Origin of the sequence: Pseudomonas trivialis, assembly GCF_001439805.1 — a bacterium.
GTDB lineage: Bacteria > Pseudomonadota > Gammaproteobacteria > Pseudomonadales > Pseudomonadaceae > Aquipseudomonas > Aquipseudomonas trivialis.
Genome location: NZ_JYLK01000011.1, coordinates 1 through 109,497, shown reverse-complemented (window position 1 = coordinate 109,497; position 109,497 = coordinate 1). Strand labels below are relative to the sequence as shown.

The window sequence follows — 109,497 nt, the reverse complement described above, 5'->3', positions numbered from 1 at the left end:
TTGTTGCGTTGAGCGTAGCCGCCGTACAACGGTCGATGGCGGCGTTCGCCTCAAAGGGTCATGGCGGCGATCCAGCCGAAGGCCAGCAACGGGATGTTGTAGTGCAGAAAGGTCGGCACCACGGTGTCCCAGATATGGTGATGCTGGCCGTCGATGTTCAGGCCGGAGGTCGGGCCGAGGGTGGAGTCGGAGGCAGGCGAACCGGCGTCGCCCAGCGCGCCGGCCGTGCCGACGATACACACGATGGCCAGCGGGCTGAAGCCCAATTGCACACACAGCGGCACGAAGATCGCCGCGAGAATCGGCACCGTGGAAAACGACGAGCCGATGCCCATGGTCACCAGCAGGCCCACCAGCAGCATCAACAACGCTCCCACCCCACGGCTGTGGCCGATGAACGCCGCCGAGGTTTCCACCAGCGAGCGCACATCGCCGGTGGCCTTGAGCACTTCGGCAAAGCCGGACGAGGCGATCATGATGAAGCCGATCATCGCCATCATTTTCATGCCTTCGGTGAACAGATCATCGGTTTCGCGCCAGCGCACGATGCCCGATACCGAGAAAATCAGGAACCCGGTCAACGCGCCGATGATCATCGAGTCCAGCCACAACTGAATGATGAACGCCGAGGCAATCGCCAGCCCGGCCACCAGCAGGGTGAGCGGGTTGTATTGCACGGCCACCTGCTCGACGCGCTCGATTTTCTCGAGGTCGTACACACGCTTTTTGCGGTAGCTGACAAACACCGCCACCAGCAGGCCGACCACCATGCCCAGCGCCGGCAGGCCCATGGCGTGGGTGACGTTGACCTGGCTTACGTCCACGCCGCTCCTGGCCACGTTGGCCAGCAGGATCTGGTTGAGAAAGATATTGCCAAAGCCCACCGGCAGGAACATGTACGGCGTGATCAGGCCGAAGGTCATCACACAGGCGATCAGGCGGCGGTCCAGTTGCAGCTTGGTCAGCACGTACAGCAGCGGCGGCACCAGCAACGGGATGAACGCGATATGGATCGGCAGGATGTTCTGCGAGGCAATCGCCACCACCCACAGCAGGCCGATCAACAGCCACTTGACGTGATTGCCACCGGTGGTTTCCTGGCGATCGACCAGCATCAGCGCTTTGTCCGCCAACGCATGGGCCAGGCCGGACTTGGCAATCGCCACCGCGAAAGCGCCGAGCAAGGCGTAGGACAAGGCCACGGTCGCACCGCCCCCCAAGCCGCCGTTGAACGCCTGGAGCGTGGCCTCGATGCCCAGGCCACCGGTCAAGCCCCCCACGAGGGCGCCAATAATGATGGCGATGACCACATGCACGCGGGACAGGCTGAGCACCAGCATGGTACCGACCGCGGCGATGACTGCGTTAATCATGGTTACCTCAAGCAGATACATAAAAAGACGGGCATGCCCGCGCGCAGCCAATGAACAGGGCGGCCGGCGAACAGCGTCAAGGAGGTCTTGTTAGAGGGCGCGCACTTTGCAGCAGGCGGGGCGACATGTCAAAAAACGGCGCCGCTTTCAGGTTTTAATTGATCAGTTGAATAAAGAACCTTCAGCCGCAGCCGACACAGTAGTTCTCTGTGCCTTCAGGTTAAGGATGCGTTTTGATGTCCCTTCCACAGCTGTCCATTCAATGGAAAATCACCCTGCTCGCCGGTTTGTGCCTGCTGGGCATCGTCACCCTGCTCGTCGGCCTGTCGCTGTATCGCATGGAACACAGTTCGGCACAGGTCAAGGCGGCCAGCATGCAAATGCTCGATGAGGCGGCCCAGGCTCGCATCGAAGCTCAGGGTGAAGGGCAGGCATTGAGCATTCGCCGCCAGTTCATGGACGCCTACCAGTACGGCCACGGTTTTTCCCGTCAGGTATTGTTCCTGCGTGAACAGGCCGAAAAACGTTTTCTCGACGCCTTCGACACCCGCGAAGACCTGACCCGCCAGGTCAAGGCCGCATTGCAGGCCAACCCCGACCTGCTCGGCCTGTCCCTCGTGTTCGAAAGCAATGCACTGGACGGCAAGGATGAGCTGTTCGCCAACCAGACCGAGCTGGGCAGCAATGAAAAGGGACGTTTCGCGCTGTACTGGTCGCAACCGACACCTGGCAAGATCACCTCGATGGCGCTGCCTGAAAGCGACATGGCCGACGTGTCCGTCGGCCCCAGTGGCGAGAAAGCCAACGCCTGGTTCACGTGCCCACGCGCCACCCTCAAACCCTGTGTGATCGAACCGTATTTTTATGTGATCGACGGGCAGAACGTGTTGATGACCAGCATCGTGTTTCCACTGATAGTCGATGGCAAGGTTGTCGCTTCACTGTCGGTGGACATCAACCTCAACAACCTGCAAGCGGTGAGCCAGCAGGCCAGCCAGAAATTGTATGACGGCCAGACCCAGGTCAGCATTCTCAGCCCTACCGGTTTGCTCGCCGGCTACAGCGCGGATGCGAGCAAGCTCAGCCAACGCCTGGACCAGGTCGACCGCACCAGCGGCGCGCAGTTGATCAGCGCACTCGCCGGTAGCAGCCGGGTGCAGAGCCTGCGCGCCGACCATCAATTGAAAGTGCTCGCGCCGTTTACCCCCATTCCAGACGGCAAACCCTGGGGCGTGTTGCTGGATGTGCCGGAAAAAGTCCTGATGGGGCCGGCCGAAGCGCTGAAAGCACAACTGGATGCCGACAACACCCGCGGCACCTGGCTGGAGTTGAGCCTGGGCCTGCTGGCCGCCGTACTCGGCCTGACCCTGGTGTGGCTGATGGCTCGCAGCGTGACGCGACCGATCCTCGGCGTGGCACACATGCTGGAAGACATCGCCAGCGGCGAAGGCGACCTGACCCGCCGCCTGGCCTACGCCAAACAGGATGAGCTGGGGCAACTGGCCGGCTGGTTCAACCGTTTCCTCGACAAGCTGCAACCGATTATTGCCGAGGTCAAACGCTCGGTGCAGGACGCTCGCGGCACCGCCGACCAGTCCGCCGCGATTGCCACCCAGACCAGCGCCGGCATGGAACAGCAGTATCGCCAGGTCGACCAAGTGGCCACCGCCTCCCATGAAATGAGCGCCACCGCGCAGGACGTGGCCCGCAGTGCCGCCCAGGCCGCCCAGGCCGCACGCAATGCCGACCAGGCGACCCGCGAAGGCCTGACGGTGATTGACCGCACCACGCGCAATATCGGCGAACTTGCCGCTGATATGAGCACCGCCATGGCTCAGGTCGAAGGCCTGGCCGTCAACAGCGAAAAAATCGGCTCGGTGCTGGAAGTGATTCGCGCCATTGCCGAGCAGACCAACCTGCTGGCGCTGAACGCCGCCATCGAGGCCGCCCGCGCCGGTGAGGCCGGTCGCGGCTTTGCGGTGGTGGCCGACGAAGTGCGCAACCTGGCGCGGCGAACTCAGGAGTCGGTGGAAGAAACCCGGCGGGTGATCGAACAGTTGCAAGACGGGACTGAAACCGTGGTGGGCGCCATGGGCAACAGCTATCGCCAGGCCCAGGGCAGCGTCGAACAGGTCGGCCAGGCGGTGACCGCGTTGCGTCAGATTGGCGAGGCGGTCACGGTGATCAGCGACATGAACCTGCAGATCGCCAGCGCGGCGGAAGAACAAAGCGCGGTGGCCGAGGAGATCAACAGTAACGTGGCGACGATCCGGGATCGTGACCGAATCCCTGTCGGAGCAGGCCAATGAGTCGGCCCGGGTGAGCCAGGCATTGAACAGCCTGGCCAATCAGCAGCAGGGGTTGATGGATCAGTTCAGGGTGTAAGCCTCAGGAAGATCCATTGTGGCGGCTGCACCAGCAGCCTCCGTGGCGAGCGGCTTGTTGTGGCGAGCGGGCTTGCCCCGCGTTGGGGTGCGAAGCGCCCCCAATCAAGAAAACGCGGTATACCTGACACTGCGCAGAGCATGGTTTTGGGGCTGCTGCGCAGCCCAACGCGGGGCAAGCCCGCTCGCCACAACAAGCCTGCTCGCCTCAGGGATGGGATTGCCTGATAGCGCGTACGCAGTCATTACTTCAGCTTGAGCGCTTCCCCCGCACCTTGGTTTTTTGCAACTCAGGAATGGCGCTTGGGCAGCTCGATCAATACCTTCAGGCCACCCAATTCGGATTCCTGCAACTGCAACACCCCGCCCCACACCTCGGCGATATCGCGCACGATGCCCAATCCCAGGCCGTGGCCGTCAATCTGCTCGTCCAGACGCGTACCACGGCTCAGCACTTGCTGGCGTTGGTCTTCGGGAATGCCCGGACCGTCATCTTCCACGGCCAGCAGGTAACTCTTTTCGGTCTCGCTGATCGTCAGCCGCACGTCGGCATCCGCCCACTTGCAGGCGTTGTCCAACAGGTTGCCGAGCAGCTCCAGCAGGTCTTCGCGGTCCCATGGCAGCTGCAGGCCAGGAACGACGTGGTAGCTCAGGTCCAGGTGTTCGCCGTGGATCATGCTCAAGGTGGCGAGCAAGCCCGGCAGCTCCTGCTCACAGTCAAACAACGCCCCCGGCAGGGTCTCGCCGGCCAGCCGAGCGCGGTTGAGTTCACGATTAAGGCGCTGTTGCACCTGCTCCAGCTGATCACGCAGCAGTTTGCTTAACTGCGGGTGCCCCTTGAGCGCCTCGCTGGACGCCGCACTCAGCATCACGGCCAACGGCGTCTTCAGCGCGTGGCCAAGGTTGCCCAACGCATTGCGTGAACGCTTGAGGCTGTCTTCGGTGTGGGCCAGCAGGTGGTTGATCTGCGCCACCAGCGGCTCCAGCTCCAGCGGCACCTGGGTGTCCAGTTGCGAACGCTGGCCCTGTTGCAACTGGGCGATCTGGTTGCGCGCGGTTTCCAGCGGCCGCAAGGCGCGACGCACCGTGACCCGCTGCAGCACCAGCACCAGCAACAAGGCCGCCAGCCCCATCACCAGACCAATCTGACGCATCAGGCGAAAGCTTTCGCGCACCGGCGTGTAGTCCTGGGCCACGCTGATGGAAATCGACTGGCCAAAGCGTTTGTAATCCGAACGCAACACCAGCAGTTGCTGGCCTTCCGGCCCCAGCTGCAGATTGCCCTTGAGACCGGTCTCGGGCAGCCTGGGCAGCTCCTGATCCCACAGTGAACGGGAGCGCCAGTGGGTGTCGGCAAAATCGATACGGAAATAATGCCCCGAAAAGGGCCGCTGATAGGCCGGCGACAAGCGTTGTTCATCGAGTTGCACGCCGCCCGGCCCGCGCACCAGCGCCACCAGCAGGTTCTCGCTGTCGTTGCGCAGGCCGGCTTCCAGATAGCGCTGCAATCCAGCTTCGAACAACCACAGGCTGGTTTGCGCCAGCACCACGCCGACGATCACCATCACGCTGATCAACCCCAGGCTCAGGCGCCGCTGGATCGACCTCATGCAGGGCTGGCGCCAAACCGGTAACCCTGGCCGCGCCGGGTTTCGATCACGCTGCGTCCCAGTTTGCGTCGCAGGTGGTTGACGTGCACTTCCAGCACGTTGGAGTCGCGCTCGGTTTCGCCGTCGTACAGATGCTCGGCCAGGTGGCTTTTCGACAGGATCTGTTCGGGGTGCAGCATGAAGTAGCGCAGCAGACGGAATTCCGCGGCAGTCAGCTGGATTTCCTCACCGTCGCGCAGTACGCACTGGCGGCCTTCGTCCAGATGAAGACCGGCTGCCTGCAGGGTCGGCTGGTTCGCGTGCCCATGGGAGCGACGCAACAGCGCCTGGATGCGCAGGTGCAATTCTTCAGGGTGAAAGGGCTTGCTCAGGTAATCGTCGGCGCCGGCCTTGAGCCCTTCGATGCGTTCGGCCCAGGAGTCACGGGCAGTGAGAATCAGCACCGGGGTGGCCAGCGCCGCCGCGCGCCATTGCGCCAAGACGTCGAGTCCGGGCAGGCCCGGCAGGCCAAGGTCGAGGATGATCAGGTCGTAAGGTTCGCTGCGGCCCTGATACACGGCGTCGCGCCCATCGGCCAGCCAATCGACCGCGTAACCCTGACGCTGCAGGCCGGCCAGCAGTTCGTCGGCCAGCGGTACGTTGTCTTCCACCAGTAGCAGGCGCATCAGTCTTCCTTATCTTTGATCAGCACGCCGGTGGTGGCGTCGAGTTTGATCTCGCGCACCACGCCTTCTGTCGTCACCAGTTCGACCTCATAAGCGTACTCGCCGTGCTTTTTCTCAAGCTCCGCTTCCAGCAGCCTGGCCCCGGGATGCCGCGCCATGGCCTGCTGCAGCAGTTGCTCCAGCGGCAGGATCACTCCCTGCTGGCGCAGTGCCAGGGCTTCGTCCTGGTTGAGGTCGCGCGCGGCCAGGCTTGAGCAAAAGGCCAGGAGCACCAGCACAGCCAGACTCGCGGCGCGTCGATATAGCGTCATTACGTATCCTGATGATTCTTGAGAACGTGCCCGGAAAGCGCGTCCAGTTCAACGTCCCATTCGACGCCATGAACATCCTCGAGCTCGACCTCATAGATGTAGCGGCCATAGTGCTCGTCCAGGTCGGTGTCCAGCAGCGTCGACCCCGGGTGCAAAGCCAGCGCCGTGGCCTCTAGCTGATCGAAGGCGACAATGGTAACAGCGCCGGGCACACTCAGTGGTTTGTCGGGGTTCACTGCCCACGCCTGCACCGCAAACGCAGCGATGATACCGGCAGCGACCAGCGCTGTGAGGCGCTTCATGATGAGTCTCCGTTTCAGGATGTTTTTCCTACATCTGCGACGGTACGCGCTGCAACTTAACTCAAACTGAATTGCCACCATGGCAATTTTCCATCAGAAAATTCTTCTTGGCACTCTGTTTATTCCGGATACACGCGTTATGGTTGACGTTTTCTTGAGCGAACTCGCTCCTTCAGTTTGAGACGTGTATGGCCGCTATTCATGTCAAGTTTCCCGCCCTGACCCTCAAGGCCGGCAAACGCGCGTTCACCCGTATTCGTGAGCAAGGCCTCGATCCTGCCGAGGTCGGTATCCTGCCGGGCGCGGCCGGCGGTCCCAAAGCATTGGGCATTCAGGGCCTGGACTTGGCGCTGTTCGGCGACTGGCTGCGCCGTGCCCCCCGGGAGCGCGCATTGATCGGCGCATCCATCGGTTCCTGGCGGTTTGCCAGTGCATGCCTGCCCGACCCCGTGCAAGGCCTGCTCGACCTCGGCCGCCTGTATAACGAACAACGCTTTGCCAAAGGCGTGACCATGGCCGAGGTCACCCGCAGTTGCCAGCGCATGCTCGACGACCTGCTGGCCGGCCGCGATGCACAGGTGCTGGACAACCCCGACTATCGGCTGAACATCATGGTGGTCAAGAGTCACGGCCTGCTCGCCGATGACCACCGCGGACGGCTGGGCCTGGGCCTGTCGTCGGTGATTGCCGACAACCTGCGCGCCCGCGCACGGCTGTCGCGGCATTTCGAGCGGCTGATCATCCATGACCCGCGCCAGGCGCCGCCAGTGCATCCGTTGCAGGACTTCCCGTCGCGCTTCATTGAGCTGGACGTGGGCAACCTGCGCCAGGCCCTGCTCGCCTCTGGCTCAATCCCCATGGTGATGCAAGGCGTGCGCGACCTGCCCGGCGCCGGTGCGGGCACCTACCGTGACGGCGGCCTGCTGGATTACCACCTGGACCTGCCCTACCACGGCGATGACATCGTGCTGTACCCGCACTTCACCGACCGGGTCATTCCCGGCTGGTTCGACAAGGGCCTGCCATGGCGCCGCAGCAGTCAACAAGGTTTGCAGGATGTGTTACTGCTGGCCCCCTCGAAGGACTACCTCGCTCGCCTGCCCCACGGCAAACTGCCGGACCGCAGCGATTTCAAGCGCTTCATGGGAGATGACGCCAGCCGCCACAAATACTGGCAAACCGCGATGAGCGAGAGCCAGCGGCTGGGGGATGAGTTTCTGGAATTGGCGGACAACGGCGGGTTGGGCGAGCGGCTGTCGGCGCTCTAATACGCGCCTGCACGAGGGACGGTGTGCGCAGTGCGGGATCAAGCTGTTAAACTCGCCGCCTGCCAGATACCTGACCGAGCCGAAAATACCGTGGAAATCTTCAAAGATTCCACGGTAGCTTCCCGCCTGAAACCACCCCTTCCCAATTTCCTCCGTACAACCCAACAAACAAAAGCATTTGAGTATCACCGCGTACCACACGATACCTTCCCAGTGGCAATTAGTTAGTACATCATCCAGTACATTGGAAATAGTTTTGAGAGGATGTACTAGTGGCACTCACGGACACGGCGGCCAGACAGGCCAAGCCAAAGGAAAAGGCATACACCCTCCCCGACTCCCTGGGTCTTTCGCTTTACGTGGCGAACAGTGGAATCAAAAGCTGGCACTTTCGGTTCACATGGCTTGGAAAACAGGCAAGGATTTCTTTTGGAACATACCCGGAAACGGGCCTGAAGGAAGCGCGCTCTCGCAGAGATGAGGCGCGGGAAGACATCGCGCGCGGCGTAGACCCGCGCGAATCGAGGAAGGAGAAGAAGGCAGGACTGATTGAGGCTGGCGGCCGGACATTCCGCCGCGTGTACGATGAGTGGCTGGCATTCAGGAGGGCCAGCGTATCGCCTGGAACGTACCGGATCATCAGCAATTTGATGGAACTGGATGTGCTTCCAACATTTGGCGGGCGGCAGATCGACGCCATCAAGCGAGCCGACGTGATCGGCCTGATACGGCGCATCGAAAAGCGCGGCTCTATAGTCACGGCGGTGAAGGTTAGGCAGAGGATGGGCCAGGTGTTCAGCTATGCGATCGCCACCGGACTGATTGAATCGAACCCTACAGCTGAGATGCACGCCGTCACCGAGAAAGGCGCGCAGAACCGGCCGCATCCATTCTTGCCGTTCAGCGAACTACCCAAGACCATCGCCACCATTCAACAGTGTGTGTCAGGCCATCAGTTGCGGTCGGCAATCATGCTGATGATTTACACCGCATCACGCCCGGGCGAGGTCAGGCACGCAGAATGGTCGGAAATCGATCTGGACGCAGCCACCTGGACAACGCCGGCGCAAAAGATGAAGGCGCGACGTGAGCATGCCGTGCCGCTGCCGGACCAGGCCGTTGAGCTGCTGAAAAGCATGCTACCCATCACTGGCGGCCTTCGCTATGTGTTCACGAACCGCAGTGATCCGACAATGCCTATCGGCACGAACTACGCGAACAACGTCATGGATATCTGCGGGCTCACCGGCAAGCAGTCGCCCCACGGCTTCAGGCATCTATTCTCCACTGAGATGAACGGGCGCGGTTACAACCGTGACTGGATCGAGCGGCAACTCGCCCACGCTGACAGCAGTTTTATCCGAGACGTCTACAACCATGCCGCGTACCTTGAGCAGCGTCGAGAAATGATGCAGGAGTGGGCAGACCTCGTATCTGCTGAACCATCTGGCTAATAGATACAGCTCGTCGCCTAAAATCGCGCCACGATCAAACCTCGATTACTGTACGCACATACAGTATTTGAGATTCCACTATGACCGTTGACGCAGATACCGATGATTGGCTCGGATGCCCCACGCCACTGGAAATGTACCAGCACCAGTGCGCGCTGCTCGAGGATGAGCTGACCAGCGCCTATCAGCTGCTGACCAGGGCCAGGGCAAACATCGCCGGTCTTGTCCAGATGAATGACCTGCTGCTGGCCGGCAAGAACAAGGCCGAGGCATCGCTAAAGCAGGCTCAGGCTCGCCTGTTAGAAATTGGCGACGACCCATCTGGCAATCACAGCTTTCGCCCCATCGATTTGATAACGGAGCAGCGAGACCACCTGTTCAGGGAGAATCAGCGGCTTCTGCTGGAACTGAAAGTGTACCGGGGGCCACCGTCCTGACGTATGCCTGGCATGCACGCAGCGCGATCAATCCTTGGTCCCCGTCACCGGTGATGGCGATAATTCGTTGAGCATGCGCTGGGTCAAGTTGGGCTCTACGGGCTGCATGAACCACGCCGACGGCGCCGGGGGAGGTAGGCACGTTGCAGTCACTGGCTGGATCCTCGGCAAGGAGGACTGACAGCCGCAGATCAGAAGTGGCAAGGCGATCGCGGATAACAGCCTGCTTGCGTTTCTCATCGGATAATTCCTTGGTGTGTTGTTGGTCCTGGGTCGCGAGCTGTTGCTCGATGGCAAGACGCTTTCTCTGCTCTGCGCTGACCTGGGCGGCGGCGGCATTGCTGATAGCGGCCAAGTCGTCCTTATGCAGGCCGGCCTGCTCGGCGAGCTTCTTGCCCATCCGCCAGTCCTGCATCTGCCAGGCAACGCCGGCGGCGGCGGCCATCAGCAACAGGATCAGCACCGCCAGGCCGGCCAGCTTCTGCACCGGCGTCATGCCAGCACCTTCAGCGCCTTTTCGTACAGCGCCTGGCGGTCGGCCAACCCGCTCACTCCCCCGTTGATGCGCCGAGTGATCTTCACAAGCTCACCCTGATCCGCCAGCGTATTCAGCCCGCGCGTCGACCAGAACCAGGCAGCCGACATGGCCGCGTGCTGCGGCAGCTCCAACAGTTCTGGCTTGCTGATCAGGTCCAGGCCCAGGGCCTCGCCGCAAGCTCTGTAGTTCGCCCGGCCGGTAACCTGGATCAGGCCCCGCCCACGGTACTTGGAACCGTCACCCTTCTCGGTGTTGCCCAGATCGGCACGACCTTCGTATTTGAGCTGCTGCGCGGTGGGGCCCCATATCTCGCGCACCCAGCGCAACTGCCCTGACTCATGGCCGATCTGCGCAATGAACGCCGAGACCCGCGCGGTACCCACAATGCCGTAGTGGTTCATGGCCGTATTCAGGGCGGGAACAAAAACGCCGGCATTGCGGCCGGCGTTCGGGAGGATCTGCAGCAGTTGCTGCTCAGTGATGGGCATGGCTTTCTCCAGGCGTAAAAAAGCCCGCTCGGTGGCGGGCATCTGTATTCGGCGGGCTATCAGGCGTCAGTGACCGCTTCCGGCTCGGCTACAGGTGCAGGTGCAGGTGCAGGTGCAGGTGCAGGTATAGAAACCACCGGCGAATCCGGCACCAGGATGTGCAGAGTGATCATGTGCTTGAGGTCGTACGGCTTACCGTCCTTGGTCACCGTAACGGTCAGAACGCCGTCGGCAAAATCCACATCCACGTCGGCGCGACTGTCCACCCGGTTAACGGTGTAGCCCCAGCCATCATCCAACGGCGGAAAAGGAACCATGCCCAGGGATCCGGCGATCAAATAAACGCCAGTAGACTTGCGCGAAGAGGTGACAGTACCTGCACCATTCGTTACAAAGTCGTAGGTGTCGCCAGTCGCGCCCAATACGTTAATTGCTGCTCTTGCCATGTTTAGATCGCCTTGAGGGTGCCGTCAGAAGCACGGGTGGTATTGCCTGTGTGGTAAAGCTCAATTTCAGGGGTTACAGCTCCGTTGTAGACGGATCGCATCTTGATGGTCCCCGTGTTACCAGTCAGGCCGTAAGGCCATGCAATCATGAGCCTGTTGCCAGTGGTGCCGAATTGAATGGTCTGCCGGTAATAAAGACCAGTGCCGCCTTGTGGATTCAGGCCAGACGCAGCCGATGAGAAAACCTTGTTATCAATTCCCGCGTAGTTTTCCGCTGTCCACGGAACCGTCGACTCGGAACTGGCGATGCCTATCATCTCCATAGTCGGCACGTTTCCGGGTGAGCGTCCCGTATTCAGCGTGGCGACGGTGCCCAAGCCGAGAGCCACCTGGGCCGCAGCTTGCGTCGAACCTCCGGTGCCACCTTTATTCACCGGCAGCGCGGCAGGAATTGCCCCGCCTGAATTCGCACCCAAAGCGGCATAGAGTTCCGCAGTCATGGCATTAATTTTTACACCGGTACTTCTCGTGGTGTCGCCGCCAGCTCCTGTTGGAGCTGTGCCAAGGTTGATATCTTGCCTTGCCATAAATTGAACCTCTTAAGTCGTTTATATTTTAACTACGCTACAGGCTTAGCAAAAACAACCGGCATATAAAAAGAACTTGGAAGATCGGCGCCTACAGCCTGCATTACAACTCTGTCGTTTTGGTATTCCCAAACGGCGTACATGTTCCCCTGCCTTGAAACGACGCCAGCCATATCCATGGCTACATTATTCAGCATCATGTAATCGCCACTAGATAAACTTGACGGTGCGGTCCAACTGTATCTATATACCCCTTGACTGGTTTGTGCTGCGCCAAGATAGGTCCACGAAGTAATGGATCTTGTAAATTGTGCGCAGGGCGTACCGTTATCGAATAGAAGCTTTGTAGAGCCATCCCACAATCGCATTCCATATGTCGCGGTAGGGAAAGACATGAATGCAGCGGAAAACCATGTTCCGGAAGTTGCAGTGCCTAAAATTCCTCGAAAGGAAAACCCGGTCCATCCACCTGGAGCGCCCTGTATTACACAGAAACACAAGGTGTTCGACTGAGCAGGCCTTACAAATACCAGGGGAGGCTCACTAGTTGTTACCGTTTTTGCAAACGCTACAGAAACTCCTGAGCCGGTTCCGTTCCAGCTTCCTTTCTCGAGAACAACTAGTCTTGAGAACTCCGTATCAATGGTCACGATATCGCTGTTATTTTTAAACGACGCTCCATAAGCCATTATCTGAACCTCATTACTAAAAGCCTCTGATTGCTAGTTCCTAATGGCCCTGTATTTGCTGCGGGGCTGCCAAAATAAATGGTCACGCCTCCAGAGTTAACTATTGCAGTGTATTGAATAGAGGCGTAGTTCTGCCCGCCCGTGTCATATGCGGCGATTGGGACACATACTGCTGAGTGCGTTGCAGGATCTACCCCCGGTATTGATATAAACTGAGTCCTGCCAGCCGAGCCTGACCTTGAGACTATTGCCGAATAGGTAACGCCAACAGTGAAAGACGTTTCATCAAGTTCAAGCAGGCCGGTAGGTCCCCATATTCGGATACCCTCTGTCATTCAGTGAGATCTCCGATTTGAACTCGCTTGACCCCGTTCACGTCCCAGAAGCGCAATGATCGGTTTGTCATGACAGAGCGCCCCTGCCCTGGCACCACACCGTTCATCTCGAAGGTCCCGTCAAAGAACAACTTCCACCCCGTCTGGCCTGCGACATAATTGTTCGACTGGATGTAGTTGCCGATCTTGGCGTTTGTGATCGAGGCGTCCTGAATGAAGGCAGCCTTGATGAATGTTTGCCCGCCGGTGACAGCGAACGGCACGGTGCCGGCCTGCCCGATGGCGAACCTGTCGGCATCAATGATGAACTGCGATTGCAGGCCGCCCGGTCCATTCTCCAATCCAAGACCGATCCCAGCGTACTTGTAGAGGCCGGTGGCGGATTCGTACTGCATCCGCACCGACCAGTTCGCCGTGATCTTGCCATTCACCGTCTGGATCGCAGTGCTGTTGGTCTGGATGGCCAGCGAGTTTCCGCCTACCGCGGTCTTGACCGTTTCAATGCTGGCTGACAGCGCGCCTTCGGCATTGATGCGTGCCGTTTGCTCAGCGACAACAGCGGCGGCTGTGGTCGCAACTTTCGCGTCCACCACGTCGGTGCGCTGCCCCTGCACCAGGTCGCCCTCGATCAGGGCGGACTGGGTCGACCAAACACCGACGTAGCTCGCCTCCGATCCCATCAAAGCACTGTCGTCACCCTGAAGCGGCGGATTGACCTGCAGGTATATGCCGTCGACCCGCTGAGCTGTGGTGGTGACCTTGCCGTCGAGCGTGGTCACCGAGGCATTGAGCGTGCTGAGCCCGTTGGCCGTAGCCGTAACGCCGGTGACAGGATCGTTCACCGTTGCCTTCACCGCGTTCAGCTGCTGGGCCTGGGCGCTTATGTCCTGGCCTTGCTGGTTGATCGTGGCCGAGTTCTGCTGAACCTGCGTTACCAAGGCATTGACCGTCTGCACCACTGTGCCGATGTCGGTCCAGTAGGTCGCGTTCGGCGGCGGGTTGTTCGCCGGTACCTGGCCGTTGGCCTGGTACAGGTGCTGCCCTACCCGAACTATCTCTCCCTGGGCATAGGCCTTGGCCGGCACATACTCCAGCGCATCGACAACCTCGCCGATCAGTTGCTCCAGCTCTTGCTTGGCTGCGTCGATACGTCCGTTTACCGAGCCAGGCCCATTTCCGTCGATGAGGTCAATGCGATCCTTCAACAGTTGGCCCAGCGCCGTCTCATCGATTTGCCCCTTGATCTGCTCGAGGATCGGGCCCGCGTTGGAGCTGGACTGCCCCAGCACCCCATTAACCACTGGATAGAACGGGCCAACGTTGCCGGTGCGATCCACCAGGCGCGCCCAGAAAAACAGAGTTGTGCCCGCCAGCAGCGACTGCATCCGGTAGTCGGCCTGCGGATAGGCCAGATCGGCCAGCTTCGTCGCTGCGCCCAGGTCGTTGGCCGGGGCATACCACACCTCGGTGCGCTGCGTGTCTTCGGCACCTGGCGGAAAGGACCACTTGATGCTGATCCCAAAAAGCTCGCCTGTGGTGGTCAGCGACGACACCGCCGGTGGCAAACCTGTTTTACCTTCCAATTTGGTCAGGTTTGAGCTTTTCCAGATAGACGAGATCTCGAAGGCGCTCACCGAACGCACACGGGCCAGGTAGGCGCCCGAGTAGATGCCGGTGACGTCGACGCTGGTCGAGCCAGTGCGCTGCACCTTGATCCAGTTGCCGCTGTCCTTGCGCCACTCAACGTCATAGGCTACTGCACCAGCAACAGCTGGCCACGAGATGTTCATGGTGCTGATGGCCAGGCCCTGGTCGATGGAAACGTTCGATGTGATCGTGACGCTCGCCGGCGCCGGAACCACGGTGATCGGGATAACGCTGATCGACCGCTCTTCCAGGCGCGCGCCGGTGTCGATGTGCGCGAATTTGCTCGGGTCGTATTGGACGGCCGAAATTTCAAAAACGCCAGGCTCCGGCCGCGCCACGCTGACCACACGATAAAGCGGGATAGCCAAATCATCGGCATCCAGCGCCCACACCAGTTCAGGTTCTGGCACCACGGAGTAAGCCACTGTCAACGTGATCTGGCGGCCGCTGACCAACTGCACGGTGCGCCCTTCACACTTGCCGTCTGGCAGGTTAAGGATCAGCCGGTCGCCGGGCTTGGCCTGGGTGTCTCGGTCCAGGGTGATGACTTTTCCGTTCACCGCCGAGATGCGCCCGCCCACTGGCCGCCCGGCAAGAAGCTCGTCGGCGATCGGGATCACGTACCCGGGCAGCGGGATACGCCCATCGAGGCCGACCTTGAAGGTGACGGCCCGGTCTTTCGAGTTGGTGAGCAGCGCCCACTTACCACGGCGCTGGGCCTCAGACTCGCGGGTGCAGCCGATTGCGCTGATCTCCAGCGGGTTGTCACCGTAGCGGCGCTGCAGCTTCTGGTCGGTCACCGCAGTGACATCAGTGTCGTAGTTGTTCAGCGGGTTGTCGTAGCTGATCAGAGCCCGGGTGTACCGGGTGCGCTCCGACGCGCTGGAGTAGGTGAACTTGCCGTCGATGACGTTCGCCCGGGTGTAGGCAAAGTCAAAGTCGGCCGCGCGCGGCATATCCGCCAGCGTGAATACCTGGCCCTGAGCCCAGTAGGTCATGCCACGGTAGATGGTCGAGATATCCTGAAGCAGCGACCAGGCGTCAGCTTTGCTCTGCAGGTTCAGGTTGCAGATGAAGCGCGGCTCCTGGCCCCCCTTCCCGTCCGGCACCAACTGGTCGCAATACTGCGAGATGCGGTAGAGCTCCCACTTGTCCACCATCCACGGCTTGATGCGACGGCCGAGCCCGAAGCGGTCGGCCGTGGTGATGTCGTAGGTCATCCAGACCGCATTATCCGTCCAGGCCTGCTTAAATGTGCCGTCCCAAATGCCCGAGTAGGTGCGAGACGCAGGGTCATAATTGCTCGGCACCTGCATCTTCTTCAGCTTGGTCTCGACGGTCACCGCTGGAATGCTGCGGAACTGCTCAGCAGAGAACTCGATGTAAAGTAGCGCGGTGTTCGGATAACGAATCTTGGCGTCAATCACCTCGGTGAAGCCGGCGATCTGCATGGTGTCGGAGATTTTGTTGTTGTTCTGGTTGACGGTCAGCCGCGTGATTTTCATCAGCCAGCCAGTGGTCGCCTTTGGCAGATCGATACGGCGCGTGCGCTCGTACAGGCTGGTGGTCTTGCCGTCTACAGCCTCGCTCAACACCTGCTGATAGGCGCCGCCATCGGTTGCCAGCTCGACTTTGTACTCAATCCGGTAGCCGTTGACGTTGCCGCCAGAGTCCACGGACTGAAGCGCAGGCCACGCAAAACGGATGCGCACGGCGGAAAGCTGGGTATTGCTGATGGCCCGCACCCATGGCGTCCCGCTGCGCAGCTCGGTGCTGATGGTGGTTTCGTTCTCGACTGAAGGGATGCCCTGGATATAGCTCTGGTCAACTGCACCGGTGCGCCACTCCCACTTCACGTTCGGGAAATTCATATTGCCCTGAGGATCTTGCAGCGGGGTGTTGTCGAGATAGATGTCCTTGGCGGTTGGCGTTCCTTCGAATTCACCCTCACCTACAGCGATCAGCATCTTGGCGATGGCGACAGAGCGCAGGCTGTCGGGCGCCTCGGTTGGTGTTTTTGGCTTATCGGAACCGCCCTTGGCGCCGTAGATGTCGAGCTTCTGTGCTGCGCCCATACTTTTCTCCAGGCAATAAAAAACCGGCTCATGGCCGGCTGCTGTGCTGCGGGTGGTAGTTACATCTGATCTTCGGCGTAGATAGCGGCGCTGATAATTGCCCCGCCTACCCTGCGCTTGCCGTAGCAGAGCGGGACCGGATTACCCGACGCCGTGGTGTTCTTGGCGCTGCCGAAGGCATAACCGGGGGTGTTCTCGGGCGCGGCGCTTGTCTTGAGGCCGCCAGCCTGAGGGCTGAGCATTTGAATCACACCACCAAGGACCATCGAGCCGCCCATCATGATAAGGGCTGAACCGAACGGTGCGCCTGCGCCGAATGTGCCGCCGGTGATGACGAGGCCGACAACAATCAGTACTGCACCGATGATTGTTTGCAGCGCACCGCCTCGCTTGCTGCCGGTGATGATCGGAGCAATTCGAATATCACCGCCGCCCGCAAACCCAAGCTCCTTTTCTGCCAGGTTCGTCCTTCCTCGGAATACGGCAAACTCAATCCCTCGGGATTTGGCGTTCGACAGGAAGCGTTCAAATCCAGGGATCTGCACGCACAGCGCCTTGATCGCCTCTGCGGGCGACTTCACTGCCATGCGGAAGGATCGGCCAAACTGTCGAAGTTGACCGTAAAGCAGGATCGTGGTCATTGGCTGATAATTGATAGCAAGTGCCGCCATTTGCTTTTCTCCAGGCAATAAAAAGGCCCGCCGAAGCGAGCCTTTGATGAAGTGGTGCGGACTATAGGCAGCCTTGCAGCGCGGCCAATCGCTTATTCGCAATCCAGTTTCCGACTACCACGTAATACTTCGCTTCGGCCCCCGAGCCTTTAGGCTGGATGTCAACGAAGTACTGGGCCCCCTCAGTGAACACGGTGTAACCAGTATCCCGGCCACGCTGAAGAGTTGCGCCAGGCGTACCGCCGAATATCGACTGGTTCTGCCATTCGTACTGGACACATTTAGCCAGCGCGGCGTCCGTTTTTTTGGAAGTGAGAACCTTGTACGGGCCAGATTGGCGAGCCTCGTTCATGGTCGGCGCCATACACCCCGCCAGCATCGCCACAGCTACCGCTGCTATCAAAATCCGCATGTCGTTCCCTCTTTGGTTTGGCGGGACTGCAATACTGCCCAGTGCGCCGCTTTGGTGCCACGAATTATCGCTGATCGATTTGAATTTTCTGCGTTGGATCAGGGCTATACCTCTGGCGTTTCAGCTGCGGGTCCCCTTTCGCCATGCAGAAGAAATATATCTCAGCCTCTCCGCATCCGCCGTGAAGCGCGCACTCGCTAGCCTGCATGTGATCAAGCAGGATCTCCCGGCCTTGGGACTCGCAGAACACGTTTGCTTCTTTGAGCGCCTGCCCTTTCGCAGAGGCGGGCCCGCCGAATGGAACGCGGGTAGAAATCGTGTACGTGTCAGGACCCACCTTGATCGGTCCGCTGTCTGCGCATCCCGCGAGTGCCGCAGCGAACAAAACCATCAGCCAAATTTTCATCAATATCCTCCATGTAAGAAAGGACTGTACCGCGTACCTGGCCAGGCATCCACTTCACTGAGGCGCTGATGCAAAAAGCCCAGCGCGGGGCTGGGCTTTGTAAATGGCTGTATTACTTCTTTTTTACCAGCTCTATAAATTTCTTTCTCGCAAACTTCTTCTCTGGCTGCTCCAGATCGCGCTTGATTGCGTCTCGACTCACGCCAAGGATCTTTCCATCGAACTCGCGCGGCAGAGAGGAGCTGTGCTTCAAATGTTCCTTCAGAGCCAGAAGATCGCTCGGAACCAAGCCGCTCACCATTGCGTCAATCAAGGCCTCAAGAATCTTCGTCGCTTCTTCTTCACTGACAACCGCTTCATTCACTGCCGGCTTGGCTGCAGGATCAACGGCTGGAATGACACGAGGTCGAACTTGCGCCTGACGGACGCTGAGGAAAGAGTTGATTATGTCTGGCGTCCACTCCGTATGAGTGTCAGCTTCTTGAATTAGGCTTGGGGACTGATGATTCTTGTCATGCTCATTTGCAATTCCAATCAAATGAACTCTAACACCATAATTCTGAGCAAACTGGACGCCCACACGAACGTCTTCATCACCTGAAATCAAAACTGCGTCAGCAATCGCATGATTTCGAGCGAGCTCGATCATGTCGATCACGATCATAGAGTCGACGCCTTTTTGTTGGCCGCTACCGTTGAGCGTACCCATTCGAACTTTGACGTTGTTGCTGCTCGCAAGCCGCTTCTGCTCAAGAGTTGGACCGCTAGTACCGATTGCATCGTACCAATAGATACGTAGAAGAGGCGTCCCACCTGAGAGGTGCTCGGCGGTGCCGATAAGCTGCGTGATGACCGCCTGCTCGTTGAGCGAGAGTAGTTGGCGCCTAACTACATCGCCAGTAAGTGCCTGAGAACCTTGCGCGAACAGATACCCAGCGTCAACGAAAATGCCTAAGCGATTCATTTTCCGTCCCTAGAAAGTATTAAGGGCCCCCTCAGGGACCCTTTGTATGTCGCACAACGGCCCGTATAAGGTAGTGGCCGCTGCTCAGACGAAGCGAACTATAGGTTCAGTTGACACACTCGTCAACACGAATTCACACGTTCGAACACGAACCCACATGAAAACGAACGAAAGCCCGAATAATCCGTCGAATCGGCGTTCGAACATTGATCAAAGGTCTGAACGCAGACGATACGCTGCTAATAGAGCCGTTTTAAGGCCGAAATTTGTGCCGAGACTCTTGCAAAACTGACCTACCTGTCCGGGCATCCAGCGTGGATGGAATGCCAGTAGCGCCCAGGCCGCTATCAGTAGTAGCGTCTGGCCTCCAACCCAGAAGGAACTGAGCAATGGCCAAGCAACCCACCAACGGCGGCAAGGAATGGACAGCGGCAGAGATTACTCAACTGCGTACGCTGGCAGCAGGTAACACCCCCACCCGCGTAATCGGCCTCAAGCTTGGCCGTTCCGAGGCGTCGATCTACAGCAAGGCCGCCGAGCTAGGCATCAGCCTGAAGCCGACAAATCAGTCACCTTACAATCGCAAGCCTTAAGGGTTTCCGTGGCGCGCTCGTAGGAAGCTCTCAGTTCATCACTCCAGCTGTGCCCGTGATCAGCCAACGCCAACGCGAGTGCATCCATCGTGCGCGCGATGTCGCTACGTTCGATTTGAGTCATTTCAAATACTCGAATGAGTGAAGAAAGGATTTCCCAGTCCTACGCCTGCAAGCCCAAGGACTGGGGTAGCGCCAATATCGGCGCGTTTATGACCTGGAGGTCAATGTGGCATACGAAGTGAAACCTTTTGAACACGGCGTTCTCATGGCGCTTTTGTCGCTTACTCATGCATTGAAACAGACACCAGGCTTCAATGAAGAAGCGCTGCAACGCGCAGCACAGTTTTTCAGAGAGGTGCCTGCAGGTGGATGCGAAAGCGGCGAAGCAAGAGACGCCTACGAATGGCCGCTTGAGGTCATTCTGAAAGACGTTTCCTACATCGAAAAAATGCTGGAAAACAAAGGCAACTAACCCTTTGTTAGCCGCCAGACCGGTTCGCCACTGGCGGTTTTAGCTGCTGACTCAATTACACTCTGCATATTTTCTCCTGCGGCCATGCCGCGTCATGTTGGTTGTTTTGCGTTTTTGTGCCTGAGGATCAGGCGCGATCGTTCATGCCAAGGCCCGCCGTAGACGATGATTTCCGAAGGCCTGCCGTACAGGTGGTGCAGGAGGAATGGCCCAGGACCGAACGCGCCTGAATCCTCGCCAGGTAGCGACGGATCGGTGCCCAGATAAATCCCGGCGTGATTCGGATGAACCGTGCGCCCGACGTGCATGACGATCATGTCACCACGCTGTGGATTGTCGACGCGCACGAAGCCGGCGGCCTCGTAGTGCTGCTCGTACAGGCTGTCGTTCTCCGCGCGCTCCCACCAACCGTCGGTGCGCTGGAAGGCTTCAAACTCAAGGCCCCACTCCCGGGCATACCAATCAGCGCAAACCTGCCAGCAGTCCCATGCGCCGTGCACGAACGGACGCTTGAGCAGCGGCGTGCTGCCCGTTGGCGTGATCGTGCGCATGTCGCCCTCAGGCCAGGACAGAATGTGCCAGGGCAAGGCCGTGGCCTCGCACATGGCCAAGTCATGCGGTGACGGCCTGCTGGTGGCGTCCGGGTGTGAGTGAACAATGCCGATCACCTCGCCCAAGTCTTCCGCCGCGGCGTAGTCCTCTGGGTGAAGCCGGAACTCTTCGCTCGGCTCCGTGGCGATATTCCTGCATGGGAAATATTTCTGTGCTCGTCCGATGGCCAGCAGCAGGCCGCAACACTCTTTCGGGTACTGGGCCGCCGCGTGCGCCTGGATGGCCGCAATGATGTGCTTGCGCATGGTCAGCTCCGGGCAATCAGGGAAACGGCGGGGAATCCACCGAAGGACAGTTCGTTGTTTTCGCCAAAGCGCAGCTTGCAGGACGACAGGCAACCCTTGCACTGGTCCAGTGCTGGGTCATCCGTGGGGTTATCCTCGTCGTCGAACATGGCGGCGCCGGTGTATCCGCAGTCTGGGCCCCGGTAACCATTAGTCATGGCCCAGTGGCAGAACGTCGTCATTTGCCGGCCGGGCAGCCCGTGGTTGTCGATCTCGCCCGGGGAAGACAGCTCCCAGACCACAGCCTCGCCGTCCTCGCTGGTTTTCTGGTCGATGTACCAGATCTCCAGCGCCTCCTGGGTCGGGTTGGCGGTTGGGTTGCCCTCGGGGAAGTTGGCTGCGTCCAGGTACTGAGTCAGGGTCTCGCGGACCGTCAGTTTGAACTTGAGCATGTCCTCGAAAGCCAGGCACAGCGCCGTGACGCGCCCGTTGACATTGCCGGCAGCGAACGTCGGCCGAGAAGCGGTACCGTCGCTGCTCGAGGAAATACCCTCAATCTGCACCGGCCAGGCCGCGTACTCCTGGCCCTGCCAGATAATCGACTTGGCCGGCAAGTCGTCCTCAGAATGCTCGTAGGCCAGCAGTTCCTCAGCCGTGTGCGGGATTGCGTGGCCGTGGAAGCGCAGGTAATCAGCGCCGTATTCCGTCCCGTCAATTTCAAACAGGCGAATTTCGCCGCCGGGCTCCAGTTTCTGGATGTCCGTGATCAGTGCCATGGGCGGTTATCTCAGGGATGAAAGGTTTGCTGGAAGGTGGCGGTGATGGCGTAGACCTGGCCGCCGCGGTGAATCGGCTTGTAGCCGTTGCACTTGTAGAGGCCAAGCTCGCCAAGGGGCGGCTCCCACAGGAAGCCCTTCGCACCCTTGTGCCGGTCGAGGAATGCCATGATTTCCTTGATTCGCGGTTTCAGACCGGTAAAGGTGACCGGCCAGGACTGCGATCGATTGTTCAGGCCATCCTCGACCGACTGCTCGTAGCCATCGCCGAACTGCTTGGATCGGACGCGCTGGGCGATATCGCCCTCCGCGCCCTTCTCCGTGGCCCAGGTGAATCGTTCGATTGCCATCAGCGCCCCTTGATTGCTTTGTTGATGACGCCGCCCTGGCGCATGTCCTTCGAGCGCAGCTCTTGATACTTCTGTTCTACGAAGGTCGCCAACTCTTTGCCGAACAGGTCATAGCCTGGCGCGTCAGCAGTGGACGAAGCGTTACCTTCACCATCAATGTGCACTTCTACATTGATCTGCGTTGCGCCAGCCCCGCCACCGCCCATAGCCATAACGCCAAGCTTGCCGCTGGACGTCCGCGTCAGGGGCATAATCGCCTCTGCCCCCGCCTCACCCATGACGCCTGTTTTGCCTCCGGCCATGCCGAATGCCGTGGGCTTGCTGACAACTGAGTTGGTGAAGGCACCGCCGTCGGCGAACATCTGGACGCCGCTCGCCCATGCGCCACCTTTGGCCTGGGTGACTCCGGACCAGCCTGCCAGCACTTCAGGGCTGTAGCCTGCAGCGGTTGAGCCGGCCGATGCTGGTGTCGCGCCTCCGCCGAAATACGCGCTCGCCGCCGAAACGCCAAGCCCCACAAGAGAGCCGAGCAATCCCGATGCCGCTTGGCGGGTGGCAATACGCGCCATATCGGCCAGGATCGATTTGGCGAAGTCCGAGAACGACGCTTTACCGGTCATGGCGAAGTTGACGATGGAATCCTCCATGGAGCTGAAGGCATTACCGAACAGGCTCTTGGTCTGGCCGGCAATGTCCTTTGCCGAGTCCAGGTAGTTTTCCCAGGCCGCCGTTGCGCCCTTCGTCCAATCGCCCTGGGCACTCTCCACATCCACGTAGTTCTGCCGGATCTGGTCAGTGGCGGCCTTGTTCGCGTCGGCGAGCGCCTGAGATTTCCGCTTGAACTCTTCCTCCGACATGTTGCGCGACGGATCGGACTTTTGGTTCGCAAGCTCCAGCGTCTGCTGAGCAAACCGATCTTGCTGGCTGTTCAGCTCGCCGCTGAGAGCGTTTTGCCGGTCGCCACGGCCCACGCCAAGCACTGCGCGCTGGCCTGCCAGCTCCAAGGCCCGCTGCTGCTGCCCCAGCGCCTGCACGTATGTGCTGATCGAACGCTCCTGCTTGGCAAGGCGGCCGGTCTCGTTGGTCGCCAACACCTCCAGCTGGCTATCGGCATCCTTCTGCGCCTTGACCATCCCTGCGCGCGCGTCAGCGATCTTCTGGTCCAGCTGGATGATTTGCGCGGCCGACGTGGTCTTCTTGCCCTTGGCGGCTTCCAGCGCGGCAATCTCAGCCTCGTAGGCAGCCTTGGTTTGGTCGAGCTGATTGCCGATCAGCGCCTGGCGCCGCAGCAGATAGTCTTCCTCGGACAGCAGGCCTGCCTTCTGCGCCGCTTCCAGTTCCTTCTGGTAGTTTTTGTAGGTGTCGGTGATGGCTGCCAGATCGTTCTTGGCGTTGTTGAAGCTGGTGAGGTCGACCTGCGTTCCGGCGGCTTTGGGATCCTTGAACTTGGCGTTGATGTTGGCAATGTTTTTGTCGACCGTTGCCTGGGCAAGGCGAGGATCGTTCGGCGCTACCTTGCGGATGTCGTCGAGCTGTTGCTTATAGTCCTCAAGCTCCTTGGTCCGCTTCTGCTCATTGGTCAGCGACGACTTGGTCAATGCGTCGACCTTCGTCATTGCCGTGACAGCCGCGCCTTGAGCCTTGGCCTGCTCACCCTCCCACTTGGCGATGTCGGCCTGGGCGGCTTTCTCGTCCTCCAGCATGTTCAGGCGGTTCTGCCGGAACTCGATCAGCGCATCCTTGGACTTTTGGTTCTGAAACAAACCGTCCATGTTCTGGGCTTCGAGCAGGTCCGACCTGGCATTCTCGATGTCCGAATTGATGTCACGCCGCCCGGCGTTTTTGAGACCGTCAGCTGCCTTGGCGACAGCGTTGTATGCGCGCTCCCAAAAGCTAAGGTTTTCCAGAATCTTCGGCGTACGCTCATTGATCGCATCGGCGTACTGCTCGGTGGCCAGCTTCACCGCGCCGGCATGGTCGCCCTGCTCTTCCAGTGCGGCGATCTGCGAGTAAACCGACGCCGTCAGGTAGTGGTACTGATCATTCAGCGCAGCAGACGCCTTGACCGGGTCGTCGGCCAGCTTGGAGAACTCAGCAACTGTCTCGCCCACCGCCTTGCCCGTGGCCTCCCGCATGGACACTGCAGCCTGGGCGATGCCGGTAAAGCTCTCGCCAGCGATCTTGCCGTTGCCAGCCAGCAGGGCCAAGACTTCGGCGGCCTGGCCAGTGGTGCCCACGGTAGCGCTGACCTGCCGCGCCATGTCGCCCAACTGGCCCGCACTCACGCCGGCGTAGTTGCCAGTGAGGATCAGTGACTTGTTGTAGCGGTCCTGCTCTTCGCTACCCCTGTAGTACGCAACAGCCAGGCCGCCCACAGCAGCAGTGGCCAAAGCCAGCGGCGCCAGGATGGCGAGCAGGCCGGCAGCACCAGCACCGGCACCGGCGCCCAACTGAGCTACTGCGCGAACGCCGCTACCCCAGTCGCCCGACGATAACGCGTTACCAAGCTGTACGACGTTTTCCTGGGCTTGGCGGGTGCCGAGACGCAGCTTGTCGAAGCCAGTGGTGGTCTTTTCAAGCTTGGCGTAATCCTTGTCGATTTTACCCAGGGCGCTGTTGTACTGGTCCTGGCTAATTCGCCCGGCATCCAGATGCTTGCCAAGTTGCTCGACTTGGGTGTCCAGCTTGGCCAGTGCAGCCCGAGCCGGGTCGATGGCACCCAGCAGGCTGTTCAGGGCCTTCTGTTCGTCCAGGGCTGACTTGGCGAGGGCAATCTGCTGCTTGTCCAACTGAGCGGAGATCTTCGCCGCCTCGGCCTCGCCATAGGCGCCGGTCTTGGTCAGCTTGGCGAGAGCGTCACGCTGCTTCGCCAGGTCCTGGGTAGTTTTGGCACTGGTGGACAGCGACTTTTCCAGGGCCTGCATTTCGTTCATCAGAGAAACGGCGGACTGCTCGGCCCTGCCGCCGGCCTTCGCCATTTCATCCAGGCTCGTTTTCGCCTGGATTGCATCGGCCGAGTCGATTTTGACGCCGAGTTCTGCAATGTTCATCGACTCACCTTGAATAAGTGCCCGTGGTTACGGGCTGTTTTCCCTTTCCTCCGCCATGACGCGCAGGGCTTCGCCTTCCAGCACCTGAAGGTCAGGGAAGATTTCAGCGAGTTTCTTTTTCTTGATGCCGAGGAATCCGGCCACGTCGCGGATGCAGCTGTAGTCGAGACCGATCGCGCCGCCGGCGCCTGCTCGCCACTGGGTGGACATTCGGTTAAAAAGAAGGAAGGCCGGCCAGTTGCAGGGCCAGACCTCCACTTCTTCAACCAGGTCGCCAGGGGCAAGGCCAAACATCCCGATAATCGCGTCGGGCACGCTCGGCGAGTACATGGCGCGGGCGGCGTCTGTCAGTTTCCCAGTCGGGCCTGGCTGTATGCTCCTTCATGAGCCTTAACGACAGCCTCGGCGGCACCCTGGCAGGACTTCACGAATGCGACGATGTTGGCGTCGCTGTATTCGTCATCGAAACCCCAGCTGACCACCAGGTCCTTGATCTGCTGGGTTTGCTGCTCGGTATCCACAGCCACAATTTCCGACCAAGACGGCTTATCGCCCAGTGCGGCCTGTGCCTTCTTACGCTTTTCGTTCCATTCATCGAACAGAGCGGCAAGCTCGGCGCGATCGCGGTACTTGAAGGTGAACTCGACTTTTTCGGGCGTGCTGCCGACGATCGGGATCAACACGGGCGCGGTGAACGTGGCGTTCTGCGCGATACGAATCTTGGCCATGAATTACACCACTGCAGTCAGGTATCGGGTCGGCTCGGATTGCAGGGCCAGGCTGACGGTTCGGGTCAGGAGGTTGCTGCGGGACACGGCCGGCTGCTTGGAGAACGAAGTGTAAGTGCCATACAGCAGCATGTCGTTGCCAGGGAGATTCAGGCGCGCGGCTTCGATCTGCTTGCCGGCGTCAGCCTTCATCAGCACGCCGTTGAAGGCCTGTGCCGGGTCATCCGCGATGGTCAAGGTCATGCTGGCAGCAGCCTTGTCGGTCGGGATCTGCTTGCCCTGGTCGTTTTCGAGGAACACCACGTCCAGGTAGTTCTGGTCGCCACCCGAGAAGGCCACATCGGTGATTTGCGGAATCTGAACCCAGGTCAGAATCTTGCGCATGGAACCTGCGCCACCTGCAACCGGGTAAATCTGCGTATCGGTGGTGTCGATGCCTTCCAGGGTGATCGCCGTTGCCGTGGCAGCCTTCACGCGAACTACCTTGCTGTCCAGTTTGCTCCAGCCAGAGGCGAGCAGGACGATATCGCCCGCAGCAATGGTTCCGCCAGCAACCGTGGCGATCGCCTCGCTCGCATTGCTGAGCGCGGTAAACGGCAGAGCCGCAGCGTAGGTGGCGGCGTGCTGAAAGGTGCCGCCGTTCGGGATTTTGTAGCCCATGGGGTATTTCCTCTTTGCAGATATGAAAAAACCCGCTCAATGGCGGGTTCTTGGGGTTGCCCAATGGGCGGGATCAGTTGGTGTCGGCTCGGTACAAGAACGAGACTGGCACGGTGTAGGCTGAATCGCCTGTGATGCCTGGCCCAGGGTCAACTGGCGACATGGTTACCACGGTGAGTGCAGCCTTCGTGTCTTGGGCGTATAGCGGGAACAGGGAGGTCAATTCGGCCACAATCGGGTTGGTTTTGGTCTTGCCGCTTCCCGCCGGCGCGATGATGCTGACCTGAAACACGCCGGTGTACAGCCGGTGATCACCGCTGAGCGTGTTGCTTGCGGTATCGCCAGGGATGGTGAAGGCGCGCAGATAGGTCTCGCCCTCCGCCGGCGTGTAGGCCGTGTTCTCGAAAACGATCTTGAGCTTCTCCGGCCTGGCAGCGTTCCAGGCGATGAGCTTTGCCTCGTAGATCGAAGCGATGATTGCGTGACTCATACCTGGTTGTTCCTGATGGCCTCCAGCACGATCTGCTGAAAGCGAGCCACGGTTACCCGGACCATTCCTGACGGTGCTTGGCTTGAATGGCCGAACTCCAGCGGGATAGCGTAGGGCAAATTGTTGACGATGAAAGCGGTTTCCCCGGCATTGAACTCAATCACGCCAGCCACCAGTCTTGCGGTCGCTGCGGCTCCTGTCGGATCAGGGTGAATGCGGATGCTGTTGTCAGCTGAGCCGATGGAGAGGTTCCAGTTTGCCCGGAATCGGCCGCCAACATAGTCTTTGCCGGAAACCAACCCGTTCACATTGAAGTTCTGGTCGCGCTCAGTCTTCGTCAGAGGCTTGGCGTATTTCACTCCACGCTTGAGGTTTCCCGCCTTCGTGAAGTTCGATTCGTTCAGGTTGATGATCGTATTGCGGACCGCGACCTTGAAGTCGTAATCGTCAGCTGCCCGAGTGTTTGCCTGGCGGTGCGCGACGTTCGCCGCCCATATCTCGGGGTTGCCCACAGGAGACATGCGAATCAGGCTGCTGCCGATCTCGATGATGATCTCGCGCAAGCTGGCGTCTATGGCCTCACTTGTCTGAGCGGCGAACTCAGCCAGGCTAAGGGCGAAGCTGCCGGACTGACCGGCACCTTTACTTGCCATGTCACTTCCTCAGTTGTGCCGTCCACGTCGCGTCTGCAGGATCGGCTGACACATTCATCACCCGCAGTCCGTTGACGATATCGCCAATGGCCGGGGCAGCCGGTACCGTTGTAGGAACACCAGCCTCGGACACGAACAGTTCGTTCTGCAGCACGAGCAGCTTTTTGTCGGTGGTCTGGATGAGGGAGCCGTCGATTTCCTTGGACAGGTAGCTGCCCAGAACGCCGCGGCCCGAGTACGTCACGGTGGTGTCTGGCGTTTCGCCCCCCAGGTCAGGGTCATACTCGCCCGCAATCTTGCGCACGCCCGTCACCGACTTGACCGCATCGGCCAGGCCATCAGGGTCGTCGAACGCTTCGGCCAGTTCGGCCTGGATTTCTTCGCGCATGCCCATGATCAGATCCTTTTCAGAATCATCACGCCAGAGCGCTTGATCCAAGGCGTCAGCAGCGCCAGGGCGAAGTTGACGCCGGCCGACTGATCGGTAGAGCCCGCCACGTACGTTTTGCTCACGGACGTGCCGGACTGCGCGGATACTGTCTTGCTCTGCACTTCCTTCTGCGTAGCCGTGTACAACTTGCCCGCCGCCGCCTCTTTGGCAACCTGGGCGCCGGCTGTTTTGATCTCGGCCGGGACCGGATCGGGAACAGCCCGCTTAATCTTGGTCGTGAGCCAGGCATTGGCCATGGCTACAGCAAGGACCGGATCACCGGTGCCGGCCCAACCAGGACCGAGCTGGGCGTCAACATCGGCAACGGTGATGAAGTCGGTCATGTGCTTGTCCTTATTCCGCTGGCACCAAGGCCTGCAGGTCTTCTTTCTTGGCGGTCGCGTAGAAGGTAATGCCCTTCGCGGTCAGCCACTCTTTCAGCTCGGGGACCTTCATTTTCAGAGGGTCGGTTTCCGGGGTTTCCTTCTCGGCTTTCAGTGCCGCCTCGATTTCCTCGGCGGTGCTGCGAGACGCATACCCCGCTGGTGGGTAATTGCTCGCCTTGTAACCCGATGCGATGAACTCGGCGACAGTTGGGCCGTCTTCGCGCAGGCCAAAACCCGGGGTCGGAGATTGCTGTTCTTGTGCCTGCTTGACCAGTCTGTTGATCTGGGCAAGCGTCAGTTGCTCGCCCGGCTTGATTTCGTCGTTTTCCATGATGTTCTCCCATCATCGCGAGGGCCGAAGCCCTCGCTTATTTGTCAGGCGCCTTTGATTTTCAGGAACGCGATAGGGACGTTTTTACGATCCACGACGCGGTTCCAGTTGGCGGCCTTGCGCAGGTCGGCGAGCAACGGGGAAAACTCGTCAACGGTCGTGTCCGCGCCAGTGCGGCCGCGCAGGTTCGCCCGATTGGTGATGTCGTCACCAGTGAACTGGTAGCCGAACGGGTGCAAGATCCAGGTCTTGCGCTCCCACAAGGTCTCAACGCCTCCGCCGTTGCCGGCCCGCGCCTGGCGTTCGATCTCGACCGGCATCTCAGGGTCGCCTTCGCCATAACCGAACGCACCAGCACCGAATAGCACCGCAGTGGTGGTGATAGTGGCCGGATCGCCTGCGCTGATGGCCGGCATGGAGTCATCGACAATTACACGCTGACCCATGAAGGTCGGGATGGTCAGGTTGCCCTGGCTGTCCTTGATGTAGTCGATATCATCCGCGTCGACCATCTGCTTGTAGGCGAGGGAATGAACGGCGATTGCCGAAAGCTGGCCGAAGGCATCGCCCAGGGTGAACACGGCAGAAGTGAAAGCTTTGCGCGACCAGAGCGCAGCGCTGCCATCGAAGACCATGTCGCCGCCGTCATTGGCTACGTTGTCGGCGAGCACGCCCACAGCGGACGCAATCACGCGGCGCTGCCACTGGCGCTGCCAGTAGGTGCCGAATCGATTGCGGATACGCTGCATCGGATCGGAGCCGGACAGCTCAACTACCAGATCCGAGGCCGAATAGCCTTGGTTGAGATAGCTGATGCGCGCCTTTTGTAGGCCAGAACCCAGCTTATTCGGCGAGGCCATGTCCGCCGGATCATCGTTCGATGCGTTTGGCTCAACCGATGCGTCCAGGTCGCGCCAGAACGGAATTTGAATTTCTTGGCCGCCGGTCTTGGCTTTGGTGTCCAGCATCTCGTTGCGTACAACAACGCCGGATTCGAAAAACGCGGTTTTCTCCGGGGTATTCTCTGCCTGATAGTCGGCATAGACCTCGGGGATGACTGCGTCGGAAAGGCGAGTAGTCGCCATAGTGTGTTACTCCTGTGTGGTGGCGTCGCGCAGTTGGCGATATTTCGCCGGGTCCGCGTTGTAAAGTGCGGTGCGCTCGGTTTCGGTCATGTCGGAAAACTTCTTCGTGGCCTTGCCACCTTGATCGCCGGTCGGACCGGCACCCTGAGCCCTTGGCCACAGGTGTGTTGCTGTTTCACGCAGTGATTCCGCCCATTCGAGCGGCGACAGCGGGGTTTTCCCGTCCTTCCCGTAAACGACCTCGCCGTCACGGTCAGTGGCGATTGCCTCGCCGTCTTCACTGAGTTTGAAAGCGCCCCGGGCGCGCAGGATGATGTCCTCGGCAGCCTCGGGGAGTGCGCCGGCCTTGATGGCAGCGGCGCGGATGGAATCGGCCAGCACCTTGTCGCTGTACTTGGCGGCGAATTGCTCGGCTTTGTCAGCACGGGCCTTCTCGGCGGCCAACTTGGTGTCGTAGTCGGTGCGCAGGCGCTCGGTGCGGCGACTGATGACCTCGTCCAGCTTGCCCTCGGCAATCAGCTTGGTTTCCTCATCCTGGCCAACCTTGGTCAGCAGGCCCTTCACAGCTGCGATGTCCAGGCCTTCGAACTGGCCCTTGAAGCCGTCCAGTTCTGTTTTAGTGGTCCGTAGCGAGCCAAGCAGCTCGGTGTTTTTGTTCTTGAGGCCCAGGGTTGCAGCCTCAACGGCTGCGGCAATGGCGGTCTGAACTGCCGGGTCTTCAAGATCAATCTGGTTTTCGTCTGCCACTTGGTGCACCCCTTGGGTTTGGTCGGCCCGCTTTGCAGGCATAAAAAAACCCCGGCATGGCCGAGGTTGGTATGAATCTGTTTTTAGTTCAGTCGCTCAAGGTGAGCATATTCTTGTCTATGGAGGCATTGAACTCATGCAACGTTGTGCTTACGACAAATTTCAATCCTGAAGCGTTGCCACGGCAGTATTGTTCAACGTATCTATTGATCTGCCGGTCAAACCCTGGCGTCAAATGCAGGGAAATACTATCGCCATAGGTCATCGCCGCTGGTAGCGGGTGACTCCCCAGCCAAAATTGGTGGATATGTAGGTAATTTCTCGCATGGGGCGACTGTACCGAAACGCCTGTCACCTTCACCGGACGCTTTCCATCTGATGTGATCCCGAGGGCAATGAACCAACCCTCTTCTCCAGTATTGGTGATGGCCGACCGAACAGAAACCCGAAGGCTCTCAACATCCTCTCTGCGTTGCTTATCAGCCAGCCAAAGAGTGGTGAGAACTGCTGCCAGTGCGCCAATACCAGCAACCCATCCGCCAAGCATTGATAGGACAGGCACGGTCTCTGTAATGAACTTGTCGCGGTTGTTGCTGAGGCCAAAAGAGAGCCCGAGCAAAAAAACGAAGCCAATAACGGTGATGAATACTAAGAGCAGAAATGCCCAAAGCAGCAATTTGAACATCAGCTATTCCTTAGCGACTAAATGCAATCCTCGCATTATCAGGTAATCGGCGAACTGTGTCCTGCTCGGTGCGTACGGCGGCGGTCGCATGCGAAAGCCAGGCTTATCGCGCTTGAGCCCCGTGCGCCGGCCATTGGACTCAGTGCAATGTGTTGGCTCTTCGATCTTGAAGCCCTGCTCGGCGGCATATAGCTCGACCGCCAGCCTTACCTGGCCCCACTCAAGCTCAAAGGGCACGAACGTCTCGGACAGCGTCTGGTATTCGATCTTGCAGTCACGCCGGGGCCAGGCCATTGCCTGCTCAGGATTGGCCTTGCGACCCTTCCACTGGCGAACGTTGATGTCGGCGGCAGCGCGCAGCAGCAGTTCGACCTGGTCAGTCTCACCTTCAGGTATCCGGAACCCGTAGTAGTCGCGGTAGAAGGTCAGCTTCTCCAGTGGCACAAAGCTATTCGCGTCTGGCCTGCCCTTCCCATCCTCAACAATGATCTGCATGCGCTATCTCAACCTGGTGGAGCGCCGAGTGTAACTCCTGCTCGGGTGAACATGTCGGGCTCTGCGTCCTTGAGTTGCTCCAATGTCAGCGGCTTGAACGACTTGTCTAGCTGCAGCTTGGCGAACTTCTCCGGCGTCAGCCCTCCATCGCGGAACAACTTGCCCCGGACCGGCCCGAGGGCATGATCCTGGAAGCTCGCCGGTTGCGTTGCCAGCCACTCGTAATAATTCAGGCCTGCGTCGACCTGGGCCCCGCCGTTATCGCCCACCGAGGCGCGCGTGGCGTCATTGGCGAACATCTGCGAAATCCTGGTTGTCGGCACCGTGGTTGACCGGCAGTTGATATGCGCCGGCGGCAAAGGGCCTTTTCCCAAGTCGAAGCGCATCCCGTCCAGGCCCTTGCACTGCTGCGAGGTCTTGCGGTCGAGTGTCGACACCCAGCGATAGCCCAGCACCACATCGCTGTTGGCCTTCAGCGTTTCCATTCGTGCCGTCGTGGCCACATGCTGGATTGCCGTCTGCACCACGGAGGCGGCGTTGCGGTTGCTCACTGCCAAGACGCCGTCTGTGAAATTCTGCGCCGCAGTACCGCGAATCGCCTGAATGATCTGGGCATTGGTCTGGCCCTGGCCGAAGCCGAGCCTGATAGTGTTCGTGACGCGCATCGTCTCGGTTCGCGTCCAGCCGCTGACGAAGCTCTTCAGCAGCTTGCCGCCGTCGATACCCTTCACCTGCAGCGGATAGGAGAACACCGCCGCCCGGATCACCGTATTGGTCGGCACCACCGCGTCGATGCTGAGTGCATTGCTCAGGCTTTTCGCCTCGAACGTCGACTCATACAGCGCGAGGTCGACCAGATCGGCCTGCACTAGGTCGCCGTAGGCCTTGTAGATATCCAGCAGCTTGCCGTCCACCCTGGCCAGGAACTGCTCAAGACGGTCCCGGCTGTAGGTAGTCAGCTCCTTGCGAGTCAGCTGATCCCGCACCAGTTTGTCGATCTGGCGCAGGTACTTCTCGAACTTCTTGACCTCGCCGGCCTTAAGCCGCTCCAGCATTACCGAGTGTCGGGTCGTCTGCTCCAGCAGTTGGCTGTCCGCCTGCGCCAGGTTTGTCGATGGCATCGTCTTTGTCCAAGTTTATGCCGGCCGACTCGCGTTCGTCGCTGATCAGGTCGGCTTCTTCGTCGTAAGGGCGCTCCGGCAACTTGCCGGTAGTGAGGTACTGCCAGTAGGTGTCGGCGCTGATCGTGCCAGCCATCACGCCCTTGAGCAGCTCGGCGAGAACCTGGGCGTCGACCACCGGGGTCACGAACTCAGGATTCACCTTGAATTTGACCTGCTTGGGGTCGTAGCCCTTCCACTCGGCGGCGTACCGCAAGCCCTGCTCCACCGCCTCGGCCACGGTAATGACGATGCTGTGCAGCGTGGCGTGCTGGTCGTTCTGGCGCGTCTTGCGCGCCTCACCCGACTCGGTGCCGGCCACGTCCATGACCTTGGCGCCCGCTTCAAGTGCGGCGTTCTTCTGGTCATCCATGGCCTTGCGGACAGCTTCAATGCCGGCGCCCTGGAACTCCAGGTAACCGCATTCGCCGTTCGGGCCAAGATCCCATGCCGCCGAAGGGCCAGTGACGCTCAACTCCACCGCCTCATCCAGACCAGAGACCCACGGCTGCGGGTGGCTGGTCTGGTGCAAAGAGGTGAAGTAGTCAGCGCTCAACTGGTAGGACTTAAGCGCGGCCCGCGCCATGGTCAGCAGCGGCACCTCGTCGACTTCCGGCGAGTTGTCTGTCGATCCGCAGTAGATCACCGGCAGGTAGGGCAAGCCTTTGACCAGGCGGTTATCCGTCCCGGTAGTGCCCAGCGCCCGCTCGTCGTCGATCAACTCGCCGGCCTCATTGCGTACGGCGGTGTAGCAAACCCGGTCGAGCATGAAGAACTCACGGAACACCGCGTCGCAGTCATGGGTGTATCGATCGCCGCCCTTCTTGCGGAACTCACGAAACACCGAAAGGACCAGGTCTTGGCGGCCGCCTTGATCAGCAGTGTCCCAGTTGATGGCGTTGCGGGTGGCGTAGGTCGAGAAATACGGCTCGCCGCTCTCGTCGATGTTCACCACCAGCGGCACCCGGCCGTGCGAGATAGCCTGGCGCACCATGCGGAAGAACAACTGCTTCAGCCCAAAGCCGTCAGATGTAGCGTTGTCCTCCAGCCCTTTCAGTCCGGCAGGCAGCTCAATCTCCGGGATAAGCCTCGATACTAGGCCCATCATCGAGCGCAGAGAATCACGCACCCAGTGTTCGTACTGAGCCCGGTTCGTGTAGTTCTCGTAGAGATACTTGTTGGCGGCAGCGTCGATCTTCTCGGCCTCCACCATGCCGCTCGGCTTGGGCAGATTGCGCTCGTTGCGCTTTACCGCGCACTCACCCTCGAGCGCGTCGTCCATCATCTCCCACTCGGCGATGTGCACGTCGTAGTCGGGGTTTGTCGATTGCACTGGCATCAGGCCAAGCCTCCAATTCGGCGTGTTCCGCCTGTGCGTTTGCGTCGGCCCATCGAGACGGCGAAGTAGCGGAAGGCGTCCGCGCCGTGCGATGACCAGTCGTGAAGTGGTTTGTCTTTCCAGCAGCCCCGCTTGTCGTCCCACTCCTTTCGGTAGTTCTCCAGGCAGGAAATGCCCAGTTCGCACTTGGACTCATCGAAGGCGCAGGCCGGAAGGATCTCCCGAACCTGCTCAATGCCTTCGTCGATGCCGAGCTTTGGGACAACGCTGAACTTGAGGCTGTATTTTTGTCCGTCGATCTCGTAGCCCTCCCGGGCCAGTTCGCGCCGGGTCTTGCCGTCGCTACCGAATTCGCGGTTGTCGATGTCGTGCGGGCCCCAGTGATCGCCGTACGTGTACTTGCGATCCTTGAGCACCTTCATGTAGTGCCGCAGGCCTTCACCGCTGTTCTCGTAGAAGTCGATGATGTGGTACTCCTCGCCAACAATCCGAACGAACCAGATCGCCGTGGAGTCGCCGACGCCGATATCCCATATCGTGTGCACCGGCAGATGACTGTTGTCCGGTAGCGGGCCGATCCTCTGTGCGCCATACAGCTTGGTGAACTGCTTGGCGTAGTAGGCGCCCTCGATCGACTGCTGAAAGGCTTCCGCCGGCAGTGACGGGTATTCCCGCTTCATGTCGTCGCCGAGAGTCTTCTCCTTGGCGGCGTACCAGGCGCGCTGGCCTGGGTTCGTGTCAATGCCGTGCTTCGCGAACAGCTCGTTGAAGTAGTCGGTCAGGCGCTGCGGGATGACAACGTCAGTCGGGTCAAGCCAGTAGGCCTTGTTCTTCCACCAGGAAAAGAAGAAAAACTTCCAGTCCAGCAGGCCCAGGGGCACACCTGATAGCTGCTGGCGTTCGGCACTCTGCGAGTAGTCGAAGAAGTAGCCCGCCCGGCCCTCCGCCGTTGATTCGATGGTGACGAAACAGTCAGTAGCCACGGCCTCAAAGGCACCGGTGACGATCTCTCGGGCCTTGTGAGGGAACTTGGCGCAGATCTTCCCGAACTCTGACACGTGCAGGTAGCGCAGCGTGCCTCCCCGAAAGGACGTGGACACGTAGAGCGATCCGCCCTTGCTGAACACAAGCTCACCAGCAGCATCGTTAGAAGCAGGATTGGCGGCGCGTATCTCAGCCGGAAGGTTGTCGTAGGCATATTTGACCTTCTCCCGAAACAGGCGCTTGGCGTCGTTCAGGGTGTGAGCTATCAGGGCGCACTTGGCCGACTCGAACAGCGCTGCGTCGAGCTGGATGATGCAGCACTCGGTTGTGAAGCCAAGCTGCCGAGCCTTCAAGATGATGTTCCGGGTGTGCATCCCGTCGAAGTATTCGATCTGCTCATCCGTCATCCGGAAGCGGACCTTCTTGCCCTGCTTGTCCGTGATGAAGTAGAGGTTGTTCAACCGCCAGCGCTTGTCCCGGAGCAGCTTAAAGTGCTCGGGCTTCATGTCAGGCTTCCTTCGATAGATCGTCCATCAGTGCAGCCAGGTCGCTGACTGTCTTGTCGCCGGTTTCGGTGTCGAGGTTGTAGGCCTGGCGCTCACCCTTGATGACTTTGAGTTGGGCATCGACACCAGCGTTCAGGGAGCGGGCGAAGTCGCCGGCGTTGTCTGGGGTCACGTTCATGTCTGCCAGCGCGTCACTGAGCTTATCGGCGATGCTGCGCCACTGAGCCAAACCGACTCGGTGCGCGAGGATCACCGCAGCAGCCTGGTCGGACGCCTCTTCGATGATTTCAGCATCGGTAACCACTTTCGACTGGTTACCTTTACTGGTTACCGCCGTGGTTACCTTCTGCTTGGTTGCCGCTCGAACCTGGTCAGTCAGGTCGCGCTTCCAATCTTCTTTCTTTGCTCGCTTCAGGATGGTCGCGTGGTTTACACCATGCGTCTCACCTATGGCACGAACTGAAAGCAACCCGGCCCGGTAGGCACGTTCGATTGCCTCCCAGTCGGGTTGCTTGGTTGTCATAAAGTGCCTCAGGCAGGAATAAAGCAGGATTGCAAGAGTTGTGGATGACTGGTATTGCTTATCGCTCACCTAACGCCAGGAGCAAAAAATGTCAGGGTCCATAGAAACCATCGTGAACAACGCTATCCATGGCCGAACAGCGGAAGTAAAGCGCGCCACCGCAGTAGCTGCTGCGCTTGAGATAATCGCGGCAAAAGTTTCGAACTCCCCCGGTCACCACGGCCAAGTGGAACAGGAGTTTGAAAGCCTTTCCAAATATGCCGATCTGATTGAGGCGGCAATAAAACCGAAGTGACGCGCCCGTGCCGCACTCACCTGCGGCACACCTAACCCGCTTTTGCAGGCTCGATGCTCACCGTGCGAATTAATCCGCCTGTGCCGGTGTCTCGCTTGGAAGCCATCTCTACCGCCTGATAGGCAGTGGCGCCCATGTCCATTGCCGTGATGGCGTTGTCCGATCCGCTACCGATTGCATACTCGTGGTCGACCGGGTACTTGAATAGGCGTCCTTCACTCCAAATGATCTCTGTGACGCAACCGCCGAATGCGACGATCGCCTGGGCATCACACTCTCCCTTGATCTTCGCGCCAAAGAAGGCATCAATCAGATTCAGAATGTCCGAGGTCGAGCCACAGCCGAAGAAGATATAGCCTTCGCGCTCGCGCTTCTTGTCTGCGCTATCAGTGATGATCCTTCCATCGCATGTGCGGCGAGAGTCATAGGCGATCACGCCGTCCTTGTAGGCAATGGTCGTCATTTGATCACCATCTTGTGCGTCTGTGCATGCGCATGACCGTGGAGCAATCCAACGATCAGCCCCTGGGGCAACCCAGCAGCCTTGGCGGCGTCCACGGCATCGGAAATAGCCTTGTCGAGAGCGCTTACCGCAGCATTGACGTCCGGGCTCATTGGCAGCACATGGCGCAGGCGGGTTACCTTGCCCATCAGCTGAATGGATCGGCAGGCTTGGCGATGGAGCGCACGAACCACATGAAGCCCTGTTGCAGGTTGGTCTTGGCCAGAGCCAGCAGGCGTGGGTCAACGCCTTCAATCTGGCCGATCTGCTTGAACAGCTCGCCGGTGTCAGCTTCCAGCGCCTTGATGGAGTTCATGCCGTCGATTTCGGACTGGCTCAGGTCGCGATAGCCGGTGATTTTCTTGTGCTGGTTGTCCATGGGTGATTCCTCATGATTGAGCGCCACGATTTGGCGCATTCGAAAACGTGGCGCGGTATTGTCTTATCCGGCCCGCTGACCTGAGATGACTTCGCCAAGCGTCAGGCCGTGCCGGCTACGCTGCGATTTGATCCCGGCGGCGATATCCTTGGCGACCATCCCGTCAGCAACGTCATCGGCGATGTGCCCATTTGCGAACTCACCGATGACACTGGAAGCGGCACCGGCCTGCGAGCCGTCTTGATTCGACGTGGCTTCGTAGCGGGTCACGACATAACGGGTGACTGGGCGAACTTGGTATTCGTTACTCATAAACCCTCCGGCCTGCGCACAGGCTGATTATGGGTGAAGCGTGTCTGTTACTTGCCCCGGCGCTCGACACCACCAGGCGCCTTGTCACAGCTCATGCAGTGCTCGCAGTTGAGCGTGCGACACAGCCAGGCTTTAACCGGCTGCCAGTAAGTGACCATGAAGATGTGGCGGGCACCGGCCAGGGCCAGGGATACATGCAGCGTCAGGCCAGCACTGGTCGGGCCAAAGAAGATGTTTTGGCTGCGGGTCATCACGACGAACCCGCTGATGGCAATGGCCGAATAGATCAGCTTGCCCAGGATTCCGTCTCTCACCTTACCGCTCAGTACGCACCAGGTGGCCCACAGCGCTACCAGGCCGCAGGCGATGGAGTTGATCAGTTCAAGATTCATGGTGGGTTGCCTCCCCCGAACCGCTGGCGGATGAGCGCCCAGAGGTCAGCGGCTTTGATGGCTCGGTTGATTGCTGCCAGAAGCGAACCGCCGAACGTGCCCAGCAAGAAGCCGATGCCGGCGACGATCTTCGGCTCAGTAACATTCAGGTAGGCGCTGACCATGCTCGTCAGGTACAGAGAGCAGGCAACCCCGGTGACCAAGAACACCATCCAGGCTCGCCAGTCGGACAAGTCGTCCTTGTGCCACCAGCTCGCAACAACGGCCCCAATCAGGCCCGCAATCAACAATTCGAACCTGTCGATCTTGTCGAGCAGGCGCTGTAAATACTCCATGCGCTCTACTCCGTGGGGCATGTTTGGGAATTGAATCGGCTCACACAGCACTCCCAGCTCGGAGCAATGGGTGTGGTGGAGCCGAAAACGAAAAAGCCCCCGCATGTGCAGAGGCCCTGAATAGGTGCGCTACAATTAATGAAAATTGTATTAGGGTGAATTTCTATGCGATCGATGCCTAACTCAGCCTGCAGATCATGCGGAAGACCTAGCGCCAGGCATTCAAACGATGCTTGTTTGTCAGATATTGGAGGCGGCCAACGCTGCAAGGGTGCGCTTCATTCCATTGGGCCGAATGATTTGCATACATGCACCCGATGCTCAGGATCTGGTCGTGAAGAGGGTCGTACCTGCCCCGTGTGCGCAGGATTCGGACAAGAATACCGCCCATAAACGCAAAAACCCGACGCTATGGTCGGGTTTTCTTGGATCAACGCACTCAGTGTGACAAGTGCCTTTCGGTATATCCAGCACCCTGCGCATTGAGCTCTGCCATCCGGCTCGCTCTCCACTCAGAGGCCATCTTTAACGCTTGCGCATCTCCAAGCTTTTTCCGGGAGAAACACTTGTACATCGACTTTCCATCAATCCCTTGGGCCGACGCTTGGTAGTAGCCTTTGCTGGTCAGGCTAACGCCGGTCGTCCCCGTGGTGTTGGTGGCGTACTGGGATTTGTTGCGCATGTTGCCAACGGCTTCGACCAGGCGAAGATTGTCGAATTTATTGTTGGTGGGATCACCGTCGATATGGTCGACCTGCACCCCGTCAGGGATCTGGTCGCCAGTTATCAAGGAGTAAATCACTCGATGAGCCAGCTGGACTACTCCCCCCAACTGAATCTGCCAACATTTTCGACCGGTCTTCGCATGTTCAAGAAGCGACCCAGCAGGATCGCCCTTTCGAACAGAACCCCTTCTATCAACAAGCCATCTCAATCCAGTATGAGACGACTCGTCGTATGCAACCAGACCGCAAATTTTATTTAAATTCATGGCAGGTTGCCGAAGGCAAAATTATCAGGATGGCGAGATAATGCCACCAGCCGCACGGGAACGCAATAGGCCCTCATGCGGCCTCGCGCATTTCGTAAATTACGGCGGCAACCGGACTCAGTGCGCGCCGGTCCAGATCCTCGCAGCACTCGAAGATCAGCTGCAGAACACCACCCCAATCACGCTCCCAATTGCACGACTCTAGGCGCACGCCGTAGACCTGCCACATCCATGCCCGGAATTTCTCGGCGTTGGCCAGCGGGTCTTCGTTCGACGACTGCCCGCCCTGGTGCATGTGCCGGTACCGCCGCATGACGCCCTTGACCACATATTCCAGCTTCTCGCGTTTGGCCGTCGTCATCCGTGGCGATCTGTTCTGCACCATGAGGAACGCAACCTCTTCAGCCGCCTCTCGGATGTCGTCGCTTTGCTCGGCGGCGTACATGAAGTCACCGAATACGCGGATCTGCGGGTGCAGCCGGGAAATTGCCGACTGGATATGCCCAGCCAACGCCCCGTGCACCGCGTGGTTTGCCGTTGGCCCGCGCTCGGTGTTCTGCACCACCACGCCAAGCTGGACGACATCAGAGTTCTGGCCGGGGGCTGGGTTGTAATTGCAGTCATGCCACGCTTGGCGCGCTGAGTTGATCTTCATGCTACCTGCCCCTTTTTCAGTTCTCTGGTCTTTGCCCGGTACGTCGCCTTGATGGCCTTGATCTCTTCCACGGTGAACTTGCACGGCGGGTGCAGGCCTTCCAGCCAGGCCACCTTCTCGGCGCCGATGCGCAGCACCAGGCGAATGCGGTACTCCACGGCGTTGCCAGATAGGTTGCGGTTGCACTTCACGCATTGCCGGTGGATGTTGAGCGGTTCGAAGCGCAGTTCCGGACAGGCGCCGACGGATCGGTAGTGCCCAGCGTCCCAGCGGCTGCCGGTCATGAGGTCGCTGTCGTTCGGCGTCGAGTCGCAGCTGATGCACGGCAGGTGGGCGTCACGCAGGCGCACGTACTCGTTCACCGCCGCCTGGGTTTCGCGGAGGTGATCCGCCCTGCTCTTCAGCTTCTCCTTGCGGACCTTGATGTCCTGGCGCTCGATGTCGGCCAGAGCCTTGCGTGCCTTCGGTTCATGCCTGGGCGCGTCGATGATTGCGCACGCCGGGCTGCACACAGCCTGACCCATGCGCGAAGGGACGAATGAGGCCCTGCACGTAGCAACGCGGCATTTCTTCGGCTTGGCCGGCTTCCGTTCGATGTTCATACAGCCTCCTTGGCGGGGAACACCGTCCAGTTGCCGATCCCATTCCACACACCGGCACCGCCCATGTGATTGATCGAGCCGGGGCTTGCGCCAAGCGAAACAGTGAAGAACCCGAACCAAACCTGTGGTGCATATACCCACGATGGGAATTTTCGGCCCTTAAACCCGTGGACTTTCCCGCATGCCCAGCAGAACCGAGTGAACGATGCGGCGGCGACCGCGGTGTAGATCAGATGGCCACACACTTTGGCCAAGTTCCAAACCAGCCATCCGTTGAATACAAGGCCGCATCCAACGACCCACCAAACAAACCAGTTTATTTCGCTCATGCGGCCTCCTTGAATGCTTCGAACTCGGCCATTTCGGTCAAGCGCTCTTCGGTGAGCGTCGGCCAGTCATGCAGCACCAGGTACGCGCAGCACTGTCGCCAGAAGTCTTGGAATGTCTCCTCCCCCATTGAGTCGTAGGAAAGGCTTCGGGGTGTCTTGCGGGTGAGCTGGCCCAGGCCAGGGATGTCGAACGCTTCCTCGTCGCAGTACACGCCCGACTCCAGTTGCAGGGCCTTGATAGCGTCGTGGGACTGCTTGCCAGAGAACCGGTCGATGTTCTGGCTCAGCACTCGGCCCAGTCCATGGACCAAACCGTTGAACCGTGGGTTGCGCGGCTGCTTGAGGTCGGCGCGGATCTTCGTGTTGATCCGAAAATCACGCTCCCGCAGGATCGAGCGGTCCGCGTCGGAGGACGGCACGAACGCGGCCACCTCCTTGCCGGTGGCTGGATCGACCAGGCGGCGCAGCACCAGGTACACGGGCATTGGGCGGGGCTTGGCTGATTTGGTCATGGCCTACCTCCCGCTTTAACCCAGCGCCGGACGTAGAATTCACAGCCGCCCGTGAGGGCCACGCCATTGGCCTTGCCGAGATGCGTTTTAGGCGTCCCACAGCCGCAATGGCACTTAGGCTGACGGCCGCGGCGCTTTGGGCGCACTTCCATGTACAGGATGTGCTCAGCCAAGCCGCCGACGTGCCCCCAGCCAGCAGTGCCACCGCGCATTGCTGCGGATCGAGCCGACGCCGAAAGTTGATTCAAGTCAGTCATGACTGCTCTCCCTTGCCCATGGCGGCGTCAATACGCTGATCAGCGTGACGACAGACCTTCGCACCCATATCACGCACGATTCTTCCCGCACACTCACTGTCCCGCAGCCAGCGATACCTTTCAGCATCCTTGCGCAGCGCCTCGTTCTCAGCCTTCAGCTCAGCATTCACCCGCTCGTAGGCTTCGTAGCCGGTCTTGAGGCCGGCGACTTCGGCGCGGAGTTGGTCGCGCTCCGTTATCACCTGGTACAGGTCCTGGATTTCCCCGATCAAGCCTGTTCCGTCGCACTCCCCGCACTTCTCCATAACTGGCTCTGGCGGTTCCATGTGGCCGTAGGAATGCCAGTCACCAGTGTGCAGCGCCCCTTCCCCTCCGCAGTCCCGGCAGGTGCAGAGATAGCGGCCAAGTTCCTCGGTCTCGGCCTTGAGCTGGTCTATTTGAATATCAGCCTTTTTTAGATCAGCTGATTGCTGATCAAATTGCCAGCGCTGGTCCTTGCCGTAATCTTTCTGAATTTCAAGTTCAGCCTTGAGGTGGTCGCGATCGGTGACAACTTCGACAAGCTCAACTACTCGGCTCCACCCCGGCACGCCTTCAAGATCAGTCAGCGGCACATGCTGCTCTACGGCTCGCTCAAGGAGCTTGAGCAGCCGCTCGTTCTGGGCGATCAAGGCCTTGATGACTTGAGGGCTTGCAGCCTTGACGAATTCCAGCTCTGCACTGCAAAGCTCCGGCTCAAACCAGTCATCGCCTTCTGGCCAGCGCACGCCAGATTCAGCAAGCTCCGAAAGCGCGGCATCGGCCTTCGAATTCAATTCGCTGTAGGTTCTCATGGCTTCACCTTCAGGCCTGCGGCTTCGATGGCTTGCTGGCAGTAGCGGATAGCCTGATTCCAGTCGCGGTTGGCGCCGGATTGCTGCGGCAGATCGATTGCCAGCGCATCTCGGGATGCCTGCCATGCCGCCCAGGCCAAATTCATATGCTTTCCGCTTCTCCCCAAGTACCAACCGGCCACCGCCTCAAACCGAAAATCCAAATCCATTCCGCACTCAGCAGCGTCAGAAATGGCCCATACTTCAAACTCTTCACGCATCTTGTCGTTCATGTCCGCTTCTCCGCTGCTTCTGCGATCAATGCCATGCGCTCAAAGCGCTCGGCGGCCTGGCTGGCGAGATTGGCTAAGTCCGCCTCATCCACCACCGGCATGCACACGAAACGAATGCCGTGCTTGACCATGGTGTTAGCCATCTCAAGGGATTGGCGTAGCTGTGCTGGGTTTGCTCGCTTCATGCTCGTGACTCCAATTCCTGTGCCTGCTTGATCAGCAGCGCGCGGCGGTCTGCCAATTCGTTGGCTGCTTCAATCCGCAGTTCGATCTTTCGCTCTTCGCTGGCCCTGCGCATTTCCAGCATCGAGGACTTCACCAGCTGCAGCTTTTCACGCAGCACTGGGGCTGGCTGGGTGACGGCGCCGGTGAGCAGCCCAGCAATCGCGCGCCCATCCTCAGTGACAGGAGCGACACTCAGGTCTGCGAGGTACTTCTGGCCGCTCTCTCGGGGGATGCGCTTGAGCTCAATGGCCTTGGTGACGGCTTGAATGCGACGGCTCGCGTCGAATCCTACGGAGACGTGCCAGTTCACAGGCTTGGCATCCTCTCGGGATTGGCCGACAAACCGCTCGTACGCGCTGATGAACGCCATACGGGCCCCAATCTTGTCCCCGGCATCGAGCACAGGCTTGGCAGCGGCCAGGGCCAACTGGATTTCATCGGTCAGCACCACGGTTTCGTATTCGTCGTTCGTGGTCATGGCAATGGCCCACGCCTCGTCCTTGCCCGGACGGCCGTCAGCGGCCTGGACGCGCTGGAGGATCGCGGCCAAGGTCAGCTTCCCAGTCAGCTCGCGGCGGCATGACCAAAGTGCGTTAGCGATCACGTCCATCGGGTGTTCGGCCAGGTCCTCGGCCATCAGCTTGGCGGCTGGCGCGCTCAGCACTTGCCCAAGAGTTTCAGCAGTGGCACAGATGGCCATGCTCAGTTCAGCGGTTTCGGCGTAGGAAAGCATTGCTCTCACCCCCGTCCAGAATGCTGCGACTGGCCTCTTGGCCTGCGTTGAAGTTGGCTTGGGTATCTTCGATCTGGCGGGCGGTACGGGAATTCATCTGGCGGCCGGTGAGCCACATGGTGTGGTACGCATCAGCCTTGCCGATCAGGTTTTTCAGGCTGTGGCAGTCGTTGACGATTCGGGCGTCATTGACCGTGAGGTAGTACGCAGCAACGCTGTGAGCGACGTCGATACCAAGGCTTTCCACCAGCTTGCCGAGCATTCCGCCTGCCGCTGCGTTCCATACCGGCCAGCACTGGTACCGCTTGCGGTAGGCCATTGCGTAGTTCGCCCAGGCCTTGAACGTTTTACAGGTCTGGTCTTTTGGTCCTGGCATGTCGGCGGGGATTTCGACGCGGGGCGCATCGGGTTGATCAACCACCAGCACTAATACGCCGGATTGGTTCGGCTTGTCCGAGCCTTCCGGCAAGCTGTGATTGGTACCCTGATTGGTATCCTGATGATTGGTATCCTGATTTGTCGGATATTTATCCGACCCTTGCACGGATTTTTTTCCGACCTCGCTCGGAGATTTATCCGAGGTAGATCGGATATTTTTCCGACCTTTGTTTTTTGGCGGGGTCGGATATTTTTCCGACCCATCCAGCTTTTGGTTCCACTCGACGGCCTTCTCGGTAAGGCGAAAGAGCGTGATGTTTGACGTGCTGGAAAGCTCAATCAAACCAGCTTCTTCAAGGGCTTTCAGCATTCGGTAAGCGGTGTCTGGCTTATCAGTGAGCAGCGGTAGCTCCTCGACGATCTTGGCCTTGCTCAGCGCGAAGAAGATCCCGTTATCAGTCTTGATTGGCTTGGTCCAGCTCGGGCAGCCGTAGACGAAAGCGAACAGCAGGGCTTGCTGAGAATTCAGCCCCCATTCCAGCGCCTTCACCTGATTAATCGTAAGGGTGTATTGCATGTCAGGCCTTCCCGACCTTTGCGGCCAATTCAAGGAAGCGATCCACGTACCAGTGAGGCTGCGTCTCGCGGGGGCATTGAGGGCTGGTGAGGTTTTTTCCGTAGGCCAGGCCCTTCTCGGTCACGGACCAGAAATCCACCATTTCCTGCTTGGAGTTTTTGCGCTGGAGGACCTTGAGGAAGCCGTGAACCTCCAATGCAAGGTTGAAGGCGCGGCCTGTGCTGGCGATGGCGTGATCTTTGATCAGGGCGGTGATTGCCTTGGTAGGCATCGAAGAGCCGCCAGCGGCGTCAGGGGCGGCGTCCACTGCATAGCCTGGAAGAAACTTGGCGTCCAGGCCGTTGTTGGCGGCGATCTTGGCCAGCATCATCATCTTGCTGGAGTTCGCAGGCTTCAGCAGGCGGTCGAAGCATTCCAGAACGGCGAGTTCGCCGATGATCTTGGGGTTGCTCGGCAGTGCGCGGGCTCGCTCACGATCCTCAAGCGCCGTCATGCGATCGAACACCAACGCCTGAAGCTCGTAGCTGTACGACATGGCGATCAGGCAGGCTTCACGCTTAGGGAACACAAAGCACTTTTGTACGCGGCTACGGGCATCAAGGTAATCGGCTGAAAATTTAGCCGATTGATCGGCGCCAAGAACACGCGGCACTTTGGCGATCAGGTTCTTGTGCGTCAGGGTAGGCTGACCCTTCTCGCGTTTGGAGTTGATAAAGTCCACCAGCTCAAGGCTGGACATGGAAACACCGCGCGCCACGTTTTCCGATTGCGAAAATCGTGGCGCGAGATTGTTGGGGGTATTGATCGATTCTGTGTGTTGGTGCATGATTCGCTCCAGATGTTTGCCGCTGTAGAAAAAGCCACCCTCGTCCGGTGGCTTTTTTGTGTTTGAAATTCAGGCCGCCTTAACCGACGCATCCATCACGTCCAGGCTTTGGCGAACGTGGCTGATCTCTTGACGGATCAGGTTCTTCTCGAAGGTGCTGACGTGGTTGTCGCCTAGCGCCTCATGAACGGCGATGGTCAGGTCGGCCACTTCCTTCGCGACATTGATCAGCGACTTGGTGAGTGCTTCCGGCTTGGGTTCTGTCTTCGCCACCAGGTCAAAGCCGAACTCTGCGGCCAGAACTGCAAGCGGGCGCATGTCACCGGTGTGCAGCAAGATCCCGAACAGATGCTCAACCGTCAGGCGATGAGCATCGTTGTCAGGGTTGGCGCGCTGCAGGAGGCTCACGTGCGGAACACCCATCTTTGCAGCCAGGGATTTGGGCTCGTTGCCCTTCACTGCTGCCTGGCATGCATCCAAAAAGTCTTCCATTCGTAAAACCTCAAATTTGTTTCCGTGGCGCCCCGCAGGTGCAGAGGCGATCATTTGCTCAATGGAACGGCGGACAGGGTTGTCAGGCGGCGCCGCGCAGGACTTTATGTGCCAGGTCGAGAAGATCAGGGCGGAGACCTGCGATAGTGATTTCGCCACCAGATGCGTCTTGAAGGCGTTCCGCCAGATCGGCCGAGGCCTTTCGGTGACCACCTGCTAACTGCCAGAGGTGGCCTACCGTTGTCTTAGCGGCGGCAGCCACTGACTGGCGCCGTTCGTTTGAAGCGCTGGCGAGCCAGTCACGCAGATGGTCATTCATGGAATCTCTCCTTAAACATAGGAGAAATTTAGCTTATGGCTAATATATCAGCAAGGAATATTTAGCTTTGAGCACATTTAGCATTGAGCTAAACGCTGGCATTCTTGCCCGCATGGATATTTATGCGATTCGCAAGCAGAAACTGATCAGCCTCATAGGAACCCAGCGGAAAGGCGCGTGCGCCGAGCGCTGGGGGATGGCCCCTGCGCACCTGAGTCAGATTTTGTCGGACAAGACTGCGAAGAATTTGGGAGACGACGTAGCGCGGAGAATTGAGGCGATCGAGAAGCTGCCCAGAGGTTGGTTCGATTCCATATCTCTGGGGGAGTCGATGACTCTGGGCGACGATCAGATATCGGGCGACGAGCCAGGTGAGGCTTCAGCGCAGACCGCAGCAGACCAGATAAAGCAGATGCTTTCGAGGGTCAAAGGATTAACGGGCACCGCTCGTGACCGGATCATTGCGGCGGCTGACGAGACAAGCAACGTCATTACCGTCGACTTCTCTCGCCCAGGCCAGGTCGGTGACGAAGTGTGGATTGCGCACTACGATGTGCGCGCCGCGATGGGTGGCGGCCAGATCCCGCACGAATACCCTGAAATGCTCCAGGACATCAGGGTCAGCCCTAAGCACCTGCGCGATCTGGGCCTCACCTTCAAAGAGCACTTTCACTTGAAGATGATCACCGGGTGGGGTCAGTCCATGGCGCCGACGATCAAAGATCGCGACCCGCTGCTCGTGGATATCACGATCCGGGAGTTCACCGGCGACGGAATCTATCTCTTCTCGCACGACGACATGCTGTACGTGAAGCGCCTGCAGAAGAAAGGCAAAGACCGCTTCAAGATGATCTCGGACAACAAGCATCACGACATCGAAGAGATCCGCGTGGATGACACTCACATCCTGGCTAGGGTGCTTTATGTGTGGAACGGGAAACCGGTGTGACGCTATGTCTCTGACAAAGCCAAACCAAGACCTAAAACGCGACCTACAAGGCGTCGCCTCCGACCTCAAGTGGTCAGCCGTAGAGCTGATGAGGATTGCGGAGCGGCTGTCTGATGCAGGGTTTGAGCGTGATGCCAGGGAGCTGCTCACGATCATTGGAAGCTTTCCGGATGCCGAGGACAAGCTTGCCGGTTATGCGGATGAAGTGAAGGCGAGTCGGATAAGCCGGTCTGCGGAACAGAAAAAATGACTGCATGGCGCGAGCAGAGCTTCTGGAGCAAGGTTGGGGTCATTGCTTGGCTGGCGCTGCTTATGATGATACCCGGATACTCCGACGCAGCTGGTCTTAGCTGGGGCTCATCAGGCCGCAAGCGGGTGTTCAGCCCTGGATTCGTTGTGCTTTGCACCATCGTGGCGGTGGTTGAGCTGATAGCGCTGAATCAGTTCTATGGTGCCTAGTTAAATGAAGATCTGATTGGATTTGCGTGCGTTGTATTTACGAGTCGCTTTGTTGATACCCAGATATCATAAAAATTAACAGCGCTGTAGCTTACAAGGGATTGAAGACTATGTATCAGAGCGAAATAAGAGACAGCGAAATCACTGGTCTGTTTGAAAGAGTCCAAAAGAGAAATTATAAGAAATACATATACAAAATAATCATAGAGAAAGCTCGGGGATACGAGAATACAGTATTGACCTTTGACTTTCCTGTGACTGCCCTCATTGGCCCCAATGGAGGGGGGAAAACCACATTGCTTGGGGCTGCGGCGTTAGCATATAAAGACATAAAGCCTTCATTATTTTTCTCAAAAAGTGGCAGATTCGATGAAAGCATGCAGAACTGGAAAATTGAATACGAGATTATTGATAGAGATGTACGACAGCAGGACTCGATAAAGCGAACTGCAAAATTCACAAACTTCAGATGGAGTCGTGAAGCGCTGTCTAGAAAAACCAGGGTATTTGGCGTTTCTAGGACAGTACCAGCAACCGAGCGTCCAGACCTCGCTAAATGCATGTCAAGAAAGTTTGACGTAAAGCCATCTGCGATCAGCACTATGCCAGCAGAAGCAGCTCAGGCAGTCGCGACTATCCTTGACAAAGACGTAAGTGAATTTAGCTTCCTGAAAATCGATGCTAAAGGAAAGATCACACTATTAGCAGGGCAAACGGCGAAAGGTGATAAATACTCCGAGTTTCATTTTGGAGCCGGAGAGTCAAGCATCATACGCATGATTGTCGAGCTTGAAACCATGCCTGAACAATCTCTCGTTCTTATTGAAGAAATTGAAAACGGGCTTCATCCTTTGGCGACAATTCGCCTTGTAGAATATCTAATTGACCTCGCGAATCGGCGAAAGATACAGGTGATTTTCACGAGCCATTCGAATGATGCATTGAAGCCTCTGCCTGACAAAGCAATTTGGGCGGCCATTCGAGGGAAGCTTTATCAAGGAAAGTTAGACATTGCCTCTCTGAGAGCAATTAGTGGTGTAGTTGACTCCCGCCTCGCAATATTTGTGGAGGATCGATTCGCAAAAATGTGGGTGGAAGAAATTTTGCGAAACGTGAGTGGTGTCGCTGTTGATGCAATAGGCATTTATGCGATGGAAGGAGACGGTACCGCTCAACGGGTTCACAAGGACCACAATATAAATCCAGCCTCAGTACAGAAGTCTATCTGCATACTTGACGGAGACTCAAAATATATAAATAGCCCGTCGCAGCTGATCTTCAAACTTCCAGGCGAGAGCCCAGAGAGATACATTTTCAACAAAGTACTAGCCAAGCTGGCTGATATATCAGGCGAATTAGCAGTAGCTTTGCTTAGACCATATGAAAAAGCGTCTGAAATCGAAGATATAGTTCGGAGCGTTGCCAATACAAATCGCGATGAGCACACAATTTTTTCGCAAATAGGCAAGCGACTTGGCCTAGTTCCGGAAGCTAGGGTCAAAGAGGCTTTCTTAAGTCTATGGGGGCGCTGCTATCCGGAGGAATTAAAAGATTTCGCTGCTGGTTTCGATAATTATCTACCAAAGGAATCCCAAGAGGTGGTTCTAGGTTCCAAGGAATATTGATCCAATTTAGCCGACCAAAACCTGCGAGCCCCCCTACTGCTCGCAGGCATTTCGTCGCGCAGAGCTCTGGTCTCGGCAAAAACAGTCGTTCCAATGCATATTGAACCCGGCCTAGCGCCGGGCTTCTTGTATCTGGCATCTGAGCTGATAAAATATTCGCCCCTCTCGAATGGACTCGTTTTCATGCACCTATCCTCGATCCCACTGGCCTTCTGCGCCCTCTTCACCTGCATTTCCTTCGCCGCCCAAGCAGAAACCCCAAAAGAGAGAGACCTCCACTGCGCGGCCTACTACGAATTGCTTTCAGTAGCTGGTGATCAGCCCGACATAAGCCGCAAGCTTTCCTCAAAAGCTTTCTACGCGCTTCTGGTTCATGCTGGCGATACCCCGCAGGCTCAGGACGAAGTTGCGCAAAGATTGGTGGACTTGCGCAACGAGATACCCGGGCCGATGACACCAGCTGGCACTGCCAAGCTACGTGAAAAATACGACGCCGAATGCAAAGTCCTTCTGAAGGCCGCATGGTGCGAAGCTTACAAAGATCCTGGTGCTTGTCAGGGCTGATACCTTGGCGGTAGAAGCGTAAGCAGCGATCATCGAGCCCGGCATAGCGCCGGGCTTCTTGTATCTGCCCTACCCCTCCAATGGTGGCTGTGCGCCACGAATGGTAGGGTGCTGGCTCAATTACGGGAGGGATGCCATGCGTTACCGCGCACCAATCGCAGCAGTTGCCTTTTTATTCTCGATCTCGGCAAGTGCTGGCGTATTCAAGGACGAGACTGATAGGTTCACCGGCAATAGAGCGGTGAGGTGGGATTCTTTGCCTGCGCAGGCCAATGAATTTTCATTTTCTACGGTTGCCCTATATTTAAAAGGCTCGCCAGGACCTGGGTATTACAAGGTGCAGCTAATTACATGGGGGGACAGCGCAGAATTCCGGGAATGCCATCACACCAACTGGCTGGTCGATGGGGTGATTGATCCCTATCTGGAATATGAATACTCAGCAACGAGCGCTGGATCTGCAACGATTGAACGCTTCGATAAGCAGGTGGACCGGGCAAACCTGCAGCGGCTTGCCTCGGCCAAGCTCATAGAGTTTCAAGTCTGCGGCACTGAGGGGAAGATTTCCCAAAGTGATATGGAGGGCATGCGCAAGGTTCTCGACGCGACAAAGTAAAATCAACCTCCTAACAAAGCCCGCCGGGCGCGGGCTTTTTCATGTCAATCAAAAAGGCGCCGCCTCTTCTTCCCGCTCAAATGCAGGCTCTCCCCTCCCAGCCACCTCTACCTCCTGCTGCTCCCATCTCACAGTCACGCTGCCGTCATCATTGAGCGTCAGCTCTAGCTCGTCCGTACTGGCGATGACGCCAAGCACCTCTTCCCATTCCCTGTCCCCATCCGTGTCCAGGCGATGGATCGTCACCCAGCGCTGCGCCTGCGCCACCGGATGGTTGATCATCGATGAGGCGCGCAGCGCAAGGCGCTCCATCCCGCTTATTTCCTTATTTCCTTTTTGATTCGCCGTTTTAGCCACGATTCTCACCCCCAAAAATACTGTATATATATACAGATCAGTAAAAAATCATATCGTAATGCTAAGCGCTGTGTAAGGCGCTCAGACGGCCGGTCATCAAGGCCTTAAGCATCAAAGGGCCGATGATTAATTTCGCCCACCGCTAAATATTTAGCTTAGAGCTATTGACGCAATTTTAGCTTGAGGCTAAATTAACTCCATCGAGCCCAAACAGGGACTCGCCAGGGCCTCAGGGCCTGACCAGCTCTTTAACAGCTCAGGACCTTCGCAGATCGATCCCCGGCAACGGGCACAGTGCGAACAATAAATTCGATCTCCACGCCAGCTCTGGAACTGGCCGTACTCCCTAATGTGAGTACGCGAAACCACGCAAGCCAGCCAGGAAGAACACCGGACACGAAATGTGTGACCTGGCCAAAGAGAGGACTCAGGCGCCGCGCGTGGTGGAGAGAACAAATTTTCCTCGATGGCCTTGGAGACAGGGCCATCCGGGAAAAGGAGAAAGACCATGAATGAAGCAATGGTGAAGCGATTCTTCGAGTTCGTTAAGTATGACCCTGAGACAGGGGTGTTCAGTTGGGCCAAATCACCCAACGCAAATTCACCGAAGGACTCAATAGCTGGATCAACCGACACAGCCGGGTACCGACGAATAAGTCTGCTCGGCAAACAGGTATCAGCTCACAGGCTTGCCGTCCTATGGATGACCGGCTCCACGCCTGAGTGCGAGGTCGACCATATCAACGGCATCCGATCAGACAACCGCTGGGCGAATCTGCGGGTTTGTGATCAATCGCAGAATCGGCAAAACGTGAACATCCGCTCGGACAACAAGGTAGGCGTCAAGGGTGTTCGCATTACCAAGAATGGCCGCTTTGAGGCTCAGGTTATCGCCAACAAGACGCGCAAAAGCGCGACATTCATAACGCTTTCAGAGGCGGCCGAATGGGTGCGTTCGACGCGCTTAGCGATGCACGGAGAGTTTGCAAAGCACGCATAACAGCATGACGGACCTTTTCACTGATGCCCATCCAGAGCGGTGGGCAGCGGGAAAACAACCCGGAGATACACCATGCCAAACCTTACCTGGGCCGCCTGGCTCGTAGTGATCGGCTTTGTAGCCGTGTTCCTGGCCTGCAGCTGGGGCATTTCGCAGAGCGTTTAAATGGTCAACCAGCGCCACGTCAGCACTGACGTTAACTGCCCGATCCTCTCTATAGAGAGCGCATCGGGGTGTGATCTGACTGCGCAGGCTGATGCGCAATTGTTCCGCACCTGTACCAGACAGGCTTCGCCTTTGGCGCGGCGGACACAACTGGAAAGCCGGAGACCAGCACCGGCCAGATCACACCCCGATGCGGACGAAACTGCGGCCTATAACCGCCCACCTGCATCACAGCAACACGCAGATGAATGCCCGGGCTGACGGGCAAGTGTAAGACCTGAGGGATCGCGGGAATCGTGGCCGGTAGAGTGAGTAAGCGCCCAGATGGCCACGGCGAGTCCAAGAATAAGCGGCTGAAACCTTCGCCCCGGTGAAACTCCGGTGTCACTAAGGCCGCTAATAGTCCTGCCGGGATCAGCTCCGGTCATCTGCATCACCCAACCCAACCGGAGATCACCATGCTCCTACTGATCCTGATCGGCGCAGCGCTCAGCCATGCGCGGCCAGAACCGCCATCTGATGACGGCCTGCCAACCGGTCCCTTGCGCTTCCATCGTGAGCGCTGGCGTTCTAGATCGGGTCTGTCTGAGTTCTGGCGCTGATGGTCCCGCCCCAAAAATACAAACCACTGCATCCGAAAGCCCGGACGTCCAACCGGGCTTTCTTTATTGCGCCTCTACCCGTCAGCACTCCTCCCCCGCGCCCATCGGCAACCAGCGGGAGGAATGTGTGTTGACGAATACAGGTGAACCAACAATCGGAGTTGACCATGAAACAGCAAACGAACCGTATCCGCATGGCGGACCAAATCTTCGACGCAAGCCTGCTCAGCGGCAATTTTCTCGGCGGCTTCAATTCACGCGTCCATGGCGTTGAGCGCAATGCAACAGCTGATGGCCCGGCTCGCTTTGAGCGTGGACAGGGCTGGGACAAGGCGGACGAATTGGTCCGCGCCGGCCAGATCTACTTCATCCACCCATTCCCGCACGGCCAGTGCAAGCAGACAGGCTTCGTCTACGGCGGCACCTGGGCCTGCAACACCTGCCGCACTGACGGATTCCAGAAGCCTTGGTGGGCCATCCGCGTGATGAAGGATGGCAGTGCGTGGTGCGTGGTAGGTGAAGGGTTTGAAGACCTGCAGTCGTCGGCCAACTACGCATTCGGCGATACCCGCGAAGAAGCGCTCAACGCCTACGCCGAACTGATGAATCAGCCGGTAGCCGCCTAACCGGGTGAACCAACGAATGGAGTTCCCGAAATGCCAAAGATTTTGGATGTGATCAAAACCAAGCAGGGGCAGATTTTCCTGCTGCTGGATGAAATGCCGCGCCTTGTATACGAGCGCACCGGCAACCTGCTTGTTTCGAGCCACGATGGCTTCTTCGACTTCATGAAGATTGCGCCTGGAACCCGTGATGCGTTTGCGGGCCGCTCTTTCACCATCAATCTCACTGACGGCTCGACCCTGGAGTGCAAAGGTCAGGTCTGGGATTGCGGCGGCGATCCTGGTGTACCCACGCTTCATGCTGGCATTGGCACCCGTGAGTCACTGGAGAGTTGCTACGTTTTCAGTGGCGCCACCGTCGCGAGGTCACTGATAGAGGACTGGCTGTCCCAAAACAAGCCGAGCAGCAGGTACTACAAGTACGACAAGCGCGAGACCGTCGAGTACTGGGAAGCCATTTACCGCACCGAGGGATGGGGGAATCGAATTTCTCCGGCTCGTGCCCGGAAGCTCCGCAAGCGTGGCGCGACCATCTGGCGCGTAGATGGAAGGCCAACCTGGAGCGCTCGCTTCGAGAAGCGCAAATCTCAAATCCTCGCGGACATTGCCGCAGACGCCTAACCCCAAACACTGGAGGTCGCCATGAGCGAATGGATCAAGGTTGAGGACAGGCTGCCAGATGATGGCGTGCTTGTTATCGGATCCGGATGGAATTTCAGAGACCCAACCAAGGGTCGCTGGGTTGAGCCGACGATCTACTCAGAAGATGACCATGACTTTCACCCGGCCGCAGATGACGGACTGGGGAATCTCGTAACCGACTTTGATGGGTCAATGGAGCCAACCCACTGGCAGCCACTCCCAGCCCCGCCCACCGAATAACCAAGCCTGGAGGCGACCATGAACGCAGCATTGAAGATATGCCAGGAGCGTTACGACGCTCAGTTGCCGCCTCTAGTGAGCGAGTCGGCGGTGGAGATTGCCCGCAGGGAGTGGCTTTACAACGCCACGGAGCAACTGGTGCGCTTCGGCCAAGACGTGAAGGTGCAGCGGCGCCTGCGCAGGCCTCAGGTCGTCACGGTCGCCCAGCTGGCACTGGCGGCGGACGAACTGGCGAACATCCGACAGGCGAGCTGTGAGGTCGGCACACCAGCACTTGGCTGGCTGCTGATCGCCAACAGCTGCGGGAGAGCTGACAAAGACGCCGCCGCCGAGTTGCTGGGGCGAAGCGACCACCCCTTCGGCAAGCTTGGCGAAATTGCAGAGGCCCTACTTCGGCCCCTCGCTGACGATGCACTGGCCGCCCAGGCCGAGGACGACGAACTATGACACTGAGCGCACACGTCCTAATCGGCGAAGAGCTGGAAGCGCTCGAGGATCTCAAAACGCCGGTCAGCTGGTCGGTGATGATCCAGAAAAATCTGAACGAAATGATGCTAGACGATCGTATCACCATCGCCGAATTCAACCACTACTGTGGGCGACTCAACAAGATCGTCTCCAGGCGCAAGGAGGCCGCATGATCTCGATCATCGCCCGAAACCACAAAGCACTTAAACAAGCCCTGTACCGTCAGGGCTTTTCTTTGGTCGCGGACCTGCCTACCCGGGTTCGCATCACTCAGCGGCGCGGCATGCTGATTGCGAGGGTGTCATGAACGGCCTGCCGCCTGTTGGGACGGTGTGTGAAGCGATGCTTCCAAGCATGAAATTCCAGTGGGCTGAAGCCGTTGTGGTTTGGCATCACCCTGATCATGAAGGTTCTGCCGTGGTTGTGCATGGCGGCGGACGCCTGACGGGATGGTCAAGTACGTTTCGCCCCATTCGCACGCCCGAGCAGATCGCGGCGGAAGAGCGTGAAAAGATTGCTCAGAATCTATTCAAGGTGCTGAATCCAGGAAGCAAGTGGCACAAGTGCGACGATGAAGTAAAGGATCGATATCGCCACGCTATCGTCGACTTCGGCTACCGCAAGCAGGTGGAGCCGTGAACCGAGTGAAATCTGTGCATCTGGTTGAGCACCATTGCGCGGCGGTGGATGACTGCGAGTGCAGCGCGCATTGCAGGATCGACGGTTGTGAAATTCAGGAGACCGGCATACGCAAGCATGTCACCTGCAAGAACTGCCTTCGAAGCATGGCTTCCGAAGAAAAGCGGAAGTGGCGGAAATACTCTCAGCACATCGCGTCCTGCAAGGCCTGGGCTGATGAGGCAAGGGGTTACGAATGACCACCCGCCAGCGCGACCGGCGCCGCGCCATCCGCCTGACCTCGGCCATCGTTGGCCTGACCTTCCTCACCATCGTTCTACTTGGCCCAGCCATTGGCGGCCTGATCACTCAATAACCCCCTTCACAGCGCCCCTCTCCGGTGGCGCGGAGAGATAGTCATGTCCGATACAAAAAGTGCATGGAGCAAGAAAGACTTGTGGTCCCGCCGAAACAACAAATTCACCGTCGAGATCTCACGCCACTCGGTTACGCCTTCGACGCTTGACCCGTATGAAGGCGTCAATCGCTGGGCCGTTTATGCGTACATCTACCCAGGTCATCGTCTCTTCGGAAAATTCGATGGCGACAGCATGTTTCAGGATGCGGCGGCATGCCTTCCGCTCCACAAAGGCCCGAGTTTTCTGAGAATTCACCGAAATGATAAGGGTGAAATCTCCTGCTACCAAGTCGGCGCCGACTATCACCACGCATACGATGAACACTTCACGGAATACGCAACCGAACAGGATGCGTACCAGGTGTTTGCTGATGCTGAAGAGCTTTACGCGCACCTGGAGTTTTGATCATGTCCGACAAAAACATGCAGATCTGGAATCGCGTCGAAAAAACCGATACTAGGTTCACCAAAGACGCCAAGGTCGGCGGCCAGCAGATCACCAGCCTGAACGGTACGGCGATGATCATGAAGGCCACCGAAGTGTTCGGTCCGGCAGGCATCGGTTTCGGCTGGAAAGTGCTGGAAGAGCGTTTCGACCCTGGCGTCGAGGTGTTCATCGGCGAAGGTGAAAAGCGATCTAGCCTGGGCTTTACCAGTAACCACACTGTGCGTATCGCCTTCTGGTTCATGCTCGACGGCCAGCGCGGCGAAATCGAATCGTATGGCTGCACAAACTACATCTACAAGGCGTCGTACGGGATGCTCACAGACGGTGAGGCCCCAAAGAAAAGCCTCACAGACGCCATCAAGAAGGCTTTGAGCTCGCTCGGGTTCAGCGCCGACGTGTTCCTGGGGATGTTCGACGACAAGGACTACGTCAGCGCTCTGGCTGATGAGCAAGCGATAGAGCAGGCCGAAGACAAGGTCGCCGAGGAAGAGCGCCAAAAGCAGGAGCGACTGGACTACATCGCGTCCGTCATTGAATCCTTGAAGACCGCCAAAACGCCCAAGGAACTCAAGGCGTTCCATGACGTTGCCGTGCGCCGCCTGACGCTGCGCAGCGACACGAAAGCCGTCACCCGGATCGTGCGCGAGTACGACGAGCAGAAATCCCGCTTTGATCAGGAGTCAGCAGCATGACCACGCTCTACACCATTGCTGAACAGTTCAAAGAACTGGCCGTCCTGGCCGAGACCGCCGACGAAGACCTTGCCATCGCCCTGCGCGACACGATGGAAGGGATCGAAGGCGAGTTTCAGGAGAAGGGCAAGGCCATCGCCATGATCACCCTGAACATCGACGGCGACCTTGAGGCAATACAGTCCCAGATTGACCGGCTGACCGAGCGCAAGCGGATCATCAACAACCGCAAGGAAAGCCTCAAGGAGTACCTGCGCAGCAACATGGACGCGGCAGGGATCACCAAGATTACCCACCCGCTGTTCACCATCACATGCGGCAAGGGCAAGCCCATCGTGGTTATTGACGACGAGAAGGCCCTTGCTGACGAATTCGTCAACGTCAAAGTAACCAGCGCACCGGACAAGGCGGCCATCGCCAAGGCATTGAAGGAAGGCCAGGAAGTCCCCGGCGCCCACTCAGAGATCGGCAAAAGCTCGATCAGCATCAAGTGAGGTCAGCATGTACGTAAGCAACAACCTCAGTCTGGTAGAGCAGCATCGCCAGCACGCCGATTCAATCTCGGAGCGCACGGCGCAGTTCCTGGCGTCGGGCGGCGCCGTCGCCCAAGTGCCGAGCATGTCGGGCAACCCGGTACCGCCGAAACGCACAAACAAGGTCGACCCCGAAACCATCCTCAAGCGCCGCAAGCCGGATATCACGGCTGCAGAACGCAAGGCGCTGCGCAAACTGGCGGAGGCATTATGAAAAAACGTAAGCCTCACAACCTGCAAGCACGAATCGCCCGGTCGTGCCGCTCGCTGCTCGCCTCCAACCACGTCGCGGTGGTGAACATCGATCCCAGCGGCCGCCAGGGCATGATCAATTACAAGTCGCTGAAGAACATCGCGCCCGGCAAGATCGGCCAGGCCGTTTGCGGAATTCCTCACCGGTGGACGATCTACCTCAGCGCCCTGTGTATCGACGCCCGCGGCGACCGCTACAGCAAGTCGGTGGAAGTCGCTCCGGATGGCAACTACCTCTCCGATCACCTGGAAGACGTAATCGAGCATTGCTACAAGAAGCTGCGCGACGAGGCAAATCAAAGCCAGATGGTGGCGTCGGGCTGGATTGCTATTCCCGAAGCGATATCGCTGGACGAGGCGCACGCCGCGCGGATCTTCGAAGCCGTCGGCGCCTGGCATCAAGTGAAAGTCGATTCATGCGCCGCATAGCCCGCACCCAGCAACGCAAACGACAAACCTGGCTCGCACTGCTGGCCAGCGGAATAGAAGAGGTAGGCCATGGCCAAGACAGTGCAGGAAAGATCGGCCAAGGCTGCGCAGAAGCGCCTGGCTGTCGCCGAGAAGGAATTGCGGCACAAGGTCAGGCCCGGCATCGAGCAGGCCATGGAGCGTATCCGGCTTCGCGGCAAGGTGCCGATCATCAGCGAGGTTCTGCAGATCGCCATCATGAAGATGGACTTGATGGGCGACAACGAACTGATCGAGTTCTTGCGTTATCCGCGCCACAAAATCGTTGTTGACGAAAACGTGGCGCACCAAATCTACAGCCACGGCCAACGCCAAGCATCACGGCTCGACGCCGAAGAAGCATAACCCACCCTACTCGCTGCATCCGGTAAACGGAGGGCGGCGCCTGACTGGAGATAATCCATGGACGATCAGTTCTACCTACAAGACAGCCGCAGTCACGTCGGTGATGGCCTGACCTTCCACGGAAAGGAGCACCGCGGCTACTACACCGACTTGGACAAGTGCGAGCTGTACACCAAAGAAAAGGCCTGCGGGCACCGTGACACTGACATCCCATGGCCGAAGCGGTACATTGATGAACGCGCCCACTATGGCGTCGACTGCCAATTGATGGACGAACAAGCCAGCAACTCCATGCTGGAGCCGGGGTGCCGCGTTTACCTGCAAGTGCCAGGCAGTTGGAACGGCAATGATGTCTACTGGATGGGCTGGAACAAGGGCCAAGTGACCGCAGACCTCGGTCGCGCCTGCAATCTGAACTTGGAGCAATCGCGAATAGAGTTCGCCGCCGACCTATCGGCGGGATCGCGAAAGCTATGGTCTGCCGAATATATCGACTCAATCCGCCGCAGGCTTGTATGGCGCCAGGACGTTGATCTCAAGCAGGCTTTGCGCGGCACCGGAATCAAATTGGCGAAACCGAAAAAACCCCGTGAAGAAGTTTTCAACTGCGGCGGTTGCGGCCGCTTCATCGGCGACATGCAGCGCTACCGCGAAGACTGCCGCAACTGCGGAACAAGCAACACTCCTTGATCCGGCTCCATGCCGGTCACCCTTAATACCCCATATCACAGAACAGCGCCAGCCGGCGAGGCAGTCGGCTGCACGGAGGATAAATGAATGAGCTGGCTCTTTTCGCAGGCTCTGGTGGCGGAATTCTCGGCGGCCACCTGCTCGGGTGGCGCACCGTCTGCGCCGTTGAGCGTGATGCCTACTCCGCACAAGTTCTGGCGCAACGACAAAACGATGGAGCCCTCGCAACTTTCCCGATTTGGTCTGACGTGTGCAGTTTTGACGGACGACCATGGTGCGGCCTTGTTGATGTGGTTTCTGGCGGATTCCCGTGTCAGGACATATCAGCTGCCGGGAATGGCGACGGCATCGATGGCGCCCGCTCTGGCCTCTGGCGGGAAATGGCGCGAATCATCGGCGAGGTACGACCTCGATTCGTCTACGTGGAAAACTCACCTTTGCTTGTGGGAAGAGGACTTGCACTGGTCCTCAGTGACCTTGCCGAAATGGGGTATGACGCGCAGTGGTGCATTGTTTCAGCATCCGACTGCGGAGCGCCCCATCAGCGCGACCGCATCTGGATTGTGGCAAACGATAGTCGCGGACGATGCAGTGAGCCGGCCGGGCGGAAAGTGGAACAGTCGGGGCGAGCCGAAGTTGTCAGCCGAGGCAATGCTCTGGCCGACGCCGACGGTGCACGGAAACCACAACCAGCCGGGCAGCAGCAAGAATGCCGGCTGGGGCCTGAGCAGTGCAGTGAAACAATGGCCAACGCCCACGGCAACACTGGCCAGGAAGGGCGGCAGGGTGACGCCGCGCAAGAGTCGGGAAGGCGGAACGCTGATCGAAGCGGTATCCGCCCGGTCCTGGCCGACGCCGTGCGCGAGCGCGAGCAAAGGATCGTCACCGGCGAGCCTGATACGCAAGTCCGGCAAGAGCCGCGTGAACGACCGAATCGACCACGCAGTGATGGCTTCCGACGGTGGCCAGCTGAACCCGGAATGGGTCGAGTGGCTGATGGGGTGGCCCATCGGGTGGACCGAATTAAAGCCCTTGGAAATGGACAGGTTCCGCGAGTGGCAGCAACAGCATTCCCCCTGCTCTCGATCGACAACGACTGACGCCGCGTAACTTCCCCCCCCCCACTCCACCGCCCGGGCATGGCCCGGCAGGAACTCGTAATGTCCATATCTCAGGCAAAGCTGAAAGAGCTGCTGCATTACAACCCAGTCACCGGCGTGTTCACCTGGGTTATTGGACGCAGCCGAACCGCCGCTGGTACCGCGGCGAACACCAAAGATCGGAAGGGCTATTTGAAGGTGGTAATCGACAAAAAGCCCTACTACCTACATCGACTCGCGTTCCTGTTTATGGTCGGTGAGTTTCCTCCTGACCTGGTTGATCACATAAACGGCGATCGCGCGGACAACCGGTGGAGCAACCTCAGGCCCGCCACTTATTTGGAAAACGCCAGGAATCAAAAACTCAATAGCGGAAACCTGACAGGTGTTCGCGGCGTTTCTTGGGATGAGCGCTCAACCTGGAAGGCATATGCCTATCAAAACAACCGGCAGATTTTCCTAGGAAGATTCGATTCGCTGTTTGAGGCCGCAGCAGCGCGGAGATCGTTCGAACTGCAGCACAAGTACCACGGCAACCACGGCCGCAACCCGGCAACCATGCGCAGCAAAATCCCTGTCGTGTATGTGGCCGGCCCATACCGGGCGGCCAGTCGGGAAAAGATTGCCGACAACATATCGGCAGCGAGGGCCGTAGCCGTCTCCACGGCGCGTCTGGGTTGGTTTCCAATCTGCCCACATACCAATACCGCGCACTTCGATGACGACCTGCCCGATCAAGATCAATTCTTCCTCGACGGCACACTGGCATTGATGGAGCGTTGTGACGCAGTTGTCCTGATTGATGGTTGGCGGTACAGCGCCGGTACGCTGGGCGAGGTGCGCCGTGCCCGCGAGCTGGGGATGCCGATCTTCGGCTGCCTGGAAGACTTGCCGACTGCTGAAGAATTCTCCGGCATGACCGTTGTGGATGCCCATGATCTGGTAACGAGGGAGGCTGTATGAGCGAGGTAAAAAGCTTCTGGTGCCACGAGGCATCCAATATCTTGTGCGTGCGCGCATCGGACTTCGACCTGGTAACCGCCCGGCTTGACGAGGCCAGGGAAACCCTTGAGCGGTGGCACGAGTTGAATCTTCAACGCGAGGAGAAAGTTTTCGCCCTGCAACAGCGCCTGACCGCAGCGGATGAAGATCTGGATCGTGCTGGCGGCGCATACCTCAACAAGAACGCCGAATGCTTGAAGCTGCGCGAGAGGGCGGATGTGCTGGAGACCGCGCTACGCAAGATCAAATCGCGCTTGGATGCGTATGCAGAGGCAGATATGCGCATGCCTGAACCATCTGTTGAGGTCTGCCAGATGATCGCAGACGCCGCACTCAAGCCAGCAGAGCCCGCTACCGAAGAACACATCTGCACAGGCTGCGGCTCCAAGGGCTGGACGGCAAACTGCGCCAAGTGCGTGCCGTTCTGATGCGCGCCCAACTCCCCGCCTACTGCTGGTGCCTGCTGGCACTGGCACAACTGATTTGCTGAGGTGATTTATGACGGTGTTCAGCATTGAATATCGGCGCGAAGATTACACGCTTGCCGATTGCATGCGCCCCGATCCCAAGTGGGGCAAAAAGGGATTCACGGTAAAGTCAGAAGACTTGGGCACCGATGATATCAGTGAGGTGGTCAAAGCCGCCCAGTATCCCGACTCGATCCCGAAGGGTTACAAACTGTTCTCTGTTCGCAACGTATCCACAAATGAAACGGTGAAGCCATGACCACCAACCAAACGATTGACGGCGTGCCGCGTGAGTGGGTCGAGAACTACGCGGGCCTGCTCGAAGAGCATCACATGACCAAAGACGCAAAGAAGGTGCGCGCCCTGCTGGATGCGCCTGATGAAAAGTTCAACCCGATGGGCTGGGCCATTGACCACTCTGCGGGCCGCCCGATCCTAGTACACAACAATTGCAGCGTGATCGAGGCAGAGCAGGCTTATGGCCTGCTGGAGCTGATCAAGACAGCCGCCCAGACCCAGGGCGAGCCGGTGGTGCGCCACCCTGACGCAATCATCGAGGGCGTGATGACCTCGGTTGGTATAACCCATGCGATCTACGCCAGCACTGTCTCGCTCAAGCATGGCGAGCAGGTGAGGCTCTACGCCGAGCGGCCCGCGCCTTTCCAATCTCGCGTGCAGCCTTGGATGATGGCGTGCTTCGGAGAGGCGATTGCCGCTGATCGCCAAGAGCGCAACCATCGTTTCCTTGAGGAAGCGCTTGAGCTGGTGCAAGCATGCGGCTGTACCGCGACCGAGGCGCATCAGCTGGTCGAGTACGTCTACGGCCGCCCTGCCGGTGAGCAATCGCAGGAAGTCGGCGGTGTGATGGTCACGCTGGCCGCACTGTGCCTCGCCGCCGGCCTGGACATGCATGCCGCCGGCGAGGCCGAACTGGCCCGCATCTGGACCAAGGTCGAGCAGATCCGCGCCAAGCAGGCCGCCAAGCCAGCGATGTCTCCGCTGCCCGGCGCGTATCCAGATCGCGAGCAGCCCGCGCCGGTAGCGGTGGTGCTGCCTGAGCGCAAGCCTGATGTGAACAAGTCGTTCGGAGGTACCGATGCTGAGTGGTACGGAAATATCGGCTGGAACTCCTGCCTCGACGAGCTGAAACGCCTCAACCCCTCTCTGTAACCCCTCCCCCTTCAATGTCAGCCGCTATAGCGGCAAGGACGAGCTCGACCATGGAAAAGATAAAACTCGGCCCGGACCATTATCGCTACGTCGACGAGCTCGACCCGAAAGGCCTGGAAGTCACCTGCAAAAAATTCGTGGTTATCGGCGAAACCGAGCAGTGCTGGTACATCGTGGATGAATTCCACGACAACCTCTTCGGTGGCTCGCAGCGTGAATCCCTGCTGAAGCAGTACCGCAAGCGCGTGCTGAAGGATGGCGGCGAGCACGGCCGAAGGTTCGCGTATACCGATAAATCCTTGGCGCTGCGCTCTTACAAGCAGCGCAAGTCCTGGCAGATGCGCCATGCCCAGTTGGCGCTCGAGCGCGCACAGGCTGCGATTGCGTATTTCGGCGATACCCGTACCGCGAGCACCGTGCCGCCCGACAGGCTGATGGTCCCGTGCGAATACATCCAGGCCATGAACTGGAGCGAGTGCTGATGAGCGGGCGTGCGGTTCACCTATACCCTTGGGATGGCGGCACCGAGGCAGATCAGGATCCGCCGGAGCACGTCTACTGCGGCACAGACGGCGACATGGCCGACGAACAGCTCACCAATGACTGGCGGTACGTCACCTGCAAGCGCTGCCTCAATATCCACGAAAAAGAGCTGGCAGCGCGAGCAGCGGACGACCGAGACCAGAAGATCAAGCTCTTCGACGAGGCCCAGGCCATCACCATCACCCTCGGCCACCGGAACATCTCAACGGCAATCAAGGCTTTGCTAAGGGAGCGCGACGAACTCAGGCATGAGCGCGACAACCTGCGCTTAGACCGAGACGGCCTACTGGAAGCAGGAGCGCACCTACTATGATCGCCACCCTCTGGTTCGCCTACGTCTTCATCTACAAGGGGCCAAGGCCATGAAACAGCATCGCGTTTTGATCGGCGACTGCATTGAGTCGATGCGGACGCTGCCCGACAACAGTATCGACAGCGTGGTCACCGATCCGCCCTACGGTATTCGCTTCATGGGCAAGAGCTGGGATGGCCAAGACATCGAGGCTCGAGCCGCTTACCGAGCCAGCATGCCTTCGCACGCTTCGGCCTGCGGTCCAAATGGTGGTCACAGGTCAGTGGCTGCCGAGGCCGGCAAGTATGACCTGACGCCCGAAGGCATGCGCGCCTTCCAGGCCTTCACTCTGGAGTGGGCAACCGAATGCCTGCGAGTGCTCAAGCCCGGCGGTCACCTGCTCTCGTTCGCGGCGGCACGCACTTACCACCACATGGCGGTCGGTATTGAAATGGCTGGCTTCGAGATCCGAGACCAGATCATGTGGGTGTTTGGCTCAGGATTCCCGAAGTCGCACAACCTAAAGGGAGATCGTGCTGGCTGGGGAACCGCACTGAAGCCAGCGCACGAACCAATCTGTATGGCGCGCAAACCGTTTCCTGGAACGGTCGCATCTAACGTTACCGAGCACGGGACCGGTGCCCTAAACATCGATGCTTGCCGTGTTGATCCTACGGGCGAGCGGCTCGGCGGCGGCGATGAGAGCGGGAAAGCATCCAAGCCAGAAGGCTGGTCGAGACCCTGGATGCATGACGCAGAACACGTAGTCGCCCATGGCAAAAAAGTAACCGCCAACGTCGACAAGGCCAGTTGCTTGGGCAGATGGCCGGCAAATCTTATACATGACGGAAGTGATGCCGTGCTGGCCATGTTTCCTGAAGCACCTGGTCAGCTCGCCGCCGCCAGCACCAGCGAAACACTGCGGGCCGGACAAAACTGTTACGGAGCGATGAAGCGCGGGCGCGCGATGGAGGCAAGTGCAGGCAGTGAAAATAACGGTGTCGTTGGTTTTCAGATGAGGCCCGGCGATCGCCGGCTGGATACCGGCAGCGCCGCCCGCTTCTTCTACTGCGCAAAGACCAGCCGCACCGATCGGCACGAAGGGATGGTCAACCCAGGACCCCAGTTCAAAATGGGCACCACCCTGCGCAAGGTCGAGACGACTGAAACGAAGGGCAACAACCACCCAACCGTCAAACCTACCGACCTGATGGCATACCTGCTTCGACTGGTGACGCCGCCCGGCGGTGTAGCACTGGACCCATTCATGGGGTCTGGCAGCACCGGCAAAGCAGCAATGCGCGAAGGCTTCGAGTTCATCGGCTGCGAGATTGACGAGCATTACGCGGCGATCGCCCGGGCGCGCATCGAATTCGAAGTACTCCGGCAGCAAGAGCAGAAGGTCGAATCCGACCAACTCGATCTATTCGCAACAGCCTAACCCCACCCCCCTACATGCCTGCCGGTGAGCGGCGGGCGAGGTATTCCTATGTCCGAAGAAAAGAATGCATTCCGCGAAGCCGCTATCGAAGCGATCTCGGATATGGCGCAACACCTGCCGCTTGACTGCGAACTGCTGGTGGTGGCCTGCCGCCCAGGCAAGAAAGACTTTGACCTGGTGCTGCCTTCGCCCGAGTCGAACCTGAACAACGCCCTCGACGCGCTTCGCCGCAACGGCCTGAGCATCGACGGCGACAATGCCTACAAGCGCGACCTTTGTGACGCGATTGTTGGAACCTTGGCATTCGGAGCCCAAGACCGTTGCCCGCCCCCAGCGGGCCACTGGGCGCAAACCTTCTGGGATATGGGTCGTGATTCATCCGCCAATACAGAAGAACTGATATCCGCGCTGGAGCTCGTCACCGAATGCCTGAGCAAGGCGCTCACCGGCGGAGAGGTCTCGGCGAGAAGGGCCGGTAGCGCGTTGGTCTCCGCCACCGAGTTGCTCGCCAAGCAAATCAGATAACCCACCTTCAGCCGCCCTGCGCGGCAAGGACACCCTATGTTCGCTATGAAACTCACCCTGATTGTACTGGGCGCTTTGCTGTACCTGGTCGGATCACTCGGATGGATCTTCTGGTTCGGGCCTGACTTGCTGGCCACCGGCACCACCGAAGCGGTGATCTACGCCTTCGCTGGCACCTGCGCCTGGATGCTGATCACCTTCGGCCTGGCCGTTCACATCATCAAGACAGCGCGGCCTACCGCTGGCGCACGGAGAGAGCCATGAACAGAGCAGAAAATATCGATCGCTTCCTGCGCCTGGATGAGGTGCTTCACACGACCGGCCTGGGGCGTAATACCGTTTATCGTCGGATCAGAGAGGGGACCTTCCCAAAACAGGTTAGAATAGGTCCCAACTCAGTCGCCTGGCGCCAGTCGGCAATCGCCGAATGGATGACCTCAATTACGCCCAGCAACGACCAATCAGTACATTGATCAGTACACCAATAACTGACAATCGCACAGAGCCCTTTAAAACCCTGCCTTACAGGTTATACCGTGGAAATCTTCAAAGAGTTTACGTTCGAATCCGCCCACCGCCTGCCCCATGTGCCGGAAGGCCACAAATGCGGGCGCCTGCATGGGCATTCGTTCAAGGTGGCGATCCATCTCAGCGGCGATCTGGACCCCCATACCGGCTGGATTCGCGACTTCTCGGAGATCAAGGCGATTTTCAAGCCGCTCTATGAACGCCTCGACCACAATTACCTCAACGATATTCCCGGCCTGGAAAACCCCACCAGCGAAGTGCTGGCCAAGTGGATCTGGACCGAACTCAAACCTCTGCTGCCGGAACTCAGCGCGATCCGCATCCATGAGACCTGCACCAGCGGTTGCATCTATCGCGGCGAGTGAGCGATTGATGAAAGGGAAGCCACCTGCGGGTGGCTTTTTTGTGCACGGTCACATGCCAGTCATTTTTCGACGGAGCCCACAACCATGATACGCCCCGCTACCGCCCACGATGTCACTGCCATTGAACTCATTGTCCAGGTCGCCTATGCGCCTTACATAGAGCGCATCGGTCGTAAACCCGGTCCGATGCTGGAGGACTATCACCAACGGGTTGCCTGCGGCGGTGTGCATGTGCTGGACAATGGCGGACGGGTTCAGGGCGTTATCATCCTGGCCGCTGCAAGTAATGCGCTCTTGCTGGATAACCTCGCCGTCGACCCGAATGCCCAGGGCCTCGGGTTCGGGCGGCAGTTGATGGAGTTTGCCGAGCAACAGGCGGTTGACTCGGGCTATTCGAACATCGTCCTCTACACCAATGAAGCCATGACCGAGAATATTGCGATCTACACTCGCAGAGGCTATGTAAAAACCCATCATTGTGTCGAGAATGGCCTGCGCAGGGTGTATATGAGCAAACAACTCTGACTCAGCGACCGATCCAATGTGCCTCACTGCTGCGCCGCGTTCGCGCTGCGTGAGCACAGCCATGAGCCCTACCCTTGCCGATGGTAATCTGTCGACCGCCTGATTGTTTTTAGCCAAGAGGAACTTGCCCATGCACATCATCAATGCCCGCCTGCGCAACCGTGAAGGCCTGCATGATCTGCATCTGGAGAATGGCCGGATTGCCAGCATCACTGCACAGACCGCCGCGCCTGCGTTAACGACTGACGACCTGGACGCCGCCGGCAATCTGGTGATACCGCCCTTTGTCGAACCGCATATCCATCTCGATGCCACCCTCACGGCCGGCGAACCACGCTGGAACATGAGCGGTACGCTGTTCGAAGGCATCGAGTGCTGGGGCGAACGCAAGGCCACCATCACCGGGGAAGACACCCGCACCCGCGCCCGCAAGACCATCCAGGCCCTGGCCGCCCACGGTATCCAGCATGTGCGCACCCACGTCGATGTCACCGACCCGGACCTTACCGCGCTCAAGGCCATGCTGCAGGTGCGCGAGGAAAGTGCGCACCTGATCGACCTGCAAATCGTCGCCTTTCCCCAGGAAGGCATCGAGTCCTACCGCAACGGCCGCGAGCTGATGGAAGAAGCCATTCGCTTGGGGGCCGACGTGATTGGCGGCATACCGCACTTCGAGTACACCCGTGACCAGGGCGTAAGCTCGGTGAAGTTTCTCATGGACCTGGCCGAGCGCACCGGCTGCCTGGTGGACGTGCATTGCGACGAAACCGACGACCCCCACTCGCGTTTCCTTGAAGTACTCGCTGAAGAAGCGCGCAGCCGCGACATGGGTGCCCGTGTCACCGCCAGCCACACCACGGCCATGGGTTCCTACGACAACGCCTACTGCGCCAAGCTGTTCCGCCTGCTGGGGCATTCGGGCATCAGCTTCGTATCCTGCCCCACCGAAAGCATCCACCTGCAAGGGCGCTTCGACAGTTTCCCGAAACGCCGTGGCGTTACGCGCGTCAATGAACTGCTGGAGGCCGGCATGAACGTGTGCTTCGGCCAGGACTCCATCGTCGATCCGTGGTATCCGTTGGGCAACGGCAACATCCTGCGCGTATTGGAAGCGGGCTTGCATATCTGCCATATGCTCGGCTATCGCAACCTGCAAAGCGCCCTCGATCTGGTCACCGACAACAGCGCGAGGGCCATGGCCCTGGGTGACCGGTACGGCCTGGCACCCGGGCGACCGGCCAACCTGCTGATTCTCTCGGCAGACAGCGACTATGAGGTGATTCGCAGCCAGGGTCTGCCGCTGTACTCGATCCGCAATGGCAAGGTGCTGATGAAACGCCAGCCCGCGCAGGTGGAGTTTTTGCACGCTGCGGGTTAGACGATCGAGTCGATATCCAGTGTATGGGCCCTTCCCCTATCGTTGAGGGTGGGCGGCGGAATGCTTGCAACCTGGGACAATTCGCGGTTCTCGCGATGGCTGAACCAGCGTTTGAGGCTGGGTTGCAGGTGCGGTGCGTCGGCGTGACTGCCATAGACATCGCGGGCATCAAGGCGGCGCCAGCGCAAGCTCTGCAGGCGCTCGCGGCTGCTGCGCAAGCGGTCGACCTCTGCACTCAAGGCCTGACTAAGTGGGTGCGCGTGACTGCGCAGGTTAGTCGGCCGACGACGATCAAGTTCGCGGTTTCTGTTGCGCAGTTGTTGGCCCATATGCTCAAGCGCTCGGTCGATCCATTCGAACTCCCTCGGCGTGACCAACGTACCCTGGCTCTCCAGGGTCTGCTGCCAACGACGCAAGGTGGCCCAGGCAGCCGGTATATAGCTGGCGGTCATGAAATGCTGGCTGGCCTGGAACAGCTGTTTCAACAGGTTGTCACGCGCGGGCATGTCACCGTGCAGCTGCAGGGCACGATTGCAGGCCGCTTCCTGGATGGACTCACAACCGGGTTTCCACAACACCGAAGACTGCGTGCCATCCGGCAGCTTGATCGGCATGAAATGCTGTTGTTCGCCATGATGCTGATAGGGGGCGCCACCCACACGCACCAGCCCGGCGGCGAACAACAAGCCGCCGGGGCCGGGGGCACTGAACAATGCGACGGCACCGGGAATCCAGAGCTTGGCGGTGGTGTTCATCCAGGTGGCCGGGACGCTGGGCACGGGGTCGTTGTGGTTGACGATGCGGTGGTGCACCAGGCGGGACGCGCCGGCGACGAATTCGGCGTCGGCGGCGCGGGGGGCGCCATAGGTGTAGAGGAGTGGGTTGTAATCTCGGTCAGGGACGCGACGCAGTCCTTCAGCCAATAGCAAGGCAATTGCGCCGCCCAGGCTGTGACCGCAAATGATGATGCGTTGCCCCCTATGAAACAGGCTGAGATATCGCAACACAAAATCGCGCATGGCACCGTATGCCTGGTAAAAGCCCTGATGAACTTTGCCGACCCCCTCGGAAAAGGACACCTGGTGAGCATTTGCGTCCCTTAATCCATCAGATGTACTGGCGGTACCGCGCACAGCAATCAAGACAATCTCATCGTGATGGCAGATAAAGGCTTGGGTATCAGTGCCAAACGCCTCATCGTCAAAAAAATGCAATTTGGCGGGATGTTCCTGGGCCTTCCCCAAGTCTGGAGAGTTTTGCGGATACAACTCAGGGTCGAAGGGCAATATTTCAAAACGTTTGGAGTACGGTACCTCTTCATACAAGGGATAAAAGCGCCGCACCTGCCCGCCGTCAAATTTCCATGCCTGCTGATACCCTGAAAGCTTTTGTGCGAAGACATTTCCCACACTGGGCTCCAGCGAGAAATGCACCTCATCCACTGGTTTATCCGCAGGTTCCTGACCAAAACCGCAGTAACTCAAAGTAGACATCAGCGCCAATTGATAAAGATTCAAGGCGCAGAACTGATCATCACTGGAAAGGATTGGCCGAAGCGCACGTAAGGGCCGAACCTCAAGAACCGTATGCCGGTTTGGAAACAACACGACGCCTGACAGTGCCTGTTCAGGAGGACCAAAACCCAACTCGGCCACCATCTTTAACGCGTGTCGTTGGGTTCCATGAATGCCGGGAGTCAACGATGGTAAATGGGCCCCGTGTCGAACCAGATCACGCACCTCAACCTGATAGTAATGATCTCCCTTCTTCCAGGCCGGGTTCTTCTCATTACGCTCAGCTACAGGATCGAGAAATCGCGTTTTTTCAGCTCTGACCTGGAGGTCGGTAATCAGTAATGGATAACTACTGCGCTTCTGCAAGTGCTGATACACGCTCTCTCCCACCTCATAGAGTGCATTGAAAATCAGCACGACAGGACCTTTGCATTGATCCTCCAGCCGCGCAAAACCATTTCCGTCCAACTGCCCTTTGTGTCTCTGTCCGGCACTGTCAATAACCTCGTAGGCAAGCCCTCCATAGGCTTTTCCTTCCCCTGATGCCTCCACAAGACGGAAGCTCAGCCAATCACCACGTAATGCACAAGCAGGCATTCTTTCGTTAAAAAAAGGCTGCTTCCATTGCTCAATTGCCATACTGGATATCCTTATTCAGTGCAGGTTGGATAAATAGTGCATCTACGTCCATCGGGCATCTTGAAAGACTTGAAGTCCACCGTGTTTGCGGCGCAAAAAGCGTTTTGGTCCTCCAGGCTGCTTCCCCGACAACGCTTCCAGCCCTGTGGAAACTGGACCCAGTTGTCACCCATGTAAGGTCGCTCTTCGTTGATGACGCCTATGACAACCCTGAGGATTTTCTTCGCAAGCTGGTCTCGTTCAACCGCCACGGATTTTTTGTGCTCGTCTTCCTCACCGGTTACCGAATTGCATTTAAGAACTTTGATGATTGCGTGCTGGGGCCCTGCGGTTCGAAACAACCACTGACATTGCTGGCGTAACACCTGAACACCCGAACCCATTTCGGGTGAGGCAACCGCCGCTGCTCCATCACCGATAAAGATGCTCGTGATATCTCCCGCCACATCCGAGTACCGCGCGCCCCACTTTGCATAAATATCAAACTCCACGTCGCGTAATACCAGGGGACATCCGTCCGTCGTTTCGGTCAGAGGAAGCTCATAACTCACTCGACTCGCTACCGATGCGTACTCAGAAGAAAACACCTTCCGTTCAGGTCTTTTGCCCCGACGTCGGGGCAGCGTGCAGGTCTCCCCCGTCGCAGGTCGATAATTGGCAGCCGTTTTAATTTTAAATCCAGCAGGCAAATCCACCTCCAACGTAAAGCGCTCCGCCGCCCTCCCCGCACACCCATAAAGCCCCGCCATCACAAAGACAAATAACGTCACTCCCACCCACTTATTCATGCCCGCGTCCAACCCTGCGCCACTGCCCCGCTACCCGTGCAAAATGCTCTTGCGGCGTCTCGCCCGTTCTCGGCGGCCAATGAATAATGCTGCCTTGTGTTGCTTCCTCCAGCCTGCGCACCACCAGGAATTCCAGCTGCTCCGTCCCACGCCATTGCCAGGCACGTGCCTGTTCCAATACGTGCGTCAACCAGATTCTGGGGTCCTGGAATTCAAACAGCGCAACAAGGCTTTCGCTGTGTTCGGTCAACAGATAGCGCAGGATGTTGGCGTGCAGGATCGACTCAGCCTGTGGGTTTGGGACGGCCAGCCATGGGGCCGGATCAGGTACCGGGTATTCTCCGGGTTCAGGGTTCTCAGCTTGCCGCCAGGTGCCTGCATGCCAGTAGCACACGCTGATCAGAGGGCCGAGAAAGAGCGGCCAGTGCGCTTTCGGTAGACAGGCCAGGGCACGGGCGAAAGTGCGACTGTCGTGGAAACGGTAGAGCGCCTGACTCCCCGCCGGTCCCATGAGCAACCGCTCGCGCCAATGTCGCGTCACGCTGGTCAAGTCTTCACCGGCCAGACTACCCAGCCAGCCCCAATGAGCCTCGGGCTGCTGCAACAGGTCAACCAGAGCGGGCTCATTCAAATGCTCCAACAGCAGGATCACGGGACCTGAGCTCGCCAGTTCCGCGGCAGCGGTTTCGCTGTACAGGCTGCGATAGTTCAGTGGTTCACGCGCGGCCAGCAGTGGCTGGCACGCACGGTTGCTTCCTTCGAGAATCAGACACAGACGCCGTCCCGCCTGTTGTTGCCGGGCGATCCATTCAATGGGCAGGTGCTCCATCAGGCAGCCCTCCCGAGCATGTCGCACAGGCCTTCGCGGCAGCGCTCGCACAGTGGGCAGAAATCCGCGTCCAGTTTTCGAGCAAGGCGCATGATCCCATCCTGCGCCGTGGAGATGCTCGGAGCAGCCGTCGGCGCCGCACTGATCGACCGTGTGACGGACGGCGCCCCTCCCGGGGTAATGGGCCGGCTGCTGAAAATACCGCCGGCCTGGATCACCAGGTGTTCTCCCCCCGCCTTCAGGCTCAGTTGCGCACCCGCATCAATCACCAGACTGGCTCCGGCCTTCAAGTGCAGTTGCTGCCCGGCCTCGATCACCAGGGTCTGGCCAACATGGGTCAGGCTGTCGCCGTGCACATCGAGGTGGTCATGCGCCTCCAGCACCACGTTGCGATCACCGACGACATGACGACGGTCTTCGCTTTCCAGACGTATCGTGTTCACTCCGCGAATGACTTCGTGCCGCTCCCCGGCCACCTCAAGGCGACTGTCATGCCCCACCTGTTGTTCCAGGTCACGCTGGGCACGCAGAAAGATGAGCTCCTCGCCGCGCCGGTCTTCAAGGTGAAGTTCATTGGCACCGTCACCGCCGGGCGAGCTGCAACTGCGCAACACGCTGCGTGTCTTGTGTTGTGGCAATGGGTAGGTGGGCAGGTGTGACGCATTGGGCAGGCAGCCGTTGACAAGTGGCCGATCCGGATCGCCTTCCAGGAACGTCACCAGCACTTCCATTCCCACCCGTGGAATCATCATCGCGCCGAAGCCATTTCCTGCCCATCCCGATGCCACCCTCACCCAGCAACTGCTCTTGTCGTCGCTCTCGTGCAGGCGATCCCAATGAAAGCGAACTTTCACCCGGCCATAGGCATCGCAATGCACATCCTCCCCGGCAGGCCCGGTCACCGTCGCGGTCTGGCTGCCGTTGATGGTTGGCTTGGGATGCTTCAGAGGCGGGCGGTGCACAGCACGCCAGGGGGTGGCGGTGAAGCGATTGCGATAGCCACGGAACTCGCCAGCCTCGAACACCGCCTCCTCCAGCACCTGCGGTTGATAACCTTCATGGCGCACGGATGTGAGCAACCATAGGTCGTTGCAATCCGGGTCGGGGTGATCCTGCAACGGGAGGAAGTGACCACTGCGCAGCGCAGGTTGATCGCTTTTGCCGAGCACGCGATGTCGATCGCTTTGATGGCGCTCCAGGCCACGTCGCGCCAGTTGTAAACCCCGTACATGGCTGGTGAAACCTGCGGGGTACTGATAATCCTGATGGGGTTGCGCACCAGCATCCCCGGCGGTGTCCTGCAGGCACAACGAAGGGTGCTCGAAGTCATGATCACGGCGCACGGTTTGCCGGCTGCGTGTCGCCAGCCGCCGGTCGAAGCGACGGACCACGCGGGCGCCCTGAGGCAGCGGGTCGGCTGACGCGCTGTAACGTTGCGCGGACAGGTGCTGGAACACCGTCTGGTCATCACCGAACACCAATAGATGATTGTCTGCAGTGTGGCGAAAGTGAAAGTGGATGCCCTCTTCTTCGCACAGTCTCTGGATGAAATGCAGGTCTGTCTCCGCGTATTGCACGCAGAACGTGCGCGGCGGATAAACCACCGGCCCCAGTTCGAAAGCATAGGCGTCGGCGAGGATGCCGTGGTGTTCGAGCACCGCAGCAATGATCTGCGGCACGCTGCGCTGCTGAAAAATGCGCTGGTCGCAGCGATGAGCCAGGCACGCCAGGCGCGGAGCCAGGGTAAGCCGGTAGCGCGTGAGCCGCGTACCAGGGTCATCGCGCCCGATGCTGTAGACCTGACCATGCAGGCCTTCATCGACTTCGCCCAGACACAGGAAGACGGGTTGATGAAGCAAGGCCTCAAGGTCAATCGAGGGATTTTCGCTCACTAACTGCACCTGAATGAAGTACGGCTGATCAATGGCCTCAATACCCTTGAACGCCACTACCTGCAAGTCCGTATCCAGCCCTGGAGAGATTAATTTAAACCGTGAAGAAACAAATGCTTCCGCCATCGTAGGTAACCGCCAATCAACTTCCTGATTGAAATACTTCCCCTCGCCACTGCTCGCTGGGCGGCGAAAAAAAGTGCCTGAACGCCCTGAAGCTTAGCGATTTCAGGAAAAATGCGGCCTTTCAGAAATAAAAAAGAAGTTTCGTACGACGGGGACGGAAGTGTCTTTTACAAAACAATAAGCACGGGCATAAGACGGGTTGGTCGCATTAAGAAATTTCGTACGTTAGTTCGTAGGCACATAACTAAAAAGTTGTAGGCACTGTTCATAAAAGTATCGGCTCACCACACAAAATCGACCCCATGGGAGGCAGACTGAAAGAGGCAACTCCCTGCAAGAAATCCGGGGTTCAACCTTTCTCTCAGGGACTGCACACCTTCCAGGCTCCCTCCCACGGGCTCGATGGCCTTTCTGTGGTCAGTGACGCGCCGAGCGTTCCCGCATTTGTAAAAATAATATTCAATACCGCCGATTCCTGCCGTAAACGGCGATGCAACCACGCTCGCTCGGCACGGCCTGATGTGCAAGGATGTCGCGCAGGACATCGTTAGTTGAACGTCAAACCAAGGACTCTGCATGACTGCCATCCCCTCCCCAGCCCCCGTGGTTCCCGGACGGCTGGAACAAATGTCGACACGTATCGCCTTTTTTATCGCCGGTTTTGGCATCGCGGCCTGGGCCCCCCTGGTGCCCTATGCCAAGGCGCGGGCGAACTTGAACGAAGGCACGCTGGGCCTGTTGCTGTTGTGCCTGGGGGTCGGATCGATCCTCGCCATGCCGGTGGCGGGCGTGCTGGCGTCGCGTTATGGCTGCCGACGTGTACTGACTGCCGGCACTGTCATGATCTGTCTGGCACTGCCCCTGCTCGCCACGGTCAGTTCGATTCCGCTGCTGATGGCCGGGTTATTTCTGTTCGGTGCGGGGCTGGGTACAGTGGACTCGACAGTCAACCTGCAGGCGGTGATCGTCGAACGCGCCAGTGGCAAAACCATGATGTCGGGTTTTCATGGGTTGTTCAGCCTGGGCGGCATTGTCGGCGCGGCGGGTGTCGCGGGTTTGCTGGGGCTCGGTTGTTCGCCACTGCAGGCGACGCTGGTGGTGATTGTGGTCATGGTCGTGGCGCTGCTCAAGGCCGGGCCGCATCTGTTGCCTTACGGCAGTGAGAGCTCGGGGCCTGCGTTTGCCATTCCCCGTGGCGTGGTGCTGTTTATCGGCTGTCTGTGTTTTATCGTGTTCCTGGCCGAGGGCGCGGTACTGGACTGGAGTGCAGTGTTCCTCAGTGCCGAGCGCGACCTGGATGAAGCTTATGCGGGCCTGGGCTACGCGGCCTTTGCCCTGACCATGACCGCCGGACGCCTGACCGGTGACGCCATTGTGCGCCGCCTGGGCGCAACGCGCGTGATCGTGGTCGGCGGCGCGCTGGCAGCGGCCGGCATATTCCTCGCGACACTCTCTCCCGCCTGGGAAATGGCATTGCTCGGTTACGCACTGGTGGGCGCCGGTTGTTCAAACATCGTCCCGGTGCTGTACACCGCCGTTGGCAAGCAGACCGTGATGCCGGAACACATTGCCGTGCCGGCCATCACGACCCTGGGCTATGCAGGAATTCTGGCAGGCCCTGCCGTGATCGGCTTCATCGCTCACGGCAGCAGCCTGGCGACCGCCTTCATGCTGATTGGGGTCCTGCTGGCAGCTGTAGCGGTCAGTGGAAAAATACTGCGGACATGATCAGGCTCGACGGGACAACAGGTTCCAGATGCTGGCGAGCAGTGACCCCGTGGAGCCGGACGCAGACGTTTGCGCGGTTGTTTTCGATCCTTTATCAAAGTCCTCGGCAGTCGGCGCCTTGAAGCTGAATTTAGGCGTGGAGGTAAGATTGAGACCCTGCGGCGGGGACTTGTCGGGCTTCTGGCCCTCGCATGCAGCAGGAGGCAGGGGCGTTAAGGTGTACTGGGCTTGACGAGACTCAAAAGATGGCGAGTTCATGATCCAGACCTGTTCCAGTAAATGAAAACACCCACGGGCAAACAACGACCTGTGGATGTCTTGTTCGTGGTAAACCGTCGAAAAATGGTTCCCGCATAACCCGATCGCTTGCAGGGCAATAGCGTTGATCAGCGCGCCTTGCGCGCTGCCTCCTGCTCAAGCCAAAGATCCAGACACAAGTTGCCAAGATAGCCCGGCGGACAGAACCTGCCCAACAGTTGCATGGAGTTGGCAAGGCGCAGAGAAGAAAGCAAGCCCGGTCTGTTAACGAGATTTATGGCTGTGTAAACGCAGTTCTCGCTGTATTCAGGCATGAGCATGCCTGTAGACGGTTCCGGCACCGGCTTGCCATGTTTATCGAGCTTGTAAGGGTCCCGCATGACATCTCTGAGTTTTGCGATTTCCACGTACTGAAGCTCCCAAAACAAAAACTTGAGATCCTTGGTCGGGTCCCGCAAACCTGCGAACTCTTCTTTAAAGCTCAGCACCACCTCGTGATTGCCCTTGCCATGAAACGTGTCCAGGCTGAATAAAGACGGCGAACTGCTGCCCTGCATCAACGAAGCGGCAGCTCTAAGGCTGTCGCGGGTAATGTAACCATCGGGCATCGAGATGGCGTCAATCAGTCGCGGGCGTTTTAAAATTTCATCGACTACCCGGATCAAACGGTTGCGTCTCTCACAATCGCCTTGGGCTTGATCAGCAAACTGGCGCAATGCTGACAGGGGTAAGCGGCCCACCTTTAAACAGGCCACAACAGGTGAAAGTTTTCTTCCAGCGCTGCAGCCAACCGGCAATCGGGGGTCGTCGCATCGACCTTCAACAGGTGTGTTCGTCCGGAGGGCGGATTCTGCAACGCTCGGTGGTGCAGCCCGGGCGGAGATCCACGCAATCGCGAAGGTTGGCGTGGGGCCTGGACCAAGCCTTCAGGCTGACTTTCAGGCCACGGTCCAGGGTGAGATTCCGGCGTTGGCAAGGCTGGCCGCGTAGCCGTTGTGTCCAGCGCGGGAAGCCGTGCGTAAGGTAATACACCCTCGATACTCATGAGTTTTCTCCAACTCTTTCAAATATAGGCCTGCCTGGAGAGCGGCAACGTGATGACCCCGGTCATCGAGCAAACTCCAGGTCAGGCAAACACCTGATATGTGGCCGGATGAGGGTGCCAGTTCCGAGCGTTCGGGAAATACCAATGACAGTATGTAAAAACCCTTGCGCCATGGCGGGCGGCCAACCCATTACCCAGGCGCCACGCATGGTGGGTGGCGCCTGGGCAACTGTCAGTGAAACAAGTGATAGAGCGGGGAAAAGCTGCTGATACCTGCGTTATACCCATGTTGAACATGGCCATTTTTTCTCCAGTGACTTTAAACGTTTGAGGGTTTCACGGGCCATCTGAATCAGATGGCCGCGGAGACCTTTCCACATCGTTGATTGGGCAGGGCACCTTTCAAGGTCACCGATTTGCAGGTTCCGCACACCGATTTTTTCCAATTTGTCCAGATGCAGGAATATCAACCCGGCCAGCTCCTCATCACTTTTTGTACTTAGACGTGGGTATGGCCACGAATAACGCTGACGAGGTCTTGCCAACTGATGAGGCCATCCCGCGCACCCGTCACTCCATGCTGATCGAGACCTCTCAAGAGCGCCGGGCGCTTCAGTAGCTCTTTGGCCAGGAGGATGTTCTGGTCAATGAGTGGATCGCCGGTCCAGTCTCTTTTTGCCATGGATCGAATACTGTCGAGGCTGACGTATTCGGGCACACTCGAATCATCGAAGTTATCGAAGTTATCGGAGTTATCGAGACTGAAGGCGCCGAAGTTATTGAGCAGCATCTGCGCCAACTGCTCGTTACTCTTCGTCGACAAGCTCGAAAACATCGGTGGCCGGGCGAACCCCAGCAGGCTCATCAAGTTACTGAGCATTGCCAGCACCCCCCACGTCGAGGGCGCAGGGCGCTGAGGCTTGGCGTGCTGGTGCTGGTGCTGGTGCTGGTGCTGGTGCTGGTGCTGGTGCTGATACTGGTGCTGATTGAGCGATGTCGTTTGCGGCTGACCGAAAACCGGCCCGGCGTGTTGTTGATGGAAATGAAAGCTCACATTAGCCATTTTTTGCCCATTGACGAGCGCCGCAGCTGGCAAAGAGCGCTGGGTAGTTTCCTCAGGCCTGGCATTGGTCTGCGCGTGGCCATGGAAGGATGAAGTGGATACGGATGGATCAGTCGTCGATACCGACATGGGTTTCTCCAGTGAACAGGGCAGTCTTCAGTCGAGGGCTCCGACCTGCGGCCGGAACGCATTAACTGACCACCTGTGTGGCGCATCCGCTGGAATCGGTTCCTGGCGGACAATCATGCATGGCCCTGAACTTCCGGAGCTGCCCGTCAGTCAGCACAAGGGACTTTCAACAATCAGTGGGTGGGCCGATGCAGATCTCATTGCAGCAACAAGTAGCGCTGGTCACCGGTGCCAGCTCCGGCATCGGCGCAGGCGCCGCCAAGGCCCTGGCCGAAGCCGGCGCGGCCGTGGTGCTCAATTACAACGCCCAGGCGGCGCCGGCCCAAGCCCTGGCCGCGCAGATCAATGCCGGCGGCGGCCGCGCCATAGCCATCGGCGGCGACGTGTCCAAAGAGGCTGACGTGGAGCGTCTGTTTGCCCAGAGCCTCGACGCGTTCGGCCACCTGGATATTCTGGTCGCCAACTCCGGCCTGCAAAAAGACGCCAATCTGGTCGATATGACCCTCGACGACTGGAACACCGTGATCGGCGTCAACCTCACGGGCCAGTTCCTCTGCGCCCGTGCGGCAGTGCGCATTTTCAATCGCCAGGGTGTGCGCGAAGGTGTTTCCCGCGCGGCCGGCAAGATCATCCACATGAGCTCGGTACACCAACTGATTCCCTGGGCCGGCCATGTGAATTACGCCGCGTCCAAAGGCGGCGTGGAGATGCTGATGCGCACCCTGGCCCAGGAGGTCAGCGAACAACGCATTCGCATCAATGGCATCGCGCCGGGGGCCATTCGCACGGCAATCAACCGCGCAGCCACCGAAGGCGCGGCGGAAAAAGAGCTGCTCAAACTGATCCCCTACGGTCGCGTCGGCGATGTGGAAGACGTGGCCAATGCGGTGGTATGGCTGGCCAGTGACGCGTCCGATTATGTGGTCGGCAGCACCCTCTTCATTGATGGCGGCATGAGCCTTTATCCGGAGTTTCGTGGCAATGGTTGATTTCAGGAACGAACCCCAGAGCGCGATCGATGCCCACGGCATCATCGGCGACATGCGCAGCGCCGCGTTGGTGAACGACAACGGCAGCATCGACTTTTTCTGCTGGCCGGAATTCGACAGCCCGTCGATCTTCTGCGCACTGCTCGACACCCCCGACGCCGGCACTTTCCAACTCGCCCCCGACCTGCCCGACGCCCGTCGCGAGCAGATCTACCTGCCCGACACCAATGTGCTGCAAACCCGTTGGCTGAGTGACGAAGCCGTGGTGGAGATCACCGATCTGCTCACCGTCAGTGAGGATGTCGATGACCTGCCGCTGTTGATTCGTCGCGTGCGCGTGGTCAGTGGCAAGGCAACCATTCACCTGCGTTGCGCCGTGCGCCATGATTATGCGCGGGCCACCACCCGCGCGGAGATGGCGGATGCGGGCGTGGTGTTCAGCGCCGCCGACCAGCCCGGCCTGCGCCTGATCGGTAGCCATCCGCTGACCCTCGAAGACGATGCCGCCGTCGCCAGCTTCAGCCTGGCCCAGGACGAAGGCGCCGAATTCGTGCTCGGCGGTGAGGATGACCCACGTGTCACCAACGCTTGCACCGACCTCTATCTGGAACGCACCTTGAAGTTCTGGCGTGGCTGGATCAGCCAATCCAATTACCGTGGGCGCTGGCGCGAAATGGTCAACCGCTCGGCCCTGGCGCTGAAACTGCTGACCTCGCGCAAGCACGGCGCAATCATCGCCGCCGCCACCTTCGGCCTGCCGGAAACGCCCGGCGGCGAGCGCAACTGGGACTATCGCTACACCTGGATCCGCGACGCCTCGTTCACGGTCTACGCCTTCATGCGCCTGGGTTTCGTCGACGAGGCCAACAGCTACATGCGCTGGCTCAAAGGGCGGGTGAGCGACTGCTGTGGCCAATCGATCAAAATCAACATCCTCTACGGTATCGACGGTCGCCAGGAGTTGCCGGAAGCCACTCTGGACCACTTCAGCGGCCATGGCGGCGCCACGCCGGTGCGCATCGGCAACGAAGCGTTCGACCAGGTCCAGCTGGATATCTACGGCGAGCTGATGGACGCGGTTTACCTGGTGAACAAATACGGTGAAGCCATCTCCCACGAAGGCTGGAAACACACGGTGGACGTGGCGAACCAAGTCTGCGAAATCTGGAACACCAAGGACGTGGGCATCTGGGAAATGCGCGGCGAACAGCATCACTTCCTGCATTCGCGGCTGATGTGCTGGGTGGCCCTGGACCGCGCGATCCGCCTGGCCTCCAAACGTTCGCTGCCGGCCCCGTTCGCCCGCTGGGACCAGACGCGCCAGGCGATCTACGCCGACATCTGGGAGAATTTCTGGAACGAGGAACGCGGGCATTTCGTGCAGCACATCGGCAGCACCGCCCTCGACGGCTCAATGCTGTTGATGCCGCTGGTACGTTTCGTCGCCGCTACCGACCCGCGCTGGCTGTCGACCCTGGCCGCGATTCAGAAAAGCCTGGTACGCGACGGCATGGTCTACCGCTACCGCAACGACGACAGCCAGATCGACGGCCTGCAGGGCACCGAAGGCGCCTTCGCGGCCTGCTCGTTCTGGTACGTCGAATGCCTGGCCCGCGCCGGCCAGGTGGAAAAAGCCCACCTGGAATTCGAGCAACTGCTGCGCTACGCCAACCCGCTGGGCCTGTACGCCGAGGAATTCGACACCCAGGCACGGCACCTGGGCAACACGCCCCAGGCGTTGAGCCATCTGGCGCTGATCAGCGCGGCGACGTTTCTGGACAGGAAGTTGAGTGGGGAGAAGACGGTGTGGCAGCCGTGACCATAGGGTTTAACTTTTGACGCGTCGATAGGAGCCTACGATGAACTGCCCTGCCCCGCTGCTTTACGTGCGTACCTCCATGCTGGACATGGCCTATGAGGCCCATGGCCCGGCCGACGGTGAACCGGTGATTCTGTTGCACGGTTTCCCCTATGACCCGCGCAGCTATGATGGGATTGCGCCGGCCCTGGGCGAGCAGGGCTATCGCGTGCTGGTGCCCTACCTGCGCGGCTACGGGCCGACGCGGTTCATCAACACACAGGTGATGCGCTCGGGGCAGCAAGCGGCGCTGGCCAGGGACTTGCTGGACTTCATGGATGCGCTGTCGATTGCGCAAGCCACGCTGGCCGGTTACGACTGGGGCGGGCGCGCTGCCTGTATTGTCGCGGCACTGTGGCCGGAGCGGGTGCGCGGGCTGGTCACCGGGGATGGCTATAACATTCAGGACATCGCCCACTCGCACGAGCCTCAGGCGCCTGAGACGGAACATCGTTTGTGGTACCAGTACTATTTTCATACCCCACGCGGCGTGGCGGGTTTGACGGCCCATCGCCGCGAGCTCTGCCGATTGCTGTGGGCGCTTTGGTCGCCGTCCTGGGCAGAAGGACCGAGCCAGTATGAGCAGACCGCGCTTTCATTCGATAACCCCGATTTTGTCGAGGTGGTGATTCACTCCTATCGCCATCGATTCATGTACGCCCCGGGTGATCCTGCGCTGGAATCCATTGAACAGGCGCTGGCGCAACAACCACCGATTTCAGTGCCGAGTATTTCGTTGTGCGGGGCCGACGACGGCGTAGGTCCTGCGCCGGAAGAAGATGACGACCTCGCGCACTTCAGCGGGTTTTATCGACGCCAGGTATTGCCTGGCGTGGGCCACAATATTCCTCAGGAAGCACCGCGAGCGACCCTGGCTGCATTGTTGGAATTGCTGCGCCCCCTCGATCCCAGCGCAGCCTCGCTGAAGCTTGACAGTTTCTACAGGGCTCGTCGCTGAATGACGTTGTGGCGAGCGGGCTTGCCCCGCGTTGGGCTGCGCAGCGACCCCAAAACCATGCTCTGAGCAGTGTCAGGTACACCGCGTTTTCCTTGATAGGGGGCGCTTTGCACCCCAACGCGGGGCAAGCCCGCTCGCCACAATAAGCCAGCTCGGCATAGGGGCTCCAGTTTGCTGCATGACAGCTTCAGGCGGAACCTGTTTGGCAGGGCCGCATGGCTACGCCGGTGAAAAACGCTCCCGGTATGCCTGAGGTGTCACCGACACTGCGCGCAGGAAGCTGCGGCGCAAGGTTTCTTCGCAACCAAACCCACACTGAACGGCAATGCGCTTGATCGACGCTGCGCTGTCCGCCAGTTGCCGGCGGGCGGTTTCGACGCGGATCAGTTCAACGGCCCGGGCGGGGGTCTGGCCGGTTTCGGCGCGGTAGTGGCGCACGAAGCTGCGCTCGCTCATGCCGGCCTCTGCAGCCAGGGTGGCAATGCTCAGGTCCAGCGTCAGGTTTTCCGCGATCCAGGCGTGCAATTCGGCGAAGCGGCTGCCGCTCTTTTGCAGCGACAGGGTGACGCTGAATTGCGACTGGCCGCCCGGGCGCTTGAGGAACACCACCAGGTGCCGCGCCACTTCCAGGGCCACGGCGCGACCGAGATCCTCCTCGACGAGCGCCAGACACAGGTCGATGCCGGCGGTCACGCCGGCCGACGTCCACACGGCACCCTGCTGGATGAAGATCGGATTGGGCTCCACCGTCAACGCGGGAAACTTGCGCGCCAGTTCCTCGCAGCGCGTCCAGTGGGTGGCGACGCGGCAACCGTCGAGCAGGCCGCTGGCCGCCAGCAGGAAAGCACCGGTGCACACCGAGGCCATACGCCGCGTGTGCCGGGCTTTTGCGCGTACCCACTGCACCAGCGCGGGGTCCTCGGCGGCGCCGTAGACGCCCCAGCCACCGGCGATGACCAGGGTGTCGCACGGCGAATCGATCGCCGGCAACGGCTCGGCCACCAGCGCCAGGCCAGCGGAAGTCATGACCGGATCGGCCTGTGCCGCGACCACCGAGACACTGTACGGCAACGGCTGCCCGCGCTGGCGGGCCAGGTCGTTGGCCGATGCGAACACCTGCAACGGCCCGGTCACATCGAGCACCTGTGCGTTATCAAAAGCGAGTATATGAATAATTCTGGGCATGATTGGCGGAATTTGTGGGCTCAATGGCGTATACGCCAGAGCCTAGGCTTCTACAGTGCAAGCGTCTACTTCTTCTCAATGGAGTTTCATTCATGACCTTGCAGATCGGCTTCCTGCTGTTCCCCGGCATTCAGCAACTGGACCTCACGGGACCTTACGACGTGCTGGGCTCGCTGCCGGAGGTGAAGTTGCATCTGGTGTGGAAAGATCTCGCGCCAGTCACCTCCAGCACCGGTCTGGTGTTCACGCCGACCATGACTTACGCCGATTGCCCCAATCTGGATGTACTTTGCGTGCCCGGCGGTGCCGGCGTCGGTGCATTGATGGAAGACGCCGACACGCTGGACTTCCTCAAGGCCCAGTCGCTCACCGCGCGCTATGTGACCTCGGTGTGCACCGGCTCACTGGTACTCGGCGCGGCGGGTTTGCTGCGCGGTCGCAAGGCCACGACTCATTGGGCCTACCACGACATGCTCGCCCCCCTCGGCGCAATCCCGGTGCAGGAACGCGTGGTGCGCGACGGCAACCTGTTCACCGGCGGCGGCATTACCGCAGGGATCGACTTTGCGCTGGTGCTGGCAGCGGAGCTGTACAGCGAAGCGGCGGCGCAACTGGTGCAGTTGCAGATCGAATACGCGCCCGCGCCACCTTTCGATGCCGGTCGCCCGGATACTGCGCCGCAGCATGTGCTGGATGAAGCCCACAAGCGCACCGCCGAATCGCGCAGGGTGCGGGGTGAAATTACCGCACGCGCGGCCGCGCGTTTAGGCTGACAACCCAGTATCTCTGTGGGAGCCGGCATCACCATTAAAAACGGTCGCTGTCGGTCCTGCGAGTAACTTTTTTTCATTTATTTTTGAAGTTAAAAAGACAACTTCCAACCCCACTAAAACCCCGCAGCCACGGCACTTAGTCGTAACTTCCCCATCCTCCTTGTCCCCCTTTCCCACCGCCTTTCAAAAAACCTTTGCAGTTGAGCAGGAAAATTTTCACATTTGTTCCTACACTCAAAAACACACCCTCTCTTACCACTCGTCTGGACAAGGAATGTCAATAAAATGCCTCATAAAACACTGATTAACCTCTTTAAAACGCGACACCTGCAACACCGTCAATTCGTTGACTAAGCAACCATGAGGAACACTTCCTTTAGCCACAGCCCCCGCAAGTTCCCTTCAAATGGATGCACTGCATTTGAACTGATTAGTTGCGATTTCCCCAGCGTAGCCGAGTTTAATGCACCACTAACGCATACCGGCTATAGCGCATGGAGTGCAATGAGGGATGTTTTATGCGAGAAAAGTCATCCGTCGATAGCTTGTTTTTAACGCGTGCCGGGTTTGTTGAGTTTTTTGTTGTTTTCGTCAAATTTATTCATGGTCTAAGTGCGATATTACCCCCGCTGGTGCTGGTTTTTTTCATCGATCCGATGAACCCGCAGATGCGTCCTCACTTCCTTGGCCTGCTCGTATTTTTTGCGTTTCTGACCATCATTTTGTTCCAGGCGTTGGGTATTTATTCGGAAGAGTTGTTCAGCAACCGTTTGCGCCTGAAAACCAAGATCAAGGCCTGGTCAGCCGCCTTCTGCATCCTGCTGTTCATGTATCAGATATTGCTGTTTTTTCCACACTTGACGCCACGTAACCTGTTGACCTGGTACTTCGCCAGCCTTGGGCTGTTTTGTCTCGAACGTTTGTTGATGCTGCGCCTTTACAGCAGTTTGATGCGCAAGGGTAAGTACCTGCAGCGCACGGTGATCCTTGGGTTTACCGACACCGCCGTGCACGTTGCCGACCATCTGCAACGCAACGGTGATATTCGCTCCGGTCTGATCGGTTTTATCGATGATCGCACCGAGCGCATCCCCAAGGAGTTAAGCAATCTGCCATTGCTGGGTAACACCCGCGACCTGGAAAAGCTGATCCGCGCCGAGCAGGTCAACCAGGTGATGATCTGCCTGCCCTGGGCTGCGGAGCAGCGCATCCATGGGCTGGTCAATCGTCTGCGACAGTTGTCGGTGAACGTGATGCTGGTGCCGGACATGGCCGCGCTGCGCTACGGCCATAGCAAGATCACCGACGTGGGCGGCATCCTGATGTTCAACACCTCGCAGTTGCCATTGCGTGGCTGGTCGCCGGTGATCAAGCGCCTTGAAGATTGTTTCCTGGCGAGCCTGGCGCTGGTGGCGCTGTCGCCGCTGATGATCATCACGGCCATTGCGATCAAGCTCGACTCCAGGGGCCCGGTGTTGTTTCGCCAGAACCGCTTTGGCTACAACGACAATGAAATACGGGTGTTCAAGTTTCGTTCGATGTACACCGACCAGAGCGATTTTACCGCGCAACAACAAACCACCCGGCACGATCCGCGCATCACCCGCGTCGGGCGCATCATCCGCAAAACCAGCATCGACGAGCTCCCGCAGTTGTTCAATGTGCTGCTGGGCAACATGTCGATGGTCGGCCCGCGCCCGCACGCCACTGCCACCAAGGCCGCCGGGGTACCTTTCGAAGTGGCGGTGAGCGAGTACAGCTCCAGGCACCGGGTCAAACCGGGTATCACCGGCTGGGCGCAGATCAATGGTTACCGGGGTGAAACCGACACCCTGTTCAAAATCCAGAAACGTGTCGAGTACGACCTGGAATACATCTCCAAGTGGTCGGTGTGGTTTGACTTGTACATCGTCTTCATGACGGTTCCCGCCGTTCTATCCACCAAGGAAGTCTATTGATGAATACCCTCAACGGATTAATTCCCTGCATCATTTCCGGTGGGTCGGGGACGCGGCTGTGGCCAGTGTCACGCCAGAACATGCCCAAGCCGTTCATGCGCATGCGTGATGGCCAGAGCCTGTTGCAGAAAACTTTTCAGCGCGCCGCACGCCTGCCCGGTGTGGAGAGTGTGCTGACGGTGACCAACCGCGAGATGCTGTTCCGTACCCTCGATGACTACCGATTGGTCAACCCGTCCCACCTGCCCCTGGACCTGCTGCTGGAGCCGTTCGGGCGCAACACGGCTGCGGCCATCGCCGTGGCGGCGCTGCATGTGCAGGAACATTTTGGCGATGACGCACAACTGCTGGTGATGCCCGCCGACCATCTGATCCACAACGAGACCGCGTTCGCCGCCGCCGTGACCCAGGCCCGTGACCTGGCCGAGGCAGGCTTTCTGGTGACCTTCGGTATCCAGCCCGACCACCCGGAAACCGGCTTTGGCTATATCGAAAAAGGCGAGGCGCTGAGCACCGGCAACCGCGTGCAGCGCTTTGTCGAGAAGCCGGACCTGGCCACCGCGCAAGCCTACCTCGACGGTGGCAAACATTTGTGGAATGCCGGCATGTTCTGCTTCAAAGCCAAAACCCTGGTGGACGAACTGACCACTTACGCGCCCGACGTATTGCAGGCGGCCCGCGCCGCCCTGGAACACAGCCAGCACCTGCAGAACAAAACCTCGCGCCAGCGTGAGCTGGACGCAGAGGCCTTCGGCAGCGCGCCGGACGTGTCCATTGACGTGGCGCTGATGGAGAAATCCACGCAGGTGGCCGTGGTGCCCTGCGATATCGGCTGGAGCGACATCGGCTCGTGGGAAGCCCTGCGCCAGCTCACGCCGAGCGATGCCCATGGCAACCAGATCAACGGCGAAGCGATTTTGCATGATGTACACAACTGCTACATCGACTCGCCCAAGCGCGTGCTCGGTGCCGTGGGCGTGCGCGACCTGATCATCGTCGACACCCCCGATGCCCTGCTGATTGCCGACGCGCACCGCAGCCAGGATGTGCGCTATATCGTCGCCGAACTCAAGCGCCAGAACCATCCGGCGTACAGTCTGCACCGCACCGTCACCCGGCCGTGGGGCACCTACACCGTGCTGGAGGAAAGCAGCCGGTTCAAGATCAAGCGCATCGTGGTCAAGCCGCAGGCGTCGTTGTCGTTGCAGATGCACCATCACCGCAGTGAACACTGGGTGGTGGTCAGCGGCGCTGCGCAGATCACCAATGGCGAGCGCGAATTTCTGATCAACGCCAATGAGTCCACCTATATTCCCGCCGGGCACAAGCATCGCTTGACCAACCCCGGCATCATCGACCTGGTGATGATCGAGGTGCAGAGCGGCGAGTACCTGGGCGAGGACGATATCGTGCGCTTTGACGATATCTACGGGCGCGCGCCTGCCGATGTGAAGAAGTGACATGCGCACCTCGCTGATCATCCCGACCCGCAACGCCGCCGGCCACCTGGCGCGGCTGTTGCCTGCGCTGCAGATGCAAACCAGGCAACCGGACGAGATGCTGGTGGTGGACAGCGCCTCCAGCGATGACACGGTGGTCCGCTTTCGCGAATTCGGCGCCCGGGTCGAGGTGATCGACGCCCGCGATTTCAACCATGGCGGCACGCGGCGCTGGGCCAGCGAACAGGTGAGCGGCGATGCGCTGATCGTGATGACCCAGGACGCGATTCCCGCCGACCCCGAAACGTTTGCCAACCTGCTCGATGAACTGCAGCAGGACCCGCTCAACGGCGTCGCTTACGGGCGCCAATTGCCGCATCCGGACGCCGGCGTGCTCGGCGCGCAGTCGCGGCATTTCAACTATCCGGCCCAGAGCCGCAGCAAAAGCCTGGCCGACGCCCCGCAACTGGGGATCAAGACCTGCTTCAGTTCCGATTCGTTTTCGGTGTACCGGCGCAGCGCACTGCAAGCCGTGGGTGGCTTCCCCGCCGATGTGATCGGCAGCGAAGACGCCTACGTGGCCGCGCGGATGCTGCTCGACGGCTACAAGGTGCGCTACGCCGCCTCGGCGCGGGTGTACCACTCCCACGATTACCGTGTCATGGATGAATTTCACCGCTACTTCGACATTGGCGTGTTTTACGGTCGCGAACCGTGGATCCGCCAGGCCTTTGGCGATGCCGGCGGTGAAGGTAAACGCTACGTGCTGGCGGAGCTGGCGGCCCTGCGCAAGGCCGGTGCACTGCACCGCGTCCCCGAAGTGCTGGTGCGCAGTGCCTTCAAGTTGCTCGGCTATCGCCTGGGCCAACTGGAGCGCCGCCTCCCCGTTGCGGTCAAGCGACGCATCAGCATGTTCCCCGGCTATTGGAAGTGAGCATCATGACCTACAGGAAGTCACCTATGATGAAACGAATCTTGCTTGTTGTAGCGTTGCTCGCCCTGGCCGGGTGCAACACGCCGGCCCGCATTGTCGCGCCGGATGACCAGGCGGTGGAGGAAGGCAAGCGCGCCCTCGACCAGTTGGCCCAATTGCCACCGGCGGTGGAGCGCATCCGTGTCGGCGACCAGTTGCGTATCGTGCGCGATGCCGGGGAGATGCCGACGCTGTCGGCGTTCAATGTCAGCACCATCTACGAGCTGACGCTGTACACGGTGCAGACCGACGGCAAGATCAACTACCCGTTTCTGGGGCCACTGCAGGTCGCCGGGCGCCAGCCCTCGGAGCTGGCGGCCGAGTTGAGCAACAAACTGGCACCGGTGTACCGCGAACCGCGGGTGACGGTGAATATCAACCAGGCACCGAGCAACTCGGTGATCGTCGGCGGCGCGGTGAATAACCCGACTTCGGTGCAGATCGGTATCGCCAACACCCTGGAGCAGGCGATTGTCGGCGCCGGCGGCGTGAACCCGGCGGGCAACGCAAGCATGGTTGCGTTGCTGCGCGAAGATGCCGAGGGCACCTACCGCGCTTACTTCCTGGACTTCAGCCAATACCTCAAGACCGGCCCCGTCGGCCGCAAACCGGTGCGACTGCAACGCGGCGACGTGGTGTTCGTGCCCAAATCCAACGTGGGCGAGCGTATCCAGGGAGTGGACACCTACTTGAACCAGCTGATTCCGTTCACCAAGTCCATCGGGGTTGGCTACAACTATTCCCGAACCAGCGGCGGCACCAACTAAAGGAGCGACATCCCATGATCGAGATCCGTTCTTTTCGTGATCTTCTGCGCCTGTTTTTCATCTTCCGCCACGAGTTCAAGCTGGCGGCCCTCGCTGCGCTGGTCATTATCCTGCTGGGGGCGTTCCTGCTGCCGGCCAAGTACGAATCCACCGCGCGCCTGCTGGTGAAACCGGGGCGTGATTCGACGCTGCCCATCGAGATCAGCAACCGTCAGGCACTGGTGATGCCCAGCACCCAGCGCGACCCGATTGTCGACGAAGAGCGCCTGCTGACCGGGCGCCCGATTGTGCGCGCGGTTGCCGAGCGTTACCTGGAAGTGCTGGCCAACCAGCCGCCGCCGGAAGGCGTCTGGAAGCTGGGCAAATACCATGTCAAAAATGCAACCGGGGCGATCTCCGATGGTGTGCGCGTGGTGCTGGAATCCCTGGGTGTCATTGAAAAAACCACCCCGGTCGAGCGCCTGGCCGCAGGCCTGGAGCAAAGCTTCGAAGTCAGCCACGCCGCCGGCTCCACGGTGATGGACATCAGCTTCAAGTGGGGCGATCCACAGATCGCCCAGGCCGTGGTCAAAAGCTGGGTCGAGATTTACATCAACGAGCGCACCCAGGCGCTGGGGCGTAAAAGCCTCTATGCGTTCTATGAGGGCCAGGTGTCCAACAGTGCCACCGAGATCAAGAGCTACAAGGAGCAGATCCTCACGCACCTGAACGAAATCGGCGCGGCCAGCATCACCGATCGCCTGGAGGATCTGTCCGAGCGTATCAACGTGCTGCGCGGCGAAACCTTCAACACCACCCGCCTGATCGCCTCCTCCGACAGCGCCATCGAGAGCACTCGCACCCAGCTCAAGAGCCAGCCCAAGGAAGTGACCACGGTGCGCCAGATTGCGCTCAATCCTCAGCAACAGGATTTGCGCCGCCTGCTCAACCAAAAGCTGCTGGAACGCGCGGACATGATGCGCACCTACACCGATAACGCGCCGCCGGTCAAAGCCCTGGATGCGTCGATCCGTGCCATGCAGGTGCAGGTGGCGGCTGAAAGCAACACCGTGCAGAGCTCGGAAAACCGCGCGCCGAACACCCTGGAAATCCACCTGCAACGGGTGCTGCTGGACGAGTCCAGCAACAACCTGGCGCTGCGTACCCAACTGGTTCAGCAGCAGAAACAACTGGTCAACCTGGAAGCCCAGCGCAAGCAGGCGCTGGAGATTGAACCGGAGCTGACGCGCCTGTCCCGCGAGCTGAGCGCCACCGAGCGTAACTACGCGCTGTATGTGGACAACCTGGAAAAATCGCGCATCGACCGTGAGCTGGATAACAGCCAGATCAGCAACATCGCAGTGATCGAAGAAGCCACCCTGAACCCGGGGCGCATCTTCCCGAAAACCCTGGTGATGCTGACGCTGGCGATCCCGTTTGCCATCGTCGTCGGCCTGCTGGTGGTGTACCTGTGCTACCTGCTCGATCAGCGCATCCATGACGGCGGCCTGGTGGAACGCAAGTTCGGCCTGCCGCTGTGGACCACCCTGCCGGAGCTGGACACCAGCACCGCGCAGAGCACCAACGCGTTCAATGCCAGCATCTATCGACTCTACGGTTTGCTTGAGCCCGAACGGATAACCGAACAAGGCATGACCCTCGGCCTGACCTCGGCGCGCCACGGCGAGGGGGTGAGTTTTGTGGTGGGGCAATTACGACAACTGCTTCAGGAAAATGGCATCAAGGTCCGCGTCGGAGGTGCGCGGACGGCCTCGCCGGGAGAAGTGGTGCTGCTCGATGCCTCAGCGCTTTTGGATAACCGCGACGCCTTTGTCAGCCTCAGGCGGGCCGATCTGATCGCGTTGGTGGTGGAGGCCCAGAAAAGCACGGTACCGGTGGTGGAACATGCGCTGTCGATCCTCAATACGGCCTTCGGCAAGGTGGACGGCATCATTATCAACCGACGAAGGTTCGAGGTACCGGCCAAAGTGCTCAAGACCATTGCCAAGTACCGGGGGGTGTTCTGATGCGCATTGCCCTGCTGGCTCCCCTGCCACCCGAGAAAAACGGCATCGCCGACTACGCGAACCATTTCAAGCTGGCCCTGGAACAGTTGGGGGTGACGGTGCTGACACCGTTGAGCGGCGTCGAAGGCTCAAGCGCGGCGATCAAGCGGGCCATCGGCACGTTCGACTGGCACAGCGTGGATTTGGTCCACGGCGAGCTGGGCGGCGGACGGCTGGGGGAATTTTTGGCCCTGCGCGAGCTGCACAAGGCCTACCCTGCCCTGCCGCTGACCGCCACCGTGCACGACCCGGAGCGTATGGTGTGGCGCCGCGAACGCCTGCCGTTTCCCCTGCAACTGATGGAGCGATTGCCCAGCCCGTTGCCGCAGGCGGCGGTGGTGTTGGCCGATCCGCTGACGTTGCGCGAAGAGCGCCAGGTCGCCGCCGGTTTGACCCGGTTGATCACCCTGACGCGCCTGGGGGCCGAGTGCCTGAGCCAGCGCATGCGCCTGGCGGCCGGCAAAGTCGCGGTGATCAACCACGCCAACCTGGCGATTGCACCGGCGCCGTTGCCACCGCTGGACACGCTGCGCCTGCTGTATTTCGGGTTTATCTACCGTGGCAAAGGCATCGAGGACCTGTTGCAGGCCCTGGCCGACATGTTCAGGCAAGCGCCCGAGTTGCGTGGCCGCGTGCGGCTGACATTGGCCGGCGGCACGGCGGCGGAAATGGCGTTCGGCGCGGGGGGCAACTACCTCGACCAGTTGCACAGCCAGATCGCCGACCTCGACCTGGCCGACGCCATCGACTGGCGCTTGAACCTGCCGGCCGATGAGATTGCCGCGACGATCCAGGCCCATCATGTGATGATGCTGCCCTACCGTGAGTCGAAAAAACTCGGCTTGCTGGGGCGCCAGCGTGGCACCAGCGGCGCGCTGTCGTGGGCGGCGGCGTGCGGGCGTGGGGCGATCACTTCGAATGCGCGGGCGTTCGCCGAAGAGGTCGCCAGTGGCAATGGCGCGACCTATCCCCAGGGCGATGTCGCCGCCCTGTGTGCGCAACTGCTGCGCCTGGCCCGTACGCCCACGCTGGCGCGGGACTGGGCCGAGCGCGCCGGAGAAATCGGACGCGAACGTTTGTGGCCGTCGACCGCGCAGCAGTTCAGGCAACTGTTCAAACAGGCAATCATGGGAGGTCCCCATGGTGCGTAAGGGCACGTACTTGTTGACGCTTGTGCTGGTTTCGGCGCTGGGTCTGGGCGCCGTGCTGTGGGGGCGCCAGGCCGATGCCGAGAGCCATGTGCTCAAGGGCAGCAAGGTGCTGGTGTGGAAGGACTTTCTGGGCGTTAACGCGCAGTTTCTGTGGTTCAGCCCCGAGCGCTATCAGAAGCAGATCGACCGTCTCAAGGCGCTGGGCCTGGAGTGGGTGCGCCTGGATCTGCACTGGGATCAGTTGGAGCCGGTGCAGGGCCACTATCAGGTCGCCACCCTCGACCAGTTGGTGAACAAACTGCAGGACAACCAGCTCAAGTCGGTGTTCTACCTGGTCGGTTCGGCGCCCTTCGCCACCACCGCGCCCGTGGGCGCGCCGTATCAGGACCAATACCCGCCCAAAGACCCGCACGTGTTCGCCAACCGCATGGCGCTGCTGGCTGAGCGTTACCCCAGCGTGGACGCCTGGCAGGTGTGGAACGAGCCGAACCTGCTCGGCTTCTGGCGCCCGGTGGCCGACCCGGCGGGTTACGCCACGCTGCTGACCACCGCCGCCGCCGCGCTGCGCGCCATGCGCCCGGACAAACCGGTGGTGGCCGCCGGCATGGCATTTTTCAGTGAGATGCCCAACGGCCAAACCATGTTCGACGCCCTGGGCGCGCTGGGTATCGCCAGCCTCAACACGGTGATTGCCTACCACCCCTACACCCAACTGCCCGAGGGCAACGACCCGGCCAACCTGGATTTCATCGCCAAAACCACCGCGCTCAACCAGGCCTTGCGCGCAGGCGGCGTGCAAACGCTGTGGACCACCGAGTGGGGCTGGTCGACCTATACCGGCCCCAAGGACGCCCAGGACATCATTTCCCTGCAAGGCCAGGCCGATTACGTGGTGCGGCGCCTGGCGCTGATGAGCGCGCTGGATTACGACCGCACGTTCCTGTTCACCTTGAGCGACCTCGACCAGCGTGCCAGCGTGCGCGACCAGTCCTACGGCCTGCTTGATATCGACGCCAACCCCAAACCTGTCTACACCGCCTTGAAGTACTTTCTCGACGTGAGCGGGCCGAGCCTTACCCCCGGCGACCCACCCAGCGCCGACCAATTGCCCGACGGCCTGTTCAGCATCGGCTGGACCCGCGCCGATGGGCGCAAGCTGTGGTTTTTCTGGGCGCCCCAGGGCGGCAACGCGCACTTGCCGGGCCTTGCCAGCGCGACGCTGCACGACCCGTTGCGCGGCACGCAAACCCCCGTCAGTGGCACCAATGGCTTGACCGTGCCGGTCAAACCGAACCTGCAAATTCTGCTATGGGATTAAAGCCAGCCATGCGCATTTTATGGATCCTGCCTTACTCGCCCTGGCCGGCCACCAGCGGCGGCAAGACGCGCCAGTTTCACCTGCTGCGCAGCCTCGCGGCGCGCGGGCACCGGATCACGCTGCTGCTGCATGACAAGCACCCGGTGTCGCTCGCTGATCGCCAGGTGCTGGAGACCTTTCTTGAACAGCTAATCGTGCTGCCACGCCGCCCGCTACGCAGCCTGAAAACCCTGCTGGCCGGGCTGTTTGCGCCCTACCCGCTGCTGGCCAGCGTGAACGGTCTGTCCGCGTCTTTGCAGGCGCGCTTCAACCAACTGCTCAACGAACACTGGGACGTGGTGCAGATCGAACATACCTACAGCTTCCAGCCCTACGAATGCACGCTGGCGCGCACGGCCCAGCCCTTCGTGCTGACCGAGCACAACGTCGAATCGGCCCTCGGCGCCGCCACTTACGATCGCCTGCCGAACTGGGCGCTGCCGTTTATTCGCTACGACCAGTGGCGCTACGGCCGCTGGGAACAGCGGGTGATGCGCCAGGCGACGCAGGTGGTGGCGGTCACCGACAGCGATGCGCAAACCCTCGCAAAGATCGCCGGCAAGCCGGTGCCGGTGGTGGTCAACGGGGTGGACTGCGACCACTTCGCCGGTGCCCGCCCGGACCCGTCCAGCCGCCGCGTGCTGTTTTTGGGCAACTACGAATACGCGCCGAATGTGGACGCCATCGAGTGGGCGCTGGACGAGATCCTGCCCAAAGTCTGGGAACGCTGCCCGCAGGCACGCATGAGCGTGTGCGGCTTCGGCATGCCGGACAATTGGCGCACGCGCTGGCCGGACCCGCGTATCGAGTGGCAGGGTTTCGTGCCTGACTTGCTGAGCCTGCAATCGAGCTGTTCGGTGTTTCTGGCGCCGTTGCGCCACGGTGGCGGCTCCAAGCTCAAGGTGCTCGAAGCGCTGGCGGCCGGCTTGCCGCTGGCGAGCACTGATCAGGGCGTGTCCGGCCTGGACCTGGTGGAAGGCCTGGACTACCTCGGCGCCCAGAGTGCCACCGGCCTGGCCGATGCCGTGGTGCGCCTGCTGCAGTTTCCCGATGCCGCCACGCCCATGGGTGAGGCTGGCCGCGCTTACGTGCGCCGCGCCCATGACTGGAGCGTCGCCGCCAGCCAACTGGAGCGCGTCTACGCCAGCCTTTCGCCGCTCACCGAAAAGGAACCCGCATGCGTGTAGGCCTCGATTACCGCACCGTCGGCACCTCGCCGCAATCGGGCATCAGCCGCCAGGTGTACGCGCTGGAAAGCGCCCTGCACACCTTGCCGGGCATTGCGCTTGAGCGCTTTACCGTGGCGCCGCTGGGGGACGAAACACGTTTACAGGCGCACTGCCCGGCCTGGGGCTGCGCGAAGACCGCGATGCACCAGCCGCACAATCGCCTGCGCTTCGAAGCCGGTTTTTTGCCACGGGCGTTGCGCGAGCAGCAGATCGATTTGTACATCAGCACCTTCAACATGGGCCTGCCGTTGCCACCCAAACCAAAGGGATTGCGCACGGTGGTGCTGCTGCATGACCTGTTCCAGATCACCCTGGACAATTACCACGCCAACCGCCTGAAAGCGTTGATCTACAAGACCAGCGATCGCCTGTCGATTGCCTACGCGGTGCACAGCGCCGACCGCGTGTGGACGCCGTCGCAGTACAGCGCCGACGAAACCGCGCGCCTGTTTCCCAAGGCAGCGGGCAAGGTTCGCGTACTGCCCAACCAGGTGGACAGCTTTATTGAACTGGCGGCGGACCTCACTGCGCGGCAGTTGCCCGAGCGCTATTGGCTGCTGGTGGGCACCCGCGAATTGCGAAAGAACGTGCCGTTCCTGGTGCAGGCCTGGCAGGAGGCACGTCGGCTGTCCCCTGCCGTGCCGGAACTGGTGCTGGTGGGCAGCCTCGATCATCTGCCCGAGGCTCAGCGCAGCGTGGCGGGGATTCGCGCCTTGAGCGGCGTGTCGGATGCCGAGCTGCACGCGCTGTACCGCCGCGCCGCGCGCCTGTGGCAGCCGTCGTATGCCGAAGGTTTCGGCTTGCCGGTGATCGAGGCGCTGAGCGTCGGCACGCCGGTGGCCGTGGCCAGCGGCACGTCGCTGGATGAAATCACCCCGCCCTCGGCGCCGCGTTTTTCGCCCACCGATGGGCCGGCGCTGGTGCAACTGATGGTGAACCTGGGCGAGCGGCCGGACGAAGAATCACCCGAGCAACGCCGGCAGTGGGCGCAGCGTTTCAACCATCAGGCTTATCGCCAGCGCCTGGCGCAACTGATCGAGGAATTGCAATGAGAGACTCCCTGGGCGCCCCTGTCGCGATCCTGTTCGGCCTGTTGTTCGGCGTGATGGCATTGGCGCTGTCACCGGTCAAGGCATTGCTTGGCGTGGTTGGGCTGGCGGCGGCGGTGACTATCCTGCGCTTTCCGCTGTGGGGCTTGTTGCTGTTCGCCATGCTCGCGACGTTCATGCCGTATTCCACCCTCAACCTGGGCATTCGCAGCACGGTCAGCGAGGCGATCCTGGCGCTGACCTGGGGTGCGGTGCTGTGGCAGACGTTTCTCTCACGTCTGCCGGCGGCGCCCAGCCTGTGGCGCCGGCCCACCGACCAGATGCTGCTGTGGCTGATGCTGTTCAGCGTGTTTCCGTTCATTGTCGGCCAGGTGATCGTCGTCGACGTCGAAACCAGCGGCATGGCCAACTGGCTGCGCTGGTTGCTGAGCCTGTCGGCGGTGTTTCTGTGCGCCAAACTGCTGGTGGAACCCAAACAGCGCGAGTCGCTGGTGGTCGCTCTGCTGCTGGGCACGCTGGCGATGCTGGTGATGTCGATTGCGGTGTTCGTGCGCACGCGTTCCGGGGCGGGCATTGCGCCGATTCTGGCGCTGCTCAATTACGGCAACTTCGACATGCTCAAATTCGGCCTGGAAGCGATGTCTTCGCGCATGGGCTCGCCGTGGATGCACCCGAACGCCATCGGCGGGATCATGGCGCTGCTGCTGCCCCTGGCGTTCTGCTTCGGCATGACCGAGCGCGGCTGGAAACGCGCATTGGGCCTGGGCGTGGCGTGCCTCGGCGCGGCAGCGCTGCTGCTGGCCAGCAGCCGTGGTGCGATGGTCAGCCTGGCGCTGGTGCTGATGTGGATGGCCACGCGCCGTGTGCCGTACACCGGACGCCTGCTGATGATCGGCGCAGCGCTGACCGTGGCGCTGGTGCTGGCGTATCCGCCGCTGCAGGAGCGGCTGGCGACGATATTTTCATCGGACAACGCCAGTACCGAAATCCGTTTTGACGAGTACCGCATGTTTCCCCAGGCGGTGGCGGCCTACCCGTTCGGCATTGGCTTCAAGGTCGACCCGCCGGTGCCGGGCACGCCGTTTCTGGGGATCTCCAATCTGTGGCTGAACTTCATCTACAAGACCGGCATTGTCGGCATGCTGCTGTTCGTCGCGGTGACCGTGCGCTGGTGGCGTGAGGCACGCCCGGAGCGCGGCCCGATCCGTCTGACCAAGGACAATGCACTGTGGCTGGGCAGTACCGCCGGGATCCTCGCGGCGCTGGTCAGCGGGTTGTTCGACCACTACTTCAGCTTTGCGGTGGTGATGGTGGCGCTGTTCTGGCTGATGGTAGGGCTCAATGTGCTGGAAGCACGCCGCCTGTTTCCGACGCGCGCACCGCAGGTCAAGCGCGTGGCCTATCGCAAACAGCAGCCTGATGGCGTGCGTCCCTGATGCTCGGCTCCGCCGCCTGGCTGACGCTGGCGACCCTGCTGGGCCTGTGCCTGGGGTTTGCGCGTGAATGGCTGCTGGTGGCGGCCTGGGGTGCGGGCGAGCGCAGTGACGCCTTCCTGATCGCGCTGTTTTTGCCCGAGGCGCTGCGCATGTCGTTGGCCGGCGGTGTGCTGAGTGCCGCAGCGTTGCCGCTGTATCTGCAACGCAAGGATGCCGAGCGCCTGGGCTGGCTGACCGTGCTGTTCCCGGCATTGATGGCGATTGCGTTGGTCACCAGCCTGCTGCTGACGTTGTTGGCGCCGTGGCTGGTCCAACTGCTGGGACCGGGGTTGGCGGACAGCGCCACGGCACTCGCCTCCGGCAATCTGCAGGTGGTCGCCTGGTGCGTGCCGGGCTTGATGCTGCACGCGCTGTTCAGCATTCCGTTGCAGGCCAGTGAGCGGTTTGTGCTGGCGGGGCTGGGCTCGTTGCTGTTCAACCTGCCGCCGGTGACCTACCTTGCCCTGGCCGGAACCGCGACCGCGCCGCACACCCTGGCCCTGGCGTGCCTGGCCGGCAGCCTGCTGATGCCGCTGGCGCTGTTGCCGTCGATCTGGCGCCAGGGGTGGCGACCGTGGCGCTGGCAGTGGTCGGCGGCGCCGTTGCGGGAACTGGGCCAGCGCATCGGCCCCTTGTTGCTGAGCAACGGTGCGAGCCAGGGTCTGGCGTTGATCGAACGGCTGGTGGCGTCGCTGCTGGGCGAAGGCGCGGTAACCTGGGTGAACCTCGCGCGCAAGCTGATGAACCTGCCGCTGATTGCACTGATGAGCCTCAATCAGGTGCTGCTGGGCATGATGAGCCGCCGCCAGGGCGATGCGCGCCTGGCTCTGCTCAAACGCGGCCTGGACACCGCGAGCCTGCTGACCCTGCCCGCCGGCGTCGGCCTGGTGGCGGCGGCACCGAGCCTGGTGGCGCTGCTGTTGCCCAGCCAGTCGGCGGACTCACCGTTGCCGCTGCTGCTGGCGTGGTTCGCGGTGCCATTGGTGTTCGGCGCGTGGAACGCGTTGCTGGCGCGTTATGCCTATGCGGCGGGTGACACGCACCAGCCCCTGCGCTGCGAGCTGCTTGGCAGCCTGGTCAATGTGCTGCTGCTGGCCGCCTTGCCCTTTGTGTTCGGCCTGGCCGGTATTCCCTTGGCGGCGCTGGCTGGGGTGATCTGCACGGCGCTGCTGTTGATGCAACGTCAGGCGCTGCTTGGCGCTCTGCCCTGGGCCAGGCAATGGCTGCTGAGCGCAACACTGATGCTGCTGGCGGCTTTGCTGCTGTTTTCAATTGACGGCGTGTGGCTGCAACTGGGGCTCAGCACCTTGGCCGGGGCCGTGGTGTTACTGGGCATGGGGCTGTGGCTCAAGCCGTGGCGCAAGGCATGAATGATCGATCAGGAAGACGCCCATGAAACATCGTTGGATTCAAATGGATATCGCCAAAGGCATCGGCATCCTGGTGATCGTGTTCGCCCACAGCTGGTTCGTGGCAAATTCCCAGGAGTTGATGTACCCGATACTGGCGTCGTTCGTCATACCGCTGTTCTTCTTTTTGTCCGGGGTGTTTTTCAAGCCGGAGCAGCCGTTTGTGGAGATGGCGGTACGCAAGGCCGACGGCCTGCTCAAGCCGTTTTTTTTCACCCTGCTGCTGTATGTCAGCCTGCGTGCGCTGCTGCGCAACCAACCCTTGCTGCCGGACATTGGCGGCGTGTTCTATGCCTCGGTGGACACCATTCCGTGGCAGGCCATGTGGTTTCTGCCCCATATGTGGGTGGCGATCCTGTTCAGTTGGGTGATGCTGCGCCTGATCCTGCGGCTGAAACTTGCGCCGTGGGCCAGTGCCCTGCTGCTTGCCGTGCAATTGCTGCTCGGGATCTGGATGTTGCCGCTGTTCTGGCAATGGCCGGTGACGCTTGGCGAGCACACCTGGATACTGCCGGGGCTGCCGTTCAGCCTGGATATCACCCTGATCAGCAGCGCCTGCTTCATCGCCGGCTACCTGCTGCGCGACTGGCTGCGCACGCACCCTGGCAGTTGGCTGACGCTGTTGATCGCGGTGGTGTTGTTCGCCGTGTTGTTCGACTTGACCCGAGACACCATGGACCTGGCGCAACGGCGTTATGACCACTGGTTGTGGACCAGCCTGCTGGCGGTGATTGGCATGTATGCGTGCTGGGCGTTGGCGAAGGTGTTGACGGTTTCGGCGCTGGTGACGCGGGCCATGACCTACATCGGTCAGTCCACGCTGATCCTGCTGATTTTTCACGGGGAGATCCAGCACAAGACCTTCGACCTGATGCAGCGCCTGGGCCTGCATCCTTTCCTGGCGGCGGGTGTAGGGTTGGTGGTGGCGGTGGTGGGACCGTTGCTGATCGGTGAAGTGATCAAGCGGACGGCGGTTCTGCGGTTTTTCTATTTCCCGTTTCCGGTGGCAAGGCATCGCTGAATTGCCCGGTGGGAGCAGGCTTGCTCGCGCATGTGGTGGGTCAGCTTGCTTGTGTCTGCGCTGAGTCACCGCTATCGCGGGCCAGCCCGCTCCCACGAGGGAGGGCGGGTTAGTCGTCGAGTTGTTGTGGGGCTTTTGCGCCCGGCTTGCCGGGTTTACCCTTGGCGGGGGCGGGTTCGGCTGGCGCAGCTTCTACGGCGGCGGCGGCCTCCTTCTCGGCCATGGGCATCTGGTCGATGGTGCTGAAGAACTCCTTGAGGTCGAGGGTATCCGGAGGCACGGTCTTCTCGAGTTTCTTCTCGCCGTCCTTGCCGATCAGGATCACCTTGGTGCCGCTGCCGGCGCCCAGCTTGAGGGCGCGGATCAGCGCATTGGTTTCAGGCGGCGTGAGCTTTTTGTTGTCCTTGGCCTCCTTGGCGAACTTTTCCCCCTCGGCGCCGATGCTGCCGAACTTGACGGTGTAGAACACCATGTTGCGCTCTTCGAACGACTGCTTGTTGGCAGGCTCGTCCAGCTGTTTCTGCAGCGTGGACAATGTGGCGTTACCGGAATCGAGCTCCACCACCACCAGCGGACGGGCCTTGCCCATGTCCTGCTTGAGCGGGTTGATATCATCCGCGGCCAACAGCGGCCCCGTAAAAGCCATCAAGGTAGCCAGGGTCAGCGACCGGATGAGCATGCGCACCTCCTTTGAATTGCGTGCAGGTTCTTGAGTTTCATGTGTGCGACCGTCAATTTCAAGGATGATTCCTACGCCCGGTTCTGAAAGCGTAGGTCAGGACACCCGCCGCGCAAGAGATCAGGCGGGTTGGGCGATGATTGTTTCTTCTGATTGCGCGAATATCAGAGGCCATTCCAGTGTGGCCAATGCCGGGCGAATACCGGGGCCACGATCGGGTCGGCATCCACCTGCGCGAGGGTGTGGGCAAAGCCCGGGGCCAATGCGCCCAACGCTTCCCGCGCACCCTCCCAGCGCGACACCGCCGCGGCCATGATGCCCAAAGCGTTCGGCGCATGGTTGGGCGCGAACAACTGGCCGGCAAACTGATCGGCGAATACCACCCAGGCCTGGTGCAGGTAGCGCCGTGTGCCGCTGACCAGGTGCGCCTGCAGCGCCTGATCGACGTCGCCCAGCCAGCGTTGCGGGTAGTCGATGATGCCGATGGCCGAATAGCAATTGGCGGCGATGTAGAGCAGGCCACGCAGAATTTGCCCGCGGTTGCCGGCCAGCAGGCCCGCATCGGGAAACTCCAGGCCGAGGTGGATCAGAATGGCCGCGCTTTCGGTGAGGACCTGCCCATCGGGTGTCACCAGGGTGGGGATCTGTTTGAGCGGATTGATTCGCGCAAGCGCTTCACTGCCCTCGCCCTCATGCCAGGAACTGGCGTCCACGCGCTGCCAGGGCACGGCGCAACGTTGCAGGGCAATGTCGATCATGCACGAGCCGGATTCGTCGGTGCCGTAGAGCGTGTACAGGGTGTTGCCTCCTTTAAAACAGCCCCATCTGTCCACCGACCAGGGTGCTGAAGTCGTCATCCACAAACGGCAGGATCGCATCCGCCACCGGCTGCAATTGTCGTGTCACGTAGTGGTCGTAGTCGATTGGCGCCTGCCGCACTTCCAGCGGCTCCGGGCCATTGACGCTGATCACGTAGCTGATCCAGCCGCCACGCTGGTACTGGCGCGGACGGCCCAGGCGGTCGTTGTAGTCATCGGCCAGGCGCGCGGCGCGCACATGGGGCGGCACGTTGCGCTCGTAGTCGTCCAGGCGCCGGCGCAGACGTTTGCGATAGATCAGCAGCTCATCGAACTCGCCGCTCACGGTGCGGCGCACGTAGTCGCGAATGTAATCCTGGTGGGGCTGGCGGTGGAAGATGCGCTGGTAAAGTTCCTGCTGGAACCGCCGGGCCAGGGGCGACCAGTCACTGCGCACGGTCTCGAGGCCCTTGTAGACCATCTCTTCGCTGCCGTCGGCGCGCACCACCAGCCCGGCGTAGCGTTTCTTGCTGCCCTCCTCCGCGCCGCGGATGGTCGGCATCAGAAAGCGCGTGAAGTGGGTCTCGAACTGCAGCTCCAGTGCACTGTGCAGGCCGAACGCCGTCTGCAGGTGCGCGCGCCACCACTCGTTGACGTGAGCGACCAGCGCCTGGCCGATGCGGCTGGCGTCCTCCTGGGCATGGGCGCTGCCGAGCCAGACGAAGGTGGAGTCGGTGTCGCCGTAGATCACTTCATAGCCCTGGGCTTCAACCAGCTCGCGGGTCTGGCGCATGATTTCATGGCCACGCAGGGTGATCGACGAGGCCAGCCGCGTGTCGAAGAACCGGCAACCGCTGGAGCCGAGGACGCCGTAGAAGGCGTTCATGATGATTTTCAGCGCCTGGGACAGCGGTGCGTTGCGCTCACGCTTGGCCACCTCGCGGCCTTCGGAAACCCGCGCGACGATGGCGGGCAGGCAGTGCCGGGTGCGGGAAAACCGCGCGCCGCGAAAGCCTTCCACCGAGTCGCTGTCGTCAGGGTGCTTGAGGCCTTCGATCAGGCCCACCGGGTCGATCAGGAAACTGCGGATGATTGACGGGTAGAGGCTTTTGTAGTCGAGCACCAGCACCGACTCGTACAGGCCCGGGCGCGAATCCATGACAAAGCCGCCGGGGCTGGCCTGGGGTGGTTTGTCGCCCAGGTTCGGCGCAACGAAGCCCTGACGGTGCATCAGCGGCAGGTACAGGTGGGTAAAGGCGGCAACCGAACCACCGTTGCGGTCGGCCGGCAACCCGGTGACGCTGGCCCGCTCCAGCAGGAACTTGAGCAGCTCGGTCCTGGCGAAGATCCGCGTGACCAACTCGCAGTCCTTGAGGTTGTAGCGCGCCAGGGCGGGCTTGTCCTCGGCGAACATGCGGTTGATTTCGTCCATGCGCTGGTACGGCGTGGAAATATCCTTGCCTTCGCCGAGCAGGGTTTGCGCGACGTTTTCCAGGCTGAAGGACTCGAAACTCCAGGTGGCCGAGCGCAGGGCTTCGATGCCGTCGATGATCAGGCGCCCGGCGGCGGCGGCGAAGTAATGATTGCGGCTGCCATGTTCGCGCCAGGCCATCGGCTCGTCGCCACGGCCGAGCATCAGCGGCACGTTGAGGCGCTGGGCATGTTCGTGCAGCACGCGCAGGTCGAACTGCACCACATTCCAGCCGATGATCGCATCGGGGTCGTGGGTGGCAAGCCAGCGGTTGAGGGCTTCGATCAGTTGGGCGCGGGTGTCGCAGTAGTCGAGCTTGAAGTCCACCGCGCAGGCGTTGTTCGGCGGGCCCAGCATGTACACCTGACGCTCGCCGCAGCCTTGCAGGCCAATGCAATAGAGATCGCCCTGGGCGGTGGTTTCAATGTCCAGGGACACCAGCTTGAGCGGCGGGCGGTAGTCGGGGGCGGGTTTCATCTGTGCGTCGAGCAAGGTGCCGTCGGCATCGGGGGTGCCGCCGAACCACACCGGGGCGGTGATGAAGCGCTCCATCATGTAGCGCTCGGGCGGGCGCACGTCGCCCTCGTAGACGTCAACGCCGGCGGTGCGCAGGCGCTTTTCCAGGTCCATTGCCTGGCGGTGCTGGCGCGTATACAGGCCGAGGACGGGGCGGTGATGGAAATCGCACAACTGCAACGGCCGCAGCTCGATGTCGCGCTCGTCCTTGAGCAGCCAGTCGAGCGGCTTGCGATGGGCTTCGGGGATGAACATCACCGAGGTCTGCACGGGCAGGCGGACAAACCTGGGCCCTTGGTCGGTGGCCAGCCAGAAGCTGACCTGCGTACCCTCCGGGGTGTCACGCCAATGCCGGGTCAGGACGAAACCCTGCTGTAAATCCACCGTGCCGCACCTCAAACATTGCGTTCAGGGCGTGATTCTACCCGGCATCCGGCCGGACGCGGCAGGTTAACGCTCGCGCGGACCCTAATCTGACAAATTTGTTGCAAAACGCTAATAACAATTACTATCATTTGCGCCGGAGTCGTATTCGCGCAGTGAGGACGCGCAACGCTGTTGCCCTTTTCCTCACATTGACGGTTCTCCGTCAGGATCGACCATGCCCACCTGTAACCGACTCGCCGTGCCGTTTCGCCCTGCCCTGCTCGCCCTTTGCTGCTCCCTGAGCCTTACCGCCCATGCTGCTACCCCGGCCGATCCGAATACGCGCCAGGACGGCAACACACTGGAATTGGGCGCCACCAACATCAGCGCCGACGCACCCGCGCCGAACGCGCTGCCGCCGGCGTACAGCGGCGGACAGGTGGCACGCGGTGGCCAATTGGGTGTGCTGGGCAATCAGGACATCATGGATGTGCCGTTCAGCATGGCGTCCTATACCGAGAAATTGATCCGCGACCAGCAGGCCGAAACGGTGGCGGACGTGCTGCTCAACGACTCATCCGTGCGTCAGGCCTCGGGGTATGCGAACCAGGCGCAGGTCTTTGTGATTCGCGGCCTGCAACTTAATGGTGACGACATTTCCTTCAACGGCCTGTACGGCATCCTGCCACGTCAGATCATGTCCACCGACGCGCTGGAGCGCGTGGAAGTGTTCAAGGGCCCCAATGCCTTTATCAACGGTGTCACGCCGGGCGGCTCGGGGATTGGCGGCGGCGTGAACCTGCAACCCAAGCGCGCCGATGATGTGCCGTTGCGCCGCTTCAGCACCGATATCAGCAGCGATGGCCGGGTGGGCGAGCATCTGGATGTGGGCCAGCGGTTTGGCGAGGGCAATCGGTTTGGCGCGCGGGTGAATATTTCCCAGCGCGAAGGCGATACCGGCATTGATGACGAGAACCAGCGGGCCAAGCTGTTCGCCGTCGGCCTGGATTATCGTGGCGATGCCCTGCGTTTATCAGGTGATTTCGTTTACCAGAAACAGCGCGTCAACGGCGGCCGTAACTCGGTGTTCCTGGGCACCGGCGTCACCCACATCCCGAGTGCACCCTCGGCCGATACCAACTACGCGCCAAGCTGGAACGCAACCAACATCGAAGACACGCTGGGTATGCTGCGCGGCGAATACGACCTCAACGACACCTGGACCGCCTACCTTGCCGCCGGCGCCAAGCACACCCATGAAAGCGGGCGCTATTCGTCGGTGACCCTGACCGATAATTTCGGCACAGCCAAGGTGACTGGTTCGCGCATCGCCCATCAGGAGGACAACACCAGCCTGATGACGGGCCTCAATGGCAAGTTCCAGACCGGTGCGGTCAGCCACCAACTGAACCTCGGCCTGACCGGCACCTGGACGCAGGCGCGCAATGCCTACGAGTTCGACTTCACGCCTAATGCCAGCAACCTCTACCACCCTTCCAGCAATATTACGCAACCGGTGCGCGGCACGGTGAACGGTGGTGACCTGGGCGATCCCGGTATCACCGCCAAGACGTTCGTGCGCAGTGCGGCCATCTCTGACACCTTTGGTTTCCTGGACGACCGTCTGCTGTTCACCGCAGGGCTGCGCCATCAGGAAATGGTCATGCAGAACTATGCGTATGGTTCCGGTCCGCGCAGCTCCAACTACACCGCGTCAATCAACACGCCGGTTTACGGCATCGTGTTCAAACCCTGGGAACATGTGTCGCTTTATGCCAACCATATTGAAGGCTTGACCCAGGGGCCGACGGCACCGGTGTCGTCCGGCGGCCTGACGGTGACCAATGGTGCACAAGCCTACGCGCCCGCCCGCTCGAAGCAGACTGAAGCGGGGGTGAAACTGGACATGGGCACCTACGGCGCAACGCTGGGTGTGTACCGTATCGAGCAACCGAGTGATGGTTACTCGATCCAGACCGGCGCGACCACTGCCACTTATGTGCGCGAAGGCCAGCAAATCAACCAGGGGGTGGAGCTGAATGTCTTCGGTGAGCCTGTCAGTGGTTTGCGTTTGCTCGGTGGCGTAACGGTAATGAAGACCGAGCTCAAGGACACGCTCAATGGCGCCAACGACGGCAATCGCGCAATCGGTGTGCCTTCATTCCAGCTCAATGCAGGGGTGGATTGGGATGTGCCGGGGCTGCAGGGCGCAACCCTCAGCGGTCGCATGCTGCGCACTGGCGGCCAGTACGCCGATGCGGCCAACAACCTGAGTCTGCCGGCCTGGAATCGCTTCGACCTGGGTGCGCGCTACACTTTCAAAGTGGAGCAGCGCAATGTGACGCTGGGCGCCAATGTGGAGAATGTCGCGAATGAGAAATACTGGGAGTCGGCGTTGGGGGGTTATCTGAGTCAGGGCGAACCGCGTGTTGCCAAGTTATCGGCGACGATTGATTTTTAATCGCCTTCGAAGCCGGGCATCGCTATCGATGCCCGCTTGGGTCACGCCTGGCGAGCGGCGCCCAGGTAGCTTTCGATGTTGCCCATCTGGTCGTCCCAGCCACGGGAGTTCATCTTGAACGCCTTCTGGCGGCGGGCTTCAGGCACCTTGTCGAAACCGGATTCGACCACCCGCAACAGGATGCCCGGCGCACGGTCCTCGATGGTAAATTCCACCAGCGTCGGAATTTCGTTATCGTAGTCGACGCCTTCCAGTACCGCGAAGGGATGCCAATGAAAAGAGAACAGGGTCTGCGGCAGGATGCGTTCGATTCTGGCTTTCCAGACCACGTGTTCGTAGCCCGGATAAGTAATCGGCGCTTCGACGGTTTCCCCCTCGACAAAACGCTTGCCTTTGAGGGCGACGCCGAACCAGGCGCCAAACTGTTCGGCGTCGGTGAGTGCTTCCCACACCTTTTTACGTGAAGCGTTGAGCAGAATCTTCCGCTCGATGCGATCCAATACGTGCATAAGTCACCTCCTCCATTGACCTTAGGTGACATCGACAGATGCGCAACCTGGGTTGCGCGCGATGATGCCCCCGTCCTTGACCAAGCCAATGGTTATGACTGACCCATTGCAGGGAAGTTGCTTTTGAAATCTGCGCGCTACCGGCTTGATCTAGACATGCGGATCGCCTGGCGCCTTGCTCGGCGTCGCGTACTGCGGCTTCAAGTGGCCTTCCTGGTCGAGTAACCAGGCGTCCATGATCTGCCTGACCACAGGGCCAGCCACGCGCCCGCCGGCCTCGCCGTTTTCGATCATCACCGAGATCACGATTTTCGGATGCTCGGCCGGCGCGAAGCCGACGAACAAGGCGTTGTCGCGATGGCGCTCCAGGGTCTTGTCGCGGTTGTAACGCTCGCCCTGCTTGATTGCCACCACCTGCGCCGTACCACTCTTGCCGGCGATGCGGTATTGCGCACCTTGCGCGGCAGCCCGGGCGATACCGCGCGGGTCGTGCATCACCAGTTGCATGCCGTGGTTGACCTGCTCCCAGTCACGCGGATCCTTGAGGACGACATTGGGCATCGGGTTTTCATCCACCGGCGGCACACCGTTGATGGTCTTGGCCAGATGCGGCCGATTCCACACGCCCTTGTTGGCGATCAACGCGGTGGCCTGGGCCAATTGCAACGGTGTGACCTGCATATAGCCCTGACCGATGCCGAGGATCACGGTCTCGCCGGGGAACCAGGGTTGACGCCTGGTCGCGCGCTTCCAGGCCTGGGATGGCATGAGGCCTGCGGACTCTTCGAACATGTCCAGCGAGACTTTCTGGCCAAGGCCAAATTCTGCCAGGTAGTCGTGCAGACGGTCGATGCCCAGCTTGTGGGCGAGGTCGTAGAAGTAGGTATCGTTGGAGCGCATGATCGCCGAATCCATGTCCACCCAGCCGTCGCCACTGTGGTTCCAGTTGCGGTATTTGTGATCGAAATCCGGCAGTTGGTAGTAACCCGGGTCGAACACGCGGGTTTGTGGGGTGACGACACCACTGTCGAGGCCGGCGATGGCCACTTCCGGCTTGATGGTTGAGCCCGGGGCGTACAAGCCTCTGAGGACGCGGTTGAACAGCGGCCGGTCAATGGAGTCGTGCAGCGCGGCGTATTCCTTGAAACTGATCCCAGTAACGAACAGGTTCGGATCGAAACTGGGCTTGCTGACCATGGCGAGCACTTCGCCCGTTTGCGGGTCGAGAGCAACGACGGAACCACGACGGTCGCCCAGCGCCTCCTCGGCGGCTTCCTGGAGGTGAACATCGAGACTCAGGACAATGTTTTTACCGGGGATCGGGTCGGTGTGCTTGAGCACTCGTAATACGCGACCTTGGGCATTGGTCTCGACTTCTTCATAGCCGACATGACCATGCAGCTCGGATTCGTAGAAGCGTTCAATACCGGTTTTACCAATGGACTGGGTGCCGCGGTATTCCACCGAATCAAGCGCCTTGGATTCTTTCTCGTTGATACGACCAACATAGCCGATGGAGTGCGCGAAGTGCGCTCCGAGCGGGTAATGTCTGACGAACTGTGGTTCGACATCCACGCCAGGCAAGCGGAATTCGTTAACCGCCAACAGGGCGATCTGTTCTTCCGTCAGTTCGTAAAACAAGGTGACAGGAACAAAAGGATGGCGTGCCTGCTTGAGTGCCTTGTCAAATACTGCGCGGTCCTCGGCGGGCAAGTGCAACAGGCTGACGATGGCGTCCAGCTCACCCTTCAGGTCAGTCGTGCGTTCACGGGTAATGGTGAGGTTGTAACTGGGACGGTTGTCAGCCAGCACCACGCCATTGCGATCATAAATCAGGCCGCGGGTTGGGGTGATGGGAAGAACATGGACCCGGTTGTTTTCGGAGATCGTGGAGTGGTAATCGAACTGCACCACCTGCAGGAAATACAAGCGGCCCACCAGTGCACAGGTGATGCCTATCACCAGCAGGGCACAGGCCAGCAGGCGCTTGTTGACCAGGCTGTTTTCTTTTTCGTGATCTTTGATCGGTATGGGTCCGGGCATTTCTACAGCATCTCGTTGAAAAAGGTCGACGCCGCTTCCTGCGCAGAGAGATCAATCCTTTTGAAAAGTGCTGCACCATACCAAAAATGTAGAAACACTTTGCATCGATTTCCCGAACGGCAGCTTGATGATGGGTGACGGCTGTTGATCAAAACGTTGAACTTTTAGTGAACACTTTCCAATCGCCCAAAACAAAACCCCATCTGCTTTCGCAAATGGGGTTTCGGAATTTAATCTTGACGATGACCTACTCTCACATGGGGAAACCCCACACTACCATCGGCGATGCATCGTTTCACTGCTGAGTTCGGGATGGGATCAGGTGGTTCCAATGCTCT

Annotated in this window: 128 protein-coding genes, 1 rRNA gene and 1 pseudogene; 62 read left to right on the top strand and 68 right to left on the bottom strand. The window is 59.8% G+C overall.

Annotated elements, in window-relative coordinates:
• Positions 1-50 precede the first annotated feature (50 nt).
• Positions 51-1,370 (bottom strand): Na+/H+ antiporter family protein, encoded by a 1,320-nt coding sequence (locus tag TU79_RS16850; protein WP_162276093.1) that lies wholly within the window; start codon positions 1,368-1,370, stop codon positions 51-53.
• Between the two features lie 239 nt (positions 1,371-1,609).
• On the opposite strand from TU79_RS16850, the pseudogene TU79_RS26990 reads away from it, so the two are divergent.
• Together TU79_RS26990 and TU79_RS26985 are read left to right on the top strand one after the other, a co-directional pair.
• Positions 1,610-2,851, top strand: a pseudogene (locus TU79_RS26990) (cache domain-containing protein); the annotation flags it as partial.
• A gap of 150 nt (positions 2,852-3,001) precedes the next feature.
• Positions 3,002-3,682, top strand: a complete 681-nt coding sequence (locus tag TU79_RS26985; RefSeq protein ID WP_414896191.1) for a methyl-accepting chemotaxis protein — start codon at positions 3,002-3,004, stop codon at positions 3,680-3,682.
• A gap of 365 nt (positions 3,683-4,047) precedes the next feature.
• On the opposite strand, the gene TU79_RS16840 is transcribed toward TU79_RS26985, so the two are convergent.
• The 4 genes from TU79_RS16840 to TU79_RS16825 are packed head-to-tail and all read right to left on the bottom strand — an operon-like array spanning position 4,048 to position 6,645.
• Positions 4,048-5,367 carry a sensor histidine kinase gene (locus tag TU79_RS16840; protein WP_057009035.1) on the bottom strand — a complete coding sequence of 440 codons (1,320 nt, stop codon included), beginning with the start codon at positions 5,365-5,367 and terminating at the stop codon, positions 4,048-4,050.
• On the bottom strand, positions 5,364-6,032 hold the full coding sequence (locus tag TU79_RS16835; RefSeq protein WP_057009034.1) for a response regulator transcription factor: 669 nt from the start codon (positions 6,030-6,032) through the stop codon (positions 5,364-5,366). The genes TU79_RS16840 and TU79_RS16835 overlap by 4 nt, the downstream gene beginning before the upstream one ends.
• The gene (locus TU79_RS16830) at positions 6,032-6,343 is read right to left on the bottom strand and encodes a PepSY domain-containing protein (RefSeq protein WP_057009033.1); all 312 of its coding nucleotides are present in this window, start codon (positions 6,341-6,343) and stop codon (positions 6,032-6,034) included. The genes TU79_RS16835 and TU79_RS16830 overlap by 1 nt, the downstream gene beginning before the upstream one ends.
• Positions 6,343-6,645, bottom strand: coding sequence for a PepSY domain-containing protein (locus TU79_RS16825; RefSeq protein ID WP_057009113.1), 303 nt, complete (start codon positions 6,643-6,645; stop codon positions 6,343-6,345). The genes TU79_RS16830 and TU79_RS16825 overlap by 1 nt, the downstream gene beginning before the upstream one ends.
• 188 nt (positions 6,646-6,833) lie before the next feature.
• Here TU79_RS16825 and TU79_RS16820 point away from each other — a divergent pair, with 188 nt between their 5' ends.
• The 3 genes from TU79_RS16820 (at position 6,834) to TU79_RS25430 (ending at position 9,804) form a co-directional block, all read left to right on the top strand.
• Positions 6,834-7,913 carry a patatin-like phospholipase domain-containing protein gene (locus tag TU79_RS16820; RefSeq protein ID WP_057009032.1) on the top strand — a complete coding sequence of 360 codons (1,080 nt, stop codon included), beginning with the start codon at positions 6,834-6,836 and terminating at the stop codon, positions 7,911-7,913.
• Positions 7,914-8,185: 272 nt separating this feature from the next.
• Complete coding sequence (locus TU79_RS16815) at positions 8,186-9,367, top strand: tyrosine-type recombinase/integrase (protein WP_057009031.1); 1,182 nt, start codon at positions 8,186-8,188, stop codon at positions 9,365-9,367.
• Positions 9,368-9,447: 80 nt separating this feature from the next.
• Positions 9,448-9,804, top strand: a complete 357-nt coding sequence (locus tag TU79_RS25430) for a hypothetical protein (RefSeq protein ID WP_082638555.1) — start codon at positions 9,448-9,450, stop codon at positions 9,802-9,804.
• Here the strand turns inward: TU79_RS25430 and TU79_RS16810 are convergent.
• The 10 genes from TU79_RS16810 to TU79_RS16770 all read right to left on the bottom strand — a co-directional run bounded on the left by TU79_RS16810 (position 9,746) and on the right by TU79_RS16770 (position 19,062).
• Complete coding sequence (locus tag TU79_RS16810) at positions 9,746-10,300, bottom strand: lysis system i-spanin subunit Rz (protein WP_057009030.1); 555 nt, start codon at positions 10,298-10,300, stop codon at positions 9,746-9,748. The genes TU79_RS25430 and TU79_RS16810 overlap by 59 nt on opposite strands.
• Complete coding sequence (locus tag TU79_RS16805) at positions 10,297-10,830, bottom strand: glycoside hydrolase family 19 protein (RefSeq protein WP_057009029.1); 534 nt, start codon at positions 10,828-10,830, stop codon at positions 10,297-10,299. Before TU79_RS16805 ends, TU79_RS16810 begins: the two co-directional genes overlap by 4 nt.
• 59 nt (positions 10,831-10,889) lie before the next feature.
• Positions 10,890-11,147, bottom strand: coding sequence for a frataxin family protein (locus TU79_RS16800; protein ID WP_139136785.1), 258 nt, complete (start codon positions 11,145-11,147; stop codon positions 10,890-10,892).
• A 131-nt stretch (positions 11,148-11,278) separates the two neighbouring features.
• A complete protein-coding gene (locus TU79_RS16795) occupies positions 11,279-11,863 on the bottom strand; it encodes a hypothetical protein (RefSeq protein WP_057009027.1) in 585 nt (194 codons plus the stop codon).
• A 32-nt stretch (positions 11,864-11,895) separates the two neighbouring features.
• Entirely contained in the window at positions 11,896-12,552 is a 657-nt protein-coding gene (locus TU79_RS25425) for a hypothetical protein (RefSeq protein ID WP_082638554.1), read from the bottom strand.
• Between the two features lie 331 nt (positions 12,553-12,883).
• Entirely contained in the window at positions 12,884-16,609 is a 3,726-nt protein-coding gene (locus TU79_RS16790) for a TipJ family phage tail tip protein (protein WP_057009026.1), read from the bottom strand.
• 59 nt (positions 16,610-16,668) lie between these two features.
• The gene (locus TU79_RS16785) at positions 16,669-17,280 is read right to left on the bottom strand and encodes a tail assembly protein (protein WP_057009025.1); all 612 of its coding nucleotides are present in this window, start codon (positions 17,278-17,280) and stop codon (positions 16,669-16,671) included.
• 61 nt (positions 17,281-17,341) lie between these two features.
• Positions 17,342-17,692, bottom strand: coding sequence for a hypothetical protein (locus TU79_RS16780; RefSeq protein WP_057009024.1), 351 nt, complete (start codon positions 17,690-17,692; stop codon positions 17,342-17,344).
• 64 nt (positions 17,693-17,756) lie between these two features.
• Complete coding sequence (locus TU79_RS16775) at positions 17,757-18,098, bottom strand: hypothetical protein (RefSeq protein ID WP_231986798.1); 342 nt, start codon at positions 18,096-18,098, stop codon at positions 17,757-17,759.
• Between the two features lie 112 nt (positions 18,099-18,210).
• Positions 18,211-19,062: an NYN domain-containing protein gene (locus tag TU79_RS16770; RefSeq protein ID WP_057009023.1), complete on the bottom strand. Its 852-nt coding sequence runs from the start codon at positions 19,060-19,062 to the stop codon at positions 18,211-18,213.
• A 389-nt stretch (positions 19,063-19,451) separates the two neighbouring features.
• On the opposite strand from TU79_RS16770, the gene TU79_RS16765 reads away from it, so the two are divergent.
• Positions 19,452-19,655: a hypothetical protein gene (locus TU79_RS16765; protein ID WP_057009022.1), complete on the top strand. Its 204-nt coding sequence runs from the start codon at positions 19,452-19,454 to the stop codon at positions 19,653-19,655.
• A gap of 229 nt (positions 19,656-19,884) precedes the next feature.
• Positions 19,885-20,130, top strand: coding sequence for a hypothetical protein (locus TU79_RS16760; protein ID WP_057009021.1), 246 nt, complete (start codon positions 19,885-19,887; stop codon positions 20,128-20,130).
• Between the two features lie 92 nt (positions 20,131-20,222).
• Here TU79_RS16760 and TU79_RS16755 read toward each other — a convergent pair whose 3' ends face one another.
• From TU79_RS16755 to TU79_RS16660, 20 genes are all read right to left on the bottom strand, one after another.
• Entirely contained in the window at positions 20,223-20,987 is a 765-nt protein-coding gene (locus TU79_RS16755) for a C40 family peptidase (RefSeq protein ID WP_057009020.1), read from the bottom strand.
• A 2-nt stretch (positions 20,988-20,989) separates the two neighbouring features.
• Positions 20,990-21,742 (bottom strand): phage minor tail protein L, encoded by a 753-nt coding sequence (locus TU79_RS16750; RefSeq protein ID WP_057009019.1) that lies wholly within the window; start codon positions 21,740-21,742, stop codon positions 20,990-20,992.
• Between the two features lie 11 nt (positions 21,743-21,753).
• On the bottom strand, positions 21,754-22,092 hold the full coding sequence (locus TU79_RS16745; protein ID WP_057009018.1) for a phage tail protein: 339 nt from the start codon (positions 22,090-22,092) through the stop codon (positions 21,754-21,756).
• Complete coding sequence (locus tag TU79_RS16740) at positions 22,092-25,142, bottom strand: phage tail tape measure protein (protein WP_057009017.1); 3,051 nt, start codon at positions 25,140-25,142, stop codon at positions 22,092-22,094. Before TU79_RS16740 ends, TU79_RS16745 begins: the two co-directional genes overlap by 1 nt.
• A gap of 27 nt (positions 25,143-25,169) precedes the next feature.
• Entirely contained in the window at positions 25,170-25,472 is a 303-nt protein-coding gene (locus tag TU79_RS16735; protein WP_012724063.1) for a DUF1799 domain-containing protein, read from the bottom strand.
• Positions 25,473-25,489: 17 nt separating this feature from the next.
• Positions 25,490-25,870, bottom strand: coding sequence for a phage tail assembly chaperone (locus TU79_RS16730; RefSeq protein ID WP_057009016.1), 381 nt, complete (start codon positions 25,868-25,870; stop codon positions 25,490-25,492).
• Between the two features lie 3 nt (positions 25,871-25,873).
• Positions 25,874-26,530, bottom strand: coding sequence for a phage tail protein (locus TU79_RS16725; protein ID WP_057009015.1), 657 nt, complete (start codon positions 26,528-26,530; stop codon positions 25,874-25,876).
• A 73-nt stretch (positions 26,531-26,603) separates the two neighbouring features.
• Entirely contained in the window at positions 26,604-27,020 is a 417-nt protein-coding gene (locus TU79_RS16720; RefSeq protein WP_057009014.1) for a phage tail terminator-like protein, read from the bottom strand.
• Positions 27,017-27,673 carry a hypothetical protein gene (locus TU79_RS16715; protein WP_057009013.1) on the bottom strand — a complete coding sequence of 219 codons (657 nt, stop codon included), beginning with the start codon at positions 27,671-27,673 and terminating at the stop codon, positions 27,017-27,019. Before TU79_RS16715 ends, TU79_RS16720 begins: the two co-directional genes overlap by 4 nt.
• 1 nt (position 27,674) lies before the next feature.
• A complete protein-coding gene (locus TU79_RS16710; RefSeq protein ID WP_057009012.1) occupies positions 27,675-28,067 on the bottom strand; it encodes a hypothetical protein in 393 nt (130 codons plus the stop codon).
• A gap of 2 nt (positions 28,068-28,069) precedes the next feature.
• Positions 28,070-28,447, bottom strand: a complete 378-nt coding sequence (locus tag TU79_RS16705) for a hypothetical protein (protein WP_057009011.1) — start codon at positions 28,445-28,447, stop codon at positions 28,070-28,072.
• A 10-nt stretch (positions 28,448-28,457) separates the two neighbouring features.
• Positions 28,458-28,820, bottom strand: coding sequence for a HeH/LEM domain-containing protein (locus tag TU79_RS26630; RefSeq protein WP_057009010.1), 363 nt, complete (start codon positions 28,818-28,820; stop codon positions 28,458-28,460).
• A gap of 44 nt (positions 28,821-28,864) precedes the next feature.
• Positions 28,865-29,905 carry a hypothetical protein gene (locus TU79_RS16695; RefSeq protein WP_057009009.1) on the bottom strand — a complete coding sequence of 347 codons (1,041 nt, stop codon included), beginning with the start codon at positions 29,903-29,905 and terminating at the stop codon, positions 28,865-28,867.
• 6 nt (positions 29,906-29,911) lie between these two features.
• The gene (locus tag TU79_RS16690) at positions 29,912-30,652 is read right to left on the bottom strand and encodes a hypothetical protein (protein WP_057009111.1); all 741 of its coding nucleotides are present in this window, start codon (positions 30,650-30,652) and stop codon (positions 29,912-29,914) included.
• An 88-nt stretch (positions 30,653-30,740) separates the two neighbouring features.
• Entirely contained in the window at positions 30,741-31,337 is a 597-nt protein-coding gene (locus TU79_RS16685) for a hypothetical protein (RefSeq protein WP_057009008.1), read from the bottom strand.
• 3 nt (positions 31,338-31,340) lie between these two features.
• Positions 31,341-31,832, bottom strand: coding sequence for a DnaT-like ssDNA-binding protein (locus TU79_RS16680; protein ID WP_057009007.1), 492 nt, complete (start codon positions 31,830-31,832; stop codon positions 31,341-31,343).
• 8 nt (positions 31,833-31,840) lie between these two features.
• Positions 31,841-32,953, bottom strand: coding sequence for a minor capsid protein (locus TU79_RS16675; RefSeq protein WP_175437647.1), 1,113 nt, complete (start codon positions 32,951-32,953; stop codon positions 31,841-31,843).
• Positions 32,871-34,331, bottom strand: a complete 1,461-nt coding sequence (locus TU79_RS16670) for a DUF4055 domain-containing protein (RefSeq protein WP_057009005.1) — start codon at positions 34,329-34,331, stop codon at positions 32,871-32,873. The genes TU79_RS16675 and TU79_RS16670 overlap by 83 nt, the downstream gene beginning before the upstream one ends.
• Positions 34,331-35,821: a terminase large subunit gene (locus TU79_RS16665; RefSeq protein ID WP_057009004.1), complete on the bottom strand. Its 1,491-nt coding sequence runs from the start codon at positions 35,819-35,821 to the stop codon at positions 34,331-34,333. The genes TU79_RS16670 and TU79_RS16665 overlap by 1 nt, the downstream gene beginning before the upstream one ends.
• A gap of 1 nt (position 35,822) precedes the next feature.
• Positions 35,823-36,344, bottom strand: a complete 522-nt coding sequence (locus TU79_RS16660; protein ID WP_057009003.1) for a hypothetical protein — start codon at positions 36,342-36,344, stop codon at positions 35,823-35,825.
• A gap of 88 nt (positions 36,345-36,432) precedes the next feature.
• Between TU79_RS16660 and TU79_RS16655 the strand changes: the two genes are divergently transcribed.
• Complete coding sequence (locus tag TU79_RS16655) at positions 36,433-36,639, top strand: hypothetical protein (RefSeq protein WP_057009002.1); 207 nt, start codon at positions 36,433-36,435, stop codon at positions 36,637-36,639.
• 31 nt (positions 36,640-36,670) lie between these two features.
• Here TU79_RS16655 and TU79_RS16650 read toward each other — a convergent pair whose 3' ends face one another.
• The 19 genes from TU79_RS16650 to TU79_RS16560 all read right to left on the bottom strand — a co-directional run bounded on the left by TU79_RS16650 (position 36,671) and on the right by TU79_RS16560 (position 46,560).
• Positions 36,671-37,102 (bottom strand): hypothetical protein, encoded by a 432-nt coding sequence (locus TU79_RS16650; RefSeq protein WP_057009001.1) that lies wholly within the window; start codon positions 37,100-37,102, stop codon positions 36,671-36,673.
• The gene (locus TU79_RS16645; RefSeq protein ID WP_057009000.1) at positions 37,099-37,290 is read right to left on the bottom strand and encodes a hypothetical protein; all 192 of its coding nucleotides are present in this window, start codon (positions 37,288-37,290) and stop codon (positions 37,099-37,101) included. Before TU79_RS16645 ends, TU79_RS16650 begins: the two co-directional genes overlap by 4 nt.
• Positions 37,290-37,520 carry an Acb2/Tad1 domain-containing protein gene (locus TU79_RS16640; protein ID WP_033901764.1) on the bottom strand — a complete coding sequence of 77 codons (231 nt, stop codon included), beginning with the start codon at positions 37,518-37,520 and terminating at the stop codon, positions 37,290-37,292. The genes TU79_RS16645 and TU79_RS16640 overlap by 1 nt, the downstream gene beginning before the upstream one ends.
• A gap of 63 nt (positions 37,521-37,583) precedes the next feature.
• The gene (locus TU79_RS16635; RefSeq protein WP_057008999.1) at positions 37,584-37,832 is read right to left on the bottom strand and encodes a hypothetical protein; all 249 of its coding nucleotides are present in this window, start codon (positions 37,830-37,832) and stop codon (positions 37,584-37,586) included.
• A gap of 47 nt (positions 37,833-37,879) precedes the next feature.
• Positions 37,880-38,224: a hypothetical protein gene (locus TU79_RS16630; RefSeq protein ID WP_057008998.1), complete on the bottom strand. Its 345-nt coding sequence runs from the start codon at positions 38,222-38,224 to the stop codon at positions 37,880-37,882.
• A complete protein-coding gene (locus TU79_RS16625; protein WP_003175039.1) occupies positions 38,221-38,559 on the bottom strand; it encodes a hypothetical protein in 339 nt (112 codons plus the stop codon). Before TU79_RS16625 ends, TU79_RS16630 begins: the two co-directional genes overlap by 4 nt.
• 439 nt (positions 38,560-38,998) lie before the next feature.
• Entirely contained in the window at positions 38,999-39,550 is a 552-nt protein-coding gene (locus tag TU79_RS16620; protein ID WP_082638548.1) for an HNH endonuclease signature motif containing protein, read from the bottom strand.
• Between the two features lie 73 nt (positions 39,551-39,623).
• Positions 39,624-40,205, bottom strand: a complete 582-nt coding sequence (locus tag TU79_RS16615; protein WP_057008996.1) for a hypothetical protein — start codon at positions 40,203-40,205, stop codon at positions 39,624-39,626.
• Positions 40,202-40,807 carry a recombination protein NinG gene (locus TU79_RS16610; protein ID WP_057008995.1) on the bottom strand — a complete coding sequence of 202 codons (606 nt, stop codon included), beginning with the start codon at positions 40,805-40,807 and terminating at the stop codon, positions 40,202-40,204. Before TU79_RS16610 ends, TU79_RS16615 begins: the two co-directional genes overlap by 4 nt.
• Positions 40,804-41,136: a hypothetical protein gene (locus tag TU79_RS16605; protein ID WP_057008994.1), complete on the bottom strand. Its 333-nt coding sequence runs from the start codon at positions 41,134-41,136 to the stop codon at positions 40,804-40,806. Before TU79_RS16605 ends, TU79_RS16610 begins: the two co-directional genes overlap by 4 nt.
• Positions 41,133-41,648 carry a hypothetical protein gene (locus tag TU79_RS16600; RefSeq protein WP_057008993.1) on the bottom strand — a complete coding sequence of 172 codons (516 nt, stop codon included), beginning with the start codon at positions 41,646-41,648 and terminating at the stop codon, positions 41,133-41,135. The genes TU79_RS16605 and TU79_RS16600 overlap by 4 nt, the downstream gene beginning before the upstream one ends.
• A gap of 253 nt (positions 41,649-41,901) precedes the next feature.
• Positions 41,902-42,738 (bottom strand): hypothetical protein, encoded by an 837-nt coding sequence (locus TU79_RS16595; protein ID WP_057008992.1) that lies wholly within the window; start codon positions 42,736-42,738, stop codon positions 41,902-41,904.
• A complete protein-coding gene (locus TU79_RS16590) occupies positions 42,735-43,010 on the bottom strand; it encodes a phiTE_015 family protein (RefSeq protein ID WP_057008991.1) in 276 nt (91 codons plus the stop codon). Before TU79_RS16590 ends, TU79_RS16595 begins: the two co-directional genes overlap by 4 nt.
• Positions 43,007-43,195, bottom strand: coding sequence for a DUF1382 family protein (locus TU79_RS16585; protein ID WP_057008990.1), 189 nt, complete (start codon positions 43,193-43,195; stop codon positions 43,007-43,009). The genes TU79_RS16590 and TU79_RS16585 overlap by 4 nt, the downstream gene beginning before the upstream one ends.
• Positions 43,192-43,968 carry a hypothetical protein gene (locus tag TU79_RS16580; protein ID WP_057008989.1) on the bottom strand — a complete coding sequence of 259 codons (777 nt, stop codon included), beginning with the start codon at positions 43,966-43,968 and terminating at the stop codon, positions 43,192-43,194. The genes TU79_RS16585 and TU79_RS16580 overlap by 4 nt, the downstream gene beginning before the upstream one ends.
• The gene (locus tag TU79_RS16575; protein ID WP_057008988.1) at positions 43,943-44,923 is read right to left on the bottom strand and encodes a hypothetical protein; all 981 of its coding nucleotides are present in this window, start codon (positions 44,921-44,923) and stop codon (positions 43,943-43,945) included. The genes TU79_RS16580 and TU79_RS16575 overlap by 26 nt, the downstream gene beginning before the upstream one ends.
• A gap of 1 nt (position 44,924) precedes the next feature.
• A complete protein-coding gene (locus TU79_RS16570) occupies positions 44,925-45,749 on the bottom strand; it encodes a hypothetical protein (RefSeq protein WP_057008987.1) in 825 nt (274 codons plus the stop codon).
• A gap of 69 nt (positions 45,750-45,818) precedes the next feature.
• Complete coding sequence (locus TU79_RS16565) at positions 45,819-46,241, bottom strand: phage regulatory CII family protein (protein ID WP_003175051.1); 423 nt, start codon at positions 46,239-46,241, stop codon at positions 45,819-45,821.
• 82 nt (positions 46,242-46,323) lie between these two features.
• Positions 46,324-46,560, bottom strand: coding sequence for a helix-turn-helix domain-containing protein (locus tag TU79_RS16560; RefSeq protein WP_017479602.1), 237 nt, complete (start codon positions 46,558-46,560; stop codon positions 46,324-46,326).
• Positions 46,561-46,672: 112 nt separating this feature from the next.
• On the opposite strand from TU79_RS16560, the gene TU79_RS16555 reads away from it, so the two are divergent.
• From TU79_RS16555 to TU79_RS16530, 6 genes are all read left to right on the top strand, one after another.
• The gene (locus TU79_RS16555; protein ID WP_057009110.1) at positions 46,673-47,509 is read left to right on the top strand and encodes a S24 family peptidase; all 837 of its coding nucleotides are present in this window, start codon (positions 46,673-46,675) and stop codon (positions 47,507-47,509) included.
• A 4-nt stretch (positions 47,510-47,513) separates the two neighbouring features.
• Positions 47,514-47,759 (top strand): hypothetical protein, encoded by a 246-nt coding sequence (locus tag TU79_RS16550; protein WP_057008986.1) that lies wholly within the window; start codon positions 47,514-47,516, stop codon positions 47,757-47,759.
• A complete protein-coding gene (locus TU79_RS16545) occupies positions 47,756-47,968 on the top strand; it encodes a hypothetical protein (RefSeq protein ID WP_057008985.1) in 213 nt (70 codons plus the stop codon). The genes TU79_RS16550 and TU79_RS16545 overlap by 4 nt, the downstream gene beginning before the upstream one ends.
• A gap of 110 nt (positions 47,969-48,078) precedes the next feature.
• Positions 48,079-49,593 carry an ATP-dependent nuclease gene (locus TU79_RS16540; RefSeq protein WP_057008984.1) on the top strand — a complete coding sequence of 505 codons (1,515 nt, stop codon included), beginning with the start codon at positions 48,079-48,081 and terminating at the stop codon, positions 49,591-49,593.
• 93 nt (positions 49,594-49,686) lie between these two features.
• Entirely contained in the window at positions 49,687-50,157 is a 471-nt protein-coding gene (locus TU79_RS16535) for a hypothetical protein (RefSeq protein ID WP_083342406.1), read from the top strand.
• A 136-nt stretch (positions 50,158-50,293) separates the two neighbouring features.
• Positions 50,294-50,773 (top strand): hypothetical protein, encoded by a 480-nt coding sequence (locus TU79_RS16530; protein WP_057008982.1) that lies wholly within the window; start codon positions 50,294-50,296, stop codon positions 50,771-50,773.
• Between the two features lie 48 nt (positions 50,774-50,821).
• On the opposite strand, the gene TU79_RS16525 is transcribed toward TU79_RS16530, so the two are convergent.
• Positions 50,822-51,085 (bottom strand): DUF1654 domain-containing protein, encoded by a 264-nt coding sequence (locus tag TU79_RS16525; RefSeq protein WP_057008981.1) that lies wholly within the window; start codon positions 51,083-51,085, stop codon positions 50,822-50,824.
• A 553-nt stretch (positions 51,086-51,638) separates the two neighbouring features.
• Between TU79_RS16525 and TU79_RS16520 the strand changes: the two genes are divergently transcribed.
• The 29 genes from TU79_RS16520 (at position 51,639) to codA (ending at position 68,670) form a co-directional block, all read left to right on the top strand.
• Entirely contained in the window at positions 51,639-52,130 is a 492-nt protein-coding gene (locus tag TU79_RS16520) for an HNH endonuclease (RefSeq protein ID WP_057008980.1), read from the top strand.
• Between the two features lie 934 nt (positions 52,131-53,064).
• Entirely contained in the window at positions 53,065-53,523 is a 459-nt protein-coding gene (locus TU79_RS16515; protein WP_057008979.1) for a hypothetical protein, read from the top strand.
• Positions 53,524-53,553: 30 nt separating this feature from the next.
• A complete protein-coding gene (locus TU79_RS16510) occupies positions 53,554-54,141 on the top strand; it encodes a hypothetical protein (protein WP_057008978.1) in 588 nt (195 codons plus the stop codon).
• A 21-nt stretch (positions 54,142-54,162) separates the two neighbouring features.
• The gene (locus TU79_RS16505; RefSeq protein ID WP_057008977.1) at positions 54,163-54,402 is read left to right on the top strand and encodes a DUF551 domain-containing protein; all 240 of its coding nucleotides are present in this window, start codon (positions 54,163-54,165) and stop codon (positions 54,400-54,402) included.
• Positions 54,403-54,420: 18 nt separating this feature from the next.
• A complete protein-coding gene (locus TU79_RS16500) occupies positions 54,421-54,849 on the top strand; it encodes a hypothetical protein (protein WP_057008976.1) in 429 nt (142 codons plus the stop codon).
• Between the two features lie 2 nt (positions 54,850-54,851).
• On the top strand, positions 54,852-55,043 hold the full coding sequence (locus TU79_RS16495) for a hypothetical protein (protein WP_057009109.1): 192 nt from the start codon (positions 54,852-54,854) through the stop codon (positions 55,041-55,043).
• Positions 55,040-55,177, top strand: coding sequence for a hypothetical protein (locus TU79_RS26095; protein ID WP_156418197.1), 138 nt, complete (start codon positions 55,040-55,042; stop codon positions 55,175-55,177). Before TU79_RS16495 ends, TU79_RS26095 begins: the two co-directional genes overlap by 4 nt.
• Positions 55,174-55,509: a hypothetical protein gene (locus TU79_RS16490; RefSeq protein WP_057008975.1), complete on the top strand. Its 336-nt coding sequence runs from the start codon at positions 55,174-55,176 to the stop codon at positions 55,507-55,509. Before TU79_RS26095 ends, TU79_RS16490 begins: the two co-directional genes overlap by 4 nt.
• Before the next feature lie 398 nt (positions 55,510-55,907).
• Complete coding sequence (locus TU79_RS16485; protein ID WP_057008974.1) at positions 55,908-56,312, top strand: hypothetical protein; 405 nt, start codon at positions 55,908-55,910, stop codon at positions 56,310-56,312.
• Positions 56,313-56,314: 2 nt separating this feature from the next.
• A complete protein-coding gene (locus TU79_RS16480; protein ID WP_057008973.1) occupies positions 56,315-57,046 on the top strand; it encodes a hypothetical protein in 732 nt (243 codons plus the stop codon).
• Positions 57,043-57,540 (top strand): siphovirus Gp157 family protein, encoded by a 498-nt coding sequence (locus TU79_RS16475; protein WP_057008972.1) that lies wholly within the window; start codon positions 57,043-57,045, stop codon positions 57,538-57,540. The genes TU79_RS16480 and TU79_RS16475 overlap by 4 nt, the downstream gene beginning before the upstream one ends.
• A 7-nt stretch (positions 57,541-57,547) precedes the next feature.
• Positions 57,548-57,793 carry a hypothetical protein gene (locus TU79_RS16470; RefSeq protein ID WP_057008971.1) on the top strand — a complete coding sequence of 82 codons (246 nt, stop codon included), beginning with the start codon at positions 57,548-57,550 and terminating at the stop codon, positions 57,791-57,793.
• Positions 57,790-58,260 carry a hypothetical protein gene (locus tag TU79_RS16465; protein ID WP_057008970.1) on the top strand — a complete coding sequence of 157 codons (471 nt, stop codon included), beginning with the start codon at positions 57,790-57,792 and terminating at the stop codon, positions 58,258-58,260. The genes TU79_RS16470 and TU79_RS16465 overlap by 4 nt, the downstream gene beginning before the upstream one ends.
• Before the next feature lie 69 nt (positions 58,261-58,329).
• Positions 58,330-58,644 carry a hypothetical protein gene (locus TU79_RS16460; RefSeq protein ID WP_057008969.1) on the top strand — a complete coding sequence of 105 codons (315 nt, stop codon included), beginning with the start codon at positions 58,330-58,332 and terminating at the stop codon, positions 58,642-58,644.
• A gap of 57 nt (positions 58,645-58,701) precedes the next feature.
• Positions 58,702-59,334, top strand: a complete 633-nt coding sequence (locus TU79_RS16455; protein ID WP_057008968.1) for a complement C1q domain-containing protein — start codon at positions 58,702-58,704, stop codon at positions 59,332-59,334.
• A gap of 83 nt (positions 59,335-59,417) precedes the next feature.
• Positions 59,418-60,434: a DNA cytosine methyltransferase gene (locus TU79_RS16450; protein ID WP_082638542.1), complete on the top strand. Its 1,017-nt coding sequence runs from the start codon at positions 59,418-59,420 to the stop codon at positions 60,432-60,434.
• A 60-nt stretch (positions 60,435-60,494) separates the two neighbouring features.
• On the top strand, positions 60,495-61,397 hold the full coding sequence (locus TU79_RS16445; RefSeq protein WP_057008966.1) for a DUF1937 family protein: 903 nt from the start codon (positions 60,495-60,497) through the stop codon (positions 61,395-61,397).
• Positions 61,394-61,864: a hypothetical protein gene (locus tag TU79_RS16440; protein ID WP_057008965.1), complete on the top strand. Its 471-nt coding sequence runs from the start codon at positions 61,394-61,396 to the stop codon at positions 61,862-61,864. Before TU79_RS16445 ends, TU79_RS16440 begins: the two co-directional genes overlap by 4 nt.
• 70 nt (positions 61,865-61,934) lie before the next feature.
• Positions 61,935-62,162 carry a hypothetical protein gene (locus TU79_RS16435; RefSeq protein WP_057008964.1) on the top strand — a complete coding sequence of 76 codons (228 nt, stop codon included), beginning with the start codon at positions 61,935-61,937 and terminating at the stop codon, positions 62,160-62,162.
• Positions 62,159-63,073 (top strand): hypothetical protein, encoded by a 915-nt coding sequence (locus TU79_RS26415; protein ID WP_197675624.1) that lies wholly within the window; start codon positions 62,159-62,161, stop codon positions 63,071-63,073. The genes TU79_RS16435 and TU79_RS26415 overlap by 4 nt, the downstream gene beginning before the upstream one ends.
• Positions 63,074-63,123: 50 nt before the next feature.
• Entirely contained in the window at positions 63,124-63,555 is a 432-nt protein-coding gene (locus TU79_RS16425; protein WP_057008963.1) for a hypothetical protein, read from the top strand.
• Positions 63,555-63,929, top strand: a complete 375-nt coding sequence (locus TU79_RS16420) for a hypothetical protein (protein ID WP_057008962.1) — start codon at positions 63,555-63,557, stop codon at positions 63,927-63,929. Before TU79_RS16425 ends, TU79_RS16420 begins: the two co-directional genes overlap by 1 nt.
• Positions 63,930-63,978: 49 nt before the next feature.
• Positions 63,979-65,349: a DNA-methyltransferase gene (locus TU79_RS16415; RefSeq protein WP_057008961.1), complete on the top strand. Its 1,371-nt coding sequence runs from the start codon at positions 63,979-63,981 to the stop codon at positions 65,347-65,349.
• Between the two features lie 48 nt (positions 65,350-65,397).
• On the top strand, positions 65,398-65,874 hold the full coding sequence (locus TU79_RS16410; RefSeq protein ID WP_057008960.1) for a hypothetical protein: 477 nt from the start codon (positions 65,398-65,400) through the stop codon (positions 65,872-65,874).
• 36 nt (positions 65,875-65,910) lie between these two features.
• The gene (locus TU79_RS16405) at positions 65,911-66,138 is read left to right on the top strand and encodes a hypothetical protein (protein ID WP_057008959.1); all 228 of its coding nucleotides are present in this window, start codon (positions 65,911-65,913) and stop codon (positions 66,136-66,138) included.
• A complete protein-coding gene (locus tag TU79_RS25405) occupies positions 66,135-66,347 on the top strand; it encodes a helix-turn-helix transcriptional regulator (RefSeq protein WP_044483140.1) in 213 nt (70 codons plus the stop codon). Before TU79_RS16405 ends, TU79_RS25405 begins: the two co-directional genes overlap by 4 nt.
• 63 nt (positions 66,348-66,410) lie before the next feature.
• Entirely contained in the window at positions 66,411-66,767 is a 357-nt protein-coding gene (gene queD, locus TU79_RS16400; protein ID WP_003237990.1) for a 6-carboxytetrahydropterin synthase QueD, read from the top strand.
• Between the two features lie 84 nt (positions 66,768-66,851).
• Complete coding sequence (locus tag TU79_RS25400; RefSeq protein ID WP_082638539.1) at positions 66,852-67,292, top strand: GNAT family N-acetyltransferase; 441 nt, start codon at positions 66,852-66,854, stop codon at positions 67,290-67,292.
• A 130-nt stretch (positions 67,293-67,422) separates the two neighbouring features.
• Complete coding sequence (gene codA, locus TU79_RS16390) at positions 67,423-68,670, top strand: cytosine deaminase (protein ID WP_057008957.1); 1,248 nt, start codon at positions 67,423-67,425, stop codon at positions 68,668-68,670.
• Here the strand turns inward: codA and TU79_RS16385 are convergent.
• From TU79_RS16385 to TU79_RS16370, 4 genes are read right to left on the bottom strand one after another with little or no spacing between them, the layout of a single operon-like run.
• A complete protein-coding gene (locus tag TU79_RS16385; RefSeq protein WP_057008956.1) occupies positions 68,667-70,823 on the bottom strand; it encodes a lipase family protein in 2,157 nt (718 codons plus the stop codon). The two genes, codA and TU79_RS16385, sit on opposite strands and share 4 nt — an antisense overlap.
• A gap of 11 nt (positions 70,824-70,834) precedes the next feature.
• On the bottom strand, positions 70,835-71,611 hold the full coding sequence (locus TU79_RS16380) for a hypothetical protein (protein ID WP_057008955.1): 777 nt from the start codon (positions 71,609-71,611) through the stop codon (positions 70,835-70,837).
• A complete protein-coding gene (locus TU79_RS16375; protein WP_057008954.1) occupies positions 71,604-72,440 on the bottom strand; it encodes a DUF4123 domain-containing protein in 837 nt (278 codons plus the stop codon). Before TU79_RS16375 ends, TU79_RS16380 begins: the two co-directional genes overlap by 8 nt.
• Positions 72,440-74,458, bottom strand: coding sequence for a type VI secretion system Vgr family protein (locus TU79_RS16370; protein WP_057008953.1), 2,019 nt, complete (start codon positions 74,456-74,458; stop codon positions 72,440-72,442). The genes TU79_RS16375 and TU79_RS16370 overlap by 1 nt, the downstream gene beginning before the upstream one ends.
• A 576-nt stretch (positions 74,459-75,034) precedes the next feature.
• Here TU79_RS16370 and TU79_RS16365 point away from each other — a divergent pair.
• Positions 75,035-76,186: an MFS transporter gene (locus TU79_RS16365; RefSeq protein WP_057008952.1), complete on the top strand. Its 1,152-nt coding sequence runs from the start codon at positions 75,035-75,037 to the stop codon at positions 76,184-76,186.
• Positions 76,187-76,572: 386 nt separating this feature from the next.
• Here TU79_RS16365 and TU79_RS16360 read toward each other — a convergent pair whose 3' ends face one another.
• Both TU79_RS16360 and TU79_RS26090 read right to left on the bottom strand, forming a co-directional pair.
• Positions 76,573-77,184: a type III secretion effector protein gene (locus tag TU79_RS16360; RefSeq protein WP_231986796.1), complete on the bottom strand. Its 612-nt coding sequence runs from the start codon at positions 77,182-77,184 to the stop codon at positions 76,573-76,575.
• Between the two features lie 804 nt (positions 77,185-77,988).
• Complete coding sequence (locus TU79_RS26090; protein ID WP_139136784.1) at positions 77,989-78,369, bottom strand: hypothetical protein; 381 nt, start codon at positions 78,367-78,369, stop codon at positions 77,989-77,991.
• A 45-nt stretch (positions 78,370-78,414) separates the two neighbouring features.
• On the opposite strand from TU79_RS26090, the gene TU79_RS16350 reads away from it, so the two are divergent.
• The 4 genes from TU79_RS16350 (at position 78,415) to TU79_RS16335 (ending at position 82,486) form a co-directional block, all read left to right on the top strand.
• Complete coding sequence (locus tag TU79_RS16350) at positions 78,415-78,645, top strand: hypothetical protein (RefSeq protein ID WP_057008950.1); 231 nt, start codon at positions 78,415-78,417, stop codon at positions 78,643-78,645.
• Positions 78,646-78,869: 224 nt separating this feature from the next.
• On the top strand, positions 78,870-79,670 hold the full coding sequence (locus tag TU79_RS16345) for a glucose 1-dehydrogenase (RefSeq protein ID WP_057008949.1): 801 nt from the start codon (positions 78,870-78,872) through the stop codon (positions 79,668-79,670).
• Positions 79,663-81,489 (top strand): glycoside hydrolase family 15 protein, encoded by a 1,827-nt coding sequence (locus TU79_RS16340; RefSeq protein WP_057008948.1) that lies wholly within the window; start codon positions 79,663-79,665, stop codon positions 81,487-81,489. The genes TU79_RS16345 and TU79_RS16340 overlap by 8 nt, the downstream gene beginning before the upstream one ends.
• Before the next feature lie 40 nt (positions 81,490-81,529).
• On the top strand, positions 81,530-82,486 hold the full coding sequence (locus TU79_RS16335) for an alpha/beta fold hydrolase (protein ID WP_057008947.1): 957 nt from the start codon (positions 81,530-81,532) through the stop codon (positions 82,484-82,486).
• 219 nt (positions 82,487-82,705) lie between these two features.
• Here TU79_RS16335 and TU79_RS16330 read toward each other — a convergent pair whose 3' ends face one another.
• Positions 82,706-83,671, bottom strand: coding sequence for a GlxA family transcriptional regulator (locus TU79_RS16330; protein WP_057008946.1), 966 nt, complete (start codon positions 83,669-83,671; stop codon positions 82,706-82,708).
• Between the two features lie 92 nt (positions 83,672-83,763).
• On the opposite strand from TU79_RS16330, the gene inhA reads away from it, so the two are divergent.
• From inhA to TU79_RS16265, 13 genes are all read left to right on the top strand, one after another.
• Positions 83,764-84,444: an isonitrile hydratase gene (gene inhA, locus TU79_RS16325; protein ID WP_057008945.1), complete on the top strand. Its 681-nt coding sequence runs from the start codon at positions 83,764-83,766 to the stop codon at positions 84,442-84,444.
• A gap of 518 nt (positions 84,445-84,962) precedes the next feature.
• Positions 84,963-86,402 (top strand): undecaprenyl-phosphate glucose phosphotransferase, encoded by a 1,440-nt coding sequence (locus tag TU79_RS16320; protein WP_057008944.1) that lies wholly within the window; start codon positions 84,963-84,965, stop codon positions 86,400-86,402.
• Positions 86,402-87,862 carry a mannose-1-phosphate guanylyltransferase/mannose-6-phosphate isomerase gene (locus tag TU79_RS16315; RefSeq protein WP_057008943.1) on the top strand — a complete coding sequence of 487 codons (1,461 nt, stop codon included), beginning with the start codon at positions 86,402-86,404 and terminating at the stop codon, positions 87,860-87,862. The genes TU79_RS16320 and TU79_RS16315 overlap by 1 nt, the downstream gene beginning before the upstream one ends.
• A 1-nt stretch (position 87,863) precedes the next feature.
• Positions 87,864-88,775, top strand: coding sequence for a glycosyltransferase family 2 protein (locus TU79_RS16310; protein WP_057008942.1), 912 nt, complete (start codon positions 87,864-87,866; stop codon positions 88,773-88,775).
• A 29-nt stretch (positions 88,776-88,804) separates the two neighbouring features.
• On the top strand, positions 88,805-89,581 hold the full coding sequence (locus TU79_RS16305; protein WP_057009108.1) for a polysaccharide biosynthesis/export family protein: 777 nt from the start codon (positions 88,805-88,807) through the stop codon (positions 89,579-89,581).
• A 14-nt stretch (positions 89,582-89,595) separates the two neighbouring features.
• The gene (locus tag TU79_RS16300; RefSeq protein WP_057008941.1) at positions 89,596-91,587 is read left to right on the top strand and encodes a GumC family protein; all 1,992 of its coding nucleotides are present in this window, start codon (positions 89,596-89,598) and stop codon (positions 91,585-91,587) included.
• Positions 91,587-92,777, top strand: coding sequence for a glycosyltransferase (locus TU79_RS16295; RefSeq protein WP_057008940.1), 1,191 nt, complete (start codon positions 91,587-91,589; stop codon positions 92,775-92,777). Before TU79_RS16300 ends, TU79_RS16295 begins: the two co-directional genes overlap by 1 nt.
• Positions 92,767-94,095 carry a GH39 family glycosyl hydrolase gene (locus TU79_RS16290; RefSeq protein ID WP_057008939.1) on the top strand — a complete coding sequence of 443 codons (1,329 nt, stop codon included), beginning with the start codon at positions 92,767-92,769 and terminating at the stop codon, positions 94,093-94,095. Before TU79_RS16295 ends, TU79_RS16290 begins: the two co-directional genes overlap by 11 nt.
• A gap of 8 nt (positions 94,096-94,103) precedes the next feature.
• Positions 94,104-95,321 (top strand): glycosyltransferase family 4 protein, encoded by a 1,218-nt coding sequence (locus TU79_RS16285; protein ID WP_057008938.1) that lies wholly within the window; start codon positions 94,104-94,106, stop codon positions 95,319-95,321.
• Positions 95,312-96,415, top strand: coding sequence for a glycosyltransferase family 4 protein (locus TU79_RS16280; RefSeq protein WP_057008937.1), 1,104 nt, complete (start codon positions 95,312-95,314; stop codon positions 96,413-96,415). The genes TU79_RS16285 and TU79_RS16280 overlap by 10 nt, the downstream gene beginning before the upstream one ends.
• The gene (locus TU79_RS16275) at positions 96,412-97,848 is read left to right on the top strand and encodes an O-antigen ligase family protein (RefSeq protein ID WP_057008936.1); all 1,437 of its coding nucleotides are present in this window, start codon (positions 96,412-96,414) and stop codon (positions 97,846-97,848) included. The genes TU79_RS16280 and TU79_RS16275 overlap by 4 nt, the downstream gene beginning before the upstream one ends.
• Complete coding sequence (locus TU79_RS16270; RefSeq protein ID WP_057008935.1) at positions 97,848-99,257, top strand: lipid II flippase MurJ; 1,410 nt, start codon at positions 97,848-97,850, stop codon at positions 99,255-99,257. The genes TU79_RS16275 and TU79_RS16270 overlap by 1 nt, the downstream gene beginning before the upstream one ends.
• Before the next feature lie 22 nt (positions 99,258-99,279).
• Positions 99,280-100,317: an acyltransferase family protein gene (locus tag TU79_RS16265; protein ID WP_057008934.1), complete on the top strand. Its 1,038-nt coding sequence runs from the start codon at positions 99,280-99,282 to the stop codon at positions 100,315-100,317.
• A gap of 109 nt (positions 100,318-100,426) precedes the next feature.
• On the opposite strand, the gene TU79_RS16260 is transcribed toward TU79_RS16265, so the two are convergent.
• The 3 genes from TU79_RS16260 to TU79_RS16250 form a co-directional block, all read right to left on the bottom strand.
• A complete protein-coding gene (locus TU79_RS16260; RefSeq protein WP_057008933.1) occupies positions 100,427-100,996 on the bottom strand; it encodes a DUF4174 domain-containing protein in 570 nt (189 codons plus the stop codon).
• A gap of 164 nt (positions 100,997-101,160) precedes the next feature.
• A complete protein-coding gene (locus tag TU79_RS16255) occupies positions 101,161-101,793 on the bottom strand; it encodes a glutathione S-transferase N-terminal domain-containing protein (RefSeq protein ID WP_057009107.1) in 633 nt (210 codons plus the stop codon).
• Positions 101,794-101,806: 13 nt separating this feature from the next.
• Positions 101,807-104,164, bottom strand: coding sequence for a DNA polymerase II (locus TU79_RS16250; protein ID WP_057008932.1), 2,358 nt, complete (start codon positions 104,162-104,164; stop codon positions 101,807-101,809).
• A 217-nt stretch (positions 104,165-104,381) separates the two neighbouring features.
• Here TU79_RS16250 and TU79_RS16245 point away from each other — a divergent pair, with 217 nt between their 5' ends.
• Complete coding sequence (locus tag TU79_RS16245; RefSeq protein ID WP_057008931.1) at positions 104,382-106,607, top strand: TonB-dependent receptor; 2,226 nt, start codon at positions 104,382-104,384, stop codon at positions 106,605-106,607.
• 41 nt (positions 106,608-106,648) lie between these two features.
• On the opposite strand, the gene TU79_RS16240 is transcribed toward TU79_RS16245, so the two are convergent.
• The 3 genes from TU79_RS16240 to rrf all read right to left on the bottom strand — a co-directional run.
• Positions 106,649-107,116, bottom strand: coding sequence for an SRPBCC family protein (locus TU79_RS16240; protein ID WP_057008930.1), 468 nt, complete (start codon positions 107,114-107,116; stop codon positions 106,649-106,651).
• A 150-nt stretch (positions 107,117-107,266) separates the two neighbouring features.
• Positions 107,267-109,159, bottom strand: coding sequence for a penicillin-binding protein 2 (gene mrdA / locus TU79_RS16235; protein WP_057008929.1), 1,893 nt, complete (start codon positions 109,157-109,159; stop codon positions 107,267-107,269).
• A 234-nt stretch (positions 109,160-109,393) separates the two neighbouring features.
• Positions 109,394-109,497: ribosomal RNA gene (gene rrf / locus TU79_RS16230) — 5S ribosomal RNA — on the bottom strand; the annotation flags it as partial.

Bases quoted from the DNA above. Each gene is read 5' to 3' on its own strand.
- TU79_RS16625 (WP_003175039.1), bottom strand. From the start codon at position 38,559: ATGGAGTATTTACAGCGCCTGCTCGACAAGATCGACAGGTTCGAATTG.
- TU79_RS16510 (WP_057008978.1), top strand. From the start codon at position 53,554: ATGCCAAAGATTTTGGATGTGATCAAAACCAAGCAGGGGCAGATTTTC.
- TU79_RS16635 (WP_057008999.1), bottom strand. From the start codon at position 37,832: ATGAGTAACGAATACCAAGTTCGCCCAGTCACCCGTTATGTCGTGACC.
- TU79_RS16260 (WP_057008933.1), bottom strand. From the start codon at position 100,996: ATGCTCATCCGGTCGCTGACCCTGGCTACCTTGATGGCTTTTACGGGG.
- TU79_RS16685 (WP_057009008.1), bottom strand. From the start codon at position 31,337: ATGTTCAAATTGCTGCTTTGGGCATTTCTGCTCTTAGTATTCATCACC.
- TU79_RS16320 (WP_057008944.1), top strand. From the start codon at position 84,963: ATGCGAGAAAAGTCATCCGTCGATAGCTTGTTTTTAACGCGTGCCGGG.
- TU79_RS16825 (WP_057009113.1), bottom strand. From the start codon at position 6,645: ATGAAGCGCCTCACAGCGCTGGTCGCTGCCGGTATCATCGCTGCGTTT.
- TU79_RS16405 (WP_057008959.1), top strand. From the start codon at position 65,911: ATGTTCGCTATGAAACTCACCCTGATTGTACTGGGCGCTTTGCTGTAC.
- TU79_RS16840 (WP_057009035.1), bottom strand. From the start codon at position 5,367: ATGAGGTCGATCCAGCGGCGCCTGAGCCTGGGGTTGATCAGCGTGATG.
- TU79_RS16785 (WP_057009025.1), bottom strand. From the start codon at position 17,280: ATGGCGGCACTTGCTATCAATTATCAGCCAATGACCACGATCCTGCTT.
- TU79_RS26090 (WP_139136784.1), bottom strand. From the start codon at position 78,369: ATGCTCAGTAACTTGATGAGCCTGCTGGGGTTCGCCCGGCCACCGATG.
- TU79_RS16600 (WP_057008993.1), bottom strand. From the start codon at position 41,648: ATGACCAAATCAGCCAAGCCCCGCCCAATGCCCGTGTACCTGGTGCTG.
- TU79_RS16535 (WP_083342406.1), top strand. From the start codon at position 49,687: ATGCATATTGAACCCGGCCTAGCGCCGGGCTTCTTGTATCTGGCATCT.
- TU79_RS16620 (WP_082638548.1), bottom strand. From the start codon at position 39,550: ATGAATTTAAATAAAATTTGCGGTCTGGTTGCATACGACGAGTCGTCT.
- TU79_RS16505 (WP_057008977.1), top strand. From the start codon at position 54,163: ATGAGCGAATGGATCAAGGTTGAGGACAGGCTGCCAGATGATGGCGTG.
- TU79_RS26095 (WP_156418197.1), top strand. From the start codon at position 55,040: ATGATCTCGATCATCGCCCGAAACCACAAAGCACTTAAACAAGCCCTG.
- TU79_RS16380 (WP_057008955.1), bottom strand. From the start codon at position 71,611: ATGAATAAGTGGGTGGGAGTGACGTTATTTGTCTTTGTGATGGCGGGG.
- TU79_RS16800 (WP_139136785.1), bottom strand. From the start codon at position 11,147: ATGGTTCCTTTTCCGCCGTTGGATGATGGCTGGGGCTACACCGTTAAC.
- TU79_RS16665 (WP_057009004.1), bottom strand. From the start codon at position 35,821: ATGAAGCCCGAGCACTTTAAGCTGCTCCGGGACAAGCGCTGGCGGTTG.
- TU79_RS16345 (WP_057008949.1), top strand. From the start codon at position 78,870: ATGCAGATCTCATTGCAGCAACAAGTAGCGCTGGTCACCGGTGCCAGC.
- TU79_RS16640 (WP_033901764.1), bottom strand. From the start codon at position 37,520: ATGGACAACCAGCACAAGAAAATCACCGGCTATCGCGACCTGAGCCAG.
- TU79_RS16270 (WP_057008935.1), top strand. From the start codon at position 97,848: ATGCTCGGCTCCGCCGCCTGGCTGACGCTGGCGACCCTGCTGGGCCTG.
- TU79_RS16475 (WP_057008972.1), top strand. From the start codon at position 57,043: ATGACCACGCTCTACACCATTGCTGAACAGTTCAAAGAACTGGCCGTC.
- TU79_RS16490 (WP_057008975.1), top strand. From the start codon at position 55,174: ATGAACGGCCTGCCGCCTGTTGGGACGGTGTGTGAAGCGATGCTTCCA.
- TU79_RS16705 (WP_057009011.1), bottom strand. From the start codon at position 28,447: ATGACCGACTTCATCACCGTTGCCGATGTTGACGCCCAGCTCGGTCCT.
- TU79_RS16720 (WP_057009014.1), bottom strand. From the start codon at position 27,020: ATGAGTCACGCAATCATCGCTTCGATCTACGAGGCAAAGCTCATCGCC.
- TU79_RS16410 (WP_057008960.1), top strand. From the start codon at position 65,398: ATGTCCGAAGAAAAGAATGCATTCCGCGAAGCCGCTATCGAAGCGATC.
- TU79_RS16285 (WP_057008938.1), top strand. From the start codon at position 94,104: ATGCGCATTTTATGGATCCTGCCTTACTCGCCCTGGCCGGCCACCAGC.
- TU79_RS16555 (WP_057009110.1), top strand. From the start codon at position 46,673: ATGGATATTTATGCGATTCGCAAGCAGAAACTGATCAGCCTCATAGGA.
- TU79_RS16755 (WP_057009020.1), bottom strand. From the start codon at position 20,987: ATGCGCAAGCACATCATTGCGGCCATCCAGGCGCACGCGGCGGCCCAG.
- TU79_RS16240 (WP_057008930.1), bottom strand. From the start codon at position 107,116: ATGCACGTATTGGATCGCATCGAGCGGAAGATTCTGCTCAACGCTTCA.
- TU79_RS25430 (WP_082638555.1), top strand. From the start codon at position 9,448: ATGACCGTTGACGCAGATACCGATGATTGGCTCGGATGCCCCACGCCA.
- TU79_RS16450 (WP_082638542.1), top strand. From the start codon at position 59,418: ATGAATGAGCTGGCTCTTTTCGCAGGCTCTGGTGGCGGAATTCTCGGC.
- TU79_RS16480 (WP_057008973.1), top strand. From the start codon at position 56,315: ATGTCCGACAAAAACATGCAGATCTGGAATCGCGTCGAAAAAACCGAT.
- TU79_RS16610 (WP_057008995.1), bottom strand. From the start codon at position 40,807: ATGAACATCGAACGGAAGCCGGCCAAGCCGAAGAAATGCCGCGTTGCT.
- TU79_RS16545 (WP_057008985.1), top strand. From the start codon at position 47,756: ATGACTGCATGGCGCGAGCAGAGCTTCTGGAGCAAGGTTGGGGTCATT.
- TU79_RS16560 (WP_017479602.1), bottom strand. From the start codon at position 46,560: ATGAATGACCATCTGCGTGACTGGCTCGCCAGCGCTTCAAACGAACGG.
- codA (WP_057008957.1), top strand. From the start codon at position 67,423: ATGCACATCATCAATGCCCGCCTGCGCAACCGTGAAGGCCTGCATGAT.
- inhA (WP_057008945.1), top strand. From the start codon at position 83,764: ATGACCTTGCAGATCGGCTTCCTGCTGTTCCCCGGCATTCAGCAACTG.
- TU79_RS16415 (WP_057008961.1), top strand. From the start codon at position 63,979: ATGAAACAGCATCGCGTTTTGATCGGCGACTGCATTGAGTCGATGCGG.
- TU79_RS16445 (WP_057008966.1), top strand. From the start codon at position 60,495: ATGTCCATATCTCAGGCAAAGCTGAAAGAGCTGCTGCATTACAACCCA.
- TU79_RS16650 (WP_057009001.1), bottom strand. From the start codon at position 37,102: ATGACGACCATTGCCTACAAGGACGGCGTGATCGCCTATGACTCTCGC.
- TU79_RS16525 (WP_057008981.1), bottom strand. From the start codon at position 51,085: ATGGAGCGCCTTGCGCTGCGCGCCTCATCGATGATCAACCATCCGGTG.
- TU79_RS16605 (WP_057008994.1), bottom strand. From the start codon at position 41,136: ATGAGCGAAATAAACTGGTTTGTTTGGTGGGTCGTTGGATGCGGCCTT.
- TU79_RS16435 (WP_057008964.1), top strand. From the start codon at position 61,935: ATGACGGTGTTCAGCATTGAATATCGGCGCGAAGATTACACGCTTGCC.
- TU79_RS16470 (WP_057008971.1), top strand. From the start codon at position 57,548: ATGTACGTAAGCAACAACCTCAGTCTGGTAGAGCAGCATCGCCAGCAC.
- TU79_RS16810 (WP_057009030.1), bottom strand. From the start codon at position 10,300: ATGACGCCGGTGCAGAAGCTGGCCGGCCTGGCGGTGCTGATCCTGTTG.
- TU79_RS16680 (WP_057009007.1), bottom strand. From the start codon at position 31,832: ATGCAGATCATTGTTGAGGATGGGAAGGGCAGGCCAGACGCGAATAGC.
- TU79_RS16675 (WP_175437647.1), bottom strand. From the start codon at position 32,953: ATGCCATCGACAAACCTGGCGCAGGCGGACAGCCAACTGCTGGAGCAG.
- TU79_RS16730 (WP_057009016.1), bottom strand. From the start codon at position 25,870: ATGGCCAAGATTCGTATCGCGCAGAACGCCACGTTCACCGCGCCCGTG.
- TU79_RS16750 (WP_057009019.1), bottom strand. From the start codon at position 21,742: ATGGCACTGATCACGGACATCCAGAAACTGGAGCCCGGCGGCGAAATT.
- TU79_RS16740 (WP_057009017.1), bottom strand. From the start codon at position 25,142: ATGAACATTGCAGAACTCGGCGTCAAAATCGACTCGGCCGATGCAATC.
- TU79_RS16275 (WP_057008936.1), top strand. From the start codon at position 96,412: ATGAGAGACTCCCTGGGCGCCCCTGTCGCGATCCTGTTCGGCCTGTTG.
- TU79_RS16595 (WP_057008992.1), bottom strand. From the start codon at position 42,738: ATGAGAACCTACAGCGAATTGAATTCGAAGGCCGATGCCGCGCTTTCG.
- TU79_RS16295 (WP_057008940.1), top strand. From the start codon at position 91,587: ATGCGCATTGCCCTGCTGGCTCCCCTGCCACCCGAGAAAAACGGCATC.
- TU79_RS16300 (WP_057008941.1), top strand. From the start codon at position 89,596: ATGATCGAGATCCGTTCTTTTCGTGATCTTCTGCGCCTGTTTTTCATC.
- TU79_RS16820 (WP_057009032.1), top strand. From the start codon at position 6,834: ATGGCCGCTATTCATGTCAAGTTTCCCGCCCTGACCCTCAAGGCCGGC.
- TU79_RS16725 (WP_057009015.1), bottom strand. From the start codon at position 26,530: ATGGGCTACAAAATCCCGAACGGCGGCACCTTTCAGCACGCCGCCACC.
- TU79_RS16580 (WP_057008989.1), bottom strand. From the start codon at position 43,968: ATGCTTTCCTACGCCGAAACCGCTGAACTGAGCATGGCCATCTGTGCC.
- TU79_RS26415 (WP_197675624.1), top strand. From the start codon at position 62,159: ATGACCACCAACCAAACGATTGACGGCGTGCCGCGTGAGTGGGTCGAG.
- TU79_RS25405 (WP_044483140.1), top strand. From the start codon at position 66,135: ATGAACAGAGCAGAAAATATCGATCGCTTCCTGCGCCTGGATGAGGTG.
- TU79_RS16765 (WP_057009022.1), top strand. From the start codon at position 19,452: ATGGCCAAGCAACCCACCAACGGCGGCAAGGAATGGACAGCGGCAGAG.
- TU79_RS16655 (WP_057009002.1), top strand. From the start codon at position 36,433: ATGTCAGGGTCCATAGAAACCATCGTGAACAACGCTATCCATGGCCGA.
- TU79_RS16770 (WP_057009023.1), bottom strand. From the start codon at position 19,062: ATGAATCGCTTAGGCATTTTCGTTGACGCTGGGTATCTGTTCGCGCAA.
- TU79_RS16330 (WP_057008946.1), bottom strand. From the start codon at position 83,671: ATGCCCAGAATTATTCATATACTCGCTTTTGATAACGCACAGGTGCTC.
- TU79_RS16420 (WP_057008962.1), top strand. From the start codon at position 63,555: ATGAGCGGGCGTGCGGTTCACCTATACCCTTGGGATGGCGGCACCGAG.
- TU79_RS16585 (WP_057008990.1), bottom strand. From the start codon at position 43,195: ATGAAGCGAGCAAACCCAGCACAGCTACGCCAATCCCTTGAGATGGCT.
- TU79_RS16245 (WP_057008931.1), top strand. From the start codon at position 104,382: ATGCCCACCTGTAACCGACTCGCCGTGCCGTTTCGCCCTGCCCTGCTC.
- TU79_RS16830 (WP_057009033.1), bottom strand. From the start codon at position 6,343: ATGACGCTATATCGACGCGCCGCGAGTCTGGCTGTGCTGGTGCTCCTG.
- TU79_RS16520 (WP_057008980.1), top strand. From the start codon at position 51,639: ATGAATGAAGCAATGGTGAAGCGATTCTTCGAGTTCGTTAAGTATGAC.
- TU79_RS16805 (WP_057009029.1), bottom strand. From the start codon at position 10,830: ATGCCCATCACTGAGCAGCAACTGCTGCAGATCCTCCCGAACGCCGGC.
- TU79_RS16290 (WP_057008939.1), top strand. From the start codon at position 92,767: ATGGTGCGTAAGGGCACGTACTTGTTGACGCTTGTGCTGGTTTCGGCG.
- TU79_RS16615 (WP_057008996.1), bottom strand. From the start codon at position 40,205: ATGAAGATCAACTCAGCGCGCCAAGCGTGGCATGACTGCAATTACAAC.
- TU79_RS16440 (WP_057008965.1), top strand. From the start codon at position 61,394: ATGAGCGAGGTAAAAAGCTTCTGGTGCCACGAGGCATCCAATATCTTG.
- TU79_RS16745 (WP_057009018.1), bottom strand. From the start codon at position 22,092: ATGGCAATCGAACGATTCACCTGGGCCACGGAGAAGGGCGCGGAGGGC.
- TU79_RS16630 (WP_057008998.1), bottom strand. From the start codon at position 38,224: ATGAATCTTGAACTGATCAACTCCATCGCCTGCGGCCTGGTAGCGCTG.
- TU79_RS16570 (WP_057008987.1), bottom strand. From the start codon at position 45,749: ATGCACCAACACACAGAATCGATCAATACCCCCAACAATCTCGCGCCA.
- TU79_RS16305 (WP_057009108.1), top strand. From the start codon at position 88,805: ATGAAACGAATCTTGCTTGTTGTAGCGTTGCTCGCCCTGGCCGGGTGC.
- TU79_RS16335 (WP_057008947.1), top strand. From the start codon at position 81,530: ATGAACTGCCCTGCCCCGCTGCTTTACGTGCGTACCTCCATGCTGGAC.
- TU79_RS16660 (WP_057009003.1), bottom strand. From the start codon at position 36,344: ATGACAACCAAGCAACCCGACTGGGAGGCAATCGAACGTGCCTACCGG.
- TU79_RS16365 (WP_057008952.1), top strand. From the start codon at position 75,035: ATGACTGCCATCCCCTCCCCAGCCCCCGTGGTTCCCGGACGGCTGGAA.
- TU79_RS16375 (WP_057008954.1), bottom strand. From the start codon at position 72,440: ATGGAGCACCTGCCCATTGAATGGATCGCCCGGCAACAACAGGCGGGA.
- TU79_RS16590 (WP_057008991.1), bottom strand. From the start codon at position 43,010: ATGAACGACAAGATGCGTGAAGAGTTTGAAGTATGGGCCATTTCTGAC.
- TU79_RS16775 (WP_231986798.1), bottom strand. From the start codon at position 18,098: ATGAAAATTTGGCTGATGGTTTTGTTCGCTGCGGCACTCGCGGGATGC.
- TU79_RS16500 (WP_057008976.1), top strand. From the start codon at position 54,421: ATGAACGCAGCATTGAAGATATGCCAGGAGCGTTACGACGCTCAGTTG.
- TU79_RS16310 (WP_057008942.1), top strand. From the start codon at position 87,864: ATGCGCACCTCGCTGATCATCCCGACCCGCAACGCCGCCGGCCACCTG.
- TU79_RS16795 (WP_057009027.1), bottom strand. From the start codon at position 11,863: ATGGCAAGGCAAGATATCAACCTTGGCACAGCTCCAACAGGAGCTGGC.
- TU79_RS16735 (WP_012724063.1), bottom strand. From the start codon at position 25,472: ATGTACTCGCCGAGCGTGCCCGACGCGATTATCGGGATGTTTGGCCTT.
- TU79_RS16460 (WP_057008969.1), top strand. From the start codon at position 58,330: ATGGCCAAGACAGTGCAGGAAAGATCGGCCAAGGCTGCGCAGAAGCGC.
- TU79_RS16265 (WP_057008934.1), top strand. From the start codon at position 99,280: ATGAAACATCGTTGGATTCAAATGGATATCGCCAAAGGCATCGGCATC.
- TU79_RS26630 (WP_057009010.1), bottom strand. From the start codon at position 28,820: ATGGAAAACGACGAAATCAAGCCGGGCGAGCAACTGACGCTTGCCCAG.
- TU79_RS16465 (WP_057008970.1), top strand. From the start codon at position 57,790: ATGAAAAAACGTAAGCCTCACAACCTGCAAGCACGAATCGCCCGGTCG.
- TU79_RS16455 (WP_057008968.1), top strand. From the start codon at position 58,702: ATGGACGATCAGTTCTACCTACAAGACAGCCGCAGTCACGTCGGTGAT.
- TU79_RS16425 (WP_057008963.1), top strand. From the start codon at position 63,124: ATGGAAAAGATAAAACTCGGCCCGGACCATTATCGCTACGTCGACGAG.
- TU79_RS26985 (WP_414896191.1), top strand. From the start codon at position 3,002: ATGGAACAGCAGTATCGCCAGGTCGACCAAGTGGCCACCGCCTCCCAT.
- TU79_RS16485 (WP_057008974.1), top strand. From the start codon at position 55,908: ATGTCCGATACAAAAAGTGCATGGAGCAAGAAAGACTTGTGGTCCCGC.
- TU79_RS25425 (WP_082638554.1), bottom strand. From the start codon at position 12,552: ATGGCTTATGGAGCGTCGTTTAAAAATAACAGCGATATCGTGACCATT.
- TU79_RS16370 (WP_057008953.1), bottom strand. From the start codon at position 74,458: ATGGCGGAAGCATTTGTTTCTTCACGGTTTAAATTAATCTCTCCAGGG.
- TU79_RS16715 (WP_057009013.1), bottom strand. From the start codon at position 27,673: ATGGCAAGTAAAGGTGCCGGTCAGTCCGGCAGCTTCGCCCTTAGCCTG.
- TU79_RS16280 (WP_057008937.1), top strand. From the start codon at position 95,312: ATGCGTGTAGGCCTCGATTACCGCACCGTCGGCACCTCGCCGCAATCG.
- TU79_RS16695 (WP_057009009.1), bottom strand. From the start codon at position 29,905: ATGGCGACTACTCGCCTTTCCGACGCAGTCATCCCCGAGGTCTATGCC.
- mrdA (WP_057008929.1), bottom strand. From the start codon at position 109,159: ATGCCCGGACCCATACCGATCAAAGATCACGAAAAAGAAAACAGCCTG.
- TU79_RS16515 (WP_057008979.1), top strand. From the start codon at position 53,065: ATGAAACAGCAAACGAACCGTATCCGCATGGCGGACCAAATCTTCGAC.
- TU79_RS16540 (WP_057008984.1), top strand. From the start codon at position 48,079: ATGTATCAGAGCGAAATAAGAGACAGCGAAATCACTGGTCTGTTTGAA.
- TU79_RS25400 (WP_082638539.1), top strand. From the start codon at position 66,852: ATGATACGCCCCGCTACCGCCCACGATGTCACTGCCATTGAACTCATT.
- TU79_RS16790 (WP_057009026.1), bottom strand. From the start codon at position 16,609: ATGGGCGCAGCACAGAAGCTCGACATCTACGGCGCCAAGGGCGGTTCC.
- TU79_RS16670 (WP_057009005.1), bottom strand. From the start codon at position 34,331: ATGCCAGTGCAATCGACAAACCCCGACTACGACGTGCACATCGCCGAG.
- TU79_RS16315 (WP_057008943.1), top strand. From the start codon at position 86,402: ATGAATACCCTCAACGGATTAATTCCCTGCATCATTTCCGGTGGGTCG.
- TU79_RS16530 (WP_057008982.1), top strand. From the start codon at position 50,294: ATGCGTTACCGCGCACCAATCGCAGCAGTTGCCTTTTTATTCTCGATC.
- TU79_RS16575 (WP_057008988.1), bottom strand. From the start codon at position 44,923: ATGCAATACACCCTTACGATTAATCAGGTGAAGGCGCTGGAATGGGGG.
- TU79_RS16835 (WP_057009034.1), bottom strand. From the start codon at position 6,032: ATGCGCCTGCTACTGGTGGAAGACAACGTACCGCTGGCCGACGAACTG.
- TU79_RS16565 (WP_003175051.1), bottom strand. From the start codon at position 46,241: ATGGAAGACTTTTTGGATGCATGCCAGGCAGCAGTGAAGGGCAACGAG.
- TU79_RS16780 (WP_057009024.1), bottom strand. From the start codon at position 17,692: ATGCGGATTTTGATAGCAGCGGTAGCTGTGGCGATGCTGGCGGGGTGT.
- TU79_RS16645 (WP_057009000.1), bottom strand. From the start codon at position 37,290: ATGGGCAAGGTAACCCGCCTGCGCCATGTGCTGCCAATGAGCCCGGAC.
- TU79_RS16710 (WP_057009012.1), bottom strand. From the start codon at position 28,067: ATGGGCATGCGCGAAGAAATCCAGGCCGAACTGGCCGAAGCGTTCGAC.
- TU79_RS16340 (WP_057008948.1), top strand. From the start codon at position 79,663: ATGGTTGATTTCAGGAACGAACCCCAGAGCGCGATCGATGCCCACGGC.
- TU79_RS16385 (WP_057008956.1), bottom strand. From the start codon at position 70,823: ATGGCAATTGAGCAATGGAAGCAGCCTTTTTTTAACGAAAGAATGCCT.
- TU79_RS16550 (WP_057008986.1), top strand. From the start codon at position 47,514: ATGTCTCTGACAAAGCCAAACCAAGACCTAAAACGCGACCTACAAGGC.